Below are 115,343 nucleotides of genomic sequence, written 5' to 3' on the forward strand. Positions count from 1 at the left end.
TTTTCCACATAGTTAGTTTCCAAGTATTCAGCTTTTATAATACCTTTGTTTCCACCCTTTATGCCATTTACTTTTATAGTTCCTCCAGATATTAATGTTGCGGCTTCTACTACTCCATCTATTATAATATCTTCTTCAGCTTCTACAATAAATCCTGGCTTAACATTTCCTTTTATTATAACTTTTCCTGGAAACCTAACGTTCCCAGTTGAATAGTCAACATCGCCTTTTATTGTGTGTACTTTAGACACATCTATATAAAAAGTATTTTGATTTTCTTTTTTAAAAATCAACTCACCTGGAATTGATGAATATATCTTTCCATTTTCTACCCTTGTGTTTTTACCAGTTACAACTTTTGGGTCTTCGCCTTTAAGTCCTTCTATCTCGTTACCATAAACATCTTTACCAGGTTCTCCCTTTTTTGCAGGAATAATTTCCGCAATTAACTCTCCTTCTTCCAAAGAAATTATGTTTGACCTTTCTCTCATGTTCATATATCTTTCAGATGATAAATTTTTTTTCTTTTTAACATGTAATTGCAATCTTCCTTTTTCACCATTCTTTGGACCCACTCCATAAGCCACAGAATATTCCTTTTCATAAATGGGATTGTTAACTATGCTATTAATAACATCTTCTTGAATTCCATATACAATTTCGTTGCTATGTAAAACTGAGTGTATTTCTTCTTTATTTGGTTTTGCCCCATCATCAGTTAAGATTATGTTCGCAACCATATTATCCCCTGAAACCTTAATTTTGTATTTAGCCATAAATAAACCTCCAGATTAAACTAAAGTTTTTGAAAGTATTTGCATATTTCCCCCATCAATATCTATCCATTCAATACTATCAAAAACACTTTTTATAATGAAAACTCCTAAGCCACTATCTTGATAATCTTCTAAATCTCTATGTTTTATATTATCAACATTTATCTTTGGACCTTCATCTTTAATAGAAACTGTTAATTTATTTTTTTCTAAATTTATCTCAAGATAAATGTTGTTTTTTTCTTCAAAATTGTAAGTATGTTCTATAATGTTTGCGATAGCTTCATTAATAGCCAATTCAATCATAAAAATTTCTTCTGAATTGTCATAATTGTTTAACTTTAAAAATTCTTTTAATGTGGATCTAACCAAGCGTATATATTTTTTATCAGATAATATTCCCAAAGTAATTTTTTGCATTAATCACCATCACCAAATTAAGAATTTTGCCTTCCATCTATTTATTTTAACACGGCCTGATTCGAGATTAAAATCTTCTGCGATATTCTTCTTCATCAAAATCATTACAGGTTTTAAAGTTTTTATAACCTCTAATCCTCCATGATAAATGTATTTTGGAGCTAAGTCTTCAGGTATTTTCAAAATTTCTTTTTTATAAAGCGAAAAAACTATTTTAGCGTCATCCTCACCAATAATATTTGTTAACTCATTAAAATTTTTATTTCTTGAAATTTCTTCTAATTCTTTTGCTTCATTTAATGAATATGAACAACCACAATATTTTTGTCTATAAATATCATATGTTCTACAAATTTCTGATGCCCTTTTTACTCCATTGTTTGATCTAAAATTAACGTATAAAAATTTTATACCATAATAATCTGCAAAATAATCTCCCCATTTTTTTATGGTAGAATGTGATTTTCTTGGAGAAGCTAATAAAGTTGTTGAATAAAAATCAAAGTTTAATTCTTTTGCTTTTTTTGCTGATTCTTCTAATCTAAATTTTATACATTCTTCACATCTATTATTCAAATTGTTTTTTATTTTAGAATAAAAAATTTTTGGGTCATAATTATCATCAACAATTTCAAAGCCCCATTTATTTGATAATTTAATTAACTCTTTTTTCCTTTTATTATATTCTTTTTCTGGATATATATTTGGGTTGTAAAAAAAAGTTTTTGGTTGGTACCCCTGGGTTAATAACCTTTCAAAAGAAATAGTTAAATCAGGTGCGCAACAAACATGAAGAAAAATTTTCAAAAATCTATCATTCCTTCCAAATTACTCAAAATTGTTCTTTTTAGTCCAATATTGTACAAATCTTCAAAATTTTCTATCTTTTTATATAATCTGTAGTTAACAATTTTTTCAGCAGTTGTTTTTCCTATACCGGGAAGACTTTCAAGTTCAGATATTGTTGCTTTATTTACATTAATTTTTTCATCATTTAATTTAATTATTTTTTCACTCACATAAATATAGTTTTTAATTTTATTGTAGGTAGCTTTCCCTATACCACTTACTTTCATTACGTCTTCTTTTTTGGTGAAATTATATTTATTTCTGTAATCAATTATATTCTTTGCTTTGGCTTCACCAATACCAGGAATATTGACCAAATCATAAACTGTACAATTAATTAAATCAACTTTAACAATAGAAGATTCAAAAACAAGATTGTTCTTTTCTTTTATTGTGAATCCTATTGCAAAAACAACTATAATAAATAACAATGAAAAAAGCATTTTTAGTTTCATTTTTTAACCCTCATCAGAATAAAAAGTTATTGATTTTAAAAATCTATCTTTTATACTTAACCCTGTTAAATTTTGGAATCTATTTTCATCCATATTTTTGAGATAATCAAGAGCTTCAGAATATTCTTCAAAAATCCCAGCCATTATAGCAAAATATTCATTATTACTCTGTGTATAGGAATTTAAAATGTAAACAGGTAGTCCTGATTTTCTCAAAGTATTAGCCGGAAGATAAGCTGGAGCTTGGTCAAAATAAAGATACAACTGAACAGCATACATTTTTTGTTCTTCTTCATTTTTGTAGTCTTCTCTATAGAGATAATATTTATCATTGTTTATAAAAATATAGTATAAAATATCTTCTTCATAAGCCTCTACAGCATTTTCTAATAATTCTTGCCTTGTTTCAAAAACTTTCACAGCGCCTCTATTGTTTTGATATAAAGTATTAGTGGATCTTTGAAGTAAACTATAATAATTAAGTTCTTGCAATTCTATATTAGACGTATTAGGCTTAATTTCAAGTTTAGGTAGTTTAATTTCAACTGTTTCTGTAATTGCCTCAGTTGAATTTTCTTTGGGAGAAGTTTTTAAATCATTTATGCTAATTTCTAAGTTGTTCATCTGTTGCTTCAAGTATATAGAATAAGAGGTTAAAAGAAAGGCTATAAATGGTAGTATAAAGACAAATATTACTACGACCATAAAACCTTTATTAGATTTTTCATTCAAAACAATTCACCTCTTAAAAATATCAAGAATTCTTCCAAATGATTTTTGAGTTCTTGATATGTTATTGTTATTTGTTTGCACTTGCCTTTTTCTATGATAATATCTTTTGTAGATTTTGTGTTGTTTATAACATCAACTTGTTTTATCAAATTTGTTAGATTAAAACCCAAATAATTCAAAAAAGATAAAAATTGTTCTACTTTTTCTATAGAAATAAATCCATTTAAATAGCTTATGAACAAGATAAATAAAAATATAAATCCGTCTATTTCAACTATATCATTTTTAAATAAAATATTTTTTCTAAAAATTTTGCTTTTTATTCTATCTCCTGGAAAATATCCATAAGAGGATAAAAGAGATATAGAAAAACTTAGACCATTATTTATAAAATCAAAAAAGTCCAAATCATTATTTCTTTTAACATAATTCTTGGTAAGATCTGAATATTTACTTTCATTTATATACCCTAAAAAAAATGGGTATATAAATGTTTTTTTATCAGTTAATTTAGGATTTTCTGTTATCAAAAGAGGATCGATATAAAGAAAATCTGGATATCCATCTACTTGTAAAAAATCTTCTTGAAAATTCATGTTTAAGTTAAATGAACCTTTTAAGGGTGGAACTATCATTGTTTTTAAATTGGTTGGTATAAAAATCAACAAGTTTTTGTTAAAGCCTACAGAATTATATGTATAACCAGCTAAACTCAAAACTTCATTTCCACCAAAACAAATTAAATTTGAAATATTGTCTTTATTGATTTTATCTGATAAATCTAAAAATTTATCCAATGATTTTGCATCTTTTCCTGAACGAATGAATTTTTGATTTTTAATTTTAAAAACATCTCTAAGATTGGATTCAAATACCATCAAAGATGAATAATAGTCTTGATACTTATTTAAAATTTTTTTGGATATGTTATCTTCAATAAAAATATTGATTTCTTTTTCAAAAGAAGTAGAATATAAATAATTTTTCAAAATATCACCTTACTCAAAAGTTGAAATAAAATTTGAAACTGTTTCGTTATTTCTTTCATTTGTACCATTTTCATATATAATTAATTTTTTGTATGTAGTTGAAGATAACATTTTACCTATTTCAACTAAATCAGAATTTGATAAGTTCAATTTCGCTTCAGAACTAACAGTATCAAGGTTGTTTCCCAAGGTAATTATCAAGAAATCAGGTTCAAAGTTATCTATTTCTAATATGGCTTTTTCTAAAACTCTTTTAAAAGTTCTTCCATCTGATCCTCTGTCAATCGGGAAATTAATGTTATAACTTCTTCCTTCCTCTTCACCGATTTCCCATTCAAAACCACAGGTATAAGGGAAATTATCTACAGGATTAATATGTATACTAATAGTTAAAACATTACTGTCATTGTAAAAAATTTCCTGTGTCCCATTTGCATGGTTTAAATTCAAATTTAAAATGGCAATGAAACCATTTGTTTTAGATTGTATATATCTTGCTGCAAGTGCAGCATTATTTAAATAACACCCTCCGCCAGCAATACTTATACCTGCATGTATTCCTCCAGGTCTTGTTAAAGAAAATACTGATGTTTCTGGATATTTCAACAACAAATCTGCTCCAGTTAAGGCATTTTTAACTGAAATCCAAGCCATTTCAAAAGTATTAGACATTATAGGAGTTTGATTATCATAAACACGGTCATATCCAAAAACTTTCGGAAAATACTCTTCTCCACTGCTCAGGGATTTTGATTTGTTTTTTAGCCAAAAAATATAATCAGCCTCGTGAACTAAATACAAATAAGATCTTGGGAAATCTTTAGGCTTGATAAAATTTTCTTTATAACCAATAGAAAGAGTGCTGATCAAATTTTCGATACATTCAGATGTATCGTGATGATCTACAAATTTGTTATTTTCTATTTTGCTTTTTGGTGTATAAAAAACATGTCGAGGATCATAAATTATTTTCATAAATTATCCTCCATAGAGCTGATTTTATCAACCCTTCTTTTATGTCTTCCCCCTTCAAATTCAGTTTCCAAAAATTTATCTACCGTCCATTCAGCAAGATCTGGACCAGTTAGCCTTCCAGCCATAACTAAAACATTTGCGTTATTATGTTTTCTGGCATATTCTGCCATAGTTGGATATAGGCATAATGCCCCTCTAATGCCTTTTACTTTATTAACAGCTATTGACATTCCAAGCCCAGTGCCACACATAGCTATCCCAATATCAGATTCTTTACTTGATACATGTTCACCCAGTTTTTTTGCATAATCTGGATAATCTGTACTTTCTTTATTATACGTTCCAAGATCAATTACTTCTACATCTTTTTTGTTTTCTAAATATTTTCTTAAATGTTCTTTCAATTCAAAAGATGCATGATCTGAAGCTAAAGAAATTTTCATATAATCCCCCTTTTTAAAATTAAGAAATATTCATTAATTTTGATAAACCTACCATTTCAAAAAGTTCTTTAATCTTCTTATCGATATTTATAATGGTTAAAGAGCCACTCTTGTTTTGTAAATCTTTATGAATAGATATTAAAGCTCCAATACCTGCAGAATCAAGATAACTAACTTCTTTGAAATCCATCACTATGTTGTTGTTATTCATTTTTTTAACTTCTTCTTTAAGTTTTTTAGAATTATTTAGATCAATTTCGCCCTTGATCTTCAAAATATTATTTTTTTTGTCCAATAGTATTTCCATATTTTCCTCCTCACATGGTTCTTATTAATCCAACCATTTTTCCTTGTATTTTCAAAATTTTTGGATCAACTTCTATAATTTCCATTTCAGAATTTTCTGGTACAAGATGAATTAACCTATCACTTATTTTCTTAAAAGTTTTCAATGTTGCGTAGTTATTTTCAAGCAAAGCAACTATAATATCTCCATCATCAGCATAATTTTGTTTTTTAATAATGACATGATCACCTGACTTAATGTGAGCTTCAATCATAGAATTTCCTTCAACAATTAAAGCGAAATATTCATTGTTTTTCGGAAAATAGTTTACTGGTAAAGTTACCCTATCTCTTATTTCCTCAACTGCTTCTATAGCAGCCCCAGCTGCTATTTTGCCAATTACTGGAACTAAGGTTTCCCTGGTAAAAATTTCTCCTGATTTTTCCGTTAATCTTATTCCTCTTGACACTCCCTTTCTTTCGATATAGCCTTTTTCTTCAAGCGTAATTAAATGTTTGTGAGCTGCTCTGGGACTTTTAAAACCAAAATGTTTCATGATATCTCTTACACTTGGAGCATAACTATTTTTCTCCATATATTCCTTTAAATACTGTAAAATTTGGGATTGCCTACTTGTCAATTCCTTCATTTTCTATCCCCCTTAAATATTTTCATCATCTTCATCTACTTTTACAACTATCATGCCGACAACCTCATCGTCGGGAGATAGCCTAACAGTTATCACACCTTGAGTTACCCTATTCAAAACGCTAATGTTATCTATGGTAGTTCTAATAGCTTTACCATTTTTTGTGAAAATCAATATATCTGAGCCATCATTAATTGATAAAGCTGATACGATTGTACCTATTTTTGTAATGTCCCTAACAGTCTTAATTCCAATGCCGCCTCTATTTTGCCTTCTATAGGAAGAAAATTTTGTTCTCTTCCCATAACCTTTTGAAGTTATGATCATTAGTTTTTTATCATGCTCTACTAAAACTGCGTTTACTACTTCGTCATTCTTTCTCAACTTTATAGAATTAACCCCAGAGGCTCCTCTACCCATATTTCTAACATCTTTAGAACTAAATCTAAGAGACATCCCATTTTTTGTCACTAACAAGACATCATCATCAAGACTGTTCATAACTAAAGCATCAACAACCATATCATCATCTCTTAAATTTATAGCTCTTATGCCTTTTGTCCTTGCATTTGCAAATTCAGATAAAGATGTTTTTTTAACTTTTCCTTTTTTTGTAAAAATCATGATATCTTTTTCATAATCACCTTTAAGAGAAACAGTGGTAATTGCCTTAATACTTTCGTCTTCTGTCAAGTCAAGATAATTTGCAATGTGTTTACCTTTTGTAGTTTTTTGAGACATATCTATTTCATATGCAGGTAGTTGATAAGCCTTACCAGCAGAGGTGATGATCATTAATTTAGATAATCTGTTGGTGTACAATATTTCCAACACACTGTCATTATCAGAGATTTTTAATCCTTTAACCCCTTTACCTCCTCTTCCTTGAGCTTTATATTGAGAAGAAGGAATGGCTTTTATATATCCCCACTTTGTCAAAACTATTATAATGTCTTCATCTTCAATTAATTCTTCATATTTTTTCAAATCTGATTTATATTTAAGTATTTTTGTTCTTCTGTCATCGCCAAATTTATTTTTTATTTCGTCTAATTCTTCTTTTATAATATCATTTAACACATTTTGGTTTTGAAGAATTGTATTACAATAACTGATTTTTTCTGTTAATTGTTTTAATTCAGAAGTTAGCTTGTTGATTTCTAATTTAGAAAGACTAATTAACCTCATTTCAGATATAGCTTTAGCTTGCTCTTCGGATACGTCTATTGTAGCCTGAAGGTTTGCCAAGGCATCTTCAACTCCATCAGAATTTCTTATTATTTCTATTACTGTATCAATTCCATCAACTGCTTTAATTAAACCTTCTACAATATGAGCTCTTTTTTTTGCTTTTTGTAAATCGTATTCAGTTCTCTTTGTTATAACATCGACTCTATGTTCTAAGAATGCTTGGATTAGACCTTTAAGGTTCATCAAAGAAGGTTTACCTTTGTTGATAACATTCATTTGAACTGAAAAAGATGATTGTAATGATGTATGCTTTAGAAGATCGTTAATCAATCTTTTAATATTTGCATTTTTTTTGAGTTCTATAACTAACCTCATACCTCTTTTATCAGTTTCGTCTCGAACATCTTTTATACCAGAATCTTTTTTGTTTTCTTTCTTTCTAACGGCATAGGCAACTATTTGGTCTATAATGTCAACCTTTGAAACAGCATAAGGTATTTCAGAAACAATAATAGAAGAACCATTATTATCTTCAACAATTTCGTATTTTGATCTGATAGTGACTTTTCCCCTACCAGTTTCATACATATCTTGAATGTTTTCGCCATCAACAATTATTCCACCAGTGGGGAAGTCAGGGCCCTTAATGAACTCCATTAATTCTTCAGCTTCTGCTTCTGGATGGTCTATAAAATGTTTTATTCCATCGACAAGTTCAGTTAGATTATGAGGTGGAATACTTGTTGCCATACCAACAGCAATACCTGAAACTCCATTCATAAGTAATGCGGGCATTCTTGTAGGTAGAACAACAGGTTCTTTCAAAGAACCATCAAAATTGTCTATGTAATCAACTGTGTTTTTATCTATATCTTTGAGCATGAATTCAGATTCTTCGAACATTCTTGCTTCTGTATATCTCATTGCAGCAGCGGGATCTTTGTCTATGGAACCAAAGTTACCTTGCCCATTTACAAGCATGTATCTCATTGAAAAAGGTTGAGCCATTCTAACTAAAGCATCATATATTGAAGAGTCTCCATGAGGATGATATTTACCCATAACTTCTCCAACAATACGAGCAGATTTTTTATAACTTGATGTATGCTTCAATCCTAATTCATTCATTGAGTACAAAATTCTTCTTTGAACAGGTTTTAGTCCATCTCTAACATCTGGAATTGCCCTACTAACTATTACTGAAAGTGAATAAAGAAGATATGAAGTTCTAAGTTCATCAACAAATCTTTGATCTTCGTGTCCACCGTGTATTATTTTATCGTTGTTTTCTTCGCTCACAAAAATACCTCCAATTAAGAAACTCTTAGTCCAGGTTCAATATCTCTATCAACTGTCAATACAGTTAATTCTTCCTCATTTTTAGCAGCTAAAAGCATACCTTGAGATTCAATCCCCATAAGTTTAGCTGGTTTTAAATTTGCTACAATAATTATTTTTTTACCAACTAAATCTTCTGGTGAGTAATATTTTTTAATACCAGCTACTATCTGTCTTTTCCCTAATTCTCCAACGTCTAATTTTAATTTTAAAAGTTTATTTGATTTAACAATATCTTCTGCCTCTTCAATTTTTGCTACTCTTAAATCCACCTTTTTAAAATCAGGAAATTCTATTAATTCAACTACATTGTCTTCTGGCAATTTTTTCTCCTCCTCTTTATTCATAACAATCACTTTTTCCCATTTTTTTGTATCAATTCTTTGAAAAACTGGTTCTCCAATTGTTGTCTTTTGATTTGATTTTAATTTATTTAACCCTAAATTTTTTTCATTTATATGATTTTGCGAATATCCCAATTTTTCAATTATTTTTACAGAACTTTCGGGCATAATAGGATAAATCATAATAGCAATATTTCTAATCGAATCCAAAAGGTTGTACAAGACTGTAGAAAGCCTATCTTTTTTAGATTCATCATTACCTAAAATCCATGGTTCAGTTATGTCGATATATTTATTGGAAAATCTAACAATTTCCCATAACTTTTCCAAAGCTTGCGTGAATTTTAGATCATCCATGTTATCAAAAAATTCTTTAATATTTGTTTCTATTAGAGAATAAAGTTGTTGGTCTACATCCTCTGATTTTCCTTTAGGTTGAATAACACCATCAAAATATTTAGAAAGCATTGAAAGAGTTCTATGAACTAAATTTGAAAGATCGTTGGCTAAATCAGAGTTGTATCTTGTTATGAGGTTATCCTCGGAAAAATCTCCATCTCTACCAAAATTAATATCTCTCATTAAATAGTATCTCACTGCATCTTTAGAATAAGCATTCATAAGTAATCTTGGATCAATGGCATTACCTAAAGATTTTGATATTTTCTGCCCATTAACCGTTAACCATCCATGGGCAAAAACCTTTTTTGGTAATTCTATGCCTATTGACATCAACATTGCAGGCCAAATTATTGAATGGAACCTATTGATTTCTTTGCCTATCAAATGCAAGTCAGCTGGCCAATATTTTTCAAAATTTTCACTATTATGAATGTAACCCAAAGCACTTATATAATTTATCAGTGCATCAACCCAAACGTAAACTATATGTTCGGGATCATCAGATAAAGGTACTCCCCAATCAAATGTCGTTCTAGTTATGGAAAGATCTTTTAATCCGGATTTTAATATTTGGTACATTTCATTTCTTCTGAAATCTGGTTGCATAAATTCAGGATTTTCCTCATATAATTTTAAAAGGGCATCGTTGTATTTTGAAAGTTTGAAAAAATAATTTTCTTCTTCAACCCATTTTAACTCTCTGCCACACTCTGGACATACTTTTTTTCCACCTTTTTCTTCAATTTCTTCATCAGAAAAAAAAGATTCATCTGGAATGCAGTACCAACCTTCATATTTCCCCTTATAAATATCGCCATTATTTTTCATTTTTAGAACAACTGATTGAACGGTTTTTTCATGTTCTTCATCTGTAGTTCTTACAAAATAATCGTGAGTTAAACCCATATCTTCCCAAAGCGTTTTAAATTTATTTGAAAGATCATCAACTAATTCTTTTGGAGTGATGCCTTTTTCTTTAGCAGATTGCATGATTTTTTGACCATGTTCATCAGTACCAGTCAAAAAGAACACGTCAAAATTTCTCATTCTCTTGTATCTCGCTACAATATCAGCAACTATTGTTGTATATGCAGAACCTATATGAGGTTCTGAGTTTACATAATATATTGGCGTTGTTACATAATACTTTTCCATTAGAGCACCTCCATTATCTTTTCAAGTGATATTATACCATAAATCAAGGTATTCAAAAATGTACTTAATCATCTTTTAATGCTTTTATCATAGATAATTGAATAAAAACATAATTATTCATGTTTATATATATATTTTAATATATTTTTTAATTATTTAAACTTCTATATGATATAATTATTTGATAAATAAAAAATGGAGGTTATACAATGAAGTTCTCGAGATTATATGCACCTACATTAAAAGAAACCCCTGCTGATTCTGATATAAAAAGTCAAGAACTTTTGATCAGGGGTGGGTTTATAAGGAAAGCCGCGTCAGGAATTTATTCTTATTTACCACTTGGTTGGAAAGTTGTGAGAAATATAGAGAAAATAGTTAGAGAAGAAATGGAAAAAATAGAAGCTCAAGAGATTCTACTTCCTGTTATTCAATCTTCTGATATATGGAAAGAATCAGAAAGATGGTTTGATTACGGACCTGAAATGATGAAGTTTGAAGATAGGCATGGCAGAGAATTTGCATTAGGTCCTACACATGAAGAAATGATAACTTCAACTATAAAAAATGAACTTAATTCATATAAACAACTTCCGATGAATCTCTATCAGATAACAACTAAGTATAGAGACGAAATAAGGCCAAGATTTGGAGTGTTAAGAGCAAGAGAATTTATAATGAAGGATGGTTACAGCTTTCATAAAACTGATGAAAGTTTAAATGAAACTTATCAGGACTACTATAAAGCATATGAAAAAATATTAGAAAGAATGAATGCAAAATATGTTGTAGTTGAAGCAGATAATGGCACTATGGGTGGAAACGAATCACATGAATTTCAAATTTTAGCTGAAAACGGGGAATCTATTATAGTTTATTGTGAAGAATGTGGATATTCTGCTACTATAGAAAAAGCAACATCTAATGAAGTTTTTTCTTATGAAGAAGAGGAATTAAAAGACAAAGAAATAGTAAGTACACCAAACGTTAAAACTATAGACGAAGTAACAGAATTTTTAAATTTACCAAAAGAGAAAATTGTAAAATCAATACTGTTAAGAGGAAGAGATAAAGATATATTGGCTTTAATAAGAGGAGATCAAACAATCAACATTTCAAAATTAAGAAATCTTATAGGAGATCAAACTATTCAAATGTTTGAACCAGAAGAAGTAAAAAAAGAATATGGAATTGAAACGGGATTTATTGGTCCAATTGATATAAAAGATGTTTATATAATTGCTGATCAATCATTGAAAGGTATTAAAAATTTTGTTGTAGGGTCTATGAAAAAAGATTTTCATATAATTAATGCGAACGTAGATAGAGATTTTAAAGTAGAAGAATTCGCTGATATAAGAGAAGTAAAATCAGGGGAAAAGTGCCCCAACTGTAGTTCAAAAATAAATTTTAAAAAAGGTATAGAAGTTGGGCAAGTGTTCAAATTGGGGACAAAATATTCCGAAAAGTTAAATGCGACATTTACAGACCAAGATGGCAAAAACAAACCTTTCAAAATGGGTTGTTATGGTTGGGGTATTTCAAGAACTCTCGGAGCTATTGTTGAACAATTTCATGATGAAAACGGTATGATTTGGCCTTTAAGTTTAGCACCTTTCCAAATAGAAATCATACAAATCACTGACAAAGATAAAGAAATAGTAGAATCATCAAATGAAATTTACGAAATGCTTAAAGAAAATTACGATGTGGTATTAGATGATAGAAAAGTTTCTGCAGGATTTAAGTTTAAAGATAGTGATCTCATAGGGGTTCCATTAAAAGTTGTAATAGGGAAAACACTTAAAGAAGGGAAAATAGAATTAAAACTACGTGGCCAAAAAAATGGCGAGCTTGTAAGTATAGAAAAAAAGATATTAGAAGAGAAAATTAAAGAAAAATTAGAAGAATACAATAATTACATAAAAGATTTTGGTAAATAATAAAAAGTAGTATGCTCCTTGACAGAATAAAACAAGCATGATATAATAACTTCAGTCATAAATATTGACGGAGAGGTGGCCGAGCGGCCTAAGGCGCTTGCCTGCTAAGCAAGTGTAGGGTTTTTTCCCTACCGAGGGTTCGAATCCCTCCCTCTCCGCCATTTTTTTTATCAATTTTTAGATGAGTACCCGTGGCTCAAATGGATAGAGCGTTGGACTGCGGATCCGAAGATTACCGGTTCGAATCCGGTCGGGTACGCCAATAAAGGAGACAGAGTTGTTAACTCTGTCTCCTTTATTAGATTATATCTATTAATTACTATCTTAAATACATTAAATATAAAACAAATAATATAGCAAGAATCCATGTAAACCAATGAATATTTTTGCCTTTTCCTCCAAAGAATTTTATTACAGGATAAGCGATCATACCAAGTGTAATACCAGTGGCTATTGAATAAGTAAAAGGCATCATGATAAGAGTTATAAAAGCTGGTAGGCCTTCTGTTGAATCATCCCAATCGATTTCCTTTAAACCTTTCATCATCAAAGATCCAACAAAAATCAATGCTGGAGCCGTTGCTGCAGATGGAATGGAAGATGCTAACGGAGAAAAGAAAAGCATCGAAAGCATCAAGATTGAAGTAACCACTGAAGCTAAGCCAGTTCTGGCACCTTGGGCTATACCAGCACCAGATTCAACATATGAAGTAACCGTAGAAGTCCCGAAAATAGAACCAACCACAGTACCAGTTGCATCTGCCATATAAGCTTTTTTAGATCTTGGTAAACTACCATCTTTTCTTGCAAATCCTGCAGACTGAGCTAAACCCATTAAGGTTCCAGTGGTGTCAAAAAAATCGACAAAAAAGAAAGTTAATACTATTATCCAAAATGTAGGTTCTAATAAATTGTCCAAGCTTAGTTGTAATTTTCCAAAAGTTGGAGCCACATCAGGTATTTTGCCAACTATACCATGAAATTCTGTTACTCCTACAAAACTTCCAAATAGTGTTGATGAGACAATACCTATTAAGACGGATCCAGGTACTTTAAGAGTGTATAAAATAGCGATAATAAATAATCCAATAATAGTTGTCAAAGCTTCTGGAGAGGTTATATTACCCAAAGCTATAAAAGTAGCGTCATCAGCGACTATTATTCCAGAACCTTTTAATCCTATAAAAGATATAAATAAACCTATACCTGCGCCAGTAGCTATTTTTATAGTTTTTGGGATGGCATTACCAATAAAAGTCCTTACCCCAGTTAACGTGATAATGATAAATATTACACCTTCAACAAAAACAGCGCCAAGAGCAGTTCTCCAATCTACTCCCATATTTAAAACAACTGTATACGTAAAATATGCATTCAGCCCCATTCCAGGTGCTAAAGCAAACGGGTAATTGGCAAATAATCCCATTAATAGGGTTGCTGTTGCCCCCCCTAAAATTGTAGCAACCATTATAGCGCCAAAGAATTGTTCGTACAGTAAAGGGTTAGTTGCAGTTCCAGGAATAGCATCAACTAAAATTGAAGGGTTAACGAAAATAATGTAAGCCATGGTTAGAAAAGTTGCAATACCTCCATATATTTCTTTTCTAACAGAACTTCCAGATTTAGAAATCCCAAAAAACTTGTCCAACTTAAAGACCTCCTTAAGATGATGAAAAATAAAAATAGAAAACCCTTCTCCTATTAAAATAAGGAGAAGGGCTAATTTATTTAAAAAAACTCTTCTCCTATAGTCAGATAATTTACGGTTATCTGGTAGAAACTCTCGATCCATATTATCGAGATTATATAGGATTCGTAGAAATAATATTTAATTTTTTACATAAATATTCTAACAGAAAATAAAAATATTATTTTTAAAATAAAGAACTTAAAAAATTTCAAGTATGTTAAGATGCAATCAGCAAATTAGTATTAATCGTTAATAACCATATTTAATTATCTTTATAATACTTTCACTATATTTTTATAAAAAAGAAATATTTGTTTTGTAAAAATAATTGTAAAATTGTCTTATAAAAAATATAGTAAAATATATTCAGTAAATGTATGTATAATGAGCGGAGGGATATAATGCAAAATGAAATAAAGATTGTAGGCGCTAAAGAACATAATTTAAAAAATATTGATGTTTCTATTCCAAAAAATAAAATAACTGTGATTAGTGGGATGTCTGGTTCTGGAAAATCCACATTGGCGTTAGATACAATATATGCTGAAGGACAGAGAAGGTATTTAGAATCTGTATCCTCTTATGCCAGACAATTTTTAGGGGACTTAAAAAAACCTGATGTAGAATCAATCGAAGGGTTGTCTCCTGCAATTGCAATTGAACAAAAAACAGTTTCAAACAATCCAAGGTCAACTGTTGGTACAGTTACTGAAATTTACGATTATATGAGAGTTTTATATGCAAGAGTTGGTAAAGCATACTGCCCAAAATGTGGGACGCTTCTTGTCAGCTCTACTGTAGATGAAATCATTGAAAGCATATACAGAGAGTTTGAAGAAGATTCGAGAATATATATTTTTTCTCCAATTGCCAAAGAGAAAAAAGGAGAATTCAAAAAAGAGATCAAAAATCTAAAAACTTCTGGTTTTAGGTTGTTAGAAATAGATGGTGAAATGCTAGATTTAGATGAAGTTGATTCTTTAAAGAAGAGTTTCAGGCATAACATAAATTTGTTAGTTGATAGGTTAAAACTTAAAAAAGACAATTTTGAAAGATTATACGAAGCAATAGAAATAGCTTTAAAAGAATCTGGAGGTTTTGTAGATATCAGAGAAATGGATAAGAAAGAAAATGTATTAAAATCAAAACAGTTCTCTGAAATCCTTGCATGTCCTGAGGATGGATATAGTTTTCCAGAAATAAATCCAAAATTATTTTCTTTTAATAGTCCATATGGGGCTTGTGAAGATTGTCATGGGTTAGGTTTTAAGCTTGAGGTACAACCGGATTATATATTTGATTTAGAGAAACCACTAAACAATGGTGGAGTTTTAAACATGGGCAAAGATACTTATATGGTAAAAATAATGACACAAATTTTAGAAGAGTATAATGAAGATCCTTCTAAGCCAATGAAAGAATTACCTGACAAGTTAATAAACATTTTACTATATGGAAGCTCAAAAGAAATTGATTTTGAATTGGAATCAAAAGAAGGTAAATTACATAAATTTTCAAGAGCTTTTGAAGGTATGGTTAATTGGTACAATAGAAGATATTACGAGACAAATTCAAAAGATATCAAAGAATGGATAGAAAAAAACTTTATGATTCAAACAACATGTCAAACATGTGGGGGACATAGGTTGAGAGAAGAAGCTTTATCAGTAAAGATTGAAGATCAGAATATTTTTGAACTTACTAATAAACCCATTGATGATATTGCAAAGTTTTTTGAAAGTATTCAATTGAGTGATTTTAATAAAGAAGTAGCAAAAGAACTTTTAAGAGAAATTAAGTTGAGACTTCAGTTTTTAAAAGATGTTGGATTGGGTTATCTATCACTGTCCAGAACTTCGGGAACTTTATCTGGAGGGGAATCTCAAAGGGTAAGACTTGCGACTCAAATTGGTTCTGGTTTGACAGGTGTTACATACGTTTTGGATGAACCAACAATAGGCTTGCATTCAAGAGACAATGACAGATTAATAGAGACACTTCATAAATTGAAAGATTTGGGAAATACTGTGATTATAGTAGAACATGATGAAGAAATCATAAAAAATTCGGATTATATTGTAGATTTAGGTCCAGCTGCCGGTATAAATGGTGGTGAAGTTATCTTTGAAGGTACTGTTCAAGATATTCTCAAGAAACCAGGAAAATCATTAACAGGTAAATATCTTACTGGAAAAGCAAAAATAGAATTTTTGGAGAAAAAAAGAGAAAAAAATACTAAGGAAATATCAATAAAAGGAGCAACTCATAATAATTTAAAGAGTGTAGATATAGATTTTCCTTTGGGAAAATTTATAGTGGTGACTGGAGTTTCTGGTTCTGGTAAGTCTTCTTTAGTTATGGATACTCTATATCCTGCTCTTCAAAAAGAGATTAATAGATCACGAGTTGTCCCAGGATATTACAAAGAAATTAAAGGTTTAGAGTATGTTGATAAGATCATTTCTATTGATCAAAGCCCAATTGGAAGAACGCCAAGAAGTAATCCCGCTACGTATACGGGAGTTTTTGATTTCATAAGAGACATTTTTTCTCAAACAAAAGAATCAAAAATCAGAGGTTATGATAAAGGTAGATTTAGTTTTAACGTTAAGGGTGGAAGGTGTGAGTCTTGTAAAGGGCATGGAGTTAAAAAAATCGAAATGCAATTTCTTCCAGATGTATATGTCACTTGTGATGTTTGTAAAGGACAGAGGTATAATAAAGAGACTTTGAAAGTAAAATACAAAGGTAAGACAATTTCAGATGTTTTGGAAATGAGCATTGATGAAGCTTCTGAGTTTTTCAAAAATGTTTCTTTTATCAGTAGAATATTGGAACTATTAAAAGAAGTTGGTTTGGGTTATTTGAAACTTGGGCAACCTGCTACAACTTTATCAGGGGGGGAAGCACAAAGAATAAAACTAACTTCTGAGCTTAGGAAAAGATCAACTGGTAAAACTTTTTATATATTAGACGAACCAACTACGGGATTACATTTTGAAGATGTGAAAAAGCTATTGAAAGTTTTAGATATGTTGGTTGAAAAGGGGAATACTGTAGTAGTTATAGAACATAATATGGATGTTATTAAAAATGCAGATCACATAATAGATTTGGGGCCAGAAGGCGGCAAAAATGGTGGAAAGATAATTGCAGAAGGTTCACCAGAAGAAATTATAAAACAAGGTGGTTATACAGCCAATTATTTGAAGTATTTTTTAAATCATAAGTAATTATTAGTTAACCAGTCTATCGGTTCTTCTCCAGCTATTTCATAGAGAGTTTCCATAACTCCTTTGTTGGAAAAATTATTAATGGTTTTTTCTAAGGTGAGTAATATCTTTTTAATTTCTTCATTAGAAATTTTAGAATTTTCATAGGAATCAAAAAGTTCATCCATATCAAGAATTTCAAAAGAAAAATCTTTTTTTATTAATATATCAAGCTCCAAGTCGTGAAATAAAATATAATTTTTAGTTTGTTTGTATTTCCCAAAATCGATATAAATTAAATAATTAGATTTTTCTCCATATTCATCGTGAAAATAGGAAAGCATCAGATTGGTTTGAGGAATTAAAAGTCTCTTTACAAACTTTATAGAATTATGAGAAAATAACTTTTCCCACGGTCTTTTATAACCAAAAACATGCATGTTAAATTCTCGAAATTCTGTAAAATCAAATTTTGCATCGTTTATATGGGTTTTTATTTTTTCGTATTTATTTTTTATGTCAAATTTATATTGTTTCATAATATCCTCCTAAATGATAATTAAAAAAAGGTGACTCTGCTGTAGAGTCACCTTCAATTATATCATAAGGTTATATTTTATGTATTACTAATCCTGACCTCAATTTTGGTTCAAACCAAGTTGATTTTGGTGGCATTATTTTTCCTGCGTCAGCAACATCTATTAACTGTTTTAATGGTGTTGCATACATAGAAAACGCAATTTTCCAATCTTTTGTGTCAACCCATTTAGAAAGAGCACCTACACCTCTTATACCTCCTAAAAAGTGAATTCTTGAATCCTTTCTTGGATCTCCTATTCCTAAAGTCGCGGCCAATAAATGTTCTTGTAAAATGTAAACATCTAAAACTTTTACTGGATCAGATTCATCTACTATTTCAGGTTTGGCTTTCAAAATGTACCAATTCTTGTCTAAATACATTCCAAATTCATGAAGTGACTTAGGAGAATAAGGACTTTCTGGAGCATCAGAAATTTCAAATTTTTCTTTAACTTTAGAAAAAAATTCTTCTTTAGACAAGCCGTTTAAATCTTTAACTACTCTGTTATAATCTAAAACCCTCAATTCATCGTCTGGAAATATAGCGGCTAAGAAATAGTTGTATTCTTCGTTACCTGTATGGTTTGAATTTTCTTCTTTTTTAATTTTTCTTGTTCTTGAAGCTGCAGCAGCCCTATGATGACCATCAGCAATATATAAGTTATCTATACTTTCAAAAGCAGATTTTATTTTACTTACTTTGTTTTCGTCGTTAATTAACCATAATTCTTGTCTTACTTCATTTTCATCAACAAAATCAGCAATTTTAGCTGATTCATCAATAGAGTTTTTTAATAATTTTTTAATATCATCATTTGATTTAAAAGTCAGAAAAACTGGGCCCGATTGAGCACCCAATAAAGTAATATGTCTAGTTCTATCATCTTCCTTATCTTGCCTTGTTAATTCATGTTTTTTAATTTTTCCTTGATCGTATTCGTCTACAGAAACTGTGGCAAATAAGCCAAGTTGAGATTTATCTTTCCAAGTTTCTCTGTAAATGTAATAAGAAGGTTTTTCGTCATTTATTAAAATTCCTTCATCCTCAAATTTTTTTAAATTTTCACCAGCTTTTTTATAGACTTCGTCGGAATGGGGGTCAACATCTCTTTTAAAATCTACCTCAGCCCTTGTTACTCTTAAAAAACTTTTTGGATTTTTTGATACAATTTTTTCTACTTCATCACTTTCAAGAACATCATAAGGTGGACATGAAAAATTTTCAATGTGTTCTTTTTTTGGTCTTAATCCTTTGAAAGGCCTTACTAAAGACAAGGCTATCCCTCCTCATAATACTTTTTAAAATATTTATTTTGAATTTTGAACATTTCTTCTTCTTGATCATCAGTATTGGTGTGATCATATCCTAAAATATGTAGTACACCGTGTATTAAAATATAAAAAAACTCTTCTTCAAAAGTGTTGTTGAAGTTTTTTGCTTGCTCTTTAATCATTTCGATCGATATAACTATATCACCTATGATTTCCTCTTTCAAGCCGTATTCAAAGGAAAGAACGTCGGTAGGGATTGATTTTCCTCGAAATTTTGAATTATACTCTTCAATGGTCTTGTTATCTGTCAAAAAAATATTCAGTTCAAAATTTCCATCTTGATATTCTTCTTTTATAATTTGCTTAACAATTTTATTTATTTTTTTTATATTTACAAAATTATCAGTATTATTGCTTACATTTATTACCATTTAAATCACCTTTTCAGCTCTTTTTGATCTATTTTTGGATATTTTATTCGTTTATGGTTCATCTCCATTATAGTTCTTATGATTTTACCTTTGATCATTTGTAATTCTCTTAAAGATAAACCAGAATCATCTAACTGACCTTCGAAAAACAAGGATTGTATTAGATCATCCAATTTTTCGTTTAGTACGCTCGCATTTACATCTTTCATTGATCTGGTTATTGCCTCAGTTACATCGCATATCATTAAAATAGCTGATTCTTTGAATTGAGGTATGGGGCCAGGATATTTGAAGAGATCTGTGTTTTGGATCCCAGTTTCATCGTAATATTTTTTATAAAAAAACTGTTTTATTCTTGTACCTTGATGTTGTATTATCATATCTTCTATTAAAATTGGTAGTCTATATTCTTTTGCCATTTGTTTACCGTAATTTACGTGATTATCCAATATTAATGAACTCATTTTGGGACTGATGTTGTCGTGAGGATTAACTCCTCTCTGGTTTTCTGTAAAAAATTGAGGTCTCCAGGTTTTACCAATATCATGAAAATAAGCTCCTACTCTAGCTAAAATAGAGTTTCCATTTATATGCTCTGTTGCACTTTCCGCTATATTAGAAATAATCATACTATGATAATAAGTACCTGCAGCATGTAGAGTCATTTTTTTTAGAGCTGGGTGGTTCAAATTACCTAACTCTAAAAGACCGAGATCTGAATAAACTCTTGTTATGTACTCGAAAAATGGTAGTATACCCATAGATATAAGCATTGTGAAAAAATTAATCAAAAGTATTGTCAACAGTTCGTTTGTGTCGTTTGTATATCTAAATAGCAACATCAAAGCTATTTGTAAGACACTTGATATAATAAATGGTAAAAATATTTCTATCCTTCTAACAATCTTTTTGGAAACCCAGGCTACCAGTGTTGAAGGTAAAAATATTATCATCATATAAGTTATATCAAAACCATATATAATTCCAAAAAAAAGAGAAAATGAAAGTGAAGATAATATTCCGACGTCAAAATCAATAAGCATTGTTATGAGTAATGTACTCAACAAAGCCGTAACAGAATATAAACTTAAGTACTTATAAATAAATGAATTTAACATTATAGCTGAAATAAGTGGTATCATAAAAGCCGCCCAGTAGTTCAATGGATGTAGTTGAAACATCTTTTTCTTTTCTATGTACATCTCAACTATAAAAAACCAATAAGTTTGAAATACTACGTTGAATTTTACCTGGAAATCAAAAGATAGCCTTCTCCAGATTACAAATTCCACTATAAATCCAACAACTGCGAAAATAAGCATTCTCAGTAAAATAGATTCTAAACTTTGGGGAGCTTTTTTAGATCCCTTTTTTCTCATATTATTATTTTTTTTCAAAAGAATCACTCCGTGTCATTTTCGAAAACTTCGTAAGCGTTAATAATCTCTTTCACTAAAGGATTTCTTACAACATCCGATTTTTTTAATTCATTAAATTTAATTCCCTTTATATTAGTCAAAAATTTGCTAACAGCAAGTAGCCCTGAATCTTTTTTCTTTTCAAGATCAATCTGTGTTATATCTCCGGTTACAACGACTCGAGAATTGAATCCAATTCTGGTTAAAAACATTTTCATTTGTTGATAAGTGCTGTTCTGGGCTTCGTCTAAAATAATAAAAGAATTATTCAAAGTTCTACCTCTCATATATGCCAAAGGTACAATTTCAATTATCCCTTTTTCTTTGTAAAAATTAACCTTTTCAATTCCTAAAAAGTCTATTAAAGAATCATATAAGGGCTTTAGATAAGGATCGACTTTTTCATACAGTGTTCCTGGTAAAAAACCTAATTTTTCACCAGCTTCAACAGCAGGTCTTGTTAAAATTAACCTTTGAACTTTTCCTTTTTTTAAATAATCAACAGCCATTGCTACCGCAAGGTATGTTTTTCCAGTACCAGCAGGACCAATAGAAAAAACTATTTCATTATTTTTGAGATCTTCTATATATTGTGCTTGACCTTCTGTTTTTGCAGATATCTTAACGCCATTAATAGTAGTGTTTACCACTTCTTTCATCGATTTTGGGTTATTGATATCTTCACCCGTATTCCTGGATATAATGTATAGAAATTGATTCCATTCCAGTAGGTGTCCATCTTCTAAAATATCTATCAGTTCGTTAAAAATTTTTTTAACGGTTTTGTTATTTTTTTCTGATTCAGAATTTATTGTTATTTTATTGTTTTTTAAATAAATATCCACGTTGAATTTTTTTGAAAGGTATTTAACTCTTTTATTGTAAGCCCCGAAAATTTCAACAGGTTCTAAATCTTTAGGCATGTTTATAAAAGTTTTCAGTAGAATCATCTCCTTATTTATGATAAAATCTATATGTTGTGATATTTATATACATCAATATATATATTTTAACATATTTTATCTTATATAAGATAACTTGGAGGCAAAAACATGTGGTATCCGGGCCATATAAAAAAAGCAAAGGAAAGTATAAAGAAAAATTTGAAAATTGTGGATGCAGTCTTAGAACTTTTAGATGCAAGAGCCCCTTACGCTTCGAGAGCATACGAATACGAAAGTTTGTTTAGAAACAAACAGAAAATTTTGATAATGAATAAATATGATATTTGTGATCAGGAAAAAACAGAAAAATGGATTGATTTATATAAAGAAAAAGGATACGTAGTTTTGAAAACAAATTTAAAATCTGAAAATATAAAGAAATTTCTTGAAAATAAAGTAGCAAAGCATATTCCTCTTAACTACAAAGAAAAAAGAGCAATTATCGTTGGAGTACCTAATGTTGGAAAATCAACTTTTATAAATCGTTTCAAAGGTAAAAAATCAACTACAATTGGTAATACTCCAGGAGTTACAAAAGGTGTTCAATGGATTACAGTTAATAAAGAAATTAAAATATTGGACACCCCAGGAATTTTGTTTCCTGAATTATATAATAAAAGTATTAAAAACAAATTGATGGCAATAGGGTCTATAAAAGGTGATGATGTAACAAAAGATGATGCTGTTTTTTATATTTTTGATTATTTGAAGGTTAATTATCCACACTACCTTGACAATATTGTAGAAAAAGGATCTTCAAAAGAAAATGCATATGAATTTATACTTGAGTTTGCAAAAAAGAGAAACTTCATTAAAAAAGGTGGAATAGGTGATTATTATAGAGGGAGAAACACTTTTTTGAAAGATTTTAATGATGGAATATTTGGAAGGGTAACTCTTGAATCTCCAGAAGACTATGAACAAATTAAAATATAGTTTTTTATTAATTAATTTAATTTCAATCATTTCTTTTTCGTATGAAGTTTTTTCAAATGGGGAATATTTTAAAATTTTTTTGGAAAATAAAATAAAACTTTCAAAAGAGATAAAAATTGTTACATACAGTATGGACGACACTCTAACAAATATTTTAGTAGACAAAAATCATCATATAATTTTAGACCCTAGTGCAAATAGGTCAAAAAAAGATTTGAATATTCAAAACGTCACGGCACCTAATACTGGAATACAGCATGAAAAATTTTATATTTTTGATAATAAGGAAGTTTTATTTGGGACAGGCAATATGACTTTTAGTGGTATTTTAGGTGACAAAAACATATACATCTTTACTGAAGATAAAGCTATTACAAATATATTTTTAAAAGAATTTGACAATCTGGCGACTCAGAAGTATAAAAAATCTTTGAGTAAAAAAATAAAAGATAGCGAGTTAGGTAGTTTTGAATTTCATTCAACACCAAATGAATCAATCTACAAGGTAATACAAAAAGAAATTAAAAATGCTAAAGTAAATATAGATGTTTTTGCTTTTTCTTTAACAGATCCTTTTTTGGTTTACGAGCTTGAAAAGGCTTCTTCAAGAGGAATAGAAGTAAATCTTTACTTCGATGATTGGAATGAATATTATTCTGATGCAGTTAAAAACTTAAAAGGCATAAATAAATATAGTTATAGTGATTTGCACGCGAAAGTTTTAATTATAGATAATAAGAGAATTATATTGGGAAGTTATAATTACACTTATAAAGCCCGAAATACAAATTATGAATTATTTACTATAATTGAAAATAAAACCATATCGGATATCATAAAAAGATTTTTAATCGAGGAGGATTAAAAAATTGAAAATGAGAATATCATTAGCACAGATGAATGCAAGAGTTGGAGACTATGATTTTAATTATAATAAAATAATTGATTTTATTGAAAAAGCAGTTGAAAATAAATCAGATATTATTCTATTCCCAGAGTTAACTTTAAACGGGTATCCGCCTGAAGATTTAATACTAAAAACGCAATTTTTAAGAGAATCTAGAGAATATACAGAGAAAATAATTGAGTATTCAAAAAGAAAAAATATTATAATAATTTTTGGAGCTATAGACTGGGATATAGAATCTTATAACAGTGCCTTTGTTGTTTATAAAGGCAGAAAAATTTTAGATTATAGAAAAATGTTTTTACCAAACTATTCTGTTTTTGATGAAAAAAGGTATTTTACAAATGGCAATGAAGTTGAAATTTTTCAAATAGATGATGTAAAATTGGGAGTTAATATTTGTGAAGATATATGGGTTCCTAATGGTCCTGCTTTAGCCCTTGCACAAAATGGTGTCAACATTATTCTCAATCTTTCAGCTTCTCCTTATCATAAGAATAAAAACATCAGCAAATTGGAAATGTTAAAAACCAGGGCTTCAGAATTATCAAGTTGGCTCATATACACAAATCTTGTTGGTGGTCAAGATGAAGTTGTTTTTGATGGAGGAAGTGTTGTCATAAATCCTTATGGGGAAGTGAAGTTAAAAGCGCCCCTTTTTGAAGAAGGATTGTACACTTTGGATATAGATCCCTATGAAACAACAAGGGCAAATTTGAGAGAAGGAAAAAGAAAACATTATAGCTATAATAATTACAATACAAATAAAATACATAAAATAGATTTTGAAAAAAATATAAAAAAAGATAAATTGAAAAAGTTAGATTTTAATTGGGGAGTTGAGATAGAACAAACTTACAATGCAATAAAACACGGATTAATTGATTATATGGGGAAAAATAATTTTAGTAAAGTTTGTTTTGGTTTAAGTGGAGGTATAGATTCTGCTCTTGTAGCAGCTATAGCCTCAGAGGCCATAGGCAAAGAAAATGTCTTGGGAATTTTGATGCCTTCTATGTACTCATCTAAAGGAAGTGTGGATGACTCAATTAAGCTGGCAAAAAATTATGGTTTCAAAACTGTTGAAGTTCCTATAAAAGAGATTTTTGATTCTTTTAAAAAAGATTTAAACAAAAAAATGGATCAAGTTGCAGGTTTGACGGAAGAAAATATCCAGGCAAGGATAAGGGGAACTATAGTAATGGCATATTCTAATAATTACGGTTACCTTGCTTTAGCAACAAGTAACAAGAGTGAATCTGCAGTTGGCTATTCTACCCTATATGGAGATATGGTTGGAGGTTTTTCCCCAATAAAGGACTTATATAAAACAGAGGTTTACAAAATGGCTAACTTTATAAATGAAAAAGAAGGATATGATATAATCCCGAATGAAATTATAATGAAAGTGCCTTCTGCAGAATTGAAACCTGATCAAAAAGATCAAGACAGTTTACCTGAATACGAATTACTGGATAAGATCCTTTTTAGTTATATAGACAGAGAAATGTCGTTCAATGAATTGACTGATGAGTTTAATGAGGAAATAGTTAGAGATATAATTAAAAAAGTTGATATAAATGAGTTTAAAAGAAGACAGTCAGCTCCGGGAATTAAATTAACCGAAAGATCTTTTGGCAAAGATAGAAGAATGCCTATAACAAATGGCTTTAAAATATGGGAAAAATGAGGGATTTAAGATGAATAAATTAAACAAAAAAGAAAAATTATTTACTTTTCAAAATTTTGCAATAATATTATTATTAATGGCTATTATTTATTTAATTGCATTTTACTTTTGGAACATGTATGAAGAAACGTTGAGAAATCAATACTATCATCCTTATATCAAAATAAATGATAGTAACTATATAAGGTTGAAGAGCTCTAAATATTTTGATAAAAATACTTCAATCTCTATTAATAAAACTGATATAGAATATGAATATATTTTCAACTCGGATTATGGTACTTCTAAGATAAAAACCTTTGATCCAAGATTCTATTTTTATGAAAATAATAGTTTTTCAGCTTTGGGGTACCCATCTTATGATTTTAGGGGGATGGAATTCACAATACTATTTAAAAATGGTGAGAAAATTAAATATGTAGTAGTTCCTAATGAAAAGATATTGGATGAGATAGAAGAAATTACAAACAACTTTGTTAATGAATTACCAGTTGAATTAAGCTATCTCTTGAATAATAACAAATATGTTTCTTTAGACCAAGATATAATAAGCATTAAAAAAGGTGAGATCTCATTTGATATTTACAAAAATAAAATAGTAAATATTTCCCAATCTGATAACTATTTTTATCTACATACTTTATTTGTAAAAGATCTTGAAAAAATATATATAATACCAAAAAATGAAGAACATAATTTAATTGAATTAATTAATATTATAAAATAGTTGCATATAATAAACTGGATAATTTCAAATAATCATAAAAATTAATAGAAATTATATAAAAATGGATGCCAATCTCTTTTAATTTTCAGAACTAAAAGAGATTGGCATCTATTTTTTTTAAAGTTATCTTCATTGTGAAATTTAATGTATTTTTGAAAAGCATGCTCTAATTTTAAAATAAATAATGAATAACCTTAAATAATTGCAAGAATTTTTGATAAACCTGTAAAAATACATTTTATTATCCTTGAATAAAAAGCTTTAAAAATGTAGAATGTTAATGTCCAATGATGAAATAAATTTCAAGAAAAATATTTCAAGGAGGTAATTTATGAATTTATCTGAAAAAATAAAATCAGTTGAGCAATCAATAACTCTTGCTTTAAATGCAAAAGCTATTGAATTGGAGAAAAAAGGTGAAGATATCATAAAGCTTACAGCTGGAGAGCCTGATTTCAATACTCCTAAGCCTATAGTGGAGGCTGCTTATGAAGCTTTAAAAGCGGGAAAAACTAAATATACAGCTTCAAGTGGAATTATAGAATTAAGGGATAAAATTGCAAAATACATATCAAAAAGAACTAACAATAATTACAATTCAGACAATGTTGTTGTAACTAACGGAGGGAAACAAGCACTTTTCAATGTTTTGATGGCTATAACGAACCCAGGCGACGAGATTTTGGTTTTAGATCCTTCTTGGGTTAGCTATGAAGCTCAAATTATAATGACTGGTGGAACCCCAGTTCACATTCCTTTAGATTTTGAAAATGGATTTCAACCAGATAAAAAAAAGATAAAGAGATATATAACTCCAAAAACTAAAGCTATATTAATAAATTCACCAAATAACCCAACAGGCATGGTTTATAGTAAAGACGCATTACAAGATATTGCAGATATTGCCAAAGAACATGAAATATTTGTTATTAGTGATGAAGTTTATGAATTGTTGGTGTATGAAGGTACACATTACTCAATTTCATCTTTTGAAGGTATGAAAGAAAGAACAATTATAATAAATGCTTTTTCAAAGACATGGGCCATGACGGGGTGGAGAATTGGGTACGTTGTCGGACCAAATGAAATAATTTCTCAAGTTGGTAAAATTCAATCTCATTCAACCTCTAATGTAAATACTCCAACACAATATGCTGCTTTAAAAGCTTTTGATGTAGATGTTTATCCAATGTTCCAAGAGTTCAAAAAAAGGAGAGATTATGTTGCTAAAAGATTGGAAAAGATGAATTTAAAATTCATTCTACCAAATGGAGCATTTTACTTTTTTATTTCTGTTGATGAATTTGGTTATAGTGATAAAGAATTTTCAGAAAAATTATTATCAGAAGTTGGACTAGCTGTGGTACCAGGTTCAGGTTTCTATAAAAAAGGCTTTATTAGAATTTCTTTTGCAACATCTCAAGAGAATTTAGAAAATGCTTTAGATAGACTAGAAAAATTTGTAATGAATTTTAGAGGGTGATCTAATTGAAAGTTAATTTACTAGTTGCCGAAATTGGAAGTACAACCACTGTTGTTACTGCATTTGATAAAATAAATACCAAAGAACCAAAAGTTATTGGACAAGCAGAACATTATACAACAGTGAAAGAAGGAGACGTAACTATCGGGATTTTTAAAGCAATAAAGCGACTTGAAGAAAAATTAAAAGAGAAAATTAATTGGGAGAAGTTTATTGCCTCTTCATCAGCTGCTGGTGGGCTAAAGATAACAGTGCATGGATTGGTTTATGATATGACAGTAAGGGCTGCCAGAGAAGCAGCATTAGGCGCTGGAGGGGTTTTAAAATACGTTACTTCTGGTAAAATGAGAAAGAGGCATTTGGAAGATGTAAAAAAAATAAATCCAAAGATGATACTTCTTGCTGGTGGCGTAGATTATGGAGAGGAAGATACCATTTTACATAATGCAGAGATGATTTCAAATTTGGAGATAGATGTTCCAATAGTATACGCTGGTAACATAAATGTAGCAGAAGAAGCTAAAGAAATTTTGGAAAGTAAAGGTAAAAAAGTTATAATCACTGAAAATGTTTATCCAAAAGTTGATCAATTAAATGTGCAACCAGCAAGAAAAATTATTCAAGAACTTTTTTCTAAAAATATAATTCATGCTCCAGGAATGGAAAAAATACATGATATTGTAGACGAAGAAATCATTCCAACTCCTGGATCAGTTATGCTGACGACAGAACTTTTGTCAGAAGAATTTGAAGATGTTCTTGTAGTGGATATTGGTGGTGCAACTACTGATGTTGATTCAGTTACTGAAGGAAGCCCAGAAATACAAAAAATAATGTTATTTCCTGAACCTGTAAGTAAACGAACTGTAGAAGGAGATATGGGACTCTTTGTAAATGCAGATAATGTTTATTCAATGCTTGACAAAAAGGAATTAGAAAAAAATTTTTATGATCATGAAGAACTTATAAATAAAATATCGCCTTATCCAGAGTCAGAAAGAATGGAAAAATTCACTGCTTTCATGGCAAGAAAATGTTTTTCTGAATCCATAGTAAGGCATTCTGGATCAATAAAATATTTATTTGGCCCTAATGGTAGACAAAAAGTTGCCCAGGGAAAAGATTTAACTGCAATAAAATACATAATAGGTACAGGAGGAATTTTAACAAGATCTAGACATAGAAAATACATTATGGAGTCAATTAAAGAGTTAGAAAGACCTAATAAACTTATGCCTGGGAAAAAAGTTAAATTAGGTTATGATAAAGATTATATTTTTGCCGCTTTGGGTGTTTTATCGACAATTGATAAAGAGTCGGCAAAAAATATTTTACTTCAGGATATAGAATGGATAGAATAAAAAAATAAGAGGATTTATCCTCTTATTTTTTTATAACCAACTTTTGAGTAATTTAATTTCTTCTTTATGTTCTTCATCATCACAAGGGGTTTCTAAGATAAATGGTATATTTTTAAGTTTTGAATGATTGATGATATTTGAAATTCCATCTTTACCTATATAACCTTTACCTATTTTTTCATGCCTATCTTTTCCCATGTTTAAAGGAGATTTTGAATCATTTAAATGTATAAATCTCAAGTTTTCTATTCCAAAACTGTTACTCATCAATTCTAAAAGTTTTTCAACATCGTTATCATTTCTTATATCGTAATTACCATCAAATCCATGGCACGTATCGTAAACAACTTTTAATTTTTCAGAGTTTTTAAAATTTTCGAATAATTTTCCAATATGCTCTATTTTAAACCCATAATTGTTGCCCTTTTTAGAAGAATTTTCAAGGCATATGTTTAACTTCAAATCTAATGAATCATATACTCTTTCTAAGCCTTCTGTAATTCTGTTTACTGCATATTCCTCTCCTTTACCTAAATGTGAACCACAATGTATATTATAATGGGTTATTCCCAAGGACTGAACAGCTTTAATTTCTTCTGCCATACTATTAATAGAATTCTTCCATGTATCATCTTTTGGGGAAGCTAAATTTATAAGATAGTTAGAATGCACAAGTACTTTATCAAAAGATAAATTGTGTTTTTTCATATTTTTTTTAAATTTTTCTGCAGATTCTTGAGTTATGGAAGGGTTTCCCCAAGTTCTTGGTGATTTGACAAAAATTTGAAAAGTGTTAGCCCCTATATCTATCGTTTTTTTAGGGACATTTTCAATACCATTAGATATTTTCATATGAGCACCAAAATAAATTGTAATCAGCTCCTTTTATAAAATAAAAACTCCAGCGTATACTGGAGTTTTGGTGGGCAGAGACAGAATCGAACTGTCGACACACGGATTTTCAGTCCGTTGCTCTACCAACTGAGCTATCTGCCCAAAAAAATAAAATGGTGGGCGCTGCAGGATTTGAACCTACGACCCTCTGCTTGTAAGGCAGATGCTCTCCCGCTGAGCTAAGCGCCCACTTTTTAGTGGCGCCCCCAACCAGATTCGAACTGGTGTCTTTGGCGTGAAAGGCCAATGTCCTGGGCCTCTAGACGATGGGGGCATACAATGATAACCGAAGTAAATAATATCATAGATTTACTAAGGTGTCAAGCGGTTAATAATAAATTAATTAAAAAAATATATTTTAGTAAATAATCTCTCTTGCGTTCCTTAAATCTTCATTCATTGCTTTTATTAAATCTGTTTCATTTTTAAATTTAACTTCTTCCCGCATATAGTTTATAATTTCTATTTTTACATATTTATTGTATATATTATAATCAAAGTCTATAAAAAACACTTCGACTTTTGGAACTTTTTTATTTTCAAAATATGTTGGTCTAACCCCAACATTCATTAACCCCCAGTATTCTTTTTCTATATTTTCAATCTTGCCTTTTACTAAATAGACTCCATATTTTGGAAATATAATGTCTTCTTTGAATCTTATATCTATATTTGCTGTTGGGAACCCCAGTTTTTGTCCTATATGTCTATCTTCATAAACAGGTCCTTCCAAAGTCCAGGTTTTTTCTAACATTTTGTTTGCCAGTTTGATGTTACCTTTTTTAATGGCATTTCTGATCATTGTTGAGCTGATCCTGTTGCCTTTCTCTTTCAAATCATGTAAGATTTGAACTTTCATGTCATATCTATGAGCATGTTTTAAAAGAAAACGTGTGTCACCTATTGCGCCCCTACCAAATTTAAAGTCTTCACCACAAACAATGTATTTCACACCACGTTCTTTTAAAATTTCAAGATACTTATAATGCGTGATGTTCCAAACATTTTGCATATCTATAATTTCCACTTCCATCCCAAGATCTTTTATAAATTTTGCCCTTTCCCAAGATGGATATAGTAATCCAGGAAATCCATTTACATATTGACTCATTGGATATCTTAACATTATTGCAAGAGGTTTTAAATCATTACTTTTAGCATTTTCTATGTTTTTATTTAAAATATATTTATGACCTTTGTGAACGCCATCAAAAGTCCCTACTGCTACAGAATACAATTTTTTCACCTCTGATTAAAAATCTTGTATAATTTGGCCACCCTTTCAAAACTTTCAGGTTCATTTTTTAAAAGAGTGTTTAAAAATTTTGAAGTTTTTTCTGTTTTAGCGAAACCAATGAACCTATTATTTTCATCAAAAAGTTTGACAATTTGGTGTTTTTGGAAAGAAAATTTAAAATCTTCTACATTGTTTACATAAACATGTATACCGTTTTCAATTTTATAACCATGCTTTAAATTTATTTCTGGAAAATCTAAATAATCAACGGGATTTAAGAGATTATCATACCTAATATTTTCATAGTTTATAGAATCATCTAATTTGAATTTTTCAATAGAGGTTCTTGTGAGTTTTTTTGTAACTGCACCACATCCTAATTTATATCCTATATCCATTATTAAGCTTCTTATATATGTGCCTGAAGAAACTTCTGCATCAAATTCAAACACCTTATTATCTATTGTTATGTTATTTATATTTTTTATTTGAATTCTCTTAGGGGGTAAATTAATTATTTCCCCTTTTCTTGCATATTCATATAATCTTTTGCCTTTGTACCTTCTTGCAGAATAAGCTGGAGGAACTTGGTCATAAGATCCTTTAAAACTTTCTATTGTATCTTTCAGTTTTTCTAAATGTTCTGGTCTAACTTCGTTCTTTTCTTTCAAAACACCAGTTATATCAAAAGTATCAGTTATGATCCCTAATTCTGCAACTACATGGTATGTTTTAAAAGAGTTTTGAAAAAATTCAATAAATTTTGTCCCTTTATTAACGGCTAAAACCATAACCCCTTCAGCAAATGGGTCTAATGTACCTGTATGTCCAACTTTCCTAGTTCCCAGTTCTTTTCTAACTATATCAACTAAATCATGAGATGTAATGTTTTTAGGTTTGTTAATATTTAAAAAACCCGATTTATTCATCTGATTTATCATCCTGTTCGTCTTTGTTTTCATCACTATATTCTATTGAATCCAAAAGTTTGTGGACTTTAACACTGGCTTGAAGCCCTTGATCTATATGGAATCTAACTTCTGGAACCTTAAACATTCTAATATTTTCCGCTATTATTTTTCTGAAAAATCCTTGGGCTTTGTTCAATTTTTTAACTATTTTTTCCATATCTCCATCTAAAGCAGAAACATAAACATCTACATAAGATTTATCTTTAGCTAACTTAACATAATTTGTGTTTACCATATGCCCTTTTAATTCAGGATCTCTCAAAGTATAATAGGATTTATTAAACAGTTTCATTATTTCAGATTCTATCATTTTTTTTCTAAATTCAGACATTTTCATCTACCTCCATATCTTCTATAATTCCATCAATATTCATAAACTCTTCAGAGTTTTCTATCTTATTTTTCAGTGCTTCCACATAATTAAAATATTTTTTTGGTGTTAATCCTAAGTTATTCCATGCATTAATATTTGGGATTTCAATTCCAAAATTACCAGAATACCCATAATAAAGCGTATTTGTTGTAATGTTTGATATATGAATTATTTGTACTATCATCTTTGTATTTTCATCAGATAGGTTATCTATTGAATCATGAAATCCTGCTGAATTAATTATTTGATCTGACAATCCCCATTGTTTGAATAGCAATTTCCCTATAGCTTCATGAGAGTATGAATCTAAAATATCTTCTGCTTCTTTAAAACTAATTTTTTTATGATTTGCAATTTTTATAGTCATTTCAAAAATTTCTGGCATAATATTTGACATGGATATTTTCCCTAAATCGTGCAATAATCCCCCTAAAAAGGCTTCTTCTCTTTCTGGATAATTAATTGTTTTTGCAAGAAGCTCGGCACCGATAGCTGTTGACATTAAATGAATCCAAAACTTTTTGGTATTGAAAAAATCGTATTCCTTTCTAAAAAAATTTTTTACCGTGAAAATACTCATTGCCAAATTTCTAACAGTTTTAAAACCTAATATATTTATAGCCTGAGATAATTTTGTTATTTTTCTTGGTAATGCATAATAAGCGGAATTAGATAATTTCAATATTTTTGCGCTAAGTGAAGGAGATTCTAAAACAGCAGCATTTAAATCCTTGACGCTAGAATTAGGGTCAGAGGCTATATTTATAATTCTTTGTACTATAAAATCTGGCGTAGGTAATTCTTCAATTTTTTTTGATATAACAGAAATTGAAACTTTACTCATTTTCAACACCTCTTGGAACAGTTATTATAAACTTAGAACCTTCTCCCAATTGGGTTTCCAGTTGAATTGTTCCTCCATGGAGTTCTACCATATCTTTGACAATGGATAGGCCTACACCAGTTCCTTGAATTTCATAGGTTAAAGAAGTGTCAGAACGATAAAATTTATCGAACACTTTCTCTTTGTCTTCTTCTTTTATACCTATACTGTTATCTTCTATCTCTATAATCAGTTCTTGGTTTACAGTTCTTGTTTGAATTTTTACGAATTTTTCCTCTTTTCTCTTATCAGAATATTTTATTGCATTTTGTATTAAATTGAATATAACCTGTCTCATTCTTGTTCTGTCTAAAAAAACTTCCAAAGATTTTTCATTATCAAAGATTATATTCACTTCATTTTTCTTAGCGAAGTCTTCTAAAGTATTGCATATTTCATTAATTAATTCATTTATATCAAAATTAGTTTTTTCTAAGTTAAGAGTTTTTAATTCTAACTTCGAAAAATCAAGGAGATCGTTTAGAAGTCTATTTAGATGATTTGTTTCGCTTTGAATTGTGTTAAAAAATTCCATAAGCGTTTCATCATCCAACAACTCATATGAATCTATTATTGTATCAGAATAAGCTTTAATAGCAGAAAGAGGAGTTCTTAGTTCGTGAGACATCATAGATAAGAATTCCATTTTCATTTTGTCTAATTTTTTTAATTTTTCTAACTCTTTAGTTCCACTAATATCTCTTATAACAATTAAAACATTTTTTTCATTTTCGAATTCCAAAAAATTAGAATCAATTGAATAAAATTTATCGTTTACTTCAATTTCTTCTGATTGATTGCGTTCATTATCTAAAGTAGATATTATAATATCATTTAACTTTTCTTGAATATCAGTACCTAAATGATCGTATTTTTCATTTTTGAAGTTGATTTCTTTGTTCTCAGAAAAAACAACCATAGAATCATTTGTAGAATTGAGAATGCTATTCAAAAAGTTTTTATTTTTTTCGATTATTAAGTTTTTGTTCAATATTTTGTCGTATAAAGTTAAGTTTTCAAATAAGTTTCCAAACATAAAAGATAAAAATCTAAAAAGCATCATAGCTTCATTTGAAAAATCTTCTTCTTTTGTAATAGCAGTGTAAATAAAGTGGGTTGTATTTAAGCTAACTATTGGAATAAAAATGTAAGATAATTCTTCTTCAGGGAAAACTGATACATCCAAGTTATTGTTTACCCAAATAACCATATCTTCAATATCAGGATTGTAAGATGTATTGAAGATTTCTTTGACTTTATTTTCTTCTACTTTAAAGAAAAAATCTTTATCAGTTTCTATCATAGTGCCTGTAATTTTCGATAAAGTTTTATAAGCAGAATCAAGATCATTTACTTTTGAAATTTCCATAATTATATTTGACAAATTCGTATAGAACGATGTATCCTTTAATTTTTCAACCATATTAAACCCCTTTTTTACATTAATTCATTTAATTATACCTTATAGAATGTTTTATACAAAATAATTTAATTAATCATATATTAAAATTTGTTGAAATATAAAGATACTTTATGATGATATAATTTATTAAAAGTATAGAAAAATCAAGGAGGTTCCAAAATGAAAGTTGATATGAAAATCGACATAAAAAAACTCATCGATAACAACCAGCTAAAAATATTAAAAGATCTTTTAAAAGATCAAGAACCTGCCTATATAGTTGAGATGATAGAAGAGATTGAAGCTGAAGACAAAGTAATTATTTTCAGATTATTGAATAAGGATACAGCGGCTTTAGTTTTTTCAGAATTGGAAAGAGACGATCAGCTGAGATTAATATCTTTATTCAAGGAAGAAAAAATCAAGGAAATTATAAATGATCTTGATCCTGACGATAGAACGGATTTATTTGAAGAATTGCCGGCTAATGTAGTCAAAAAATTGCTTGAATATCTCTCTCCAGAAGAAAGGGAAAAAGCACAAATATTACTTAATTATCCAGAAGATTCAGCTGGAAGGATAATGACACCTGACCTTTTCGACTTAAAAGAGAACCTCAACTGCTCTCAGGCATTGAAAAAGATTAAGTCGAAAGGGAAACAAGCTGAAACAATATATACACTTTTTGTGATAGATGAAAACAGAAAACTTACAGGTGTCGTCGATTTGGATGAGATTATTTTTTCTGAAGAAGATCAAAAGATAAAGGAAATTATGAATAAAGAACCTTTGTATGTAAGTGTTTATGATACCGAAGAAGAAGCTGCAATAATAATGAGAGATTATGATTTATTGGCTTTGCCAGTGGTTGATTCAGAAAAAAGATTGGTGGGAATAATAACTGTTGATGATATTATTGATATTATTGAAGAAACTGCAACTGAAGATATTCAAAAAATGGCAGCAGTAAATGCTACTGATACATCTTATTTGCATACTTCAATATGGAGTTTAGTAAAAAGTAGGGTTGTTTGGTTGATCCTCTTATTATTACTTGAAAGTGTAGCTGTATTTATTATCGATGGGTTTTCTGCAATTCTTCAGAAGGTTACAATTCTTGCGGCTTTTATACCTACAATAAATGCAATGGGGGGAAATACTGGAAGCCAGATGTCTGCAGTTATCATTAGATCAATGGCATTAGGAGAATTGGACAAAGATGATTTTAAAAAAGTTTTGAGAAAAGAGATAGTTGTTGGGACAATACTTGGATTAATTTTATCTGTTGTTATGGGAGTAAGAGCGTTTGTAAATACTCAAGATATATCAATAATATTAGCCCTTTCTTCTTCTATGATAATCGTAGTTCTCGTCTCAAACTTTTTAGGATCTATTCTACCTTTTTTTGCAAAAAGATTCAAATTAGATCCTGCGTTAATATCTGGCCCTCTTATATCAACTATTATGGATGTAATTAGTATGGCGGTATATTTTTCTGTTTCTCTTTATTTTCTAAAAGATATGCTCTAATGTATAGAATTAAAACATGAAAGAATTTTAAACACTTCTTTCATGTTTTATTTATATAACTAAAGAATATTAAACAATTATTAACCTAAAACTCAAAAATTGATTTTTGTAAAGTTAATATGTGAAAAATTTCATATAATATTTACCCAAATAAAAATATAAACTTAATTTTTTATCTATAAAATAGAAAGTGAAAAAAATAACCAGTGATTAATCTTGGAGATGATTTAAATGGTTGAAATTTATATTTGTATGGGTAGTGCATGTTATTTAAAAGGCTCAAAAGATATTGTAGATATTTTAAGTCGTTTGGTAAAAAAATATGATTTGAAAGAAAAGGTAAAATTAAAAGGATCTTTCTGTTTAGGTCCCTGCAATCAAGGTGTAGTTGTTAAGGTTGGAGATAAATTTTTCAAAAAAATGAATGTAGAAAATACAATTTCAATTTTCAAGGAAAAAATTTATCCATATATACTAGAGATAATAGAAAAGAGTGATGAAAATGAGTAATTTATCTAAAAACGTATGGGAATTAATTATGGATTATGATCCAAATGGAATAATGGCAGTAGATGAAGATTTTACTATTAAACTGGTTAATCCTTCATTTGCAAAAATGTTTTATTTACAGGGAAAAGATATCATCGGAAGATCAGTTTTTGAATTTTTCAATGATTTTGAAGATTACAGACTTATTATGGAAGAAGATGAAAAAATATTAAAGAAGATTCATACTTATGAAAATTATGGTTTAACTGTTTCTGAAGTGACTTTTAGAATTAAGTCTGAAAAACTTATAGTGAAAATATTTCATGACATTACTGATCAAGTAGAGAAAGAAAAAGAGTTAAAATATTTAAAGATACATATAATTGAAGAAGTGCAGAAAATAGTTGATAAACAGATGAAAACAGGTCAAGAAATAGCTTCCATATTGGGAGAAACCACCGCTGAAACCAAAGCAACATTAGTTAAATTATTAGACATACTAAAAAAAGAAAAATAAAGGAAGGTTAAAGATGATTTCTTCAGTTATATATAAAAAAAGCATAAATAAATTTGGTGAAGAAGTTTGTGGAGATAATTTTCAATTAAGTAAAACAGATAATTCAAAAATAGCAGTTCTTTCTGATGGGTTGGGTAGTGGAATAAAAGCAAGTATTTTATCAATATTAACTACTGAAATAATATCAACAATGTTTAAGAAAGGTGTCGAGGTAGAAGAGATATATCAAACTATTGCAAAGACTCTACCTGTTTGTAAAATTAGAGGTATTGCTTATTCAACTTTTTCAATTGTTCAAGTTTTTAAAGATGGAAAAATAAAAATAGTGAATTATGATAATCCCACTCCTATAATAATTCGAGGTGGTGAATTGTACTGGCCTAAATACATAAAAAAAGTGATAAATGGAAAAGATGTTTATATAAGCAATTTTTATCTTGAACCGGATGATTTTATTTTTGTATTTTCAGATGGAATAGTTCATGCTGGTTTGGGGAATATGATGGATTTTGGATGGGGTGTAGAAAATATAGCATCATATATAAAAAGATTGTATAGAAGAACTAGAGATATAAAATATATGGTTGATAATTTAGTCGAACTAACAAAAAGTTATTATGGTTCACAACCTGGAGATGATTCAAGCGTTGTTGGATTTAAAATAACAGAGAAACCTACAGCAATGATATTCACAGGTCCACCTTTAGATCCAAAACAGGATAAATATTTTGTCGAAGAATTCATGAAATCAGAAGGTAAAAAAATAGTTTGTGGAGGGACTACAAGTAATATAGTTGCCAGAATAATTGGAGAAGAGATTGAAATTAATTTTAATTTGGATTCAAAAAGTGATATTCCCCCATATGGAACTATGAAAGGTGTTGATCTTGTTACTGAAGGAGTCTTAACCCTTAAAGGTTTAAACAATCTTCTTAGCCAGTGTAAAAACAACATGTTTGAAATTGATATTGAAGAGAAAAATATTGACGCAGCTGAAAAAATGTTTATAACAATAAGAGACTGTGATGAGATTACTTTACAGGTGGGTAGAAAAGTAAATGTGTTTTACCATAATCCAGCTTTACCTTTTGATATGTCTATTAGGTCAAATTTAATAAGAGATATAAAAAGTAATCTATTAAGGTTGGGAAAAGAAGTAAATGTTGAATATTGTTGAGGAGGATGAAAATGAAAATAGAGATATGTGTTGGCACAACATGCCATTTGATGGGCTCTTCTACCCTCATTGAATCATTGGAAGAATTAAATGAAAAATACTGTGAAAAAATTGATATAAAATATAGAACATGTTTTGAACTATGTCATGGCCAAATGAAACCGCCAATTGTTAAAATAGATAATAAATTTTATGAAGATATAAATCCAGAAAGAATTAAAACTATTGTGAAAAACAAATTGGGGAATGGTTGAGATGAGGAATTTTGTTTTTAACGAAATAATGAAATTAAAAAGACAAACTCTGATGGAGATGACTAAACTTTTTGAAGAAGATAAATTGAAAGAAAGTTTGTTTTTGTTACCAAAAAAATTATTACCAGGGCCAGAAGGAACTTATAGAGATTCTGTTTACCATGAAAGAGAGGTATTGAAACAAAGAATCAAGTTGTTTTTAGGTTTAGACTATGAAAAATCACGTAATTTAGAACTTTTTCAAATTTCAGAGCATATAGATGAAATACTTTCTGGTAAATCAGAACTTATTGATAAGTCTAAAAAATTACATATTATTAAAGAAGGCTGTGACTCATGTCCTTCTGGTAGATATTATGTAACTGATTTATGCCGAAACTGTGTAGCTCATTCTTGTATGAATAGTTGTCCTAAAGATGCAATTCAATTTGAAGAAGGTAGGGCTAAAATAGATTCGGATAAATGTATTAGTTGTGGATTATGCCAGCAATCTTGTAATTATTATGCAATAATGAAATTAGAAAGACCATGTGAAGTGTCTTGTAAAATAGATGCTATAGAAAAAGATGAAATAGGCGCTGCGACTATAAACTATGAGAAATGTGTCACTTGTGGTTCTTGTTATATTTCCTGTCCTTTTGGCGCAGTGGAAACCACATCTTCTTTAATTAAGGTATTGTACAATTTGAAAAAAAATAGTATGAAAAAAGTGGCTCTGTTGGCACCATCTATAGTTTCTCAATTTGGACCTAAAGTTAGTATAGGAAAAATAAAATCAGCTTTAAAAAAGATAGGTTTTGAAGAGGTTTATGAAGTTGCTATAGGTGCTGATATGGTTGCAAAAGAAGAAGCCGATTACATTCAAAATTCTGATGATTTAGTAACTACATCATGTTGTCCTGCTTTTGTTGAATATGTTAGAAAATATCAATCTGAATATGAGAAAAACATATCTCCTTCTTTATCTCCAATGTCACATTTAGCAAATTATTTAAGAAAAACAGAAGAACAAGAGCTAGATATAACTTTTATAGGACCTTGTATAGCAAAAGAAAAAGAAAACTTTTTGTTCAAGCAAGTAGATAATATTTTGACTTTTGAAGAAATTGGTATATTGTTCATAACCAAAAATATAGAGCCTTCTAACTGTGAAGAAGAGGATTTAGAAGGGAGTTATGACGGTTGGAATTTCGCTTCCAGTGGTGGAGTATCAAATGCAGTAAAAAATTATATAAATGCCGATATAAAAGATATAAAGCTAAATGGATTAAATCAAGCGAAGAAAATATTTGATGAAGTTAAAGAAAATAATTATAAACTGTTGGAAGGGATGGCCTGTGAAGGCGGTTGTATCTGTGGACCAGGAATTATGACTAATCCTAGAATAGCTAAAAGGAAACTTAATAATCTAAAAGAAAAAATAAAATGAGAGCTTATGCTCTCATTTTATAAATATTTCCATTTTTTCATTTGTGGACAAAACTACATTTCCTTTTTTCTTCATCACCAACAAATCACCAGGAGTTAAATCAGTAGATTCGTCATTGACTTTTATATTGATTCCTCCAGCTTGTACGAAAATTTTTTCAACTTCTTTTTCTATGGTTCCATCAGTTTTTACAAGGTCCCATTCTTTTACTTTTAACTTTCTTAGATGTTCTTCTTCGGGAAATTTTATTAAAAAGAAATTATCAAATTCTATTTCTTTAGTTTGATCTTTAAAAAATAAATCACTTGGATTCTCCAAAGCATGATCTAAACCACCTAAAGTTTCACTTAAAAGTTCATAATATTTTGCAATTGTTTCTTCGTCATATTTTCTGTTTAAGTAATTATCTAATTCATCAAAATCAGCATCTGGGTGCTGTTCTAAGAATATTTCTACATCTTTTATAACATTTTCCACAAAAATACCTCCTAAGGATTAAATCTGCATTCTCATTATTTCTTTATAAGATTCAATAATTTTGTTTGTTACCTGTGATGTTAACTGTAAAGACAAAGAAGCTTTTTCTGCAGCAATAATAACTTGATGTACATCATTTATTTTACCAGTTGAGTAATCTACAGCGGCTTTATCTGCAGTTTTTTGAAGGTTATTAACATCATTAATTGCATCTTTCAACATGTTGGAAAAATCAACATTTGATGATTCATTAGCTTTTTGTGCAGGGTTTACTTTATTAATTCCAGAAATGTTCTGAATTCCGTTGATTTTATCTATCAATATGTTTCACCTCCGTTATTTACCAATATTTAAAGCAGAGTTATACATAGATTTTGCAGAATTAATAACTGCAGCATTAAGATCATAAGCTCTTTGAGCAGTCATCATATCAACCATCTCTTTCAATACATTTACGTTTGGCATTCTCACATATCCTTCTTCATTTGAATCAGGATGATCAGGATTGTAAACTAATTTAAATGGTGTAGTATCTTCTTCAATTGAACTTACTTTTACTCCGCCAAAATCATTTTTTCTTTTTCCTTTTTCTCCGTTCAAAACTTCTTCAAAGGTAACGATTTTTCTTCTATAAGGTTCACCATTTTCGGTTCTGGTAGTATCTGAATTTGCTAAATTTTGAGAAATAACATTTAATCTGAATCTTTCAGCTGACATCCCCGAAGCAGATATATTAATACTCTTAAATATTCCATCCATTATTTGATGCTCCTTATGGCTGTATTATACCTATTAATTGCATAGGTCATCATTCTTGTTAAGCCATTATATTTTAAAGTATTTTGAACCATATCAGCTACCTCAGCGTCTATATCTACGTTATTACCATCATTTCTAATTGAAGTTTCGTCTTGGGTTACTTCTTTAGCTTGAACTTTTTCTAAACTTAAGGTATTATTTAAATGTTGTTCTTTGTTTGTTTTTAACTTAAGTTGGTCTTTATTATCTACAGCTTTAGAGAGTTCTTCTTCAAAAGATATTGTTTTTCTTTTATAATTTGGGGTATTATAATTTGCTATATTTTGAGCTATGGTTTGTTGTTTTTTTAAAGAAGCGTCTAAAGCTTTAGGTAATACATCGAAATTTATATCAAACATATATTATCCCTCCTGATATTATTATTCTTTTTATTTTTTTAAAAATCCTAAATTGGGGGAATTTTATGAAAAAAATATTTTTAATTGGTTATTATGGTTACAAAAATTATGGTGATGATTTATTATTTAAAGCTCTAATAAAAATTTTAGAAGATATAGGATTTGAAGGTAAAATAGTTATTCCTGCTGATGAGTTACCCGAATACCAAGTGAATAACAATTTTTTTATTGAAAAAATCAGTAAATATGATATATTAAACATTAATAACAATATAAAAAAATCAGACGTAGTCATTTATGGCGGAGGAAATTTGTTCCAAACAGAGACTTCGTTAAAAAGTTTCTACTACTATTATTATATCGCAAAACAAGCCATAAAAAACAACAAAAAAGTTCTTTTTTTATCACAAGGTTTTGGCCCATTAAAACACAAAGTAGTCAAGCCAAAATTGAAAAAAATACTGAAATATGATAGGTTAACAGGTGTTTATAGAGACATTACTTCGCATAAATATTCAAAAAAATTCAATGAAAATTCTTATCTTGGTGTTGATATAGGTCCTTATTATTTTAAAGATTCCAATATAATAAAGAAAAATAAAATATCATTATGTTTAAAAAATGAATATTATGATATAGAAAATCTAATTAACTTTTTGTCAATTTTTGAGGATTATGAAGTATCCACATTGGTTATTAATTCTAATCAAGATGCCATAATGAATTACTATTTAGTAGAGGAGATTAGGGCAAAAACAAAATTAAATGCTGTGTTCCCTTTTAAAGACTTTGACAAAATAATAGAAGAAATCAAGACTTCTAAAATAGTAATTTCCGATAGATTGCACTCTTCCATAACAGCCGCTTATTTCAACAGCATATTTTTTACATATAATAATTCAAAAAATAAAAGGGTTTTAAAAACTATAGATAAAAGTTATAATTTTTTCTATAAGAACCTTATGGATTTACCTTTTTTATACTCGGATAAAGAAACAAAAAATTACGACTTCAAAGGATATGGGGAAGTTTACAAAGAAAAATTAGCGCAAACTGTTGATATTACAAAAGAAGTTATTCAAAACGCCTTAAAGTAACTAAATTTTGATCAGCTGTAGTTAAAATTAATATAATGTTGTTGTCTGGTGCTTCAATATCTATTGGATAAGATCCAACTTCGATTTCTTGGTATATTTTTTTGTTTTTGATAATATACAATTTATTATCTATATGTGAAATTGCGTATATATATTCTTGATTGGGAGAAATAGCAAAATCTCTTATTGGTACATCCAAAATTTTTTCTTTTTCATTTTTTTCAATATCATAAAAATACAATCCAGAATTTAGTGAATTAATCAATAGTTTGTCTTTATAAACTTCTATATTAGTTGTATACTCATTTATATGAACTAAAAATTCTTGTTTAGTTAAAAGATTTTTGTAAATATTACCCTCGTAATAATTTAATATATATTCAACACCATCTTTATTTATGATATCTATAGGATGTTTAATATTTGCATAATTTAATATATAAGTATTATTTTCAGGTTTTAGAAATAAAATATTTGATTTAAAATTACCATTTTCAACATTTTCTATCATAGGAATATAAATTTTATTATCGTTTTTAATAATTAACGGACTAGTAACAGAGTGATTTATAAAATTTATAATATTTAAATCAGTATCTAATATATAAATTCTATTAGGATTTGTTGAGGTTATATATATTTTATTTTCAAATATTTCAATATTTGTTGGTTTTGACTCCAATTTAATTTTTTTTATTATATTATTATTTTTAAGTTTAAAAATTGTTTTGGTATAATTATCAATAATATAAAAGTAATGGCCATCATACGCTCCACCTAAAGGTATTACGGCATCTTCAAAAGTAAATTTTTCTTGTGAATAAAAATCTATGATGTCCACTTTTCCGTCATAATCAGGAATAATAACATAATTTTGGTTTGTGTAAATGAAATTAGTTCGAGTTCCTACAGAATGAGTACCAGTAATAATAAAAGTGTCCTTAGAAAAAATTATGACAGAAAAAATTGTTAATACTAATGTAAATAAAACTTTTTTAAAATTTATAATAACTCCTCCCTTTTAGAAAATCATCATTATTTTATCACAAGACCCTTAAAAAACAAATAATCAACTAAAACTACTTTTGTAAATAGACAAATTTTGTAGTATAATGTTTCAGAGAAAGTATGAAAGAGGTGAATTTTATTGGTCCTCGTTGCTATAGTTGGTGGTAGTGGTTCTGGAAAAACTAGTGTCACAAGAAATATAGTTGAACATTTTGAAAATAGGGCTTCAATGCTTAATATGGATGATTATTATAAAGATTTACCCCCCCAGGTAAATCCTTATGATTTTAACTTTGACGATCCAAAAGCTTTTGACTTTAAATTACTTAGAGAACATTTAGAACTTTTAAAAAAGGGTAAAACTATTGAAATGCCTGTTTATAATATGGTTACCTTCCGAAGAGAAGAAGGCGTAACAAGGACATTTCCACCGAATGACCTAGTTTTAGTTGAAGGAATATATACCCTTCACGATGATAAAATATCTGAAATGTTTGATTTCTCTGTATACATTGATGCTCCTTCAGATGAAAGGCTAATAAGAAGAATAGAGAGAGATACAATTGAAAGAGGTAGAACAGTAGAGAGCATTTTATCACAATATAGGAAATTTGTAGCACCATCTTTTAAATCTTTTATTGAACCTCAAAAGTTCAAATGTGATATAGTATTACCAGAAGGGGTTAATAACATAAAGGGAATGAACATAATAAAAAATGCAATTGAAAGAATGCTTGAAACAAAAATATGGGAGGGAAACCAATGAAGAAAAACATAATAATTATCTTAACAATATTATTGGCAAGTTTCGCTTTTACTTTAAATGTAGATCAAGTTGAATCTTATTACACAACTTTTATTGAAGAATATAATAATAACAACCGCGAAGGGGAACTCTCAGAATTTTTTGTTCAAATAGACAATTTAGGGTTATATAGGTTTTACAGAAATATGATGGTAGGAACTGCTGAATATACAGATAGACCTTCAGATGTTCAAAGATATTTGACTGAGATTTATAATCAATTGGAATACGAAAATGCAGAAGAACAAATAGCCTATGCAGGTTTTATGGCGTATGTTCAATCAAAAATTTCAAGTGATAGTTTGTCAAGGGAAATGATAAGATCTTTACCTGCGTATTATACTTCTATACAAGAATATCAATCTAATGTTGAAAATGAAGTTTTGACTTATATAGGCAATGTGATAGGTTATTCTTTGGGGGTGCTTGAAGAATCACCATATAAAAATATTGAAAGGTTTGATTTTAACGGAGAAATAGAAAACAGAGATTTTTATGTTTATCAAGGAGGAAGTAACAGCGAATACAATCAAATCATAGAAGAAAATAAAGAAGAAATTCTTACTCAAATAGAGGAAATTGCAAATTCTAATTTAACTGGGTTTGAACTTGAATTAGCGATTGACGATATTTCTTATCAATATATTGATTCTATATCTTCATTAGTTCAAGAACAAATTGCTCAGTCATTAGCCATGTTTATAGAAAAGGCTGAAACAACATTTAATCCTAACTTTATAAGACTTTTAGTTTATTTGGCTTTAATTATTTTATTTGCCTTATTTTTGAAAAATCTATTAAAGTACTTACTTATAGCTATTTATATTTTTGAATTAATTTTTCTTATATTTATATATAATCCAATACAGGATCCTGTAACTTCTTTCATATATGGTGCTTTTGTTATTGTAGCAATTTCGATATTTTTCTTAACTTCAGTGTTAAATGCTTTTGGTAGAGACGTACATATCTTTGAAAGATTCAAAAATATAGCTATATTTGTTTCTGTAATAGTTATAATAACTATACCTGCATACTCAATTATTGATTTGAAAATGGATAACAATACTCAATTTAATGATTCTATTTTTGAAGATCAACTTTTAAAAGATACTGTAACTTATTCTCACACCTCGATTCAAAGGACTATTGGGACTTTGAAATCAAATTTAGGCCTAGAATTTTCCTCTATGAGAAGTCTTTACGGCACTGAAATAAATAATTTCTTAAAAAATTCTATAAATGCGAACGTTTATGATCATGTATACGCTGATTCAACTGAATCTATTGATATTGCTATTAATTCTGATGGCTTAAAATTTAGCAATACGGAAAGTTATATAAACAATGCTCAAAATTTATCAAAATCAATAGACGATATAATGTCATCTGCTGAAGTAAGAAAATCGAGAATTTTAGGTGCGCTTGATGAGTTAGAAAGTAATATAGAGAGCATATTGTTGTATTCCGACGATGAATTTAAGAACATCGTAATTAACACTTTAACTTCTCAATTTAATTCGAGTGACCTTTTAGAAGATATAGAAATTCAATCTTACTTTGACATACAACCTTTAAAAACAATTGATCTAAGAGTTTATAACACGGTACATGGCACTATTTATTTGATTGTCTTCATGTTCTCTTTATTATTGTTTTTAATATTCGAAGATAAACTATTTAAAATCATTACAACTGTAGGAATGCTTATAGCCTCAATAATGGCTTTTATTACTCCATCAAACATGACAGTTTTATCTCAAGTTAACTATCCACCTTTGGTTACAAATGATTATTCTGTTAATATTATAATAGGTATATTAATGTTATTTATTACTTTTATTATTCAAATAAAAAAAGAAAAAAAGATTTCAGTGGATTAAAAGGAATTTATTCCGTATCATAATTCTCAATTAAGGGGAGGTAGTAAATTATGAAAAAGCTAACTGTATTGGCTTTGGTATTAACACTTATTGTTAGTTCTTTTGCTTTAAAAGCAATCATGGTTACAGACACTGGAGGTCTTGGAGACAAATCATTCAATGATGGTACATGGGAAGGATTGCTTCAAGCAGAGGAAGAACTTAATGCAGAAGTAGATTACATCATTTCAAAAGAACAAACAGACTATGTTGGAAACTTAACTAACGCTGCTCAAGATGCAGACGTAGTTGTTGCTGTTGGATTTTTGATGGCAGATGCATTATTCAATGTAGCTCCACAATTTCCCGATACAAGATTCATAGGAATTGACATTTCTCCATCTGAAGGTCAAACAGTTCCAAGTAATTTAGCACTTTATATATTTAAAGAAGAACAAACTTCTTTCTTAGCAGGATATTTAGCTGCTTCTATGACACAAACAGGGACATTAGGTTACGTTGGTGGAATTAGAATTCCTCCTGTTTTAAGATTGGAAATAGGATTCAGATCAGGTGTAAAAGCTTATAATCAATTGCATAACACAAATATCAATGTATTAACTGGTTATGTTGGCGGATTTGGAGAGCCTGCAAAAGGTAAACAAATGGCAATGTCTCAATATCAACAAGGTGCAGACATAATTTTCCACGCAGCTGGAGCATCAGGAAACGGTGTTATTGACGCTTCAAGGGAAATTGGTTCAGATTACTATGGAATTTCACCAAATGCAGATTTGAAAACAGTTATAGATGCATATTATGCCAAAGGAACAGGCTATTTCTCAATAGGTGTTGACTCTGACCAAGATTACTTAGCTCCTGGTTATGTTTTAACATCAGCAATGAAGAGAGTAGACCAAGCTGCATTCTTAGGTATAAGATCAGCAAGATCAGCAAGAGCATTTCAGTCAGGATTAAACGTTTTAGGCTTTAATCAAGATGGTGTTGGCTTATCACCTATGAAATATACAAAAGGCATGGTTCCTTCAAGTGTATTCGCTGAAATTGCTTATTTAAGAACATTAGTTGAAAGCGGAGAAATCGTAATAGCAGATACAGATGAAACATTTGGAAGTTTTGACGTTTCTAATGTTGAATTTCCTTTTTGATAGATAATTAAAATATAGGGATAGGTAACCCCTATCCCTTTTTTAAAACATTATTCAATGTTTTAAAAAAGGGATGGAAATATACAGGAGGTGTAACAATGTCATCAAATCCTGATTTAAATAAAAAGGATTATGCAGTTTTTATGGAGAAAATAACGAAAGAGTTTCCAAGGGTATTGGCGAATGACAAAGTTGATTTAAAAGTAAAAAAAGGTGAAATTCATGCTCTTATTGGAGAAAATGGTGCAGGAAAATCCACTTTAATGAATCAACTATATGGATTATATAAACCTACTTCTGGAGAAATTTATATATCAGGTGAAAAAGTAGATATTGAAGGTCCAAAAGACGCAATAAAAAAAGGTATTGGCATGGTTCACCAACATTTTATGTTGGTAGATAATTTAACAGTTACAGAAAACGTTATTTTGGGTTCAGAGGAAACAAAACGTGGTATACTTGACATCAAAAAAGCAAGAAAAGAAGTTAAAGAGCTTTCAGAAAAATATGGATTGAAAGTTGATGTTGATGCTAATATTGAAGACATACCTGTAGGAATGCAACAAAGGGTAGAAATTATCAAAACTCTTTATAGAGGTGCAGATATTCTTATTCTGGATGAACCAACTGCTGTTCTAACCCCTCAAGAAATTGATGAAATATTTGAAATAATGGATAAATTAAGAAAAGATGGTAAAACTATTATTTTTATTTCTCATAAATTACATGAAGTCATGCAAATATCAGATAATATTACTGTTATGAGATTGGGTAAAGTTACTGGTAATGTAAGCGTAAAGGAAACTAATGAAAAACAACTTGCAAATATGATGGTCGGTAGAGAAGTTGTTTTAAGAGTAGATAAAAAACCAAAAGAACCTGGAGATGTTTTTGTCAAAGTAGATAATTTAAAAGTCAGAGACAATAGAAAATTAGAAGCTGTTAGAGGCATTAGTTTTGAAATCAAAAAAGGTGAAATATTAGGTGTTGCTGGCGTTGCAGGTAATGGACAAACAGAATTAGTTGAAGCATTGACAGGTCTTAGGGAAATTGAGAGTGGTAAATATTTTTATAATGGTAAAGATGTTTCTAATTACAATGTAAGAGAACTTAGAGAACTACATATAACTCATATACCTGAGGATAGATTTAGATATGCCATGGTTCAAGAGTATCCTAATTACTATAATATGATAATGGGCAGACATTTTAAAGAACCCTTTGCTTATAGAGGCTTTTTAAACCATGATGAAATTTATAAGTATAGTGAAAAACTGATTAAAAATTTTGACGTTAGACCTGCGGATATAACTCAAAATACTGGTACCTTATCTGGGGGAAATCAGCAAAAAGTTGTTATAGCCCGAGAAGTATCTGCTGAACCTGAATTTATTGCTATAGCTCAACCAACAAGAGGTTTAGATGTTGGAGCTATAGAATATGTACACAATGAAATTTTAAATTTAAGAGATAATAATGTCGCAGTTCTTTTAGTTTCAATGGAATTAGAAGAAGTATTATCTTTAAGTGATAGAATAATAGTTATGTATGAAGGACAAATAATGGGTGAAGTTAAACCAGATGAAGTTACAGTTGAAGAAATGGGTCTTATGATGGCTGGTAAAAAGTTGAAAGATATAAAAATGTCTACAGAATTAGAGTCCCACGGAGGCGATAAATAATGGCTACACACACAAGAAGGATTAAATGGATGCCTTTTTTAGTTCCGCTATTGGCAGTTTTATTTTCTTTATTGATCTCTGCTATTATAATATTGTTGATTGGAGAAAATCCATTAACTGCCTATTTTGAGATGTTTAAAGGTGCTGTCGGATCAAGGCTATCTTGGGCAGATAATATAACAAAAATGACCAGTTTGCTTTTAACAGGTTTAGCTGTTGGATTTGGTTTTAGAGCTGGAGTTTTTAATATTGGTGCTGAAGGCCAAATGACAGTCGGTGGAATCATGGCAGTTTTTGTGGGTATTAACATGGGTAATGTACCTTCAGTAATCGCCATACCTTTAACAATGACAGCCGGTATTATAGGGGGAGCAGTTTGGGCTTCCATTGCTGGATTCTTAAAAGCAAAAACGGGTGCACATGAAGTTATTTCAACTATTATGCTTAACTGGGTAGCTTATCATTTAAGCAATTATTTGGTAGCAGGTCCTCTGGCAGTTGGCCAAGGAGTTCCAAAATCACCTGAAATTGCGGAAAGTGCTCAATTACCTCCATTGATAACAGTTCAAGCATCTACGGTTCCTTCAGGAATTATAGTTGCTATTGTAGCAGCGGTTGTTGTTTACATAATTTTGCAAAGAACTACAATGGGTTATGAGTTGAAAGCTGTTGGTTATAATCCTTATGCAGCTGAATATGGTGGAATATCTATTAGTAAAAATATAGTTTTAACAATGGCAATATCTGGTGGATTAGCTGGTTTAGCCGGTTCCGTTGAAGTTATGGGAGTTTATCATAGAATATTTGGAGCTTTTACTGGAGACAGAGGTTTTGACGGTATAACTATAGCTTTGATTGGTCAAAATAATCCTATTGGTATTATTTTTTCAGCTTTCTTGATTTCGTCATTAAGGGCTGGATCCAATTCAATGCAAAGTGTAGGTATACCTGATGATATTGTTACCATTATTCAGGGTATCATCATTCTCTTTGTTGCTGCAGATAGAATAATAAAAACGTTGATCACAAGAACACAAAAAAATAAGAAACCTTCACTTGAGGGTGGTGAGGATAAATGAGTTGGTTAGAAGCAATTTTTACTTCTTTAACATCACCTCTTTTTTATAAACTGACTATATTGTCAGCATTACCTTTAGTATTTGCTGCAATAGGAGGAGTTTTTACAGAAAAAACAGGTGTTGTAAATATTGCGCTTGAAGGTATAATGAAAATGGGTGCTTTTACATCCGTTGCTTTTACTTATATAACTGGAAATATTTGGATTGGTTTATTAGCTGGTATTATATCCGGTATTATATTGGCAGGTTTACATGCTTATGTTTCTATTGAATGGTCTGCGAATCAAATAGTTTCTGCAACGGCTATAATCATTCTTGCTCAAGGTATTGTTGGTTTTTTAATGGTACCTGTTTTTGGTCAAGAGGGTCAGAGTGATTTTGTGTCAAAAATTCCAAATATAAAAATAGATTTTATAAGAGATATTCCTTTTATAGGTGAAATATTTGGAAATATATCTTTGTTTTTTTACTTAGCTGTATTTGTTATTGTTGCTTCTTGGATACTAATTTACAAAACACCTCTTGGATTAAGAATGAGGGCTGTTGGGGAAAATCCAAAAGCAGCAGATACTTTAGGGGTTAATGTTAAAGGAGTTAGATACTTTGGTGTTATAATGTCAGGTGTTTTGGCTTCTTTAGGTGGTATATATTTAGCCCTTGGTGACTTAGGTCAGTTCCAAGAAGAAATGCCAGCAGGTAAAGGTTTCATTGCTTTAGCCGCTATGATTTTAGGTAATTGGAATCCAATTGGCGCAATGTGGGCGGCATTATTATTTGGTGCAGCAGAAGCCATGAATATACAATTACAAACCTTACTGGAATTGCCTTCAGAGGCAAAGGCATTATTGAATTTATTACCATTTATTTTAACACTCGTTGTAGTTGGAGGGTTCGTTGGAAGAACGAGATCACCAGCCGCAAGTGGAGAGCCATACGAAAAAGAATAAAATTAATTATTTGCCCGCTTTTAAAAAAGCGGGCTTTTAAATTTATATTTATTTTAAGATTAAACTGATATTATAAAATGGAGGTTTTATGAATTCTTTTGATCAGGACTATTTAAACAAATACGGAAAGATTATTGGAATAGACGAAGCTGGTAGAGGGCCTCTTGCTGGACCTGTTTTTACCGCTGCAGTTTATGTGGATTCTAAAGAAGAATTAAAACTATTATCCAATATAGGAGCCGATTCGAAAAAATTATCAGAAAAGGAGAGAATTAAAAGGTTTAATTTTCTTATAAAAAATTTTAAGTATGATATTAATTATTCTGATGAGTCAGTAATTGATGAGATAAATATTTTACGAGCAACTAATTTATCTATGATAAAAAATTTAAAAAAATTAGATTTAAAAGATGTTTTTTTAATGGTAGATGGTAAAAATTTTTATTTTGATGATCGATTTGAATGTGTAATTAAAGGAGATGAAAAGTCTTCCCTCATAGGGGCGGCTTCAATACTAGCAAAAGTATCAAGAGATAATTATATGATAACATTAGATGAAAGGTTTCCAGAGTTTGAATTTAAAAGACATAAAGGATACCCTACAAAAAAACACATAGAAAATGTATTGAAATATGGTATAATAAAAGATTATAGAATCACTTTTAATCCAATAAAGAAGTTTTTGATTGAAAATAAAGTTAAGTATAATAAAAATGATTTTTCTAAATATAGATTGATTAAATTGGGAATATTATAGAGTCATAGTTTACTTACAGGAAATTTTTTTGAATTGTCTGAAATAATGCAAATACTTAGAAGTGAAAATGGTTTTTCCTGGCTTAAAAAACAAACTACGAATTCTAAGAATATATTTATAAAAATTTTATTGAAATTGAAAAAAGAATATAAGAAAGAATTATAAAATTTTGAAAAAATAATCATAAAAAATATAATAATATAAAAAGGAGGAAAAAAAGTGAGAAAATTTACTATTACATTTTTAGTATTGATTTTATCTTTGACAACATTATCTTTAAATATGAGTTATGAAGAACTCTCGGATGATCTATCTATGATTGTAAATGAAGAAGAGATTTCTTCTGAATTTTTCAAAGCCCAAACAGATATGATAAATATTTTATCAACAGTTAAGCAAACAAATGAATTATTTTTTCAAACTCTAACTAATACAGCCACAGGTCTTGAACTTTTGAATTCTTATAACAAAAGGGTTGCTATTAATTTTTCTGGAAAAGTTTTATTTATTCAATTTGTAGAAAGCAAAGGTATATCATTAGGTAGAGAAAATCTAAAGGAAAATATAACAAATCAATTTGATGAAATTATAAATAACAGCGGTATATCAGCGGATGACGTTAGTACTTATTTGAATTCAAAAGGTTTCAACACTAAAGAAGCTTATTTGGATTTACAATATTATAATGCTCTTTATGAAAGAGCTATTCAACTTTATTATCAATCTAAATCTTTAGAATATGATATTAGTGATGAAGAAATTAAAAATGAATATAATAAGAACCAAGATTCTTATGTAAAGCCACCACAGTCTGAAATATCAATAATAAGGTTTGAAGATTCTGAAGAAGCTAGCTTGACTTATAAAAAAATAACTGATGGTTATTATAATTTTGAAGATGTGTATGAAGAAAAGAAAAAAGAAGAAAATGCTGATAACATAACTATTGATTTAAATGTAGAGGGAAATCAATATGTTAACATTGTTAAAAACAATGCTCCTGGATACATTTCCAAACCACAAAACGTTGGTGAAAATGAATGGATATTGATAAAAATACTTTCAAAGTCACCAGAAAGAAAATTGTCTATAGATGAAGCAAAAAATCAAATAATATTTAACTTAAGAGATAGAAAAGCTAAAGATTATTTTGATACAATATTACCGAAGGAGTTTGAAAAATTCAAAGAAGAATCTAAAGTTGTACTAAATAAAAAGCTATTTTATTAGAGGAGGTTTTTTGAATGCCAAAGGTAACAGAAGAACAAGTTATGAATGCCTTAACTAATGTATATGATATGGAAATCGGTTTTGATGTTGTATCTTTAGGTTTAATCTATAATATTGATATAGATGAGAAAGACAATGTTCACGTTGATATGACTTTAACTACTCCTATGTGTCCTTTAGCAGGAATGATAGTTGAAGATGCCAAAAGCAAAATTGGTGAAGTTGAAGGGACGAATGAAGTAGACGTTGAATTAACTTTTGATCCCCCTTGGGATCCCTCAAAAGCAAGTGAAGAAGTCAGAAGGTTATTAGGGATATAATGAATTCTATAGATTATATTAATAAAATTAGAAGGGACTTAAACATCTCTTCTAATTTTATTTTAAAAACATTATCAATATATTTTGATAGGGATATTATAGACATAAAAATAAAAAATTTCGATATAAGCAAAAAAGATTTATATAATCTAAATAAAATATTTTTAGAAGATTACCCAATAGAATATATAAAAAATACTGCTTTATTTTTAGGTAAAGAATATTATGTTGATGAAAATGTCTTGATTCCCAGGGTTGAAACAGAAGACCTTGTGATTTTAGCAGAAAAAATTATAAATGAAAATAATTTTGGTACTCTTTTGGATTTAGCAACAGGGAGTGGGGTTATTGCAATTTCACTTAAAATAAAGAATCCAAATTTAATTGTTTATGCCTCTGATATTTCCGAAAAAGCTTTAGGTGTTGCACAAAAAAACGCTTTAAAGCATAATGTTGAAATAGATTTTTTAAAATCTGATATTTTTGAAGATATGCAAGACAAGATGGAAATTTTTGATTTTATAGTTTCTAACCCTCCTTATGTTGAAGAGATGAGTCCTTATATAAACTCAAGTATAAAGCATGAACCAAAAAAAGCGTTATTCTCTGGAAAGGATGGTCAAGATTTTTTTAGAAAATTGATTCAATATAGAAGTATATTGAAAAACAAAACTCTGTTGTTTGAAACAACAGAGTTTAATTATAGAAAAACTAAAAATATTTTATCTAATTTGGGTAAAACGGAAATATTTAAAGATTCATTTGGAAAATATAGATTTATATTAGTTAATACTTAAATAAAATTATTAAAGTTAATTTTTATAATAACTTTATACTGTAAAAAAGGATTCAGAAAAACAAACTATTGAATAAATAAAGTTTAGCTTCTATCCAAATTTTCGACCAAGATAACTTCGCCCATACCTATTTTGAGTTTTTTAGCAATTTGATCTGGACTGTTCCCTTCTTTTAACAATCTTCGGATTTTTTCTGATTTTGTTTCTTCGTTGTTGACCTGTATTTTTTGTTTAGTTTCTTCTTTTATTTTTCCACTATTCTCTATTGTTCCTATTGAATTACTTTCATATGTATCAATACTATTATTAGTTTTTTCTTTTTTAATTAAATTTTCTTCATTTATTTGTTTGTCAATTAGTTGTTCATTTAATATATTCTTTTTTTTGTTTTGATTATAATTTGTGTTAGCCTTTTGGATGTTGTTAATCTTTTCTTCCAGAATGTTCAACTGAGAATAAGCATTTTCAATAGAACTTTCTAAATCTTGTAAAACATCGTCAGCAATTTTGATTTTATTGTCTAAAAGTCTCATTTTATCTGTGGTGACTTTTCTAAATTTACTTAAAATATTGTTTGCATCTTCATCAATATTTAAAAGTTTTTCATCTTGAATTTCATTAGTCCTTTTTGCTATTTTTATCATATAAATTAAATTTATTAAACCTATAAATAAAGCTATAATTGATACGATTATAAAAGGTAATTGCATAATAAAACTCCTTAATATGTAATATCAAAAACAATTGTTGGAAAATCTATCTGACCTTCTTGTTCGTAAATTACAAAATTTTCTCCTCTTTGAGTTGGTTGAGGGATTATAGATTGTATTTGCCAATTTCTTGGATATTCAATAACAATACTATCCTGAACATTAAGAGGTTGCCCAGGAAGAGAAAATTCCAATGTATTACTATTTAATCTATCTGTAAAACCCATAACTGTTACAGTTTCTTCTATTGTTAAATTTGGTTTTGAAGTTGACATTGTTGATTCATATGAAATTACTTCAAAGGGTCTTTCAATATTTTTCATAATTTGGGCAAAGTTATCCACATATGCTTCTTTTTTTTCTTCATCAGGGGTGTTGAAATTTTCTATTAATTGATTAAAAGAATTATCATCTTCAGCTTTCATTGTTATATTTGTGTTTATAGCTACAGATTGATCCTCATTAATAATAAAAATAGAATTTGAGTTTAATATGTCATATTTAGCTCTCATTGAATTGGCCATAAAAAATTGGAATATTGTCAAACCGCCTAAAAATATTAATGTAATTAAAATAAAATTTGAATTTCTCTTTGGTGTTCTGTTTTCTGGCATTTGTATCCTCCTTGAATTATAATAATGTTATTTCATTATATTATATCATATAATATAAAAAATGTGATAGAATATTCATTGATAGCAGTTTACAATATTTCACTTGGGGGGGTACTTATGGTAGAAGATGAGAATTCTATGATAATAACGATAGACTTGTTTTCTGGGCCGTTTGAGAAACTTGTCGAATTGATTAAAGAAAAAGAAATCCCCATAAGAAAAATACCTCTCAAAACCATATGTAAAATATTTGATAAATATATGCATGATAATTTAGAGAGATTAAATAACGTTTCTGAATATATGCATTTATCAGGATATTTGACTTATTTAAAATCAAAGGATTTACTTCCAAATTCAGAAAATAACAAAAATTTCAAAAAAGAAAAAAATATGTTTTATTCTCTTGTAGAAGATTTTGAACTTATAAAAGAAACTAAAAAAATAATTAAAAATGATTTTGGTAAACCTTCTAAAAGATATGTGAGGATAAAAAATCATGCCTCTTTTAATCAAGAGAAAGTTCAAGATCAATTGGATATTTTTTTAAAAGATTTTATAAACGAGCACAAAAAATTAGAAATAATCAAAGAACTTTATACTGTAGAAGAAGCCATGGATAGGATAAAAGAAGAACAAGAATTTGATTTATTAAAATTGTATTCATTTTCACAAAAAAATAAATTGAAATTTATAGTACTGTTTTTAGCAGCTTTAAACCTCGTTAGAAATGATGTTTTCATATATGAAAATGGATATTTCATAAGAAATATGGAGGAATAATTATGGATATGAAATTTCAGATGATTGAAGCCTTAATCTTATCAAAGAGCAATGGTATAAGTTTTGATGAAATAATAAAAAGGACTAATTTTGAAGAAGAAGAGGCAAAAAAAATAATTAACGAAATTCAATTACATTATATTAACGAAGAACATGGGATAGAACTTGGTAGGTTTCAAAATAGGTATAGATTTGAAATAAAGCCTGAGATAAAAAAATTGATAACACAAAAACCAAAAAAGATGGAATTAACAGATACTCAATTTGAAGTGTTAACAATTTTGTTTTTAAATGGTGCTTCAAGAGGGATAGAGATAGAAAAATCACGCGGTAAGAATTCATATTCTCAAATTAAAAAATTACGAGAGTACGGGTTAGTAAAAAAAGTAAAGAAAAAAAACACTCAGAATAGCTATCTGTATGATTTATCAGATAGATTTTATGAATGGATACCTGAAACAACTTTAAGGAAATTGGAGGAAATTAAAAATGCTAACACTACAGAAAGCGATACAAACCCTGGGGCTGAGCAGAAGGAAATCAGCTGACTATATAAAAAAAAGAGGAATAAAAGTAAATGGAAAATTAATAAAAGAACCATGGTACGAGATTGAATATGGCGACGAGATAGAGTTTGAAGGTAAAAAACATAAATTTGAAAAAATCAAGGAAAAAAAAGAAGATAAAGTTTACTATTTGCTCAACAAACCTAAAGGAGTATTATGCTCAATGGAAGATCAATTTGGTAGAAAAACTATAAAAGATCTTATAAAAGGTAAAATAAAAGAAGAAAATATCTTTCATGTAGGAAGACTTGACTATAATACTTCTGGGATCATTCTTTTGACAAATGATGGTGAACTGGGGAACTATCTTTTACATCCAAAATATAAGGTAGAAAAAATATATGATGTTTTAGTTATGGGACATCCAAAAAAAGAAGAATTAAACAAGTTAGAAAGAGGCATGGAGATAGAAGGTGGTTTCAAAACAAAACCAGCTAAGATTGAAAAAGTCAAAAAGAAGGGAAATAATCATCAAATTATTATCAAAATATCCGAAGGAAGGAAAAGACAAGTAAGGCTTATGTTTAAATCAATAGGGTATACTGTTTTAAATTTAAAAAGATTGGCTTTTGGACCCTGGGAAATAAATAGAGTACCTAAGGAAGGAGACATATTGAAATTAGATAATGAAGAAATAAAAAAATTATTTAAAAAATTAAAATAAAAAAAGGGGCGAATTATTCGCCCCGGGTGGATGGGCCGAAAATATTTTAATATTTTCGGGGGGATGGATGCTATTATTATATCTCACATTTATTAAATAATCAACAATTTTTAATTAATAAAAAGTTTAAAAAAGAACTTAATTTTAAGGAGACTAATCATGTTTGAAAAAGTTGAGAAAATAGTTGAAAATGCAGGGGAAATTCTAATAAATAACTTAAAAGGAAATTATAATACTTATTCCAAAAAGGACAAACACGATATAGTAACAGAGATTGACATGAAAATACAAGATTATTTAAAAAATGAATTGATGAAATTAACTCCAAATGCGGGTTTTTTAGCAGAAGAGAGAGGAAATACTGATAAACCAAAAGAAAATAACTATTGGGTAATAGATCCAATAGATGGCACAGTAAACTTTTCAAGAGGCTTTCCAGAAAACTGCATATCTGTTTCTTATGTTGAAAACGATGAGCCTGTTTTTGGACTTATTGACTCTCCACAAATGTCTATTAAATTTTTAAGTATAAAAGGCAAAGGTTTATTTATAAATGGAGAAAAACAAACACCAAGATGGTCAAAAACTTTATGTGATTCCATGATAACTATAGGAGCCAACAAAAAAGAAATGGCAAATTTCATAAATATTCTATCTGATAAAGTAATGAGAATAAGACTTATAGGATCAGCAGCAATTATGGGTGCTTATGTAGCTTCGGGTTATGCGGATGCCTTTATTTTTTCAAAATCTAACTCTTGGGATATTGCAGCTGCCTATAGTATGATTAAAGAAGTTGGAGGAGAAGTATATAATTTTGATGGAGAAGACGCTGATATCTTTTCAAAACGAATTATTTTTTCTTCCAAATATATAAAAGATGACTTAATTAAATTAATTAAAAAATTAGAGGAGTGATGAGATGAAAGCTATCGTATTATGTGCTGGAAAGGGGACAAGATTAAGACCATTGACTTTCACCAATGCAAAACCTTTGATACCAATTGCCAACAAACCTACAATAATGTATTCATTGGAAAAAATAAAGAGAGCAGGAATTACAGAAATTGGAATAATAGTAAATCCAGATAATAAAAAGGATTTTGAAAAAGTTTTGGGTGATGGAGATGACATAGGAATGCAAATAACTTACATTGTCCAAGAAAATCCAAAAGGATTGGCGCATGCAGTTTCAATATCTCAAGACTTTATTGGTGATGATGATTTTTTAATGTATCTTGGTGATAATTTGGTTAACAATGATTTAGAAGAGTTTATTCATGAATTTAAAAATAACAAACACGACTCTTTTGTTCTATTAACTCCAGTAGAAGACCCAACAAGATTTGGTATAGCTGTTATGAAGGATTCAAGGATAATCAAAGTGGTTGAAAAGCCAAAAGATCCACCCTCTAACTTAGCTATTATTGGAGTTTATATATTTAACTCAAATATTTTTGAGGCGATAAAAAATATTAAACCATCCTGGAGAGGAGAACTCGAAATCACAGATGCTATACAATGGTTGATTGCCAACAATAAAAATGTAGGTGCACACATTATTTACGGTTGGTGGAAAGATACAGGGAAACCAGAAGACTTAATAGAAGCTAATAGAACAGTTCTTGAAAAGATAAAGTCAAAATCCATCGAAGGTAATGTTTATGAGAACTCAACTGTTACTGGTAACGCAATTATTGGGAAAGGATCTAAAATTATGGATTCAATCATCAGAGGGCCTGCAATTATTGGAGAAAATACCACAATTTCCAATGCATATATAGGCCCTTACACATCAATTGGAAAAGAAGTAAACATAGAAGATTCAGAAATAGAAAATTCAATAATACTCGATGGAGCTTCAATAACTTCAATACATCCGAGAATTGATTATTCTATAATAGGTGCTAACGCAAACATTATGTCTATGAAGAAAAAACCAAAATCCATGAGACTTGTAATTGGGGACTATGGAAAAATAGAAATACCAAAGTGAGGTGTTTTTAATGAAAAGAATTGAAGAATTATGGAAAAAAGTATATGGCGATAACGAATCTAAAAAAATGGATGATCTTATGAAATTGTTAGATGAGAAGAAAAAGAAAAACAAATATTTTCAAAAAGATAAAAAATGGCTTGAAAAAGGAATTATATATTCTTTATATGTAGATCACTTTTCAAGAGATTTAAAAGGTTTGAAAGAAAAGATCCCTTATTTAAAAGATTTAGGAGTTAAAACAATTTGGCTGCTGCCAATTTTAGAATCGCCAATGCAGGATCAAGGTTTTGATATTTCAGATTATTATAAGGTCAGATCAGATTTAGGAACAAATGAAGAATTTTATGAATTAATAGATCTTATACATGAAAACGGAATGAAAATAATTTTTGACATTGCTGTAAATCATACTTCTGTAGAACATGAATATTTTAAGAAGTCAAGGTCATCAAAAGTTAATCCTTACAGGGATTGGTATATATGGAATAAAGATAACAAAAAGTATAATTCTACCAGAATTCTTTTCAAAGGGATGATGGATAGCAACTGGGAATACGATGAAAAAACTGGAGAATATTATTTTCACAGGTTTTATGAAATACAACCTGATTTGAACTATAAGAATCCAGATGTTTTGATAGAGATGATCAACATTCTTTCATTCTGGAAACTAAGAGGAATTGATGGGTTTAGAATGGATGCGGCTCCTTTTTTATGGAAAGAAGAAGGAACTAACTCTGAGAATCTTGAAAAAACTCATCTCATATTAAAGATATTTAGAGAAGCTTTAGACTATATAAGCGAGGGAACAACACTAATAGCAGAAGCCAATCAACCTCCCAAAGATGTAGTTGAGTATTTTGGCCAAGGTGATGAATGCCATGCAGCGTATCATTTCCCATTAATGCCAAAAGTCTATTTGGCAATTGCAGAAAATAAACCAGAATACATAATTCAAACACTATCAGAAAAAAACACGCCTAAAATCCCAGATAATTGTCAATGGCTTGTATTTTTGAGGTGCCATGATGAACTAACTCTTGAATTTGTAACCGAAGAAGAGAGAAAGAAGATGTTGAATTACTTTCTACACGATAAAAGATGGTCTTTTAGAGAAGGAGAAGGAATATCTGGAAGATTAATGAATCTTTTCAAAGGCGATATAAGAAAAATTTTATTAGCTTATTCTTCAATGTTTTCAATAAGAGGTACTTTTATAAACTATTATGGTGATGAAATAGGTATGGAAAATAACGACGATTATTATAAAATAATGAAAGAGATAACAGGGTATTCCGATTCGAGGTATTTCAACCGAGGACCGTTTGATTGGGAATTATTGGAAGAAATAAAATCTGGTAAAGAAACAGACAAGTTAAATCTTCATAAAAAAATTAAAGAAATGATCAAAACTAAGAATGAAAATGAAGAGCTATTCAATCAAGAAGCCCAATTGTTAATTGATGATGGAATTTTAGTTTCAAAGCGATATAAAAATGGGAAGAAATTATTAATTTACAACAATTTTAATGATAAAGAAAAAATTATTGAAGATATTCATTTAGAACCATACAGCTATGAATGGATCTTAAAGGAGGAATAAAAATGCCATATATAAATTTAAAAGGATTTGAAGAGGATAAAGCAATATCAGAAAAAATAGTATCAAAAATTAGTGAAATAACTGAAAAGCCTAAAAAATACATTATGTTTTCAAACGAAGAAAATAAAATTTCTTTTAACAATAAAAGTGGTTATCTATTAGAGTATAGACAAATTGGAGAACTTGAATATGATAAAAAACTTAAAATTGTTAAAGAAATAACAAAAATATTACAGGAAAAAAATATTCATCCCGAAGATATTTACTTTATATTTGATTTTTATCCCAGAGAAAATTGGGGTTGGAACAATAAATTATTTGGTTAAAAAAAACATTTCATGCTTAAAGCATGAAATGTTTTTTTATTTAACTCTCTTTAATTTCCATTTACCCTGTCTATAAAAAATTATTCCTATAAAAGTTTCAGTTAAATCTCCGAAAACATAAGATAGCCAAACCCAAATAATAGGTAATTCAAAAATTGATATGGCTATGAACAATATAGGTATTTGGACCCCCCATCTGGATACAATGCTGGACACAAAAATCGGAAAATTATATCCAGATCCAGAGAAAGCGGTTGTCATACCAAAATAATAGCCCAAGAAAACGAGCCCGAATGAACCATATATGAGGAACTCAGTTCCATGTTTTATTACTTCAGGATCTTGGGTGAAAAGCGACATTATGTTATTTCCAAAGAAAACTACTACAACTGTAAAAATTATCATAAAAGAAGAGGAAACCAATGAAGCAATCTTTGTTGTTTTTTCAGACCTCTCGACCATGTTTGCACCTAAAGATTGACCAACAACTGTACTTCCACCCATAGAAAAACCAATCAAAGGAATAAAAGCAAAACCAAAAATCCTTCCTGCAATGCCGTTGGCAGCAATTGCAGAATTACCGTATAAAGCTACGAAACCAAGAACAAGTGTATTAGATATATTTCTTAAAAAAACTTCTATGCCATTTGGTAGCCCAATAGTCATGAGTTCTTTATCCATATGATAATTTAGTCTAAACAATCCTTTTAACGAAGGTTTAATACCTTTTCTACCAGAAAATAAAATATAAAAGCCCATAAAAAAAGCAATACTTTGAGATATAATTGTTGCAACAGCAGCTCCAAAAATACCTAAATTAAAACCAGGGATATTTAACAAAGGTACTGTCTCAAACATCATAATTGGATCCAAAACTATGTTAAATATACTGGCAAATATCATAATATACATGGGGGTATAAGAATCTCCTATGCATCTTAACGCCGTGTTCACGGAATAAGATGAAAACATTATCGGAAGAAAAAACATTCTTATATAACCATATTCTAACCCATTGTTTACTAAATCAGCTTCACCAAATAGACTCATTATAGGCTCTAAAAAAATGGAAAGTATAATAGCTGCCAAAGCTGCCATAATAAATTTAAAAGTAATTGTTTGTTCTATGGCAACTTTTGTTTCGTCTATGTCTTTCCTTCCAAAAGCTTGAGAAATTAAGGAAATAGAGCTCACACCGATTATTTCGTTTAGTGCTTCTATAACCCAGAAAATAGTTGTGAAAACAGTTACCCCGGCGATGGCATCAGAAGAGATCTTTCCGATCCAAAAAATATCAACTAAATCGTAAACCATTTGTGCAGAAAAACCAATCATAGTCGGTACAGACATCACCAGTAAATTTTTGAATATACTACCTTTTGTTAGATCTCTTGTCATTATCCACCTCTAAATAATTACCAATTTTCTATTTCATGGTAAACAACATCTCTATCATAATTGAATTTGTATGATCTTGGGGATACTTCATCACCGAAAAAATCTTTTTCAATGTTGTCATAACTTCCTGCATTAAATTTGTATTCTATAGTTTTCCCTTTTGGCATATCAAAAGTTATTTCCCATTCTCCAAAGTTATTTTTCTTTAATCTATATTCTGCATCGCCCGGAATCCAATTGTTGAAATCTCCCATTAAATAAATGTATTTTCCTGGAATTTCAGGAAAATCAGATACAATAAAAGTTACTGAGTATTTAGTCTCAGAAATTTGGGTGTCTTTTTCAGGAACTTCAATAGAATTGTTTTGGTTGTTAGTTGCGGAACAAGAAGCAAACAATAAAAGAACAAAAATCAAAATGATACTAAAAATATTTTTTTTCACAAAACCCACCTCCTAAAACAATTAAAGCAGAATTTAAAAATATTATCAAGTTAAATCTCTAATCCATTTTTCTTTTTTATAACGTATGAAGAACAACACGCCTTTTATAGACTCAGAAATTATCATAGCTGATATTATTCCATAGAGTCCGAAAGAAAGATATAATCCTAATAAATAAGTTAGAGGTAATTGAATGCCCCAAAAACCAATTATTGTTATCAGCAAATTAGCCCATGTGTCGCCTCCAGTTCTCAGGATAAAAGGTAAAATAATGTTAAATGTTTGAGCGTAAATTAAAATAATAATAAAATTTAAACTAGATAATCCAAGTTTTAGAGTTTTTTCATCAATGTTGAACAAAGAAAAAATTTGATTTTTGAATATAATAACTACAAAAATAAATAGTGTTGTTAAACTTACGGATAAAATTATAGAATTTACAGACTTAGCTCTTGCTTCATTAAATTCTTTTTTCCCTAATTCTGTTCCTAAGATACCTACCGAAGCAGCAGCAATAGCATTTATTGGAGTTAAAACTAACTGTTGAAAGACTTTCATTATTTCAAAGACTGCCACTTCTGAAACTCCAATTAAAAAAACTAAACTTGTGTGTACAACCATAGCAAATTGCCAAACTGCTCCATCTATAGACATAGGAAGAGAAATTTTCATAAGTTTTTTAAATTTAGGAAAATCAAAAGTAAATGAAAATGGAATTGATTTTTTATTGAAATAAATTATAATAAAAAACATAATAAAAATAAATTCCGAAATTCTTGCGATAAGCGTTGCATATGCAACACCTTGAACTCCTAAATCTGCAACAAATATAAAGTACCAGTCTCCTAAAGCGTTTATTCCAAGTGAAATAAAGGTGGCCATCATTGGAAATATATTTCTTTTTATTGAAATAAAAAAAGAAGACATATTGGACGATAACAAACTAAATAAAAATGTTGGAATAATTATTGTAAAGTATAAATTCGATATATCCAAAGTCTCATTTTTTATATTCATCATACTCAAAAAATCTTTAGAATACATGTTAAAGATTAAAATCAGTACCACTCCAATTAGTATTGAAAATAGAATAACAGTTGAAAACAACATAGAAAATTCTTTTTTCTTATTTGAACCCAAGTATTGTGAAGAAAGAACTGTTAGTCCTGCAGAAAAAGAGAAAAAAATTGTTAAAAATAATCCAAAAAGTTGGTTAGCAGCACCCACGCCAGCTATAGAATTTTCCCCCAATTGACCAACGAAAACCTTATCTGCGATTCCCAAAAACATTCTAAAAGAATTTTGCATTACCAGAGGAAAAGCTACAATTATCAATTCTTTCATCCTTACAAAAGATAAATAGTTATTCATGTAATCACCTTATAGAAAAATAGATTCCTGGAGTTATAGTATCATTAATTTTATAAATTTTTTCATCAATCAAATTTTTAAACTTCTTAAAATTATTATTTATCGTTTTCTTTACAATGTAAATATCCAAATATTCTCTTTTATAATTTTTTCTCATTATTAAATAATCATTAGAAGAATCAATATATTTAAAATTACCTTGAGACATTATTCCATAATCCTTTCTAAGATTCAATAATTTTTTTGTAAAGCCGTATATTTCTTTTTCTTTACAGCTCCAGTTTTCTGGGAAAATCATTGGTACTCTACCACTTTCGTTAAAGTTTTGATAATTTTTATCTCCTCTAAGACATATTTCATTGCCATACTCAAGCATAGTATTGCCATTCATTATAAAAACTAAACCCATCGCTATTTTAAAATAATCTAAATTATCTGTATAATCAATAAACCGGGGTAGATCATGATTTTCAATAAAATAAGTCATTTTTGCCTCATCAAAATTTAACTTTTCAGATTGTTCTATAGCTAAAAATAGATTTTCTAAATTTATATTTTTATTTATGATGTTGGTAATTTTACTATAAAAAGAAAAATCAAAAAGACTTGTAAAAACGTTTTCATCTTTATAAAATAAAAAATCTTTTATTAAATTGTAATTTTCTTCATCGTTCCCTTGGTCATTCCAAATTTCGCCTAAAAGGATTACATTTTTCTTTATATCTTTCATTCTTTTTGAAAAATCAAACCAAAAATCTTTAGGTAGCCCAATTGCATGGTCTAGTCTATAACCATCAATATCAAAGTTTTTTAACCAATATTCGCCAACTCTAATCAAAAACTCCTTAGTATCTGGATCTTCAACATTCCAAAACAAAAAAAGATTTTGCCATCTTATCTCTTGAGGAGATTGAGGACTTTCAGTTTTCGGTTTTAAATCAAAAGGTATATTTTCAAAGTTATAATTTTTTGATGCGTGATTTAAAACTAAATCTAATATTATCTTTATATCACGTTTATGAAATTCCGATATAACTTTATTTAATAAATTTTTAGATTTTTCGGGATCTTTATAAGCAATATTTTCTGATATTTTGAAGTAATCTTTTGTGTCGTAACCGTGGGTAGTTTCGGAATCAAAAATTGGTCCCAAATATACTAAATCAATACCTAAATCAGCAATATAATCAATTTTTTCTAAAACACCTTGCAAATCTCCTTCAATATTATGTTTTTCATGGTGTAAATAATCGTTTTCGTTGTAATCATTTCCTCTATAACCATTATAGAAAAATTTTAGTAAAATATGATACCCATTGAACATAAACTATATCTCCTTTTTTAATTTATTTAGATATTTGTATCTAATTAAAACTTCAACTTTTTTAAAACTATATTTTAACGAGATAAACATGAAAATACCTATAATATACCAAATATTTTTTAAAAAAAGTTCCACATTTGAACCATCAATTATGATAACAGAATAAAGAATATAATTTCCCAATAATACAGGTATGACTAATAAATATGAGTAGAATTTTTTTTCAATCATATTTGAAACAGTGCTGGGAATAAGAATTAAAATAAAAAGAATCCAACCAAAAGGATCGTTAAAAAGTACAATTAAAAGTGAAGAAATTATTATACTCATAATAGTGTACCTTTTTTCTGTAAGCATATTCACAACCATAATTGGAATTGTAGAAAAAATGGTAAAAACAACTCCTAAAAACGGTATAAACATTTGTGAACTAAATAATATAACTGTCATTACAGTTAAAAGAGCTGTAATAGAAATTTGTTTTGTCATTTGATACCCCTTCTTTTTATGGTAAAATAATAAGGTAACTATAAAAGGAGGAAATTAAATTGAAAAAAACATCAGTTGAACTGGAAAAAACACTAAGAGATATTTGTTTTAAAATCAAAATAGAAGGTCGTAAGGTTTTGAAAAGATTTGACATTTCTTCAGCTCAATTCGATCTCCTTCAACTATTATACTTTAAAGGAGAAAAAAAGTTAAGTGATATAAGTAAGAAATTGGGAGTTACGAAGAGTACAACAACTGGTTTGATTAAAAGACTTTTAATTCAAGAATTGATAGAGAAAAAGCAATCCGATGAAGATAAGAGAGTTTATAACGTAAAAATATCAAAAAAAGGAAGTGAAATAATAGAAGAGGTTATAGATAGACGTGTGGATTTAATAAGAAAAATTACAAACAAAATGGGAAAAGACGATTCTTTTATAGAAAAACTAATCGAACTAGATAAAACACTCAATGAGGTGGTAGAAGGCGATGAAGTATAAAAGGTTAAGTTTGTTATTTTGTTTGATTTTGTTTTTTAGTGCCAATTTTGCAGCAACTGTAAATGTTAATGCATTGAATGGTTCTTCAGTTTTTGTTAATGGAAGTATGCATGAAGTTATAAAGAATAATGGAGTTGAATTGCAGTTAAATGATGGCACTTACACCATAAAAGTTTCAAAACAAGGGTACTCAGATTATACAGAAACAATAGAAATATCTGATGGACAGAATTATATTTTAAACGTAGAACAAAATCCTTTAAGTAGGATCGTATTTAACAATGAATTTGAAATATCAGTAAGTTATAAATATCAAAATGAGGTTATAACAAAAGAATTAGATAAACACTCATATTTGGATTTACCGTCTTCAGTTAATGAAATTGAAGTTGATTCTTCTGGATATCAAAAAGAATCTATAAAATTAAATTTATTACCTTTTGATGAAAAGGTAATAGATCTTGTTATGCTTAAAGAAAATTATTTTATTTTGGAATCTATTCCCTCAAATGCTAAAGTATATGTTGAAGATAAATTAATAGGAGAAACCCCTTTAGAGTTGAACTCGGAATATTCTGACCTCATAACATTAAAAAAAGAAGGGTTTATTTCAAAAAAAATAGAATATAACGGAGAAAAAACTTTAAAAGTAGAGCTAATAGACGGGGTTAATCTTACAATAGAGAGTGTTCCAAGTGGTGCTGCAATATATAATGGGGATAAATTTTTAGGTATAACTCCTTTAAATACAACAGTAGAAGAAGGTAATTATAAGTTAAAAATTGTATATACAGGTTATGAAACAAAAAATTTAAATATTAAAGTGAGCGAAGAAACTTATAACAACTATAGAGTTGTTTTACAAAGTGAATTAACTAAAATTGAACTCTTAAACGCTGAAAATGTCGAATTAAATATAGATGGAAACTTTTTGGGTAAAGGAATAGATTTTATATATTTGGACAATAAAGAACATTTAATGAGAGTAAAAAATTCCGAAAAAGTTTATACGTTTATTTTATCAAAAAACATAGGAGAATATATAGATTTTAAAAAGAACACATTTATCAACGTTATTAGCAAAGAGGGAAAAACATTTAGTATAAATTCAAAAACATACTATACTCCCACTACGATAAAATTAACTTTGTTAGCTGATACACAATATTATACTTTGAATACTGTGAATAGGTCTTACAATTTAAAACTTAATTCTGGAAATGGTTATGATATTTTCTTAGACAATTCATCGGCAATATTTTATGGTTCTAATGTAGAAGATTCAAATGTTTATATAGATGGTAAATTAATACTTGATGAAAAAATTATTCCTTTAGGCAAAAAAATAGTCGAAGTAAAAACTAATTTTGAAGAAAAAACTTCAAGTGAAACTATAGTTTTAGAAGAAAATAAAGTTACAATAAAAAATTTCAATTTAGAAAAGACTTATCCTGTAAGAATAGATGCTTCTAATTTATTTGTTATAAATAATAAAACATATAACCAGAGCCCATACTACTTATATCTAAAATCTGGTGCCAATGTTATAGAATATAAAGGTATAAAAGCAGTTATATTTATTTATGGACCTGAATATATTAATTTAGATTCATTATTTTAATCCGGGGGGTGTATTTATGAAAAAAATTTTAGTTCTTTTGATTATCACAATAAATATTTTAACATTTGCTGAAACTAACATAGTAGATTTGAAACCGTCTTCTCCAGCTTACCCGCATGTGATAAGAATGGTTGAAAATAATATTATGGATTTGGATAATCAAAATAGGTTTAATGGTAGTAACAATGTTCCAAGATATGATTTAGCTATATTTGGTTCAAAATTTTTAGACCATTTAGAAAATAAGTATGGTGAGAAAATTTTTGAATTTGAAAACAGGCTTGCAATTTTTGAAAATCAAAACCTAACTTCAAGAGTAGAAAATTTAGAAAATACTTTTTTTAACTATGATGAAATAGTTAGTAAATTAAACAGTAATTATACTGATCTAAATAAAAAAGTCAATGATTTAGTTAAGTTAGTAACCCCTGGGAATGAATTAAATAAAGATAATGTAGTATTTCAAAATATTGTGGAAAATGCACAAAAAGCGGCAGAAGAGGCTGCCATAGATCAACTAGAAAATTTAAGAAAACAAACTCTTTCTACGGTAATTGAATTTGAAAATAAACTCCAAAGTTTTCAAGAACAAGTCAACACCCTCAATTCAAAGTATGATAAAAGCATAGAATACTTAAATACTATAATTGTTTCAAGAGAAGAAGAAAGCAGAGAAGATCTTAGAAAATATGTTGACTCTAAATTCAACAATGAAATGGATGCCTTAAAAACGTCTTTAAGAAACATAGCAAATTCAGAGATTGGATATTTAGAAGAAAATATTGAAGATGAATTTAACAATATTAACCAGAGAATATCAAATATAGAAAATAATCAAAATCTATTTAATAGCGATAGGATGAATTCTTTAGAGTCACAAATTAGTGATATTGAAGATAAGATAAGTTATTTGGAAGAATATACAGTTCCATCTTCTCCATCTGAAAATGAAGAGGAACTAGAATTAAACGCAAAATATCATTATTTAGAAAATCAAATCGAAAGATTAAAAAACACCTTTGATTTGTTAGATGATCAAGTATCTTTTAATAAATCATATATTGATTCCTTTTCAAACAGAGAAGAAATCATGAATTCTAAAATGGAGAGTTTAAACGAAAAATACAATAATTTAGAATCAGAAATCATATTTGTTGGTAAAAAAGTTGATAACGTCTTATATCAAATGTCAAATATGAAAAATCCAGAGTTGAATGATGAAGAATTAATAAATATTTCCGAGAGGATCTCTTCATTGGAAAGATTTATAAGCAATTTTTCTGATGAAATAAATCAGTTAAGTGTTTATTCAAAAGGCTTTGAAAATATAAATAATAGAATTGATAATATCGACAATGCTCTTGATAAAAATCAGGCTATAATGGATAATATTGAAAATACATTCGAAACATTCAAAGCGCAAATGAATTCAATTTCATCAATAGCAAATTTAGATGAAGAATCGCTTGCGAAAATTGGTAATCTTGGAAATATGGCTGTTAGAATAAGCGATAATCAGGGTAAAATAGATAGTTTGAATAATACAGTTTTTCAAAATCAAAACAAATTGGAAATTTTAAATGCACAGGTTAATGAAATAAATAGTTCTTTAGAAAACTTTAACATCAATTCAACAGAAATAAGTGAATTAAAGGCAGATATTGAAAGTTTGTTTGATGAATACTACTCAATTAAAAATGAAATTCAAGATAATATTAGCAGCCAAGAATTTAAAAATGAAATCAAGAATGAAATTAGATCTGAAGTTTCAAGTGAATTAATAGCAAGAGATAGAAGGATTAATAACTTAGAAACTCAGTTAAATCAATTAAAACAGACCGGAGAAACTAATAGCAACAATTCAAACATAAGCTATGCTGATAATAGTTTATCAATAAAAAATGCTGAAAAAATAGAGGAATTAAATCAGCAAATCGAAGCCATTAATAAACCTGAACAGTTTAATTTATGGTCTAATATTACTACGGGTTTAGTTGGTGTCGGAGTAGGAGCGTTCATAACATGGTTTATTTTATCTTCAGGAATATAAAAAGTGAGTTGAATTTCTTATGAGAAAAGCTTTAGTTTTGGGAAGTGGTGGAATTAGAGGAATGGCACACATTGCATTTATAGAAGTGCTCAGAGAAAAGAAAAAAGATAATTTTGATATAATTACCGGTTGCTCAATAGGGAGTTTAATAGGGGGGGTTTATGCTTTAGACCCCTCTGCTAATTTATATAAAATAGCTGAAGAAGTAATAGAAAAAAACTTAGAAAAATTAGAAAAAATAACAAAATCAATGAACTCAAAGTCAGTTAACTACAGATTTCAAAGTTTTGCTGGTTTGCTTTCAAATTCTGGAGTTAATCCAAATGAAATAATTTATGAAATATCTAAAGAACTTTTTGGAAGTAAGAAGTTCAGTGATTGTGAAATACCATTTGGTGTGATTAGTTATGATATAGATTCTTCGAAAACAGTAGAAATTAACGAAGGTTTTCTTACTGATGCCGTCCTTGCTTCTGCAAATGTGCCTGGAGCTTTTGATCCAGTCAGACTTGGAGGTATGCAATTGGTTGACGGAGGAGTATTATCTTCTCTTCCGATTAATTTAGCAAAAAAAATGGGGGCAGATTATATTGTAACTAATGACATTTCTCCTACTGTAAAAGACGATAATTTTGAAAATGGAATGGAATACATGAATTATGTTGATTTATTCAAAATATATAAAATAAATGAAATAGAAAAAAAAGATGCCAACGAAAATTATAAATTTGAAACAAAAGTGAGTTGGGATAATTTTGATGAATATAAAAAAATTTATGAAAAAGCCAAAGATCATTATGGAAGTGTTGTAAAATGAAAATACATATGGGAGGAACTTTAGAAGGTTTATATTGGAATTCTGGAGTTTTAGACAATTTAATAAGCAATAATATCGATTTAGAAATATACACCACGGGTGCATCATCATTGATAGGAGTTTTTTACTCAATTTATAAAAAGAATTTTTTTGCTAAACTAAAGGCATTTATAAATGATAAAAACAATCCTCTTCAAAATCTTATGAATTATCCTGATATGTATAAAAGCCGATATTTACAAGCTACCACTTTGTTCAGAATTGGTAGAAGTAGAGAAGCGTTATACAAACATGAAGAATTAAAAGATTATTTAGAAGAAAATTTTAACGGGTCAACAATAAGCGAAATTGATGATAATATTCATTTCGAGCTTTTTAACATAAGTAGCGAAAAAACAGAATTTGTTGACAAAAGCATAAAAATAGTTGATATGTTAATAGCCCAATTCTCTTATCCACCGTTTTACAAATACTATGAAATCAATGAACAAAAATACATACCAACATCATACTTATCCTTTATCCCTTGGAATGAACTGGAAAATTCTTTTGTAATAAATTTTGATTATAAAATAGAATTTCCAAGGCCAAAAAATGGATTAGAAATATTGCTAAATGCTTCTTATAATAGAACCAAAAAACTCTTTAAACTATTAACAAAAGACAACAAAGTACTTTTGCCTGATAATATTTCTAATGACCCTTTTATGATTAACTGTTTCTTCAAAGGTCAAAAAGACTCAGAAAAAATATTGAGGGATAAATATGAATAAATATTTTATTATTACAATTGTGATACTATTTTCTTTAATTTCATATAGCGAATTAATAAACGTAAAAGCGGGAGATTTTATCGGTGGAGATGACTATAATGTTCTCAAAAATAATGTAGTCATAAAAAAAGGAGAGTTAATAATTGAAACACAGATGGCTACGATTACATTAGTAAATGATGAATGGAGAAAATTGGTAAGTTCAGAGATGAGTATATATTCTGATACTTATGAGGCGTCATCAAATAAAACCGAATTTGACTTACAAACTGAAAAAGGGACATTAGTGGGCTCAGTTATAGCTAACATATTTTTAAACGATTCAGAACTAAAAATTAGAGCTGATTCCTTAGATATTGATAACAAAGAAAAAAACTATTCAGGTAGTTCTGAAGATATCACACGTATTTTTAAAGATGATTATGTGATCAAAGCTAAAAAGTTTGAATACAAAGAGTCGGAAAATATTTTATATTTAATTGGCGAAGTTTCCATTATCAATGAAAAGAAGAAAATAGAATTAATATCTGACAATGCCACATTTAATACTGAAACCGATGAAATGAAAGCTGAAAAAGTTGATCTAACGCTTGAAATTGAAGATTAAGCATGAGGAGGATAATAAATGTTAGATATAAAATTTGTTAGAAATAATATAGAAAAAGTAAAAAAAGCACTTGAAAACAGAAACAACGACACAAAAATATTAGATGAATTAATAAAATTAGATGAAGAAAAAAGAAATATTATGCAAAAAGTGCAAGAACTAAGAGCGGAAAGAAACAGTATATCAAAAAATATAGCAAAACTAAAATCTGATGGGAAACACGAAGAAGCAGATGAAATTATAAAAAGAGGGAAAGTCATAGCTGATGAAATAAAAGAGCTTGACAACCAACTTAAAAAAATAGAAGCTGACTATGAAATGAAACTGTTATATATACCAAATATACCAGCACAAGAAGTTCCTTTTGGAAAAGACGAAACAGAAAATCAAGAAATTAAAAAATGGGGAGAACCAAGAAACTTTAATTTTAAACCAAAACCTCATTGGGATATCGGAACAGATTTAGACGTGCTTGATTTTGACAGAGGAGCAAAATTATCTGGATCAAGATTCACAGTCATAAAAAATGACCTTGCAAAATTAGCAAGATCTATAAAAAACTTCATGTTAGACTTACACACAGAGGAAAACGGTTATATAGAAATCAATCCACCCCATCTTGTAACAAGAGAAACTATAACTGCTACGGGTCAGTTACCTAAATTTGAAGAAGATCTTTATAATACCCAACCAGATGATATGTTTTTAATACCAACAGCAGAAGTAGTGCTGGTTGGATTGCATAAGGACGAAGTTTTAGAAAGAAATGACTTACCTTTAAAATATGTTGCTTATACACCGTGTTATAGAAGAGAAGCAGGTAGTTACGGTAGGGATGTAAGAGGTATAATAAGACAGCATCAATTTGACAAAGTCGAATTAGTATGGCATGTTAGACCTGAAGAATCTGAAAAAGCTTTAGAAGATCTGACTAAGGATGCAGAAAAAGTCTTACAATTATTGGGGTTACCCTATAGAATTGTTAGTTTATGCACAGGGGATCTTGGCTTTGCTGCAAAGAAAACTTATGATTTAGAAGTATGGTTACCTTCTTATAATGATTATAAAGAAATATCCTCTTGCTCAAATACAGGCGATTTTCAAGCAAGAAGAGCAAATATAAGATTTAGAGACGAAAAAAACAAAATGCAATTTGTTCACACCCTTAATGGATCAGGCTTAGCCGTTGGTAGGACACTTGTTGCCATTATGGAAAATTACCAAATGGAAGATGGAAGAATAAGGGTTCCAGAAAAGTTAATTCCATATATGGGTAAGGAGATAATAGGTTAATGCCAAATTTCTTCTTTGGAGATAAGAAAGATGATAAGATCATATTAGAAAAAGAAGAGACAACACATTTAAAAGTGATCAAAAAAAACATTGGTGATTATGTTGAAGCAATTACTGGGGATGGATACTTTTATAGAACAAAAGTTATAGAAATAAATAAAAAAAATTCAATTCTATCAATAGTTGAAAAAAACAAAAGCAAAAAAGAGTATTTTCCAAAAATACATTTGATCTTAGGTATGAGTAAATGGGACAGAATGAGATTAATAATAGAAAAAGCAGTTGAACTAAGAGTACAAAGTGTCTCAGTTTTTAAAGGTCAAAAATCTAATCAAAACTATAAAAGTGTTGAAAAATTTGAGAAAATTATAATTGAGACTTTGAAACAAACTGGATTTCCTAAAATTCCTAATTTTAATTTTGTAGACCTATATGATACAAAAAAAAAGAACACTTTAGTTTTAGATTTTGAACAAAATATCGACTTTAAAACTGCTATTGAATCTATAAAAGATCAAGTTAATATACTAATAGGACCAGATTTAGGATTTTCTAAAAACGAAAAAGAATTTTTTAAAGAGAACAAATTTGATATAGTATCTCCTGGTGATACCATTATGAGATTTGAAACGGCGGCAATATATACATTAAGCACAATAAACTTTATAAAAAATAGGTTATAACTAATCGGAGCAGTTAAGCTCCGAATTTTTTTTAAACTTTAATATAATTTTCTAAATAAGTTATAATATTAATAGTTGGTAGATCTTTTTAGAATTAGGATAAAACAAAATTTTTATAGAATTATTAATCATGAGGAGGAAGAATATGGCTGAAAAAAAAGAAAAAAAGAAGAAATCTTCTCTAAAAACAATATTCACTTTTTTTATAGTGGGATTGGTTATAGGTGTTGTACTATTAAGTGTGGGGTATATTGTTTTTGAATTTAACAGAATTTCCTATTATAACTTAGATTTAAGAAATGATTGGAGAAGTTATTTAGCGTATTTGACAAAAGATATACCTTATCTAAATGATTTTATTGATTACGAATATTTAGAAATAGGGAATCCTCTTGAAAATCAAAAATCTTTGTTAGAAGCAAGGTTGGAGTCATTGGACAACATGAAAGATCAAATAGAAAAGAACAAAGCTGAATTAGATGATATTCAATCTCAAATTGTTCAAAGTTCAGAAAAACTAATAGCTAAACAACAAGAGTTAGAACAACTGGAAAAAGAATACCAAGAAAAAATAACAGAGTATAATGATTATCAAAATAGGATAGAAAAATTAGCTTCTTGGCTCAATTCTTCAACTCCACAACAAATAGCAAATGCTTTAATAAGAGACGAAGTTAGTGTCGAACTCATTGTTGATTCTTTTTATGTAATGGAGTCAAAGACTGTTGCACAAATATTACAAGCTTTGGCTAATTTAAATCCTGAAAAGGCAGCAAAAATTATTGCTACTCTTGGCAATAGGGGAGGATAAGATGAAGGCAAGTTCAATTATTGAGAACGTTATTAACATAAAAAGTAATATATCAAAAGTTAACAAAAATTCTGATAATAATTTTGAAAGTTATATAAACTCTGGACCAAATAATCAAAATAGAGTCAATGATAAAGTAGATTCAGAGGTAAAAACAGAAAATCTTTCTGAAAATAAAACTCTTTTCAAAAAGATTGAGAATATTAAACCAAACAAAGCAGAAGAAAAGAAGGGTGAAGAGATTTTATCAGAAAAACTACCAAAAAAGATTGAACAGATAATAAACTTTATTGGTTCACATAAAGTTAAGGATGTATCTCCAGAAAAAGTAGTTGAACTAAAAGAACTTTTACAAAGTTTGTTATCAAAAATAAAAGAATTAAAATCAGAAAACAAAACTGATACAAAAGAAGAGGTAATAAATATTTTAAAAGAAATAAATTCAAAACTAAGAGAATTGTTTCCTGAGAAAGATATAAAGATAAACCTTGTAAATTTCAAAGATAATTTTGTAATTGATATAGATTCAAAAGACAAAAGTATTTTAATACAGGTAGATGATGAAAAATTAAAAGTTTTTAAATACAAAAATATTGAAAAACCTGAAAATAAAAATCAATTATACAAAGATAAAATTCCAGAAATATTGAATATTAATGAAGAAAAAACTAAAGATTCAAAAGAAAATATTATTGAAACTGGCAACAACTCTAAAGAAAAGCAAATATTACTATCCTTAATCCATGAAGAAAAAATAAAATCAAATAATTCATCAGATAAAACATTAACAACTAACGATGAAACTAAAGTATCCAAAGAAACTATAAACAATAAAACCTTATTAAGTATAAAAGACCTTATTGATAGATTTTTAAAGCAGCAGCATACAGCCAAAACAAATAAAAAAAACAACGATTCAAAAATAAAATTATCTCAAATGCTGATTAATAAAAACAACTTTTTGAAAATATCTAAAAACATATCTTACTTTGATTTAACCAGTAGATTAAAAACAAACACGAAAAATAAAATCGATAAAAATGTTACAAAAGATGGAATGGAAAAGGCCACGAATAAAAACACAATATTATCAAATGATTTAAATTACAATCCAATAGAAAAAGTTGAAAATAAAGAAGCAAGAAAAGATTATGCCAAAAAAAAAGGTAATGAAAAGATTGAAAAAACAAATTCCATAGAAAATCCAAATAAAAACGTTAAAAATAATACAACTCAAGAAAACAGAACTTCTAAAAAACAAAATATTGAAATTAGCACGGTTTCTAATAATAAAACAAATAACCCGAACAGTAGCTTAACAATAAACAAAACTACATTTAATCAGCCCATTAATTTAAGAGAATTCAACGCTCAAATCACAGACATAATAAATCAAAAATCTACTGAAAATACTTTTAGAGAAATTGTAACTATAAAAATCAATCCACCAAATTTAGGAAATGTAGATGTAGAAATAATGAAAAATGGTAAAGCTATCAGTATAAGTGTAATAACTGAAAATGAAAGTGCTAAAAACTTTATTAGTAGAACAATACAGTCATTAATAGGCTCATTGAGAGATCAAGGTTTCAACCCAGTAAATGTAAAAGTTGAAACGCCTCCAGAACCAGATTTAATGGATACAGAAAAACAAGATGATCAAAAAAACAAACAAGAACAACAAAAAGAAGAGAAAGATGAAGATAAAGAATTCGAAAATATTTTAAGAGGTGAAGAAAATGTTTAATGGAATAACACCTTCTCACATTTATGAATCTACATTCAATGCTCAAAATGATAGAGAGATTAAAAAAGAATTAGATAAAGATGCTTTTCTACAGTTGTTAGTTACAGAACTAAAATATCAAGATCCAACTTCTCCAATGGATAACAAGGAGTTTATTTCTCAGATGTCTCAGTTATCCTCAACAGAACAAATAATGAATATGAGTAAATCTTTTCAGAATATGATAGATTCTCAAATGTCTTTACAAAAATTAAATGCTGCAGGACTTGTTGGTAAAAATGTAGTGGTTAAAAATAATTCAATTAATTTACAAAATGGAGTATCCGAAGGAATTATTTATAGTTTAGAAGAACAAGCTTCAATAAGCTTAGAAATTTACGACGCGAACGATAAAATAGTTTATTCAGAACAATTAGGAGGCAAAGAAGCTGGAGTCCATTCTTTTGCTTGGAATGGAAGAAACAATAATGGTGTTGCCCAACAGGATGGAGAATACATTTATAAACTTTATAAAAATGTTGATGGCGAGAGAGTAGAAATAGGTGGTTTGGATGGAGGAACGGTTGATTCAGTTCAATTTTTGAATAACGAATTCTTTGTCCTTGTGAACGGCGAAAGATATCCTATTTCAGCTGTACAAGAAATATCAGAAGCAATTGATACAGGTAATCAAAATAATAATAATGAAAATATTTAGGGGGTATTTTAAATGTTAAGAGCAATGTACTCCGGTATTACTGGATTAAGAAACTTTCAAACTCAAATGGATATAGTAGGAAATAATATAGCAAATGTTAATACTGTAGGCTTCAAATCATCAAGAGTCACTTTTCAAACAACTCTTTTACAAACTATAAAGTCAGGTAAAAGACCAGATGGCCAATTAGGTGGAACAAACCCTATGGCAATAGGTTTAGGATCACAAGTTGCTTCGATTGATAAAATAATGGGGCAGGGTTCTTTTCAGAACACTGGGAAAAAAACTGACCTTGCAATACAAGGTGATGGATTTTTTGTGTTATCAGATGGGGAAGGGCAGTTTTACACAAGAGCAGGGAACTTTACACTTGATACATCTGGTAATTTAGTGGATCCAAGCTCTGGTATGAAACTCCAAGGATGGAGTTCAAAATTAACTTCTGATGGTCAAAGATATGTTAATACTAACGATCCTATAGGAGACATTCAAGTTTCAACAGGACAAGTTATGCCTGCAAAACAAACTTCTTTTATAAAAATGGCCCATAACATAAATGCCGATGTAGGCATTCAAGAAACTACTTTGGTAACAAAAACAGGAATAGGAACAAATCTTCCTGTGAATTTTTCTTTTAGCAGAAACATGAATGGTGATTATAGAGATAAAATAGTTTATAATTTTACAGCAAATTTAGAAGATTTATCAGGTAGATATTCTTTTATGCAAGAACAAAATACAGGTGGAATATCACAATCAAATTCTTTAAATGGAATGGTTGAATTAGACGAATCTGGAAATGTACTAAATTGGATAACTTATGATGATTCTGGAGCAGCAGCCACAAATGACAAACTATCTATTTATGATATAAAAGGTAATTTAACAGATCCAACAACTGGTTCTGAACCATCCTTAAGTACAAACACAGGAGCAGGAACTCCAGCTTCTTTTTCAGGAAGTCTAAAAATCACCAAGGCAGATGGAACTGAGGCTTTTTATCAACCCGATGATATACAAATTGATTGGAATGGAACAACAATGGAGCTAATATTAGATATTGATGGTACTACAGATGTTGGTAATGATGAAACCTTCACTATAACACCAGCTTCGGGTAGTATTGCGGATATCAACAGTGCTTTGTCTGCTGGGATATCTTCTGTTTCAGGTGACTATTCACTCTCTGGGTTAAGTATAGCTGGATCTAGTGGTGCAGACACTCTAGATAACTTTACTTATGATGCAACAACACCTTTAGTTTCAACTAAAGAAATAATACAACCACCAAGTGGTGGATCAATAAGATTTACAGATTTACAAAATCCTTCTAATTTTGCTATAGCAGAATACGAAAGCCCAACTGTTTCAACATCGTCATTAGTTTACGATTCGTTGGGTAAAGCTTACAATGTATATACAAAGTTCACCAAATTAGACAACAATACTTGGCATTGGAAAGCTGAATTAGATGATGGGACACCATTAAAATTTTTAGCACAAGATGGAACAAGAGACGACACAAGACAAGCAGAAGGAGTAATAGCATTTGACGGAAACGGTGGAATTGCTGCAACTGATTGGAGACTAAGAAGTGACGGAACAATAGATACAAGTTCAACAGACAATGATAATGGTGCAGCTGGTTTTTGGTTTGATCCTGCAGAGACAGGAGCTGCTTTAAACCCAAGTTCTGATCCAGCTTCAGTAGCTGGGGCGGGTCCTGTACAGATAGAAATAGATTTCAACGATATAACACAATTCTCATCTAACCACTCTATTACTGTAACAGAACAAGATGGAAATGCAGAAGGAACTCTTGAATCTTTTGCAATAAACGAAGTTGGAGAAATTGTAGGAACTTTTACAAATGGTACTTCAGATACTCTGGGTAAAGTTGGAATGGCAACTTTTAACAACCCACAAGGACTTATGGAAACAGGAAATTCTATGTATGTTCAAAGCTCAAACAGTGGACTCGCTCAGATTGGAGTTGCAGGTGTAGGAGGAAGAGGAACGCTTATTCCAGGAGCGCTTGAAATGTCTAATGTGGACCTTGCAGAAGAATTTACTAATATGATAATAGCACAAAGAAGTTTCCAAGCTACTTCAAGAATTATAACAACGTCTGATCAAATTCTTCAAGAACTTGTAAATATAAAAAGATAATGATTTGAGGCGATAAAATGATAACCGTAAACAAACTAAATGGAAATGAATTTGTTATAAACTGTGAGCAGATAGAAAAAATTGAAAATCACCCAGATACTACAATAACTATGATGAATGGCCATGTGTATATTGTTAAACAATCTATTGAAGATATACAAAGATTAGTGATAGAATATAAAAGAAGCTTTTTTAATGTACCAGCTAAAAGAGGTGAGTAATAAGTGGATATTTCAAGTATAATCGGATTAGTTTTAGCAATAGCTGCTATTGCGCTTGGAGTAGGTTCTAATTTGGGAGACATAATTGATGTTACTTCTATATTTATAACTGTAGTGGGTTCTATAGGAGCAACATTTATAGCCCATGATAGTAGTAGATCTTTTAAAATGTTCAACACTATTATAAGTGCCATAAGATTGCCTAAAGTTGATAATATTGGCACACTGAGAACCTTGTATTCATTTGCTGAAAAAGCAAGAAGAGATGGCATGATAGCTCTTGAAGAGGATATTCAAACAGTAGAAGATGAATATATGCAAGATGGTTTGAGAGCCGCAGTTGATGGGACAGATCCAGAAGAAATCAGAAAAATACTGGAAATAAAAATGGAGATGTCTGAAGAAGATCAAGAAAGAAATGTAGCAGTTCTCGACACATGGGGAGCAATAGCACCAGCTTTTGGTATGATCGGAACATTGATAGGGTTAGTTTTACTTTTAAAAACTTTAAACGATCCAACTACCATAGGGCCTAAAATGTCAATAGCACTTATTACAACATTATACGGTGCTTTAATAGCTAATATTTTAGCTATTCCTCCAGCAGAAAAACTAAAGCGAAGAATAGCAAATGATTTGAATCAAAAAAGGATGACTTTAGAAGGAATATTATCTATTGTTCAAGGTGAAAATCCAAGATTAATGGAAGAAAAACTAAAAGCGTTTTTGACAGATTCAGAAAGAGAACAGTACGAAAAAGAAAAAGGTCAAGCCTAAAGAGAGGTGCCTTTTATGGCTAAAAAGAAAAAACCTGAAAAAGATAAATCTGGGGATTGGATGACCACTTTTTCTGACCTGAACTCATTATTGATGACTTTTTTTGTTGCACTTTTTTCCATGGCTACAATTTCTCCAGGAAAATTTCAACAAGCAGCAATGAGCTTTAATAATGCCTTTAACGGTGCTCCACCAGGCGTTCTGGTTGGTGGTAAATCTATGTCAGAAGAGCCATTGATTACATCTAACCCTGGGATTAAAAGAGACTTATTAAAGATAGTCGAAGACAAAAATTTCAAAGGTAAAATTACAATTGAAGAAACTGATAGAGGAACTATAGTTTCATTAAGTGACATGGCATTTTTTAGGGTAGGCAGTGCTGAATTAACAAGGGAAGCAAAAGAATTACTCTATCAAATTGGAATAATTATTGTGGAACATACTACAAACCCAATTGAAATTTATGGTTATACTGATGATCTTCAAATGACAGAAAACAATATATATCCATCTAATTGGCATTTGGGGGCAGCAAGAGCTGCAAGTGTAGCTAATTTTTTCACACAAGAGCTTAAAGAAAGAAGGACATTAGAAAGAATTGGCGAAGTTCGTAATGGGACTTTTGATATAAATTATTTTTACGATGAAGATAGATTTTATCCTATTTCTTTGGGAGAAAGAGAAATTCTAAATGAAATTGAGATTTTACAAAATGAAGTCGATTCAAGAAGAGCTATTAAATCTCAAGAATTTCAACAGGGAGAAATAACTGCCGAAGAGTTCGCACAGTCAAAAGAAGAAATAAATAATTATTATGAAAGAGAATTACAAAATATAAGAGAATCTTACAGAAAAATTGACTTATTAATTCTTAGACAAAGAATTAGATAGACAGGGGGAATTAACATGGCTGATGAAAATGTAAATTTACCAGATGAAGAGGAGAAAAAAGGCCCAAGTTTACTTATGATATTGATAATAACTATCGTTGTGACTTTAATAGTTGCAGCTGGGACCTCTTTTTTAATTATTAATTTTTTGGGATCTAATACAGGTTCTACAGGCTCGACAGAAAATCCTGGTCAATCACTAAATTCTCCTATTATAGCAACTGTTGAAATAGTAAGAGAAGGTGCAAGATACCCTATAATGTTAAAGGGTGGGAACGACATAGCTGTAATTGATGCTTTAACTTTAAAAGCAGGAAGTGATGAAGCAAGAAATGCAATAGGAAGCAATAGAATAGAGGTATTAGAAGCAATAAGAATGATTTTTTTAAATAAGACAAGAGCTGAAGTTTCAACATTACAGGGAATAGAACTTTTAAAAAAACAGATAAGAGATTCGATAAATGAAATATTAGGGTTTACTGGGGAAAGAGAAAACCAAGGTGTTTTAAAAGTTAATATTGTGATATTAACTATTAGCTCTACAGAATGAGGTGAGATTATGGCTTCAAATGAAACTTTATCCCAAGAAGAAATAGATAATTTATTAAATTCTTTTGGTGGAGAATCCGAAGATGGAGAAGGTCCAGAGAAGATAGAAACTCCAAAAAGTGATGAAAAAAATATAAGAGAATATAATTTTAGAAGACCTGTTAAATTTTCAAGAGAACAACAAAGGACCTTGCAGCTTATACATGAAAATTTTGCAAGGGAAATTTCTACATACCTATCTGGAAGAACAAGAACATTTGTTGAAGTAAAGTATGCTAGTATAGACCAAATAACTTTTTCTGAATTTCAACAATCGTTAACAACCCCTACTTATATGTCTATATTTTCAACTGATTTGCTTTCTGGAAGTGCAATTTTACAAATGGGGTTGGATATAGGATATGTAATTATTGATAAATTGTTGGGAGGGCCTGGAATATCCATAGAAGATATGAGATCACCCACGGATATAGAAATGTCTATTTTGAGAAAAGAATCTTCAGTGATGTTAAGATCATTATCAAAAGCATGGTCAAATATCAGTGAATTTGATATACAATTGGATAGTGTAGAAACAAATCCTCAATTTGTTCAGATTGCTCCTCCAAATGAAATGACTGTTCTGATAACAATGTCAATTACAGTTAGAGATGTTCAAGGCTTCATAAATATTTGTTTCCCTTCGTCGACATTGGAACCAGTTAGTGATAAATTAAATACAAGGATGTGGACACAATCATATAAATATTCGGAAAAATCCCGAGAGAATTTAAAAAAATTGATAATGTTATCAGAGATGTCTTTATCTGCAGTTTTAGGAAAAACAACATTATCTTTAAATGATTTAATGAAAATACAAATAGGTGATGTATTAAGACTTAATTCTTTCTACGAAGACTCGATTGATTTAGAAATACAGGGAATACCTGTTTATAAATCAAAAATAGGTAAGCATAAGGGATATTACGCAGTAAAAATAGAGGAAGAAAACAAAGAATTACTTGAAAAGATACTTTTGGAGCAAAGCCTTCAAAATATCAACAAAGACAAGGCTGGAAATAATGAAGACGAAGTTGAAAAGAAAGATGGGGGTGAAAAAGATGTTGAGTGATGATTTTCTAAGTCAAGAAGAATTAGATTCTTTATTAAATGGTTTAAATGAAGAATCAGAAAATAAAGATAACCTTGATTTAGAAAAAATTATAGATATGATGTCAGAGGTTGGTAACATTGCAATGGGGTCAGGTGCAACTACACTATCTACTCTATTGAGAAAAAAAGTTAAAATAGAGTCACCTCAGGCAAGTATAGTAAAGTTTAAAGATATCCGAACTAATTTTGAAGGACAACAATTGGTAATAACAATAGACTATAAAAAAGGTCTAAAAGGTATAAATTCATTTGTTTTACCGGGAAATATGGCAAATATAATATCTAACCTAATGATGGGTGGAGAAGGCAAAGTAGAAGAAAATTCTGAATTAGATGAGATTTCTAAAAGTGCTGTTGGGGAAGCAATGAATCAAATGATGGGATCAGCTTCAACAGCAATGTCAGATTTTTTGAGAACATCAGTTGATATATCGCCACCAAATATACATGTTTTGGATTTTTCAGATGAGTCTACCTCATTTCCTCCAATGGAAACTTCTGAAGATGAGGATATTATTTCCATCAAATTTAATATGGAAATTAACGGTTTAGCAAAAACAATTTTCTGGCAATTTATTCCTTTATCTTTTGCAAAAACGGTAGAAGAATTAATGAAAAAAGCGATGTCAGAAGGCGATAATAGAACTAATAAAAATCAACAACAAGTTCAAAATCAATCACCTCAACCACAACAATCTCAGCAAAGGCAGACTCAACAACAACCACAACAAATTGCCGACGATTATTCACAAAACTCAAATATCATTAATCAAGGAAGTGAGGTAAACGTGAATCCCGTTAATTTTGGAGAAATTTCAGATAGTAGTCAGCCTCAGCAAAATACACAAAATATAGATATGAATAAATTACAACTTCTTTTAGACGTGCCTTTAGAGATAAAAGTTGAACTTGGAAGAGTTCAAATGTCGTTAAAAGAAGTATTAGATTTACATAACGGATCTATGCTACAATTAGATAAATTAGCAGGCGAGCCATTAGATATTTATGCAAATGGAAAACTTGTTGCAAGAGGAGAAGTTGTGGTAATTGAAGAAAGCTTTGGTGTAAGAATAACAGAGATAGTGTCTCTTAAAGAAAGGCTCAGATCACTAAAATGATTAGAAAGTATCTTTTAATAATATTTGCTTTTCTTATGACAATAACTTTATTTTCTCAAAATTATTTAGAAGAATATTTAAGCACTTATTCTGGGAAAGGCAATCTTGGAATAAGTGCTTCATTGAATTTTGAAATAGACGAACCTATGAATTTTGAAGCCAATGTAAAATTTATAAACAATCGATATTTTATAATAGAAATATTAAAACCAGAAATATTTATAGGAATTAATTATACCTATGATATTTATAAAGGGATTTTTTATACAAAACAAAATAATGAACTTGATGTTTATAGTGAAGTTAGTGTTATTACTGCCAGTATACCTTCTATTTTCAATACTTTATTTATTTCTTTTCAACCAAATAAGCTCAATAAATTAGTAGAAGAAAATGATAGTTTTTTAATAGAAACCTATATGCCAAAATCAATGAATATGTTGAGACTATTAGGTGTTGATTTTATAAAATTTAGAGTCTATTTTTCAAAACCTGTAAAAGGCATAAGCACTTTTTCAAAATTTGAAATATTAAATTCAAATGAAACAAAAAAAATTGTTATGAAAATAAATAATATTAGATTTATTGATGAGGAAGAAAGTTATGAAATTATAAAAAGTTTTTTAAATAACTAAGTCTGTTAATTGATAATCTTTGAATTTAGTCTTTCTCTCTTCTTTGGAAAAGCTTAAGTACTCAATTTGTTCTTTTAACAAACTTATATCTCCTGGTTTTCCATGACCTGGAGTTATTTTTTTTATGTCAAAATTAATTGCAAGCTCATCCAAGAAATTTTTCCATATATTATCTTCACTAATCATTTTTTCTGGGTGAGATTTACTGAATATCAGATCACCACTAATTAATAAATTAATTGGTTTTATAAAATAAATAGTGCTATCAGTAGTATGTATTCCTATTTTGTTAGCAGATACGATCTGGTTATCAAAAACAAAATGATTTGTTTTTTCAAAGAGATCCAACTTTTTATCATTCAAATGGTTGTTTAAAAAAGAAAAATTAAAATCAGCTTGTTTAGATATATTCTTTAAATATTTTTTGTCTAAATTACTTAAGATATCATATGTTGAATAATTCATGACTATTTCAATATTGCTATCTGAAAAAATTGCTCCAAAAGAATGATCAGGATGCCAGTGAGTTAAAAAAATTTTTCCAAGCTTTTTACCTGTTTTCGATTCCATTAAATCTTTCATCTCTTCAAACTTACTTGGGTATAGAGATGAATCAAAGCATATAAGTGTGTCATTATATTCCAAAAATATGACATTTGAAGCAGAATTTTCAAACCAAAAAATTGAAGCATTTTCGCTTTTATCTAACATTATATCAACCCCTTTCTTTCTATATTTCGATTAAAAATGTTGTAAATCCTTTTATTTAATGGTATAATTTTGTAAGTAATACTAACTATCTATACGGGGTGGTAATCTTGTTAATAACGAATTATTTAAAAAAATATTGGTGGAGATATGCATTGGGGATTGTTTTTTTGTTAGTTGTTGATTATATACAAATCATAATCCCGAGAAGAATTGGTAATATTATCGATTATATAGAAACAGATTCATGGAATTTAGATCATTTAAAGATTTTAGTTTTGAGCATAATAATGTTAGCTACTGGACTAGTAATAGGAAGGTTTTTCTGGAGATTTTTTATAATCGGTGCAGCAAGATTATTCCAATATAAAACCATTAATACTATGTTTACTCATATAATAGAATTAGATCAAAATTTTTATGACAAGTGGAGAACTGGAGATTTAATGACAAGGTTTACATCAGATACAAGACAATTAGAAAGAATGATGGGACCAGCGGTAATTATGATGGTTGATACTCTTTTCATGACTGTGATGACAGTAATAGCTATGGGAACATTCGTTGACTGGGAACTAACTTTTTTATCTATATTACCTCTTCCTATAATAGCTATTATATCATTATTTTTTGGAAGAATTATTCATAAAAGATTTACTGAAGTTCAAGAATCAACAAGTGATTTATCCAACATAACTGAAGAAAGCCTTTCAGGCATGGATGTAATAAAGCTTTATGCAAATAAAGATACAATGAAAAAACTCTTTAACAATAGTTCTAAAGATTATTATGATTCATACATAAAATTAATAAGAATATGGGGTTTAATGCATCCATTGGTAACATTTCTGGGGTCATTAGCTCAATTATTTGTATTTTTCTTTGGGGGTAAGATGGTAATTAATGGTGAGATAACTCTTGGCGATTTCATAATGACTAATCAATATGTAGGGATGCTAATATGGCCAATGATGGCTTTCGGCTTCTTAGTAAACAACATACAAAGAGGAAGGGCTTCTTTGAAAAGAATTACAAATGTTTTAGATCAAGAAAGAACTGTCATTGAACCAGAAAAGAAGAATTTTGATTTCAAAGGGCATTTTGTTGTAAAAAATTTGAATTTCAAATATCCTACAAGTGAAAGAAAGATTCTTAAAAATGTTAATTTAGAAATTAAACCAGGAGAAATGATTGCTTTTGTAGGTAAAATAGGATCTGGTAAATCTACACTTGCGAAACTACTTACAAAACTATATCAAGTAGAAGATAATTCTATTTTTATTGACAATGAAGATATAAACAATATCCATGGCGAGATAATAAGAGAAAACGTTTCATATGTCCCTCAAGACAATTTCTTGTTTTCTATGTCAATTAGAGAGAACATTGCTTTTTCGAATATAGATTTAGCCCTAAAAGCTGAAGAATACGCAGAAAAAGCGAGCGTTGATAAAGACTTGAAAAATTTAGAAAAAGGTTATGAAACTATAGTTGGCGAAAGAGGAGTAACTCTTTCTGGTGGGCAAAGGCAAAGAGTTACTATAGCCAGAGCATTGGCAAAAAAATCGAAAGTTATTATTTTAGATGATTGTTTATCAGCTGTTGATACTGAAACTGAAGAAAAAATAATAAAAAATCTTCGTGAAGAAACTATTGGTAAAACAATAATAGTAATTTCACATAGGCTGAAGGCTGTCAAAAATTCAAATAAAATATACGTTTTTGAAGATGGCAAAATATATGAAAGCGGTACTCATAATGAATTACTGGAAAAAGATGGGATTTATGCAGACATGTATCAAAAGCAAATGATAGAAGAAAAATTAGAGGAGGAATAAAAATGCCATCGTCTCATGAAGAAATATTGCTCGAAGAAAATGAAAAAGATGAGCGAGATATTAATACTTTTAGAAGATTATGGAAATATATAAGAGATTATAAAATGATTTTAGTATTAGCATTTTTAACCCTCTTTTTTGCAGCAATTATAGATTTAGCATTGCCGTATTTTATAAAATATGGAATTGATAATTATATTACTATTGAGTATAAATTTACGTATAATCAAGAAACTCAGACTTTCGAACAAGATCCAGAAGGTTCTTGGGTTTATAATGATAAAAATGATAAAAATGTTTTAATCAATTCAAATACAAATGAGGTAAAAGAAGTAGATGAAAGCCTTGTTAGAGGGATTAAAAATGACAATATAGATAAAATAACAACTTTTTCTCTAATATTTTTATTAGTGTTGTTGTCAGGAATATTTTTTAACTACGGGCAGGTGTTTTTCTCAAATTTGCTTGGTCAAAAAGTCATCTATCGTATTAGGAGTGATTTGTTTGACCATATTACAAAAGTTCAATACAAATTTTTTACTCAAAATCCAACTGGAAAGATAACAACAAGAATAGTATATGATACTCAAAATTTATCTGAATTTTTTTCAGAAGTCTTAAGCAGTCTATTAAAAGATATTGCAATTTTGATAGGTGTTGTGATTTTGATATTTACATTAAATGTAAGACTTTCTTTATATACAGTTATAACTTTTCCAATAGTATTAATAGCTCTATACTTTTTTAGAATTTTTGATAGAAGGGCTTATGACAGGGTGAGAACAAGAATCAGTATTGTTAATTCATACTTGGCTGAAAATATATCAGGAAGTAGCGTAACTACCTTGTTCAATCAAGAAGAAAGAAAGAAAAAAGAATTTAATAAACACAGTACAAAACTATATAAAGCAAGAATACAACAAATGTATGTTTTTGCAATATTTAGACCAGCTATGAACTTTCTTTATTTTTTAACTTTAGCAATATTATTATGGTTTGGGTCACAAGGCGTAAGAGAAGGTTTTGCTACTTTTGGAACTTTATATGCTTTTACATCTTATGTTCAAATGTTTTTTAGACCACTGTTCAACATAGCTGAAAAATACGATATAATGCAAAATGCATTCGCTTCTGCTGGAAAAATATTTAAGTTATTTGAAGCCAAACACGAATATTTGGGAAAAGGTATAAAAAAAGATTTAGAAAAAGGAGAAATAAAATTTGAAAATGTTCATTTTTCATATAACAAAGATGAAGAAAAAGTACTACGAGGCGTTAACTTTTCTATAAAATCTACGGATAGAGTGTCTATAGTTGGTGAAACTGGATCTGGAAAAACTACTATGATTAAATTAATGAGTGGTTTATATGAAATTGATGAAGGTGAAATCTATTTTGATGGAGTACCGTTATATGATTATGATTTGGAAAGTTTAAGACGAAAAATAGCGGTAGTTCCTCAAGATGTTTTTCTTTTTTCTGGGAACATAATTGATAACATCAGGTTGTTTAATGAAGACATTTCTGAAGAAGAAGTTATTAAAGCTTCTAAAAAAGTATTTGCACATGACATCATTGAAAAACTTCCAGAAGGATATAATACAGAAATTCTTGAAAGAGGAGGGACTTTGTCCTCTGGCGAAAGACAATTAATTGCCTTGGCGAGAGCTGTTCTATTCAATGCAAAAATAATAATATTAGATGAGGCTACTGCAAGTATAGATGTTCAAACAGAGGACCTAATTCAAAAGGCATTAGACAAAATTGCTGACACGACAACTATCATATCTATTGCTCACAGATTGTCAACTGTCAAAAGTTCCAACAAAATATTAGTTGTACATAAAGGCTTAGTTGTTGAAGAAGGCTCACATAATGAACTTATGGATAAAAAAGGTGTTTACTATGATTTATACAAATTGCAGTTTGAAAATTAATGTTAAAACTCAAAATCCAACTATAGTTGGATTTTGAGTTTTTTTTAAGAATATTTAATAATATGTAATACTATATATAGTATTTTTTAAGACTTCACAATAATATTTTCAATGACATATAATATTAAATTATAATATACTCTAATAAAGGGTTTTAGAAAATTTCGTATTAAAAGATGGAAATCGGTGAGTACCCATATAAACGTTACTATATAATTACAAAGAAATGAATATATATAAAATTAATTGATTTAAAAATAGTATACAGATAATATTTAATAAAAAAATATTTACACAATATACTAAACAAAATCTTCTAATTGATACATTGGAAGCATTCTTGAAACATAAAACCTTTGTATTCCTTTAACAATAATGGTTATAAAGAATTAATCTAAAATTTTCTTGATTAACTACCCTCAATATGATAAGCTATATATTGGCTACATTTTGAAGGGGTGGATTAGATGTTCAAGGATGATCTTCTTGAAAAGTTAAAAATGAATATTTCCAGAGAAACATGGAACAATTGGTTGTCAACTTCAGAGATCGTTCATATGAATGAAAAAGAAGTAGTAATAGGATTAAGTAATCATTTCATAAAAGACACAGTTGAAAAAAAGTATAATACTGTCATAAAAGACACAATAACAAATATCCTGGGGCGAGAAGTAAAGATTTCATACAAAATAAAGACTATAGATCAAGCGAAAAATCGAACATCAGGTCCTTTAATAAAAAATAGACCTTTGAAGTTATCTGAATTCAATTCAGAATTTACATTCGGTTCTTTTGTTATAGGTGAATCTAATAGAATGGCATATTATTCATCTATGGAAGTAGCTAAGAATCCAGGCAAATTCAATCCTTTATTCATCTATGGGGATGTAGGCTTAGGTAAGACCCATTTAATGCATGCTATTGCCAATCATATTTTAGAACATAGCACGGATTTAAGGGTAAAGTACTTAACAGCAGAAGATTTTATGAATGAGATGATGGATTCCATTAGGGCCCAGAACATGGATAACTTTAGAGAACGGTTTAGAAAAACTGTAGACATATTACTTATAGATGATGTTCAGTTCTTAATCGGGAAAAATAATGTTCAAAATGAATTATTTCATACATTTAATTCTTTATTCAACGCTGGAAAGCAAGTTATAGTTTGTTCAGACAGAACTCCCGATGAATTGGCTACGTTTCACCCCAGACTGATTTCAAGGTTTGAGATGGGATTAATTGTTAATGTTGGAACTCCAGATGAAGACACAAGATATTTAATAGCCAAGAAGATGGCAAATATGATTTCTTTGAATTTATCAGATGATGTGGCTCACTATTTAGCAGAAAATGTTAACAGAAACCTGAGAAGACTTCGCGGAGCAATTATGAATTTAATGCTTCATACAAAAATTACAGGTGAACCAGCAACAGTTTATTCTGCAAAAAAAATAGTTGAATCTATAATGAGGATGAACAATTCCAAAGTTAAATACAACTCAAAAGAAGCATATGAAACCATTAAGATAAATTCTTTGATTAATTCTGTGTTAGATGAATTTGAAATCACAAGAGATGAACTTTATTCAAATTCAAGAAAAAAGAGTGTATCTCAATCAAGGCAAGTATTAGCTTATTTACTAAAAATATATTTAAAAATGCCAGTGAAAAATATTGCAAAAATGCTTAAAAGAAATCATTCAACTATAAGTCATTCCATAAAAAAGATAGATCAATCTTTATTAATTGGTAACAACAAGTTGAAAGCCAAGATAGACAATATAAAAGAAAAAATTGAAAATGAAAAAGTAGATATTGATATTGCTTAAGAGGGTGGTTAAATCCATCCTCTTTTTTAATAGTGTAAATTATGGTGATTTTTTTTAATAACAGGCGATTATCTTGAATTATTAATAAAATTCAACTTTCTAAGACATTGAAAAATTTTTCATAATGTTCTAAACTATAATAGTAAGTAATATAAATTAAATTATATATAGAGGAGTGAAAATATGAAAGCTCTTATAAAAACTGAACCTGGTGAAGGATTTGAACTAACAAATGTTGAAGAACCGAAAATTATAAACTCTGACGACGTAAAAATAAGAGTTTTAAGAGCTTCAGTTTGTGGTACTGATGTTCATATATATGAATGGAATAAGTGGGCTGAAGACAGAATAAAAACTCCACAAATAGGTGGACATGAATTTGTTGGTGAAGTTGTAGAAGTAGGACCAGAAGTAAAAAACTTGAAAAAAGGTGATATAGTTTCAGGCGAAACTCATATTCCTTGTAAAGTATGTTATCAGTGTAAAACGGGTAAAATGCACGTATGTAAAGATATGGAAATTTTAGGAGTAGATAGAGATGGAGTCTTTGCTGAATATACTGTAGTTCCAGAAATTGTTTTGTGGAAAATAGATGAATCAATACCTTTAAAATACGCGTCAGTTATGGAGCCATTAGGAAATGCAATTCACACCGCAACAGCTACTGATTTAAGGGGTAAAATAGTTTTAATCACAGGAGCAGGTCCAATAGGTGCTATGGCAATTGAAATTGCAAAAATATCAGGAGCCGCTGCTGTAATAGTCAGTGAAATATCAGATTATAGAATAAAAATGGCAAAAGATATGGGAGCTGATTTGGTAATTAACCCTGCAGAAACAGACCTTCACGCAGAGATAGCAAAGTTTACTGATGGACATGGGATAGATGTTCTATTAGAAATGTCTGGTAGTGTAAAAGCTTTAAATGATGGAATAATAGCTTTAACAAACGGAGGTTTTGCTTCAATTTTAGGAGTTTATAATGACAACGAAATTCCTTTTGTAATGAACACAGCTGTATTTAAAAATATCACTATACAAACTATAACTGGAAGAAAAATGTTTGAAACTTGGCATATTGCTTCTCAGTTGTTAAAATACAAAAAGATAGATCTTGAAAAAGTAGTAACACATGAATTAGATTTAAAAGATTACAAAAAGGCTTTTGAACTGATGATGTCGGGGAAAAGTGGAAAAATAATTCTTAAAATAGCTGATTAAGGGGGTTTTTTTAATGAATTTTTATGAAGACTTAAAAAATGAAATGGAAGAATTAGAAGAAAATGGTTTGCTGGTTACTATTAGAACATTGGAAACCGCTCAAGGAGCATGGCTCAATGTAGATGGGAAAAAAGTACTCAACATGTGTTCTAACAATTATCTTGATTTTGCAAACAATGAAAAACTTAAAAAAGGAGCAATTGAAGCTATAGAAAAATGGGGAGTTGGCCCTGGGGCAGTTAGATCAATTGCTGGGACTTTAGAAATTCATAATAAATTAGAAAAAGAATTAGCAGAATTTAAAGGTGCTGAAGACACTTTGGTAGTTCAAAGTGGATTTAATGCAAATCAAGCTGTAATTCCAGCTATAATGGGTAAAGAAGATGCGATTCTTTCCGATGAACTCAATCATGCAAGCATAATAGATGGAGTTAGACTAACAAAATCAAAGAAGTATGTGTGGAAACATAAAGATGTAGCTTCTTTGGAAGAGGCTTTGAAAAAAGCAGACGAAGAAGGAGCAAGAAGAAAATTAGTTATAACAGACGGAGTATTTTCAATGGATGGAGACATAGCCCCTTTAGATGAAATAGCAAAGGTATCAAAAAAGTATAATGCTTTAGTAATGGTTGATGATGCTCACGGAGAAGGCGTACTGGGTAAAAATGGAAGAGGAATAGTTGATCATTTTGGCCTTCATGACGATGTTGACATAGAAGTGGGAACTCTTTCAAAAGCCTTTGGTGTTGTTGGAGGATTTATTGCAGGTAAGAAAGTACTGATAAAATACTTAAAGCAAAAAGCAAGACCTTTCTTATTTTCAAGCTCATTATCTCCTGCAGAAACTGGTGCAGCTTTAGCAGCAGTAAGATATTTAAAAGAAACAGGAGATCCTGTGAAAAAGTTGTGGGATAATGGAAAATATTTCCAGGAGAAAATAAAATCTTTGGGATTTGATATAGGTAATACAATGACTCCTATTACTCCAGTTATGTTATACGAAGCAAAAACAGCTAAAGAATTTTCTAAAAAGTTGTATGAACAAGGGATATTTGCGTCTGCAATTGGTTTCCCTACGGTTCCAAGAGGCAAAGCAAGAATAAGAGTTATGATCAGTGCATCTCATTCGAAAGAAGATTTAGACTTTGCAATAGAAAAATTTGAAAAAATCGGAAAAGAATTAAAAGTTATATAAATTAGTATTAAAAGCCATATCTTCGGATATGGCTTTTTTAAATTTAATTTTATATGGATTTATTACAATAAACATTTTAAGATGATATAATATATTAAAAATCTTTGATGAGGTGAACGTTAATGAGTTATGATAATAAATATGATGTTATAGTAGTGGGAGCAGGACATGCTGGTATTGAAGCAGCTGTAGCGGCAGCAAAATTAGGCAAAAATGTCCTTATATTAAACATAAATTTGGATTCTGTTGGTTGGGCACCATGTAACCCTGCAATAGGTGGACCAGCAAAAGGAATAGTAACAAGAGAAATAGACGCATTAGGAGGTGTACAAGCTTCTGTAACGGATAAAACTATGATAAACGTAAGAATGCTCAACACATCTAAAGGGATAGCTGTGAGGGCAATGAGGGCGCAAATAGACAAATACGAATATTCCATTGAAATGAAAAAAATATTAGAAAAAACTAAGGGCATAACTTTGAGATATGGTATAGCAAAAGAATTAATAACTGAAAATAATGAAGTTGTTGGAATAAAAACTGAATTAGGTTTAGATTATTTTTCAAAAAAAGTTATTATTACCACAGGGACATATTTAAAGGGAAAGATTTTTATAGGAAGAGAAACATATGATGCCGGAAGAATGGGAGATCTTTCATCAAATAATTTAAGTGATTCTTTAAAAAAGTTGGGGCTTAAAATGGATAGATTTAAAACTGGAACACCTGCAAGGGTTAAAAAATCTTCAATTGATTTTAATAAATTAACCGTACAGGAAACGTCAGATAAACCTTTAGCTTTTTCTTATTTCTCAGAGAAAAAGATTCTATCCAAAGATTATCCATGCTATATTGGAAGAACTAATCAAAACACACATAAAGTTATAAAGGATAATATTTCATTTTCTCCTTTGTATGGGGATGTTAAATTAATTAAATCTAAAGGTCCAAGATACTGTCCTTCCATAGAAGACAAAGTGATGAAATTCAAAAAAGATTCACATCAAATATTTTTGGAACCCGAGTCTAAAAATTCTGAAGAATATTATATAAATGGTATGAGTACAAGTTTACCTTACGAAGTTCAAGTTGAAATGTTAAAAACAATACCTGGTTTAGAAAATGTGGTTATAGAAAGGCCAGCATATGCGGTTGAGTATGATTTTGTTTTACCTTATCAGCTAAAGCATACATTAGAAACCAAGAGTATAAAAGGTTTGTATCTTGCAGGACAGATTAACGGAACTTCTGGTTACGAAGAAGCTGCAGGACAAGGTTTAATAGCTGGGTTAAATTCTGCTTTAAGTATAGATGGACAAGAACCATTTATATTAGATAGATCAGAAAGTTATATTGGTTTATTAATTGACGATATAATAAACAAAGGTGTTGATGAACCTTATAGACTATTAACTTCAAGATCTGAATACAGATTGCATTTGAGGCATGATAACTCACATTTTAGGTTGTTAAAATATTCAAAAAAATATAATCTTTTATCAAAAGAAAACATTGATAAAATTGAAAAAGATTTAAAAAAGACACAGGAAAAAATTGAAGAACTAAATAAATTAAAAATATCCCCTGAAAACATAAATGAATATTTAGAAACAAAAAACTCTGGGTTAATTAAAAGCAGAACACCTTTTAGCGAATTGTTGAAAAGACCAGAAGTAAGCTATATTGATATTTCCTATTTGGATAAAAATCCTTTAGATTCAATAGATGATCAAAATATTATAGAACAGGTAGAAATCTATTATAAATATATCGGATATTTAAAAAAGATGGAAGAAGAAATTAAGAAGATGAAAGAACTGGAAAACATAAAGATTCCAGATGATTTTGAATATGACAGTATTCATAATCTTGCATTTGAAGCAAGAGAAAAATTAAAAAAGATAAAACCAGAAACACTTGGGCAAGTCAAGAGGATACCAGGTATAAACCCTACAGATATAATTAATCTTTCCATAGCATTAAAAAAATAAAAACGGAGCTTATAGCTCCGTTTTTATTAATATCTTATATTATTTTACAGAATATTTGAATACTACTGGGTCTCCACTTACATCAGCACCAAAGTCAGTTGATGTTGAATATCCAACCATGTATAAATTACCGTTATCGTCTATATCTAAAGAATAAGCAACATCATCACCATTTCCACCAACAACTTCGTGAGATAAAATTTCTCCGTTAGCATTGTATTCCACTAACAACATATCGAAATTATCTTTTCCTTCTGGAGTAGTATAACCAGCAACGTATATGTTTCCATTTTTAGCTACCTTTACAGAATAAGCATGATCTGATTTGTCTTGGCCAAATTCGCTTTCCCATAAAATATCTCCATTATGGTCAACCTTTGTTAAATAAAAGTCAGACCAGCCTTTGCTCCAATCTCCATTATAACCAGCGATTAAGTATCCACCTTTTGTTTCTTGTACTTCAAATCCTCTTGCATAATCTCTTCCTGAAAATGTTTTTGTCCAAATTTCTTCACCAGATAGGTTTACTTTTGTCATGTAAACTTCTGTTATGCCTGAGAAAAAGTTGATTTTTGTTCCAGCTATAATAAAGTTTCCATCTGTTGTCAATTGAACTGATAAAGGTTTAATATCAATTCCAGCTTCTGCCCCAGGTAACCATTTAGACCATTCAACTTCATTATTTGTTTTATTGATCTTTACTATTTTTCCAACCATGTTCAAGGTTTGTGGATTACTTCCGTATCCTACAATAATATATGAATCGCCTAATTCTAAACCTGATGTACCTCTTTCAATTCCGAAGTTAACTATTGGTTTATTGAAAGAATTTTTTCCGGATTTTGATATGATCATGTCATAATCGTAGCTGAAAGAATTAGATGACCCTATTGAAACTAATCCTTCATCATGAGATTCAAACCCCCAAAGAGCCCAGTCGTTATTTCTTCCTCCAGAAACTGATGAGTCTAATATCTTACCATTTAATCCAATTTTCATAGTTAGCATATCTTCTGTAATATCTTTTGGATTAGTATAACCAAATAAGTAAACCCCATCATTTGTTGCATCAGCATAGAAAATTTGTTGTTCTCCATTCATTGGATAGACTCTTCCCCAATCAAGTAATGGAGCTGCTATAACTGCTAATGCTGATAAAATCATAAATACCATAATTAACTTTGACTTCATTCTTATCCCTCCTACCTAATAAAAAATAATATCCATAGTAATTATAACATAAAAAAAGAAAAGAAGTACAAAAAAACTAAAAAAAAGATAAATTAAAGATTTTTTAATATGCTTTTGAAATTTTCTATTTTTTCTTTGGAAGTATCTTTTATTATTATTATATGCTGACTTTTTTGAATTGAAAAAAGATTAACGTAATAATTATTAATAGAATTTATTATTTCTTCTGGTACATTTTCTATATAGTCATTTAATGAATTCAAAGAATTATCAAAATAATTCGTCCTAATTTCCTTTATACATTCAGAATTAAGTTGCAATTTTTCCAAAAGATCTATATGGTTATTGTCTATATCGATTTTGTCTGTAAAAACAAAATTCATATTTTTTAAAGAATAAAAAACCACATAATTAGGAAGTTGTAGAACATTATAATATTTTAAATACACATTTTTAAATGCATTTAAAGGGATTTCTTCTTTGGACTTTTTTAAAAAATCGTTCTCAAAATCCTTTTTTGCTAATAATTGGATTATAAACTTTTCTGGATCTTTTTCAAAATTATCTTTATAAACATAATTTAGCGAAGATATATTTTTCATCAAAGAATTACCATAATCTATATTTGTTTTGAAAATAACAAAAATGCAAAAAATATAAAAAAGTGAGGATATAATAAAAATATAATTAAAAAACGCTTTAGAGTAACCTTTATAAACATAAATATTTGAATCTAAAAAATCTATAGTACTAAAGAAGTAAATATCGCTTAAAGTTGATTTTTCATAAAATTCCTCAATATCTTTGGCATTGACTGGCAAAAATTCTAAATTTAAAAACTCAGATTTATTGATTATATTTAAAGAAGTGTTTAAGTATTGCAAGTTAATTTCATAAAGAATATATCCAATATATTCTCCAGTGAAAACGCCGGCTTTCATTTCTCTATTTTTCGTAGCTAAATAAAAATATTTTTCATCATCATTTATAAAAAAATTAGATACTGAAAAGTTGTTGTGTTCAGAAATATTGAAAATAGTTTTACTTGCTAAATCTATATTAACGGGGTCTATGTTATATGGAGATAATTGGTCATATGTCTTGTTATATATAAAAAAATTACTTAGATAGTCTTTAAAATAAATTTCATCTAAATAAGTTTTATATAAGTTGTGAAACTGAACATAAGTTTTTATGTTGTCAGATATCAATAAATTATTATTTAAAGCACTTATTTCTGCAACATTCATTAAACCTAATTGTCTATCCAAAATATTATTAATAGTCATAGAAATCATATCTGAAGACATGGCAAATAAATCATTTTGAATATGTTTTAAATAAAATTCAATTTGTTCTTTTTCATAGTTAAACTGGCTTCTATAAGTTTCTTTATAATTATTTTGAACCAGCACTATTATTGTCAAAATAATTATAAAGAAAGAAGTAAAAATAAGATAAAATACATATTTTTTCTTTTTGATATACATCACCCCCTTTTATTATATATTGATTATAACAAATAATAACATATAAAAATAGTGCGGCTTAATAAGCCGCACCTGAACTACTATTTATTATTGTTGACTTTTATTGTCGTCTTCTGGTTCTTGGTAATCTGTATAATCTTGAGCATTTTGCTGAGGACCAGCTTCTGGACCTGGTTGTCCTTGTTGTCCATATATATGTTGACCGATTTTCATAGACTCTTGCTTTAATTCATCCATAACAATTTTAATTTTACCTATGTTATCTTCTGATAAAGCTTCTCTCAATTCTTTGATTTTTTCTTCTACGGGACCTTTAATATCTTCAGGGACTTTATCTCCACTTTCATTTAACAATTTTTCTGTCTGATAGGCTAAATCTTCAGCTTGGTTTTTTAATTCAATTTCCTCTCTCTTTTTCTTATCTTGTTCTTCATATTCTTTTGCATCCTTTATCATTTTTTGTATTTGCTCAGGATCCATTTTTTGTCTTCCTGAAACGACCATAGATTGTTTTTTGCCCGTTCCTTTGTCTGTAGCGGATACATTTACAATTCCATTAGAATCAATATCAAAAGTTACTTCTATTTGAGGTACACCTCTTGGGGCTGGTGGTAGTCCCGTTAATTTAAAATCACCTAAAAAGAAATTATCTTTTGCAAGTGATCTTTCCCCTTGATAAACTCTAACTTCAACTTCAGGTTGATAATCTACTGCAGTTGTAAAAGTTTGTGATTTTTTAACAGGGATTTTAGTGTTTCTTTCGATTACAGGTTGAACTAAACCACCTTTTACTTCAACACCTAACGACAAAGGAGTAACATCAACTAATACAAGATCTTTATCTGAGTTCCCCGTCATGATTGCTGCTTGTACGGCAGCGCCCATAGCTACTGCTTCGTCTGGGTTAACTCCTTTATTAGCTTCTTTGTTGAAATAAGATTTAACCAATTTTTGAACTGCTGGAATTCTTGTTGATCCACCAACTAATAGAATATCATCAATTTCATTTTTAGAAAGCCCGGAATCTTTAAGAGCATTTTCTATTTGCGTTTCTGTTGACTTAACTAAATCTCCAATTAAATCTTCAAATTTAGCTCTTGAAACTTTCTTTTCTAAATGAACTGGTTGACCATCTACAACAGTTATAAATGGTAAATTAATTTCAGTTTCAAATTTTGTGGATAATTCTATTTTTGCGGATTCTGCCGCTTCTTTTAGTCTTTGAAGAGCTTGTTTGTCTTTTGACAAGTCTACTCCATTATCTTTTTTGAATTCTGATACTAAATAGTCAATTAATCTTTGATCAAAATCGTCTCCACCTAAAGTGTTATTTCCAGATGTTGATACAACTTCAATTATGTCATCACCAATGTCTAAGATAGAAACATCAAAAGTACCTCCACCCAAGTCGTAAACTATTACTTTTTTGTCGCCTTCAGCGGATTTATCCATTCCAAAAGCAATACTTGCAGCTGTTGGCTCGTTTATAATTCTCAACACTTCTAAGCCTGCGATTTCTCCTGCTTCTTTAGTTGCTTGCCTTTGTGCATCATTAAAATATGCAGGGACTGTGATTACGGCTTTTTTAATTTTTCCGCCTAAATAATCTTCGGCATCTCGAACTAATTTTTTCAAGATATACGCTGATATTTGTTGTGGTGTATACTCTTTTCCTTCTATATTAACTGTATAATCTTCTCCCATGTGTCTTTTGATTGATCTGATAGTGTTGTCAGAATTTAATACAGCTTGTCTTTTAGCTGGTTCACCTACTATTATTTCTCCATCTTTGGAAAATGCCACAATTGATGGAGTAGTTCTTTTACCTTCTGAGTTTGAAATAACTTCAACATTTCCATCTGGTTTCATCCATGAAATTGCTGAATTTGTTGTTCCTAAATCAATTCCTACTACAAATTCTTTTTGACTCATTAGAATACCTCCTCGTTTATTATTCATTCATTTATATTATACTCAAAAAATAAATAAAATTCAAGCTTTTAAATTATTATAGAAAAACCATAAAATAGTTTAATAAAGATATATATAGAAGTATAAATATAAAAGAAAACAAATCTTATATCACTTGTAATGTAAGAGTGAAAAAATATTCTAAAAAATAATAGGAAATAAGAAAAGAGTTCTATATTATCTATAGAACTCTTTTCTTCTATCTTTTAGGATGTTGTTAAATTTATTAATGTTTTTATCTCGCGACTCTAAAAGGTTTAAATTAAAAGTTTTTACAATATCTCCTTTTTTTTCATATCTTTCGATTATGTTTCCTTTTGGATCTGTAATTTGGCTCATACCAGTAAATTCATATTCAATATTTTTATTTTTTTCGACTCCCCACCTATTTGATGTTGCAATGAACAATCTATTTTCTAATGACCTTATTTTATTAGCTTCTTGGCAATAAGGTAATACAAGGTTTGAAGGGTGAACTATTAGCTCCGCTCCTAATACATTCAATGTTCTGAACGATTCTGGGAAAATCCAATCAAAACAAATTGCCATACCAACCTTATAACCTTTGAAATCCTCTACAAAAAATCCATCCTCCCCAGGGGTAAAAAACAATTTTTCTCTGTTAAAAAGATGAATTTTTCTATAAATTGAATAACTACCGTCAGATTTAATAAAAATTGAAGAATTATAATATTCGTTATTATATTTCTCGTTAAAACCAAACACAATATTTTTATTCTTTTTAACAGCAAAATCTCTAACAGTATTTATTGAATATGCACTATCCTCTCCAGCAGTTTCGCTTGTTTTCTCAACTTCTTCTTTGTCTGTATAAGCATAACCAGTAAAAGCCATTTCTGGTAAAACTATCAAATCTTCTTCTGTATCATTTACCATTTTTAAAGCTTTTTCGACATTAGATTTTATTTGGAAAAGCTCTGGGCGAAATTGAACTAAACTAACTCTCATTTATATACACCTCCTTATTGGTAATTATCATATCCAATCTTTGATCATGTTTTTCAATTGGCAAATTATCTACTACTTGTAAATCAAAAGATATTCCACATAGAATTGTCTTATAATTTATGTTTTCTATAAACCTATCATAAAATCCTCCTCCGTAACCTATTCTATATAAATAAGGGCTGAAAGCTACTCCAGGAATTAAAAACATGTCGATTTCATTTTCGAATCTATCTTCTGTTGGTTCCATAATTCCAAAATTCCCTTTAACAAAATGATCCAAAGAAGAAGCTTTATGAAATTTCATAGTTTTCCCAAGAGTTTTTGGAAAAAGAAAATTTTTCTGTAATTTATACTTATTAAAAAGGGGTAAAAGATTTACTTCTTTTTTAAAAGGGTAATACATAGCTATATTTTCTGAATCTTTAAAGATAGTTAAGTTTTCTATTTTTTTTGAAATGATCTTTGATTTTATAGAAACTTCTTGGTCTGATAAAAGTACCCTTTTTTCTATAATTTGTTTTCTTAATTTTTTTTTGTCCATATAATCACTCCTAAAAATTCCTTATGATATAATTAATGTGTATGCTTTTATTTTAACATAAATGGATAAAATAATGAGAGGATGATTTTTTTGAAATTGGATTTGCATATGCACTCTACAGCTTCTGATGGAACATGTAATTATGATGAAATAATAAATATTGCTATAAATAAAAATATAGAGATAATTTCAATTACTGATCATGATAATATAAATATACAGAAAAATGCTTTAGATTATTGCGAAGATAAAAAAATAAAATATATTCCAGGTGTAGAAATATCGACTGATTATGAAAATATGCTTGATGTTTTAGGGTATGGAATAGATTTAAACGAGACCAAATTAAATGAAACTTTGGAAGAAATTCAAGGCTACAGGACAAAAAGAAATGATTTAATGGTAGAAAGATTAAATGATCTTGGTTTTGAAATAGAGCTGTCTGAAATAAGAAAAGTCGCTGGCAGCGACATAATAGGCAGGCCACACATAGCAAGAGTGTTAATGAATAAAGGATATGTGGATACAATGGAAGAAGCTTTTAATATTTACCTTGGCAATAATAAAAAAGCCTTTATCCCAAAAATTAAGCTAAAACCAGAAAAAGCGATTGAACTTATTACCAATGCAGGCGGAAAAGCAGTGTTAGCACACCCAAAATATATTACAAAATCAGAACAAAAATTAAATCAATTAATTAAAAAATTTAAACTATATGGTTTATGGGGGATTGAGGTATATTACAGCAAACATAAAAAAAATGATATTGAAAGGTTTAAAAATATAGCCTTAAAAAATGATCTTTATATTACCGCAGGGAGTGATTTTCATGGAGATAACAAACCAGATATAAATCTGGGAATGGAAGTAGAAGACGATTTATTGGTAGAATCTATAAAATGTTTATTGAAAAGATGAGGGGGATCATCTATGAATTTGAATTATCCAGTAATAGTTTTAGGGCAAAAAGGTATGATAGATAAATATGATGAAAATAGTATGGAAGGCCTTTTAAAGTCAATAGAATATGGTGCGGATGGGGTTACAATAGATGCAATGAAAATAGCAGATAACAATATAATCATATGCAATCCAAATTCTTCAAAAGCTTTAAAAAAAGATTTAAAAAATTTGACGACTAAAGAAATAACTAAAATGAAATTTACTAACAATCAAAAAATCCATTCTTTAGAAAAGGCATTTATGGAATTACCATCTGATACTTTAATAAATATAAATGTTTATGAAGAAGACGCTATAACCAATATTATAGGTATGATCAATACTTTAGATGTATCTAATAGAACAATGCTTTCGACAGATAATATAAATATAATAAAGTATCTTTCTGATCTAAACAACGATTTTTTTTACGCTTTTAGAGTTAAAGAAGAAAAAGTGATTAAAGAAGCTTTAGAATTGAAAGATGATTTAAGATTTTATTCGATAAATATAGATTATGAAGAAATAAAAAAATGTGGTTTAGATAAATTTAAAAATGAAATATCGGTAATTCAAGAAGAAAGTCTCAAAATAATGATTGAAAATTTTAATGATTGTTCAAAATTGGAAGATCTTAAAAACTATGTAGACATTCTTGAAACAAGAGAGATAAATAATTGTATAGAGATACTTGAAAAAATTTATTAAAGGAGTGAAGACATGTTTCCAAGACTTGTAATAGACTTAGCCAAAGTAAAGAATAACTCGAAAAATGTAGTTGAAAAATGTCATTCGTTAGGGGTAGAAGTTGCAGGAGTAACAAAAGTAATGTGCGGTATGCCTGAAATTGCTGAAGCCATGATTGAAACAAATATAGATATGATAGCTGACGCAAGGATGCAGAACATAAAAAAGCTAAAAGGAAATGGTATAAAAAAAGATTTTTTATTATTAAGAATCCCCATGATTTCTGAGTTAGATGAATTGATTGAAAATGTAGATATAACTTTGATAAGTGAACTAAAAACTATAAAAATTTTAGGTGAAAAGGCTCTGGCTAAAAATAAAAAACAAAAGATAATATTTATGATTGATTTAGGAGATTTGAGAGAAGGAGTTTGGTATAAAAACGCAGTTGAAAACATAGAAAAAATAATCGAAATTCAAGGGATAGAATTAATAGGGATAGGGACAAATTTAGGTTGTTTTGGAGGAGTTTTGCCAACTCTCGAAAAAATGAACATGCTTGTTGATATTAAAACAGAAGTAAAAGAAAAACTAAATTTTGAATTGAAATATATATCTGCTGGAAGCACAGCTGCATTACCCCTTGTAGAAAATAAAGATTTACCTAAAGAAATAAATCATTACAGATTGGGAGAATCTATTCTTTGCGGTACTGATGTCACTAACAATAGAAAAGTCCCTGGGGCATATCAAGATGCAGTATATTTAGAAGCCGAAATAGTAGAAATAAAAGAAAAGCCATCTATGCCTGAAGGGGAAATAGGGCTTGATGCTTTTGGAAGAAAACCTCATTTTGAAGATAAAGGTTGGAGAAAAAAATGCATACTTGCAGTAGGCGAACAGGACATAGACCCAGAAGGGTTAATACCCATTAACAAAGATATAGAGGTGCTACATGCAAGTTCAGATCATACAATTATAGATATTACCGAATGCAAAAGTGATTACAATATAGGAGATATAATTAGGTTTAAACTAAGTTATTCTGCACTGTTAAAAGCAACAACAAGTCAATATGTTGAAAAGATTATAATTAATCAATAAAAAATTAAACTCAAAATATAAGAAATCGCAGTTGAAACAATGAAAATGAAAAGAGTAAAATAAGCTTTTTGGTCTATAGATTTTATTTTTTTATCATCCTTATTTAACCCTTTTCTAATTTCTTTAGCTGCATCCCAAAAGTAAGATATGGAAACGATCAACATTACAATTGAAAAAATAAAAAGACCATTTATAATATATAACATTAAAATCACCTCAAAATATTATAACATAAGGAGGCAAAAAATGGACTCATTATCTTTGAATCCTCCTCATTCTATTGAAGCAGAAGAATCTGTTATAGGTAGTATATTGATGGATCCAAATATTTTAGAAGACGTATTAGAAGAAGTTAGGTACAGCGACTTTTATCTCGAAAAACATAAAATAATTTTTAAAACTATTGAGCAGCTTTTTTCAGCAGCGCTACCAGTTGATACAGTAACTCTAATAGATAAAATGAGGAATTTAGGAATATTGGAAAAAGTTGGTGGAGAAGAAACCTTAATAAACCTGGCACAAGCAGTCCCAACTACTGCAAACATCATGTACTATGCAAATATAGTCAAAGAAAAGGCTTTATTGAGAAATCTAATACAAGCATCTTCCGAAATTGTTGAATCTGTTAGAACTGTAGGAGATGCAAAAGAGATATTGGAGTTTGCCGAAAAAAGAATTTTTTCTATAGCAGAAGCCAGGGCTACAAGAACATATGAATCTCTATCGTCCATAGTTCCTAATGTTGTAGACCAAGTAGTTGAACTGAAAAACAAGTATCGTAGAGGCGAACTTGGTTTGGTTACCGGTATACCAACTGGTTTTTCTTCTTTAGATAGCATTACGTCTGGATTTCATAAATCTGATTTAATAATTATAGCTGCAAGACCTTCAATGGGAAAATCATCTTTTGCATTAAACTTAGCAACCAACATGAGTCTAAAGCATAATGTGGGTGTTGCAATATTTTCTCTTGAAATGTCAAAAGAACAGTTAGCTAATAGAATCATTTGTTATCAGTCGAGAGTTGATTTGCAAAAAGTTAGAACTGGACAAATTTCTGATGATGAATGGAGTATGATTACACAAGTTGCTGGTGATTTAACTGATTCCAGTTTGATTTTGGATGATGAGCCCGGATTAGATTCCAGATCGTTGAGAGCAAAAGCGAGAAGAATAAAAAGAGAATACGATATCCAAGTTCTAATCATAGATTATTTACAGTTAATGTCGGGAAAATCAGGTAATAATGAAAACAGGCAACAAGAGATTTCGGAAATATCCAGGTCATTGAAATTATTGGCGAGAGAATTGAATATAACAGTTATAGCTCTATCACAATTATCCAGAGCTGTTGAACAGAGAGAAGACAAAAGGCCAAGATTAAGTGATTTGCGTGAATCTGGAGCTATAGAGCAAGACGCTGACCTTGTAATGTTTTTGTATAGAGATTCGTATTACAAAAGAAGAGGAGAAGGCGACGAAAAACTTGTTTTAAACGAAGTTCACGAATCAGAATTAATAATAGGAAAACAAAGAAACGGACCAGTTGGAACTGTTAAATTCATGTTTAACCCGAGATTGGCTTCGTTCTTTGAAATAGACAGAAAACATGAATAACCTTCAAAGGGGGGTTTAGATGGAAAATATGGAAAGTAAGATATTAAATTTATTGAAAAAAAATAAAATGATACAAAAAGAGATTTATCAAAAACTGAATGCCATTAAAAAAGACGAAAAAAAGAAAATTAGAAGAGCCTTAAATGAACTACTTGAAAGTGGACAAATATATAAAGATTCAAGGAATAGATACAATATGCCAGATGAAGATACTACTATAGGTATAATTGAATTTATCAAAAGTGGGAACATGGGTTTTGTTAAAAGAGAAGATGGGACAGAAATAGCTATCCCAGTTGAGAGAAGCAAAAACTCTTTACACGGTGACAAAGTATTAGTTCAAAAAAAAGGTAAATGGAGAGACTTAGATGCTGGAGAAGTTGTAAAGATTCTCGAGAGAAACCTTGAAAAAGTTGTTGGTAGGTTTGAGAAAAAGAAAATGTTTGGTTTTGTCGTTCCAATAGATGGAAAAATAAACACAGATTTTTATATAGCTCCAGAAGACATGAAAAATGCCAAAGATGGTCAAATTGTTGAAATAGAAATAAAAAATTATGGAAAAACTACAAAAAATCCAGAAGCTAAAATAATAAGAGTTATTGGAGATGAAGGAGACCCATCAGTTGATATCCCTATAGTTCTTTCAAAACATGATCTTCCTGAACCAGGAGAATTTCCTGATTCTGTCATGAAAGAAGTGGAAAAAATTCCCCCAAAAATTTCTAAAGAAGAGAAAAAAGGTAGAGAAAGTTTTGTGGGTCAAAATATATTTACAATAGACGGGGAAACTGCAAAAGATTTTGATGATGCAGTTGGTATAAAGAAAACTAAAAATGGTAATTACAAATTAGGTGTCCATATAGCTGATGTATCTCATTATGTTAAAGAAAATTCAGAGTTAGACAAAGAAGCTTTAAACAGAGCAACCAGTGTTTATTTAATAGATACAGTAATACCAATGTTACCTCATGAATTATCCGATTGGATGTGTTCTTTGGTAGAAGGTGAAGAAAGATTAACCATGTCACTGGAAATGGAAATTGATAAAAATGGAAATGTTGTTGATTCATCTATAAACAACGGTTTAATAAAAAGCGTAAAAAGATTAACTTATACCGAGGTAAACGAACTTTTATCAGACAACCCTTCCAAAGAAATAGAAGAAAAAATTGGATTTTTAAAAAAAGACTTAGAAACAATGATAGAGCTGATGGAAATATTGAGAAATAACAGAAAAGAAAGAGGTTCTATTGTTGACATGGAAAGTGGAGAAGTATATTTTAAATTCGATGAAAATGGCAATGTTGAAGATATAATTCCTGTAGAAAGAGGAATATCAGAGAAAATGATAGAGGAATTCATGATAAAAGCAAATGAAACAGTTGCTGAATATTTTGATGCACAAGATTTGCCTTTTATATACAGAGTTCATGAAGACCCAGATCCAGAAATGATCATTCAATTGAAAAATTATTTGGAAATGCTTGGCATGAGAGTCAAAATGCCTTTAAATATGCATCCAAAAGCTTTACAACAAATTGTTGAAAACACAAAAGACCATCCTTTAGCTGATTCAATTCAAAGGTTACTCATAAAATCCATGAAAAGAGCTATATATTCTAATGAAAACATAGGACATTTTGGGCTCGCATCTATGTCTTATACTCATTTCACTTCTCCGATTAGGCGATATCCTGATCTTATCGTTCACAGACTATTAAAAAAATTTATAGAAAGTAAAGGTACTTTAAAAAAATCTGACATAGAAAAATATCAGAAAAAATTACCAGAAATAGCAGATCAATGCTCAAAACAAGAAAGAGTTGCTGATAAAGCAGAGTGGGATTTAAGAGATATGAAAAAAGTCGAATACATATCAAATCATATAGGGGAAGAATACGAAGTATATGTTACTGGAGTGACAAAGTTCGGCCTCTTTGTTGAAATACCTAAAAAGATGATAAATGGATTAATACATATTTCAGAATTAAATGACTACTTTGAATACGATAGCGATCGAAATAGACTACTCGGACAAAAAACTGGAAAAATATACAGAATTGGCGACAAGTTAAAAGCAGTCGTTATGAAAGCTAATAAAATTGGAACAGAAGTAGATTTTGCCCCAGCAGACAATGCCAAAGAAATTGAAAAAAGACTTAAGAAAAAATACCCAAATACAAAGGTTAAAATAAACAGAAACAAAAAAATAAATAAATAAGATTATAAAAAAGAGAGATTCTAATAAGTGAATCTCTCTTTTATTATTTTTAAAATATAAATCATTTAAAACGATTAACTAATCTTTTTGTTTTTAAAATCTCCAACTAATCTTCCGTTATCCAATTGCAATATTCTTTCGGAATATTTTCTAATAAGCTTTTCATTGTGATTAATCATTAAAACAGTAATTCCCATATTTTTATTAATATAAGTTGTTAGATTCATTATTTTTTCTGCCATTTTCGGATCTAAAGCCGCAGTATGTTCATCTAATAATAAAATATCGGGTTTAGATATAGAAGCGATAATAAGAGACAAAGCCTGTTTTTGCCCTCCTGAAAGTTCTTTCACTTTTGTTTTCAATCTTTTATCTAATCCAATATCCAAATTTTTTAACAAGTCTAATCCTTTTACTTTCCCAAATTTTAAAAGTCTTCTACCTTTTTTCGATCCAAGCATTAAATTTTCTTCAATAGTTAGATCGGGGAAAACACCGCTATCTGGGTTTTGATAAACTATGCTGATGTTTTTTAATATCTTGTAAGAGGGTATTTTATAAGTATTTTTTTCATCTAAAAAATAGTAACCATGTTCTGGTTTTATATCTCCTGTCAATACTTTGAATAAAGTTGATTTTCCAGAACCATTTGATCCTGTTACTGTTATTAATTCACCCTTTTTGAACTTAAATGAAAAATTTTCTAAAGCGATTTTTTCATTCACCTCGCCCTTATTATAAATGACTTTAATCTCTTCAAGCTTAACCATTTTTTTACCTCCTCATTTCTAAGACCTATCATCAAAATTATAAATATTGAAGTTAATAGCTTCATATCTCCAGGGTTAAACCCTATTTTGTATCCATATTTCATTACCAGTGCAATTACAAACTGATAAATAATTCCCCCAATAAAGGCGCATAATAAATTGTATAAAATATTCAGCTTGCCTAAAACTATTTCTCCAATAATAACAGCTGCTAAAGAAGAAACAACAATCCCTTGTCCCATATTTACATCAGAAAACCCAGAGTAAATCGCAAAAAAACCACCAGCTAAACCAGGAAAAAAATTTCCAAGAAATAATCCAGTGTAACTAAAAATATTGGGATTCATGCCAAGATTTTTAATGCCTTCTTTATTGTTTCCAAACCCCCTAAGAGCAAGTCCAAATTCTGTTTTAAAGAGTAAATATAGTAAAAAAATAATAATTGAAGATATAAATAACAAAAAATAAATGTCAATTGAAAAAACGTTTGTAAAGTTTTCATTTTTTTGAAGTTCATTACTAACTAACGATTCAGTGTTGTTTGTATCTTCAAATAAAAAATCCAATTTTGTCTGTTCTTCATAAATTACCTCTTCACCGTAGCTTTCTTTTGGTACTGAAATGTTTGGACCGTCCATAATTCTTAAATTAATTGAATATAACATAGTCATAATTAAAATACTTGCAAGAAGACTATGCATATTAAATTTATTATACAAAAAAGCTGTAAAAAGCCCAGCAATACCAGAGGCCAAAGCCCCCAACAAAATTGCAAAAGGTAGTAAAACATTTGCATAAAGTAGGCTGATAGTTACAGCCGCACCAAGGACATAAGATCCATCAGGCGTTAAATCTGGTAAATCTATAACCCTAAATGATATGAAAACTCCGAGCGCAGCTAACGATGCAATCAATCCCTGTTCAAAAATACTTATTATATCCATATTAAAACTCCTTATTCAATAATATCTGCATTATCTATTAATTCATCTGGAATGTTTAAGTTAAAAGCTTTTGCTCTTTCAAGGTTTAAGTATAATAAAAGAGCATTTCCTGGCATAAAAGTAGATTCGATCTCAGAGATTTTTTCCCCATTAATAATTCTTCTTACAATTTTTCCAGTTTCAATACCCAAGCTTTTGTAATCAAAGCCAAAACCTATAACTGAAGAAGCCTTTGCAATATCAATGTCTCCTGATATTACAGGAATTTTCTTTTCTTTCATTTTTTCTGATAAAAGTTCAATAGAAGAAGCAACAAGGTTGTCTGTAAAAAGATAGAAAATATCGACTTCATCACTTCTGGAATTTATTCCAGTTATCAATTCATTAATATTACTTCCTGAAATTTCAATAGTATTTAAACCTAATTCTTCACTATATTTATTTGCCAATTCAACAATTTTTTTAGAATTAATCTCACCCGTATTGAAAAGTAATCCGATATTTTTTGCTTCTGGAAAATATTTTTTTATAAGATTCATATGTAATTCAACTGGCAACATATCAGAAATTCCAACAATATTTCCTGAATTCAAACCCATTTTCGGAATTAAACCTGCGGCTACCGGATCTGTTACTGCAGTAAACACAATAGGTTTGTTTTTAATAGAATTCGCTGCAGCTTGTGCTGAAGGAGTTGCTATAGCAACAATTAAATCAGAATCATTGTTAAATTTTTTTGCTATCTGAGTAGCATTTTGAAAAGACCCTTGTGCTATTTGGTGATCGTAAACTAAATCCATATCAGATAATTCTTCTTTTAGCCCTTCAAAAACAGCGTCTAAAGCAGGATGTTCAACAATTTGAGTTACTCCTATAGTCAATGAAAAAACTTGTACTACAAATAAACTAAAAACCAAAAATACCCCAAAAAATCTCTTTTTCATAAAAAACACCTCCGGAAAATTTTAATAAAAAAGGGTGTCTGCAAAATAAATGCAGACACCCAAAATTGTTTTTGTTCTCCTTATGTACCCATGACAAAACAGGTACCGGACAGACAAAATTGAGTGTCATTCCCGTACCAATAATAAGCAAAAAATCTATTTATTTTTAAAGAATTATGATTACACATTAAAATCACCTTTTTCCTTTTAAATTGTTTTTATTATATCACCTTAATTTTATATTGTCAAATAATTAATTTAATTTTACAAAAATTAATATATAATTCTCTTGGAGGTGGTGTGATGAGTAATATCAAAATAGATAATATGAAAAAAGAGCAATTAATAGAGGAAATAAAGAAGTATTTTTTTAATGAATCTGGAGAAGACATAGGCAATTTAAGGGCAAGAATGATTTTAGAGTTTTTTATAGATACAATAGGACCAACAATATATAATCAGGGGGTTAGTGATGCTCATAATTATATGAAAAATAAATTAGATGAAGTCTTTGAATTAGAAGTATATAGAAAGAGATAGCGATTCTTTTGAATAGCTATCTCTTTAATTTAAGATTAAAATATATTTTTTTAAATAAAATTAATATTTTTTAAAATAACTAAAAATTACTATAATATAAATGTGGTAAAAATTAATAAACTATGAGGGAGGGTATAAAATGACAAAACAAGAACGTAGCTGGGTGTTATATGATTGGGCTAATTCAGCTTTTTCAATTGCGATAACAACAGCTATTTTTCCGCTATTTTTTAAATCTTATGCTGCTGCTGACTTACCTAATAATATTTCTACTGCCTACTGGGGTTATTGGAACTCTTTAGCTACATTTATAATTGCTATTTTAGCCCCTATTTTAGGGACAATTGCTGATTACAAAAATCGAAAAAAACGGTTTCTAATATTTTTCTGGATAATGGGAATATTAGGGACAGGAATGCTTTCACTGATAAACGAAGGTCAATGGGTGATGGCGTTGTCCATATATGTTATTTCTTTAGTAGGATTTTCCGGGGCAAACATATTTTATGATGCTTTCCTTGTTGATGTAACAACAGATGAAAGAATGGACTGGGTTAGTTCAAGTGGTTTTGGATGGGGGTATTTAGGAAGCACAATTCCTTTTATTATCAGTATAGTTTTTATTTTAAACCCCTCTATAATTGGTTTGTCTGGAGATGTAGCAGCACAGAAATTCTCATTTATTATTACTGCAGTATGGTGGGGGGTATTTACAATTCCATTGATTTTAAATGTGAAACAGAAAAACTTTATTCCTCCATCTAAAACACCAATAAAAGATGGATTTCAAAGGTTGGCAAAGACCATTGGGAATATAAAAGAAAATAAAAACACATTCATATTCTTAATTGCATATTTCTTCTATATCGATGGTGTTGGTACTATAATTAAAATGGCAACTTCGTATGGTGCTGATGTAGGAATAGCTTCTGATGATCTATTGATTATTTTGCTTGTAACACAATTTGTGGCTTTCCCTTTTGCACTTATTTATGGAAAATTAGCTAAAAAAGTATCAGCAAAATTCATGCTTTTTATTGGGATATTGATTTATATAATATTGACTACATATGCTTATTTTATTAATTCGACACTTGATTATTGGATACTTGCTATGTTGGTTGCTTCCTCTCAAGGTGGGATTCAAGCTTTAAGTAGATCTCTTTATGGTAAATTGATACCAAAAGAAAAATCTGCAGAATTTTATGGATTTTACAATATATTTGGTAAATTTGCTGCGGTAATGGGACCATTTTTAGTAGGTTTTTTCTCCCAAGTATCAGGAAGTTCAAGAACAGGAATATTTAGTATTGTAGTATTGTTTATCATAGGAGGAATTGTTTTAACACAAGTAAAAGAAAGAAAAGTATAAATATAATAAAATAGCCTTACCCTTAATTTCTTAAGGGTAAGGCTATTTTTAATTGTATTCTTTCAGTTTTTCTTTTAAATTTCTTTCGTGTTTTCTTGCAGATTTTTCATGCAGAAACTTAAATAAAATAGTTAGTACAATAAACCCAAAAACTAAATTAACAATTCCAGCGATAAACAGCCCAAATTGGGTTGTGAAACCAGTTATTAAAAAGCCTACAAACGCTACAGAAGCAACAGTTGTTGCATACGGCATTTGAGTTTGGACATGATCGATGTGATTACATCCAGCACCGGTACTTGAAAGAATTGTTGTGTCTGAAATAGGAGATGCGTGATCACCATAAATTGCACCAGAAAGCACAGAAGCTACCAATGGAACAATCAAATCAATTCGCCCAGTGCTTGCAGCCATAGGCACTGCAATAGGGATTAAAATACCAAAGGTTCCCCAGCTTGTACCAGTTGAAAAAGAAACAATTGCTGCAGTTAAAAAGAAAAGAGCCGGCATTATTTCTATAGGGAAATTATCACTTGCTAAGCTAACTAAATACTCTCCAGTCTTTAGATCACCCCTTATAATTGCCCCAATAGTCCAAGCAAGAATAAGTATTTCTAATGCAGGAAGCATCATTTTAAACCCTTTCCAAGCCAATTCTGGAATCTCTTTTAGGTTAATGGTTTTTCTTATAGTAAACCAAGATAATGTAAAAATCAAAGTAATCACCCCACCCCAAAAGAGTGCAAAAGCAGAATTCATATTTTCAAAAGCAACTGCC

At 29.3% G+C, this 115,343-nt stretch carries 111 protein-coding genes, 5 tRNA genes and 1 riboswitch (2 of these 117 cut by a window edge); of the genes, 66 read left to right on the forward strand and 50 right to left on the reverse strand.

Annotated features, from left to right (window positions below):
- The 12 genes in view from BLS00_RS01715 to metG are tightly spaced (at most 19 nt apart) and all read right to left on the reverse strand, a layout consistent with a single transcriptional unit that may run on beyond the window.
- Window positions 1-776 carry the 5' portion of a flagellar assembly protein A gene (locus BLS00_RS01715; protein WP_091402249.1) on the reverse strand. Its footprint begins 598 nt before the window's first position, so 776 of the gene's 1,374 nt are visible here — the first part of the coding sequence; it begins with the start codon at window positions 774-776; the stop codon falls past the left edge of the window.
- Window positions 777-791: 15 nt separating this feature from the next.
- Window positions 792-1,196, reverse strand: coding sequence for an ATP-binding protein (locus BLS00_RS01720; RefSeq protein WP_091402251.1), 405 nt, complete (start codon window positions 1,194-1,196; stop codon window positions 792-794).
- 9 nt (window positions 1,197-1,205) lie between these two features.
- A complete protein-coding gene (locus BLS00_RS01725; protein ID WP_091402254.1) occupies window positions 1,206-2,003 on the reverse strand; it encodes an epoxyqueuosine reductase QueH in 798 nt (265 codons plus the stop codon).
- Window positions 2,000-2,500, reverse strand: a complete 501-nt coding sequence (locus BLS00_RS01730) for a ComEA family DNA-binding protein (protein WP_091402256.1) — start codon at window positions 2,498-2,500, stop codon at window positions 2,000-2,002. Before BLS00_RS01730 ends, BLS00_RS01725 begins: the two co-directional genes overlap by 4 nt.
- A 3-nt stretch (window positions 2,501-2,503) precedes the next feature.
- Entirely contained in the window at window positions 2,504-3,232 is a 729-nt protein-coding gene (locus tag BLS00_RS01735; RefSeq protein WP_091402258.1) for a hypothetical protein, read from the reverse strand.
- A complete protein-coding gene (locus BLS00_RS01740) occupies window positions 3,229-4,221 on the reverse strand; it encodes a hypothetical protein (protein ID WP_091402260.1) in 993 nt (330 codons plus the stop codon). The genes BLS00_RS01735 and BLS00_RS01740 overlap by 4 nt, the downstream gene beginning before the upstream one ends.
- 9 nt (window positions 4,222-4,230) lie before the next feature.
- Window positions 4,231-5,196 carry an arginase family protein gene (locus tag BLS00_RS01745; RefSeq protein WP_091402262.1) on the reverse strand — a complete coding sequence of 322 codons (966 nt, stop codon included), beginning with the start codon at window positions 5,194-5,196 and terminating at the stop codon, window positions 4,231-4,233.
- On the reverse strand, window positions 5,193-5,639 hold the full coding sequence (gene rpiB, locus BLS00_RS01750) for a ribose 5-phosphate isomerase B (RefSeq protein ID WP_091402263.1): 447 nt from the start codon (window positions 5,637-5,639) through the stop codon (window positions 5,193-5,195). Before rpiB ends, BLS00_RS01745 begins: the two co-directional genes overlap by 4 nt.
- 19 nt (window positions 5,640-5,658) lie before the next feature.
- Window positions 5,659-5,946 carry an STAS domain-containing protein gene (locus BLS00_RS01755; protein WP_091402264.1) on the reverse strand — a complete coding sequence of 96 codons (288 nt, stop codon included), beginning with the start codon at window positions 5,944-5,946 and terminating at the stop codon, window positions 5,659-5,661.
- A gap of 10 nt (window positions 5,947-5,956) precedes the next feature.
- The gene (gene lexA, locus BLS00_RS01760) at window positions 5,957-6,574 is read right to left on the reverse strand and encodes a transcriptional repressor LexA (RefSeq protein ID WP_091402265.1); all 618 of its coding nucleotides are present in this window, start codon (window positions 6,572-6,574) and stop codon (window positions 5,957-5,959) included.
- A 12-nt stretch (window positions 6,575-6,586) separates the two neighbouring features.
- Entirely contained in the window at window positions 6,587-9,064 is a 2,478-nt protein-coding gene (gene gyrA / locus BLS00_RS01765) for a DNA gyrase subunit A (protein ID WP_240724320.1), read from the reverse strand.
- A 14-nt stretch (window positions 9,065-9,078) separates the two neighbouring features.
- Window positions 9,079-11,004, reverse strand: a complete 1,926-nt coding sequence (gene metG, locus BLS00_RS01770) for a methionine--tRNA ligase (protein WP_091402266.1) — start codon at window positions 11,002-11,004, stop codon at window positions 9,079-9,081.
- 209 nt (window positions 11,005-11,213) lie between these two features.
- On the opposite strand from metG, the gene BLS00_RS01775 reads away from it, so the two are divergent.
- The 3 genes from BLS00_RS01775 (at window position 11,214) to BLS00_RS01785 (ending at window position 13,209) form a co-directional block, all read left to right on the forward strand.
- Window positions 11,214-12,947 carry a proline--tRNA ligase gene (locus tag BLS00_RS01775; protein WP_091402267.1) on the forward strand — a complete coding sequence of 578 codons (1,734 nt, stop codon included), beginning with the start codon at window positions 11,214-11,216 and terminating at the stop codon, window positions 12,945-12,947.
- Between the two features lie 69 nt (window positions 12,948-13,016).
- Window positions 13,017-13,108, forward strand: a tRNA-Ser gene (locus BLS00_RS01780).
- 24 nt (window positions 13,109-13,132) lie between these two features.
- Window positions 13,133-13,209, forward strand: a tRNA-Arg gene (locus tag BLS00_RS01785).
- 57 nt (window positions 13,210-13,266) lie between these two features.
- Here BLS00_RS01785 and BLS00_RS01790 read toward each other — a convergent pair.
- Window positions 13,267-14,595, reverse strand: coding sequence for an NCS2 family permease (locus BLS00_RS01790; RefSeq protein ID WP_091402490.1), 1,329 nt, complete (start codon window positions 14,593-14,595; stop codon window positions 13,267-13,269).
- 80 nt (window positions 14,596-14,675) lie between these two features.
- Window positions 14,676-14,777, reverse strand: a riboswitch (purine riboswitch).
- 261 nt (window positions 14,778-15,038) lie between these two features.
- Here BLS00_RS01790 and uvrA point away from each other — a divergent pair.
- Entirely contained in the window at window positions 15,039-17,870 is a 2,832-nt protein-coding gene (uvrA, locus tag BLS00_RS01795) for an excinuclease ABC subunit UvrA (RefSeq protein WP_091402269.1), read from the forward strand.
- Here uvrA and BLS00_RS01800 read toward each other — a convergent pair.
- The 5 genes from BLS00_RS01800 to BLS00_RS01820 all read right to left on the reverse strand — a co-directional run bounded on the left by BLS00_RS01800 (window position 17,861) and on the right by BLS00_RS01820 (window position 22,472).
- On the reverse strand, window positions 17,861-18,388 hold the full coding sequence (locus tag BLS00_RS01800; RefSeq protein ID WP_091402270.1) for a ribonuclease FAU-1 family protein: 528 nt from the start codon (window positions 18,386-18,388) through the stop codon (window positions 17,861-17,863). The genes uvrA and BLS00_RS01800 overlap by 10 nt on opposite strands.
- Before the next feature lie 70 nt (window positions 18,389-18,458).
- Window positions 18,459-19,703 carry a DUF1015 domain-containing protein gene (locus tag BLS00_RS01805; RefSeq protein WP_091402272.1) on the reverse strand — a complete coding sequence of 415 codons (1,245 nt, stop codon included), beginning with the start codon at window positions 19,701-19,703 and terminating at the stop codon, window positions 18,459-18,461.
- 2 nt (window positions 19,704-19,705) lie between these two features.
- Window positions 19,706-20,131, reverse strand: coding sequence for an rRNA maturation RNase YbeY (ybeY, locus tag BLS00_RS01810; RefSeq protein ID WP_091402274.1), 426 nt, complete (start codon window positions 20,129-20,131; stop codon window positions 19,706-19,708).
- A gap of 5 nt (window positions 20,132-20,136) precedes the next feature.
- The gene (locus tag BLS00_RS01815; protein WP_240724321.1) at window positions 20,137-21,528 is read right to left on the reverse strand and encodes an HDIG domain-containing metalloprotein; all 1,392 of its coding nucleotides are present in this window, start codon (window positions 21,526-21,528) and stop codon (window positions 20,137-20,139) included.
- 5 nt (window positions 21,529-21,533) lie between these two features.
- Window positions 21,534-22,472, reverse strand: coding sequence for a PhoH family protein (locus tag BLS00_RS01820; RefSeq protein ID WP_244885725.1), 939 nt, complete (start codon window positions 22,470-22,472; stop codon window positions 21,534-21,536).
- A 129-nt stretch (window positions 22,473-22,601) separates the two neighbouring features.
- Here BLS00_RS01820 and ylqF point away from each other — a divergent pair, with 129 nt between their 5' ends.
- The 6 genes from ylqF (at window position 22,602) to BLS00_RS01850 (ending at window position 29,597) form a co-directional block, all read left to right on the forward strand.
- On the forward strand, window positions 22,602-23,429 hold the full coding sequence (ylqF, locus tag BLS00_RS01825) for a ribosome biogenesis GTPase YlqF (protein WP_091402278.1): 828 nt from the start codon (window positions 22,602-22,604) through the stop codon (window positions 23,427-23,429).
- Entirely contained in the window at window positions 23,410-24,294 is an 885-nt protein-coding gene (locus BLS00_RS01830; protein ID WP_091402281.1) for a phospholipase D-like domain-containing protein, read from the forward strand. The genes ylqF and BLS00_RS01830 overlap by 20 nt, the downstream gene beginning before the upstream one ends.
- Before the next feature lie 10 nt (window positions 24,295-24,304).
- Entirely contained in the window at window positions 24,305-26,026 is a 1,722-nt protein-coding gene (locus BLS00_RS01835) for an NAD+ synthase (protein WP_240724330.1), read from the forward strand.
- 10 nt (window positions 26,027-26,036) lie between these two features.
- Window positions 26,037-26,753 (forward strand): hypothetical protein, encoded by a 717-nt coding sequence (locus BLS00_RS01840; protein WP_091402286.1) that lies wholly within the window; start codon window positions 26,037-26,039, stop codon window positions 26,751-26,753.
- A 331-nt stretch (window positions 26,754-27,084) separates the two neighbouring features.
- Window positions 27,085-28,236: an aspartate aminotransferase gene (aspC, locus tag BLS00_RS01845; protein WP_091402288.1), complete on the forward strand. Its 1,152-nt coding sequence runs from the start codon at window positions 27,085-27,087 to the stop codon at window positions 28,234-28,236.
- A gap of 5 nt (window positions 28,237-28,241) precedes the next feature.
- Window positions 28,242-29,597, forward strand: coding sequence for a GlmL-related ornithine degradation protein (locus BLS00_RS01850; protein ID WP_091402291.1), 1,356 nt, complete (start codon window positions 28,242-28,244; stop codon window positions 29,595-29,597).
- 30 nt (window positions 29,598-29,627) lie between these two features.
- Here the strand turns inward: BLS00_RS01850 and BLS00_RS01855 are convergent, their stop codons facing one another.
- The 9 genes from BLS00_RS01855 to BLS00_RS01895 form a co-directional block, all read right to left on the reverse strand.
- Entirely contained in the window at window positions 29,628-30,476 is an 849-nt protein-coding gene (locus BLS00_RS01855) for a deoxyribonuclease IV (protein ID WP_311044510.1), read from the reverse strand.
- 41 nt (window positions 30,477-30,517) lie between these two features.
- Window positions 30,518-30,593: transfer RNA gene (locus BLS00_RS01860), tRNA-Phe, on the reverse strand.
- Window positions 30,594-30,605: 12 nt separating this feature from the next.
- Window positions 30,606-30,680: transfer RNA gene (locus BLS00_RS01865), tRNA-Val, on the reverse strand.
- Between the two features lie 9 nt (window positions 30,681-30,689).
- Window positions 30,690-30,765, reverse strand: a tRNA-Glu gene (locus BLS00_RS01870).
- Window positions 30,766-30,849: 84 nt separating this feature from the next.
- Window positions 30,850-31,728: a riboflavin biosynthesis protein RibF gene (ribF, locus tag BLS00_RS01875; protein ID WP_091402295.1), complete on the reverse strand. Its 879-nt coding sequence runs from the start codon at window positions 31,726-31,728 to the stop codon at window positions 30,850-30,852.
- Between the two features lie 5 nt (window positions 31,729-31,733).
- Window positions 31,734-32,690 (reverse strand): tRNA pseudouridine(55) synthase TruB, encoded by a 957-nt coding sequence (gene truB / locus BLS00_RS01880; RefSeq protein WP_244885726.1) that lies wholly within the window; start codon window positions 32,688-32,690, stop codon window positions 31,734-31,736.
- Window positions 32,650-33,030 (reverse strand): 30S ribosome-binding factor RbfA, encoded by a 381-nt coding sequence (gene rbfA, locus BLS00_RS01885; protein ID WP_091402300.1) that lies wholly within the window; start codon window positions 33,028-33,030, stop codon window positions 32,650-32,652. Before rbfA ends, truB begins: the two co-directional genes overlap by 41 nt.
- Window positions 33,023-33,916, reverse strand: a complete 894-nt coding sequence (locus BLS00_RS01890; protein WP_091402302.1) for an HDOD domain-containing protein — start codon at window positions 33,914-33,916, stop codon at window positions 33,023-33,025. Before BLS00_RS01890 ends, rbfA begins: the two co-directional genes overlap by 8 nt.
- The gene (locus BLS00_RS01895; protein WP_091402305.1) at window positions 33,909-35,378 is read right to left on the reverse strand and encodes a sensor histidine kinase; all 1,470 of its coding nucleotides are present in this window, start codon (window positions 35,376-35,378) and stop codon (window positions 33,909-33,911) included. The genes BLS00_RS01890 and BLS00_RS01895 overlap by 8 nt, the downstream gene beginning before the upstream one ends.
- A 159-nt stretch (window positions 35,379-35,537) precedes the next feature.
- Here BLS00_RS01895 and mgtE point away from each other — a divergent pair, with 159 nt between their 5' ends.
- The 6 genes from mgtE (at window position 35,538) to BLS00_RS01925 (ending at window position 40,753) form a co-directional block, all read left to right on the forward strand.
- On the forward strand, window positions 35,538-36,887 hold the full coding sequence (gene mgtE, locus BLS00_RS01900; protein ID WP_091402307.1) for a magnesium transporter: 1,350 nt from the start codon (window positions 35,538-35,540) through the stop codon (window positions 36,885-36,887).
- A gap of 231 nt (window positions 36,888-37,118) precedes the next feature.
- The gene (locus tag BLS00_RS01905) at window positions 37,119-37,397 is read left to right on the forward strand and encodes a (2Fe-2S) ferredoxin domain-containing protein (RefSeq protein WP_091402309.1); all 279 of its coding nucleotides are present in this window, start codon (window positions 37,119-37,121) and stop codon (window positions 37,395-37,397) included.
- Window positions 37,390-37,893 carry a PAS domain S-box protein gene (locus BLS00_RS01910; RefSeq protein WP_176759809.1) on the forward strand — a complete coding sequence of 168 codons (504 nt, stop codon included), beginning with the start codon at window positions 37,390-37,392 and terminating at the stop codon, window positions 37,891-37,893. Before BLS00_RS01905 ends, BLS00_RS01910 begins: the two co-directional genes overlap by 8 nt.
- A 13-nt stretch (window positions 37,894-37,906) precedes the next feature.
- Entirely contained in the window at window positions 37,907-39,070 is a 1,164-nt protein-coding gene (locus tag BLS00_RS01915; RefSeq protein ID WP_091402314.1) for a SpoIIE family protein phosphatase, read from the forward strand.
- A gap of 11 nt (window positions 39,071-39,081) precedes the next feature.
- Window positions 39,082-39,324 carry an NAD(P)H-dependent oxidoreductase subunit E gene (locus BLS00_RS01920; protein ID WP_176759810.1) on the forward strand — a complete coding sequence of 81 codons (243 nt, stop codon included), beginning with the start codon at window positions 39,082-39,084 and terminating at the stop codon, window positions 39,322-39,324.
- Window positions 39,325-39,352: 28 nt separating this feature from the next.
- Window positions 39,353-40,753, forward strand: a complete 1,401-nt coding sequence (locus tag BLS00_RS01925) for a monomeric [FeFe] hydrogenase (protein ID WP_176759811.1) — start codon at window positions 39,353-39,355, stop codon at window positions 40,751-40,753.
- Between the two features lie 12 nt (window positions 40,754-40,765).
- Here BLS00_RS01925 and BLS00_RS01930 read toward each other — a convergent pair whose 3' ends face one another.
- From BLS00_RS01930 to flgB, 4 genes are read right to left on the reverse strand one after another with little or no spacing between them, the layout of a single operon-like run.
- The gene (locus BLS00_RS01930) at window positions 40,766-41,230 is read right to left on the reverse strand and encodes a hypothetical protein (RefSeq protein ID WP_091402320.1); all 465 of its coding nucleotides are present in this window, start codon (window positions 41,228-41,230) and stop codon (window positions 40,766-40,768) included.
- A gap of 18 nt (window positions 41,231-41,248) precedes the next feature.
- Window positions 41,249-41,551: a flagellar hook-basal body complex protein FliE gene (gene fliE / locus BLS00_RS01935; protein ID WP_091402322.1), complete on the reverse strand. Its 303-nt coding sequence runs from the start codon at window positions 41,549-41,551 to the stop codon at window positions 41,249-41,251.
- 15 nt (window positions 41,552-41,566) lie between these two features.
- Complete coding sequence (flgC, locus tag BLS00_RS01940; protein WP_091402324.1) at window positions 41,567-41,989, reverse strand: flagellar basal body rod protein FlgC; 423 nt, start codon at window positions 41,987-41,989, stop codon at window positions 41,567-41,569.
- Window positions 41,989-42,387 (reverse strand): flagellar basal body rod protein FlgB, encoded by a 399-nt coding sequence (gene flgB, locus BLS00_RS01945; protein ID WP_091402326.1) that lies wholly within the window; start codon window positions 42,385-42,387, stop codon window positions 41,989-41,991. The genes flgC and flgB overlap by 1 nt, the downstream gene beginning before the upstream one ends.
- Window positions 42,388-42,452: 65 nt before the next feature.
- Here flgB and BLS00_RS01950 point away from each other — a divergent pair, with 65 nt between their 5' ends.
- Window positions 42,453-43,484: a polysaccharide pyruvyl transferase family protein gene (locus tag BLS00_RS01950; RefSeq protein ID WP_091402328.1), complete on the forward strand. Its 1,032-nt coding sequence runs from the start codon at window positions 42,453-42,455 to the stop codon at window positions 43,482-43,484.
- On the opposite strand, the gene BLS00_RS01955 is transcribed toward BLS00_RS01950, so the two are convergent.
- A complete protein-coding gene (locus tag BLS00_RS01955; RefSeq protein ID WP_091402330.1) occupies window positions 43,462-44,325 on the reverse strand; it encodes a YncE family protein in 864 nt (287 codons plus the stop codon). The two genes, BLS00_RS01950 and BLS00_RS01955, sit on opposite strands and share 23 nt — an antisense overlap.
- A 306-nt stretch (window positions 44,326-44,631) precedes the next feature.
- Here BLS00_RS01955 and udk point away from each other — a divergent pair, with 306 nt between their 5' ends.
- From udk to BLS00_RS02005, 10 genes are all read left to right on the forward strand, one after another.
- On the forward strand, window positions 44,632-45,258 hold the full coding sequence (gene udk, locus BLS00_RS01960) for a uridine kinase (RefSeq protein ID WP_091402333.1): 627 nt from the start codon (window positions 44,632-44,634) through the stop codon (window positions 45,256-45,258).
- On the forward strand, window positions 45,255-47,180 hold the full coding sequence (locus BLS00_RS01965; RefSeq protein ID WP_091402336.1) for a hypothetical protein: 1,926 nt from the start codon (window positions 45,255-45,257) through the stop codon (window positions 47,178-47,180). The genes udk and BLS00_RS01965 overlap by 4 nt, the downstream gene beginning before the upstream one ends.
- Before the next feature lie 50 nt (window positions 47,181-47,230).
- Window positions 47,231-48,328, forward strand: a complete 1,098-nt coding sequence (locus BLS00_RS01970; protein WP_091402338.1) for a BMP family lipoprotein — start codon at window positions 47,231-47,233, stop codon at window positions 48,326-48,328.
- Window positions 48,329-48,426: 98 nt separating this feature from the next.
- A complete protein-coding gene (locus BLS00_RS01975; protein ID WP_091402340.1) occupies window positions 48,427-50,010 on the forward strand; it encodes an ABC transporter ATP-binding protein in 1,584 nt (527 codons plus the stop codon).
- Entirely contained in the window at window positions 50,010-51,089 is a 1,080-nt protein-coding gene (locus BLS00_RS01980) for an ABC transporter permease (protein ID WP_091402342.1), read from the forward strand. The genes BLS00_RS01975 and BLS00_RS01980 overlap by 1 nt, the downstream gene beginning before the upstream one ends.
- Entirely contained in the window at window positions 51,086-52,036 is a 951-nt protein-coding gene (locus tag BLS00_RS01985; protein WP_091402345.1) for an ABC transporter permease, read from the forward strand. Before BLS00_RS01980 ends, BLS00_RS01985 begins: the two co-directional genes overlap by 4 nt.
- An 88-nt stretch (window positions 52,037-52,124) precedes the next feature.
- On the forward strand, window positions 52,125-52,793 hold the full coding sequence (locus tag BLS00_RS01990) for a ribonuclease HII (RefSeq protein WP_091402347.1): 669 nt from the start codon (window positions 52,125-52,127) through the stop codon (window positions 52,791-52,793).
- Between the two features lie 219 nt (window positions 52,794-53,012).
- Window positions 53,013-54,023 carry a peptidyl-prolyl cis-trans isomerase gene (locus tag BLS00_RS01995; protein WP_091402350.1) on the forward strand — a complete coding sequence of 337 codons (1,011 nt, stop codon included), beginning with the start codon at window positions 53,013-53,015 and terminating at the stop codon, window positions 54,021-54,023.
- Between the two features lie 14 nt (window positions 54,024-54,037).
- Window positions 54,038-54,343 (forward strand): metal-sulfur cluster assembly factor, encoded by a 306-nt coding sequence (locus BLS00_RS02000; protein ID WP_091402352.1) that lies wholly within the window; start codon window positions 54,038-54,040, stop codon window positions 54,341-54,343.
- Window positions 54,343-55,140, forward strand: coding sequence for a N5-glutamine methyltransferase family protein (locus BLS00_RS02005; RefSeq protein WP_091402355.1), 798 nt, complete (start codon window positions 54,343-54,345; stop codon window positions 55,138-55,140). The genes BLS00_RS02000 and BLS00_RS02005 overlap by 1 nt, the downstream gene beginning before the upstream one ends.
- Window positions 55,141-55,223: 83 nt before the next feature.
- Here the strand turns inward: BLS00_RS02005 and BLS00_RS02010 are convergent, their stop codons facing one another.
- Window positions 55,224-55,850, reverse strand: a complete 627-nt coding sequence (locus BLS00_RS02010; protein ID WP_091402357.1) for a hypothetical protein — start codon at window positions 55,848-55,850, stop codon at window positions 55,224-55,226.
- A gap of 11 nt (window positions 55,851-55,861) precedes the next feature.
- Window positions 55,862-56,464 (reverse strand): DUF4897 domain-containing protein, encoded by a 603-nt coding sequence (locus tag BLS00_RS02015; RefSeq protein WP_091402359.1) that lies wholly within the window; start codon window positions 56,462-56,464, stop codon window positions 55,862-55,864.
- A gap of 117 nt (window positions 56,465-56,581) precedes the next feature.
- Here BLS00_RS02015 and BLS00_RS02020 point away from each other — a divergent pair, with 117 nt between their 5' ends.
- From BLS00_RS02020 to BLS00_RS02050, 7 genes are all read left to right on the forward strand, one after another.
- Window positions 56,582-57,247, forward strand: coding sequence for a segregation/condensation protein A (locus BLS00_RS02020; protein WP_091402361.1), 666 nt, complete (start codon window positions 56,582-56,584; stop codon window positions 57,245-57,247).
- Between the two features lie 2 nt (window positions 57,248-57,249).
- Window positions 57,250-57,795 carry an SMC-Scp complex subunit ScpB gene (locus BLS00_RS02025; protein ID WP_091402364.1) on the forward strand — a complete coding sequence of 182 codons (546 nt, stop codon included), beginning with the start codon at window positions 57,250-57,252 and terminating at the stop codon, window positions 57,793-57,795.
- A complete protein-coding gene (locus BLS00_RS02030) occupies window positions 57,737-58,477 on the forward strand; it encodes a pseudouridine synthase (protein ID WP_091402367.1) in 741 nt (246 codons plus the stop codon). Before BLS00_RS02025 ends, BLS00_RS02030 begins: the two co-directional genes overlap by 59 nt.
- A gap of 159 nt (window positions 58,478-58,636) precedes the next feature.
- Entirely contained in the window at window positions 58,637-59,395 is a 759-nt protein-coding gene (locus BLS00_RS02035) for an inositol monophosphatase family protein (protein ID WP_091402369.1), read from the forward strand.
- A 4-nt stretch (window positions 59,396-59,399) separates the two neighbouring features.
- Window positions 59,400-60,473 carry a glucose-1-phosphate thymidylyltransferase gene (locus BLS00_RS02040; RefSeq protein WP_091402371.1) on the forward strand — a complete coding sequence of 358 codons (1,074 nt, stop codon included), beginning with the start codon at window positions 59,400-59,402 and terminating at the stop codon, window positions 60,471-60,473.
- Between the two features lie 10 nt (window positions 60,474-60,483).
- The gene (locus BLS00_RS02045) at window positions 60,484-62,079 is read left to right on the forward strand and encodes an alpha-amylase family glycosyl hydrolase (protein ID WP_091402373.1); all 1,596 of its coding nucleotides are present in this window, start codon (window positions 60,484-60,486) and stop codon (window positions 62,077-62,079) included.
- Window positions 62,080-62,081: 2 nt separating this feature from the next.
- Window positions 62,082-62,405: a DUF1904 family protein gene (locus tag BLS00_RS02050; protein ID WP_091402376.1), complete on the forward strand. Its 324-nt coding sequence runs from the start codon at window positions 62,082-62,084 to the stop codon at window positions 62,403-62,405.
- Window positions 62,406-62,441: 36 nt separating this feature from the next.
- Here the strand turns inward: BLS00_RS02050 and BLS00_RS02055 are convergent, their stop codons facing one another.
- From BLS00_RS02055 to BLS00_RS02075, 5 genes are read right to left on the reverse strand one after another with little or no spacing between them, the layout of a single operon-like run.
- Window positions 62,442-63,803, reverse strand: a complete 1,362-nt coding sequence (locus BLS00_RS02055; protein ID WP_176759812.1) for an MATE family efflux transporter — start codon at window positions 63,801-63,803, stop codon at window positions 62,442-62,444.
- Between the two features lie 17 nt (window positions 63,804-63,820).
- Window positions 63,821-64,246 carry an early set domain-containing protein gene (locus tag BLS00_RS02060; RefSeq protein WP_091402378.1) on the reverse strand — a complete coding sequence of 142 codons (426 nt, stop codon included), beginning with the start codon at window positions 64,244-64,246 and terminating at the stop codon, window positions 63,821-63,823.
- Between the two features lie 45 nt (window positions 64,247-64,291).
- Window positions 64,292-65,617, reverse strand: coding sequence for an MATE family efflux transporter (locus BLS00_RS02065; RefSeq protein WP_091402380.1), 1,326 nt, complete (start codon window positions 65,615-65,617; stop codon window positions 64,292-64,294).
- Between the two features lie 4 nt (window positions 65,618-65,621).
- Entirely contained in the window at window positions 65,622-66,941 is a 1,320-nt protein-coding gene (locus BLS00_RS02070; RefSeq protein ID WP_091402382.1) for an alpha-amylase family glycosyl hydrolase, read from the reverse strand.
- A 3-nt stretch (window positions 66,942-66,944) separates the two neighbouring features.
- Entirely contained in the window at window positions 66,945-67,430 is a 486-nt protein-coding gene (locus BLS00_RS02075) for a YybS family protein (RefSeq protein WP_091402384.1), read from the reverse strand.
- Between the two features lie 59 nt (window positions 67,431-67,489).
- Between BLS00_RS02075 and BLS00_RS02080 the strand changes: the two genes are divergently transcribed.
- From BLS00_RS02080 to BLS00_RS02170, 19 genes are all read left to right on the forward strand, one after another.
- Complete coding sequence (locus BLS00_RS02080; protein ID WP_091402386.1) at window positions 67,490-67,930, forward strand: MarR family winged helix-turn-helix transcriptional regulator; 441 nt, start codon at window positions 67,490-67,492, stop codon at window positions 67,928-67,930.
- The gene (locus BLS00_RS02085) at window positions 67,920-69,551 is read left to right on the forward strand and encodes a PEGA domain-containing protein (protein WP_091402387.1); all 1,632 of its coding nucleotides are present in this window, start codon (window positions 67,920-67,922) and stop codon (window positions 69,549-69,551) included. The genes BLS00_RS02080 and BLS00_RS02085 overlap by 11 nt, the downstream gene beginning before the upstream one ends.
- A 16-nt stretch (window positions 69,552-69,567) precedes the next feature.
- A complete protein-coding gene (locus tag BLS00_RS02090) occupies window positions 69,568-71,601 on the forward strand; it encodes a coiled-coil domain-containing protein (RefSeq protein WP_091402388.1) in 2,034 nt (677 codons plus the stop codon).
- A gap of 19 nt (window positions 71,602-71,620) precedes the next feature.
- The gene (locus tag BLS00_RS02095) at window positions 71,621-72,418 is read left to right on the forward strand and encodes a patatin-like phospholipase family protein (protein ID WP_091402389.1); all 798 of its coding nucleotides are present in this window, start codon (window positions 71,621-71,623) and stop codon (window positions 72,416-72,418) included.
- Window positions 72,415-73,191 carry a patatin-like phospholipase family protein gene (locus BLS00_RS02100; RefSeq protein ID WP_091402390.1) on the forward strand — a complete coding sequence of 259 codons (777 nt, stop codon included), beginning with the start codon at window positions 72,415-72,417 and terminating at the stop codon, window positions 73,189-73,191. The genes BLS00_RS02095 and BLS00_RS02100 overlap by 4 nt, the downstream gene beginning before the upstream one ends.
- Complete coding sequence (locus tag BLS00_RS02105) at window positions 73,184-73,798, forward strand: LPS-assembly protein LptD (RefSeq protein ID WP_091402391.1); 615 nt, start codon at window positions 73,184-73,186, stop codon at window positions 73,796-73,798. Before BLS00_RS02100 ends, BLS00_RS02105 begins: the two co-directional genes overlap by 8 nt.
- 18 nt (window positions 73,799-73,816) lie before the next feature.
- Window positions 73,817-75,091 carry a serine--tRNA ligase gene (gene serS / locus BLS00_RS02110; RefSeq protein ID WP_091402392.1) on the forward strand — a complete coding sequence of 425 codons (1,275 nt, stop codon included), beginning with the start codon at window positions 73,817-73,819 and terminating at the stop codon, window positions 75,089-75,091.
- Entirely contained in the window at window positions 75,091-75,774 is a 684-nt protein-coding gene (locus BLS00_RS02115; protein WP_091402393.1) for a 16S rRNA (uracil(1498)-N(3))-methyltransferase, read from the forward strand. Before serS ends, BLS00_RS02115 begins: the two co-directional genes overlap by 1 nt.
- A gap of 145 nt (window positions 75,775-75,919) precedes the next feature.
- On the forward strand, window positions 75,920-76,585 hold the full coding sequence (locus BLS00_RS02120; RefSeq protein WP_091402394.1) for a MotE family protein: 666 nt from the start codon (window positions 75,920-75,922) through the stop codon (window positions 76,583-76,585).
- A 1-nt stretch (window position 76,586) separates the two neighbouring features.
- Complete coding sequence (locus BLS00_RS02125) at window positions 76,587-78,332, forward strand: flagellar hook-length control protein FliK (RefSeq protein ID WP_091402395.1); 1,746 nt, start codon at window positions 76,587-76,589, stop codon at window positions 78,330-78,332.
- Window positions 78,325-79,029, forward strand: coding sequence for a flagellar hook assembly protein FlgD (locus BLS00_RS02130; RefSeq protein WP_091402396.1), 705 nt, complete (start codon window positions 78,325-78,327; stop codon window positions 79,027-79,029). Before BLS00_RS02125 ends, BLS00_RS02130 begins: the two co-directional genes overlap by 8 nt.
- Before the next feature lie 12 nt (window positions 79,030-79,041).
- Window positions 79,042-81,198 carry a flagellar hook-basal body complex protein gene (locus tag BLS00_RS02135; RefSeq protein ID WP_091402397.1) on the forward strand — a complete coding sequence of 719 codons (2,157 nt, stop codon included), beginning with the start codon at window positions 79,042-79,044 and terminating at the stop codon, window positions 81,196-81,198.
- A gap of 17 nt (window positions 81,199-81,215) precedes the next feature.
- Window positions 81,216-81,419, forward strand: a complete 204-nt coding sequence (locus BLS00_RS02140; protein WP_091402398.1) for a flagellar FlbD family protein — start codon at window positions 81,216-81,218, stop codon at window positions 81,417-81,419.
- Between the two features lie 3 nt (window positions 81,420-81,422).
- Complete coding sequence (locus BLS00_RS02145; protein ID WP_091402399.1) at window positions 81,423-82,196, forward strand: motility protein A; 774 nt, start codon at window positions 81,423-81,425, stop codon at window positions 82,194-82,196.
- Window positions 82,197-82,211: 15 nt separating this feature from the next.
- On the forward strand, window positions 82,212-83,087 hold the full coding sequence (locus tag BLS00_RS02150; protein ID WP_091402400.1) for an OmpA/MotB family protein: 876 nt from the start codon (window positions 82,212-82,214) through the stop codon (window positions 83,085-83,087).
- Window positions 83,088-83,102: 15 nt separating this feature from the next.
- Window positions 83,103-83,636, forward strand: a complete 534-nt coding sequence (locus BLS00_RS02155; protein WP_091402402.1) for a flagellar basal body-associated FliL family protein — start codon at window positions 83,103-83,105, stop codon at window positions 83,634-83,636.
- A 9-nt stretch (window positions 83,637-83,645) separates the two neighbouring features.
- Window positions 83,646-84,746: a flagellar motor switch protein FliM gene (fliM, locus tag BLS00_RS02160; RefSeq protein ID WP_091402404.1), complete on the forward strand. Its 1,101-nt coding sequence runs from the start codon at window positions 83,646-83,648 to the stop codon at window positions 84,744-84,746.
- The gene (gene fliY / locus BLS00_RS02165; protein WP_167848945.1) at window positions 84,736-85,905 is read left to right on the forward strand and encodes a flagellar motor switch phosphatase FliY; all 1,170 of its coding nucleotides are present in this window, start codon (window positions 84,736-84,738) and stop codon (window positions 85,903-85,905) included. The genes fliM and fliY overlap by 11 nt, the downstream gene beginning before the upstream one ends.
- Window positions 85,902-86,540 (forward strand): hypothetical protein, encoded by a 639-nt coding sequence (locus tag BLS00_RS02170; protein WP_091402408.1) that lies wholly within the window; start codon window positions 85,902-85,904, stop codon window positions 86,538-86,540. The genes fliY and BLS00_RS02170 overlap by 4 nt, the downstream gene beginning before the upstream one ends.
- On the opposite strand, the gene BLS00_RS02175 is transcribed toward BLS00_RS02170, so the two are convergent.
- On the reverse strand, window positions 86,529-87,251 hold the full coding sequence (locus tag BLS00_RS02175; protein ID WP_091402410.1) for an MBL fold metallo-hydrolase: 723 nt from the start codon (window positions 87,249-87,251) through the stop codon (window positions 86,529-86,531). The two genes, BLS00_RS02170 and BLS00_RS02175, sit on opposite strands and share 12 nt — an antisense overlap.
- Window positions 87,252-87,349: 98 nt before the next feature.
- Between BLS00_RS02175 and BLS00_RS02180 the strand changes: the two genes are divergently transcribed.
- The 6 genes from BLS00_RS02180 to mnmG all read left to right on the forward strand — a co-directional run bounded on the left by BLS00_RS02180 (window position 87,350) and on the right by mnmG (window position 97,262).
- Window positions 87,350-89,086 carry an ABC transporter ATP-binding protein gene (locus BLS00_RS02180; RefSeq protein ID WP_176759813.1) on the forward strand — a complete coding sequence of 579 codons (1,737 nt, stop codon included), beginning with the start codon at window positions 87,350-87,352 and terminating at the stop codon, window positions 89,084-89,086.
- A gap of 2 nt (window positions 89,087-89,088) precedes the next feature.
- On the forward strand, window positions 89,089-91,023 hold the full coding sequence (locus BLS00_RS02185; RefSeq protein ID WP_091402414.1) for an ABC transporter ATP-binding protein: 1,935 nt from the start codon (window positions 89,089-89,091) through the stop codon (window positions 91,021-91,023).
- Between the two features lie 467 nt (window positions 91,024-91,490).
- Window positions 91,491-92,855 carry a chromosomal replication initiator protein DnaA gene (gene dnaA, locus BLS00_RS02190; protein WP_091402416.1) on the forward strand — a complete coding sequence of 455 codons (1,365 nt, stop codon included), beginning with the start codon at window positions 91,491-91,493 and terminating at the stop codon, window positions 92,853-92,855.
- A 183-nt stretch (window positions 92,856-93,038) separates the two neighbouring features.
- Complete coding sequence (gene tdh / locus BLS00_RS02195) at window positions 93,039-94,076, forward strand: L-threonine 3-dehydrogenase (RefSeq protein ID WP_091402418.1); 1,038 nt, start codon at window positions 93,039-93,041, stop codon at window positions 94,074-94,076.
- A gap of 13 nt (window positions 94,077-94,089) precedes the next feature.
- A complete protein-coding gene (locus BLS00_RS02200) occupies window positions 94,090-95,271 on the forward strand; it encodes a glycine C-acetyltransferase (RefSeq protein WP_091402420.1) in 1,182 nt (393 codons plus the stop codon).
- A gap of 122 nt (window positions 95,272-95,393) precedes the next feature.
- Window positions 95,394-97,262, forward strand: coding sequence for a tRNA uridine-5-carboxymethylaminomethyl(34) synthesis enzyme MnmG (mnmG, locus tag BLS00_RS02205; protein ID WP_091402422.1), 1,869 nt, complete (start codon window positions 95,394-95,396; stop codon window positions 97,260-97,262).
- Between the two features lie 39 nt (window positions 97,263-97,301).
- On the opposite strand, the gene BLS00_RS02210 is transcribed toward mnmG, so the two are convergent.
- The 5 genes from BLS00_RS02210 to BLS00_RS02230 all read right to left on the reverse strand — a co-directional run bounded on the left by BLS00_RS02210 (window position 97,302) and on the right by BLS00_RS02230 (window position 103,424).
- Window positions 97,302-98,453: an SBBP repeat-containing protein gene (locus tag BLS00_RS02210; protein WP_091402423.1), complete on the reverse strand. Its 1,152-nt coding sequence runs from the start codon at window positions 98,451-98,453 to the stop codon at window positions 97,302-97,304.
- 92 nt (window positions 98,454-98,545) lie between these two features.
- Window positions 98,546-99,943 (reverse strand): hypothetical protein, encoded by a 1,398-nt coding sequence (locus tag BLS00_RS02215; protein ID WP_091402425.1) that lies wholly within the window; start codon window positions 99,941-99,943, stop codon window positions 98,546-98,548.
- 87 nt (window positions 99,944-100,030) lie between these two features.
- The gene (gene dnaK / locus BLS00_RS02220) at window positions 100,031-101,902 is read right to left on the reverse strand and encodes a molecular chaperone DnaK (RefSeq protein WP_375338208.1); all 1,872 of its coding nucleotides are present in this window, start codon (window positions 101,900-101,902) and stop codon (window positions 100,031-100,033) included.
- 189 nt (window positions 101,903-102,091) lie between these two features.
- Window positions 102,092-102,883 carry a nitrilase-related carbon-nitrogen hydrolase gene (locus BLS00_RS02225; protein ID WP_091402428.1) on the reverse strand — a complete coding sequence of 264 codons (792 nt, stop codon included), beginning with the start codon at window positions 102,881-102,883 and terminating at the stop codon, window positions 102,092-102,094.
- On the reverse strand, window positions 102,873-103,424 hold the full coding sequence (locus tag BLS00_RS02230; RefSeq protein ID WP_091402430.1) for a 5-formyltetrahydrofolate cyclo-ligase: 552 nt from the start codon (window positions 103,422-103,424) through the stop codon (window positions 102,873-102,875). The genes BLS00_RS02225 and BLS00_RS02230 overlap by 11 nt, the downstream gene beginning before the upstream one ends.
- Before the next feature lie 90 nt (window positions 103,425-103,514).
- Here BLS00_RS02230 and BLS00_RS02235 point away from each other — a divergent pair, with 90 nt between their 5' ends.
- Genes BLS00_RS02235 through BLS00_RS02245 form a run of 3 tightly spaced genes read left to right on the forward strand, consistent with a single transcriptional unit; the run spans window position 103,515 to window position 106,157 of the window.
- Complete coding sequence (locus BLS00_RS02235; RefSeq protein WP_091402432.1) at window positions 103,515-104,342, forward strand: PHP domain-containing protein; 828 nt, start codon at window positions 103,515-103,517, stop codon at window positions 104,340-104,342.
- 12 nt (window positions 104,343-104,354) lie between these two features.
- Entirely contained in the window at window positions 104,355-105,074 is a 720-nt protein-coding gene (locus tag BLS00_RS02240; protein ID WP_091402434.1) for a PI-PLC domain-containing protein, read from the forward strand.
- Between the two features lie 12 nt (window positions 105,075-105,086).
- Window positions 105,087-106,157 (forward strand): alanine/ornithine racemase family PLP-dependent enzyme, encoded by a 1,071-nt coding sequence (locus tag BLS00_RS02245; RefSeq protein WP_091402436.1) that lies wholly within the window; start codon window positions 105,087-105,089, stop codon window positions 106,155-106,157.
- Here BLS00_RS02245 and BLS00_RS02250 read toward each other — a convergent pair.
- Window positions 106,151-106,363 (reverse strand): hypothetical protein, encoded by a 213-nt coding sequence (locus BLS00_RS02250; protein ID WP_091402438.1) that lies wholly within the window; start codon window positions 106,361-106,363, stop codon window positions 106,151-106,153. The genes BLS00_RS02245 and BLS00_RS02250 overlap by 7 nt on opposite strands.
- A 40-nt stretch (window positions 106,364-106,403) precedes the next feature.
- Between BLS00_RS02250 and dnaB the strand changes: the two genes are divergently transcribed.
- Together dnaB and rnr are read left to right on the forward strand one after the other, a co-directional pair.
- On the forward strand, window positions 106,404-107,774 hold the full coding sequence (gene dnaB / locus BLS00_RS02255) for a replicative DNA helicase (RefSeq protein ID WP_091402440.1): 1,371 nt from the start codon (window positions 106,404-106,406) through the stop codon (window positions 107,772-107,774).
- 19 nt (window positions 107,775-107,793) lie between these two features.
- Window positions 107,794-109,995, forward strand: a complete 2,202-nt coding sequence (gene rnr / locus BLS00_RS02260) for a ribonuclease R (RefSeq protein WP_091402442.1) — start codon at window positions 107,794-107,796, stop codon at window positions 109,993-109,995.
- 74 nt (window positions 109,996-110,069) lie between these two features.
- On the opposite strand, the gene BLS00_RS02265 is transcribed toward rnr, so the two are convergent.
- The 3 genes from BLS00_RS02265 to BLS00_RS02275 are packed head-to-tail and all read right to left on the reverse strand — an operon-like array spanning window position 110,070 to window position 112,653.
- A complete protein-coding gene (locus tag BLS00_RS02265; RefSeq protein ID WP_091402444.1) occupies window positions 110,070-110,765 on the reverse strand; it encodes an ATP-binding cassette domain-containing protein in 696 nt (231 codons plus the stop codon).
- Window positions 110,717-111,709 (reverse strand): ABC transporter permease, encoded by a 993-nt coding sequence (locus tag BLS00_RS02270; protein ID WP_091402446.1) that lies wholly within the window; start codon window positions 111,707-111,709, stop codon window positions 110,717-110,719. Before BLS00_RS02270 ends, BLS00_RS02265 begins: the two co-directional genes overlap by 49 nt.
- 11 nt (window positions 111,710-111,720) lie before the next feature.
- Window positions 111,721-112,653: an ABC transporter substrate-binding protein gene (locus tag BLS00_RS02275; protein WP_091402448.1), complete on the reverse strand. Its 933-nt coding sequence runs from the start codon at window positions 112,651-112,653 to the stop codon at window positions 111,721-111,723.
- Between the two features lie 303 nt (window positions 112,654-112,956).
- On the opposite strand from BLS00_RS02275, the gene BLS00_RS02280 reads away from it, so the two are divergent.
- Complete coding sequence (locus tag BLS00_RS02280; RefSeq protein WP_091402450.1) at window positions 112,957-113,193, forward strand: DUF2164 domain-containing protein; 237 nt, start codon at window positions 112,957-112,959, stop codon at window positions 113,191-113,193.
- Window positions 113,194-113,332: 139 nt separating this feature from the next.
- On the forward strand, window positions 113,333-114,565 hold the full coding sequence (locus tag BLS00_RS02285) for an MFS transporter (protein WP_091402452.1): 1,233 nt from the start codon (window positions 113,333-113,335) through the stop codon (window positions 114,563-114,565).
- 48 nt (window positions 114,566-114,613) lie between these two features.
- On the opposite strand, the gene BLS00_RS02290 is transcribed toward BLS00_RS02285, so the two are convergent.
- Window positions 114,614-115,343, reverse strand: the final stretch of a protein-coding gene (locus BLS00_RS02290; RefSeq protein ID WP_091402453.1) for a Na+/H+ antiporter NhaC family protein. Its footprint extends 902 nt past the window's final position; only the last 730 of its 1,632 coding nucleotides appear in the window; the start codon falls outside the window, past its right edge — the gene reads right to left on this strand; it ends in the stop codon at window positions 114,614-114,616.

Source organism: Geotoga petraea (assembly GCF_900102615.1).
Classification (GTDB): domain Bacteria; phylum Thermotogota; class Thermotogae; order Petrotogales; family Petrotogaceae; genus Geotoga; species Geotoga petraea.

Bases quoted from the DNA above. Each gene is read 5' to 3' on its own strand.
- BLS00_RS02020 (WP_091402361.1), top strand. From the start codon at position 56,582: ATGGTAGAAGATGAGAATTCTATGATAATAACGATAGACTTGTTTTCT.
- BLS00_RS02230 (WP_091402430.1), bottom strand. From the start codon at position 103,424: ATGGACAAAAAAAAATTAAGAAAACAAATTATAGAAAAAAGGGTACTT.
- BLS00_RS02285 (WP_091402452.1), top strand. From the start codon at position 113,333: ATGACAAAACAAGAACGTAGCTGGGTGTTATATGATTGGGCTAATTCA.
- BLS00_RS02045 (WP_091402373.1), top strand. From the start codon at position 60,484: ATGAAAAGAATTGAAGAATTATGGAAAAAAGTATATGGCGATAACGAA.
- BLS00_RS01910 (WP_176759809.1), top strand. From the start codon at position 37,390: ATGAGTAATTTATCTAAAAACGTATGGGAATTAATTATGGATTATGAT.
- BLS00_RS02040 (WP_091402371.1), top strand. From the start codon at position 59,400: ATGAAAGCTATCGTATTATGTGCTGGAAAGGGGACAAGATTAAGACCA.
- BLS00_RS01820 (WP_244885725.1), bottom strand. From the start codon at position 22,472: ATGCCTAAAGATTTAGAACCTGTTGAAATTTTCGGGGCTTACAATAAA.
- BLS00_RS02170 (WP_091402408.1), top strand. From the start codon at position 85,902: ATGATTAGAAAGTATCTTTTAATAATATTTGCTTTTCTTATGACAATA.
- BLS00_RS02155 (WP_091402402.1), top strand. From the start codon at position 83,103: ATGGCTGATGAAAATGTAAATTTACCAGATGAAGAGGAGAAAAAAGGC.
- BLS00_RS02035 (WP_091402369.1), top strand. From the start codon at position 58,637: ATGTTTGAAAAAGTTGAGAAAATAGTTGAAAATGCAGGGGAAATTCTA.
- BLS00_RS02005 (WP_091402355.1), top strand. From the start codon at position 54,343: ATGAATTCTATAGATTATATTAATAAAATTAGAAGGGACTTAAACATC.
- ylqF (WP_091402278.1), top strand. From the start codon at position 22,602: ATGTGGTATCCGGGCCATATAAAAAAAGCAAAGGAAAGTATAAAGAAA.
- BLS00_RS01920 (WP_176759810.1), top strand. From the start codon at position 39,082: ATGAAAATAGAGATATGTGTTGGCACAACATGCCATTTGATGGGCTCT.
- BLS00_RS01925 (WP_176759811.1), top strand. From the start codon at position 39,353: ATGAAATTAAAAAGACAAACTCTGATGGAGATGACTAAACTTTTTGAA.
- mgtE (WP_091402307.1), top strand. From the start codon at position 35,538: ATGAAAGTTGATATGAAAATCGACATAAAAAAACTCATCGATAACAAC.
- rpiB (WP_091402263.1), bottom strand. From the start codon at position 5,639: ATGAAAATTTCTTTAGCTTCAGATCATGCATCTTTTGAATTGAAAGAA.
- BLS00_RS02215 (WP_091402425.1), bottom strand. From the start codon at position 99,943: ATGTATATCAAAAAGAAAAAATATGTATTTTATCTTATTTTTACTTCT.
- BLS00_RS02000 (WP_091402352.1), top strand. From the start codon at position 54,038: ATGCCAAAGGTAACAGAAGAACAAGTTATGAATGCCTTAACTAATGTA.
- BLS00_RS02135 (WP_091402397.1), top strand. From the start codon at position 79,042: ATGTTAAGAGCAATGTACTCCGGTATTACTGGATTAAGAAACTTTCAA.
- BLS00_RS02030 (WP_091402367.1), top strand. From the start codon at position 57,737: ATGCTAACACTACAGAAAGCGATACAAACCCTGGGGCTGAGCAGAAGG.
- metG (WP_091402266.1), bottom strand. From the start codon at position 11,004: ATGGAAAAGTATTATGTAACAACGCCAATATATTATGTAAACTCAGAA.
- BLS00_RS02075 (WP_091402384.1), bottom strand. From the start codon at position 67,430: ATGACAAAACAAATTTCTATTACAGCTCTTTTAACTGTAATGACAGTT.
- BLS00_RS02070 (WP_091402382.1), bottom strand. From the start codon at position 66,941: ATGTTCAATGGGTATCATATTTTACTAAAATTTTTCTATAATGGTTAT.
- lexA (WP_091402265.1), bottom strand. From the start codon at position 6,574: ATGAAGGAATTGACAAGTAGGCAATCCCAAATTTTACAGTATTTAAAG.
- tdh (WP_091402418.1), top strand. From the start codon at position 93,039: ATGAAAGCTCTTATAAAAACTGAACCTGGTGAAGGATTTGAACTAACA.
- BLS00_RS01830 (WP_091402281.1), top strand. From the start codon at position 23,410: ATGAACAAATTAAAATATAGTTTTTTATTAATTAATTTAATTTCAATC.
- dnaA (WP_091402416.1), top strand. From the start codon at position 91,491: ATGTTCAAGGATGATCTTCTTGAAAAGTTAAAAATGAATATTTCCAGA.
- BLS00_RS01895 (WP_091402305.1), bottom strand. From the start codon at position 35,378: ATGGTTGAAAAATTAAAGGATACATCGTTCTATACGAATTTGTCAAAT.
- BLS00_RS02175 (WP_091402410.1), bottom strand. From the start codon at position 87,251: ATGTTAGATAAAAGCGAAAATGCTTCAATTTTTTGGTTTGAAAATTCT.
- BLS00_RS02015 (WP_091402359.1), bottom strand. From the start codon at position 56,464: ATGCCAGAAAACAGAACACCAAAGAGAAATTCAAATTTTATTTTAATT.
- rnr (WP_091402442.1), top strand. From the start codon at position 107,794: ATGGAAAATATGGAAAGTAAGATATTAAATTTATTGAAAAAAAATAAA.
- BLS00_RS01915 (WP_091402314.1), top strand. From the start codon at position 37,907: ATGATTTCTTCAGTTATATATAAAAAAAGCATAAATAAATTTGGTGAA.
- uvrA (WP_091402269.1), top strand. From the start codon at position 15,039: ATGCAAAATGAAATAAAGATTGTAGGCGCTAAAGAACATAATTTAAAA.
- BLS00_RS02025 (WP_091402364.1), top strand. From the start codon at position 57,250: ATGGATATGAAATTTCAGATGATTGAAGCCTTAATCTTATCAAAGAGC.
- BLS00_RS02050 (WP_091402376.1), top strand. From the start codon at position 62,082: ATGCCATATATAAATTTAAAAGGATTTGAAGAGGATAAAGCAATATCA.
- BLS00_RS01990 (WP_091402347.1), top strand. From the start codon at position 52,125: ATGAATTCTTTTGATCAGGACTATTTAAACAAATACGGAAAGATTATT.
- BLS00_RS02095 (WP_091402389.1), top strand. From the start codon at position 71,621: ATGAGAAAAGCTTTAGTTTTGGGAAGTGGTGGAATTAGAGGAATGGCA.
- BLS00_RS02185 (WP_091402414.1), top strand. From the start codon at position 89,089: ATGCCATCGTCTCATGAAGAAATATTGCTCGAAGAAAATGAAAAAGAT.
- BLS00_RS01775 (WP_091402267.1), top strand. From the start codon at position 11,214: ATGAAGTTCTCGAGATTATATGCACCTACATTAAAAGAAACCCCTGCT.
- BLS00_RS01745 (WP_091402262.1), bottom strand. From the start codon at position 5,196: ATGAAAATAATTTATGATCCTCGACATGTTTTTTATACACCAAAAAGC.
- BLS00_RS02265 (WP_091402444.1), bottom strand. From the start codon at position 110,765: ATGGTTAAGCTTGAAGAGATTAAAGTCATTTATAATAAGGGCGAGGTG.
- flgC (WP_091402324.1), bottom strand. From the start codon at position 41,989: ATGGATGGAATATTTAAGAGTATTAATATATCTGCTTCGGGGATGTCA.
- BLS00_RS01835 (WP_240724330.1), top strand. From the start codon at position 24,305: ATGAGAATATCATTAGCACAGATGAATGCAAGAGTTGGAGACTATGAT.
- BLS00_RS01965 (WP_091402336.1), top strand. From the start codon at position 45,255: ATGAAGAAAAACATAATAATTATCTTAACAATATTATTGGCAAGTTTC.
- BLS00_RS02200 (WP_091402420.1), top strand. From the start codon at position 94,090: ATGAATTTTTATGAAGACTTAAAAAATGAAATGGAAGAATTAGAAGAA.
- BLS00_RS01890 (WP_091402302.1), bottom strand. From the start codon at position 33,916: ATGAGTAAAGTTTCAATTTCTGTTATATCAAAAAAAATTGAAGAATTA.
- BLS00_RS02140 (WP_091402398.1), top strand. From the start codon at position 81,216: ATGATAACCGTAAACAAACTAAATGGAAATGAATTTGTTATAAACTGT.
- ybeY (WP_091402274.1), bottom strand. From the start codon at position 20,131: ATGGTAATAAATGTAAGCAATAATACTGATAATTTTGTAAATATAAAA.
- BLS00_RS02085 (WP_091402387.1), top strand. From the start codon at position 67,920: ATGAAGTATAAAAGGTTAAGTTTGTTATTTTGTTTGATTTTGTTTTTT.
- BLS00_RS02270 (WP_091402446.1), bottom strand. From the start codon at position 111,709: ATGGATATAATAAGTATTTTTGAACAGGGATTGATTGCATCGTTAGCT.
- BLS00_RS02010 (WP_091402357.1), bottom strand. From the start codon at position 55,850: ATGCAATTACCTTTTATAATCGTATCAATTATAGCTTTATTTATAGGT.
- fliY (WP_167848945.1), top strand. From the start codon at position 84,736: ATGTTGAGTGATGATTTTCTAAGTCAAGAAGAATTAGATTCTTTATTA.
- serS (WP_091402392.1), top strand. From the start codon at position 73,817: ATGTTAGATATAAAATTTGTTAGAAATAATATAGAAAAAGTAAAAAAA.
- BLS00_RS02210 (WP_091402423.1), bottom strand. From the start codon at position 98,453: ATGAAGTCAAAGTTAATTATGGTATTTATGATTTTATCAGCATTAGCA.
- BLS00_RS01980 (WP_091402342.1), top strand. From the start codon at position 50,010: ATGGCTACACACACAAGAAGGATTAAATGGATGCCTTTTTTAGTTCCG.
- BLS00_RS01840 (WP_091402286.1), top strand. From the start codon at position 26,037: ATGAATAAATTAAACAAAAAAGAAAAATTATTTACTTTTCAAAATTTT.
- BLS00_RS01950 (WP_091402328.1), top strand. From the start codon at position 42,453: ATGAAAAAAATATTTTTAATTGGTTATTATGGTTACAAAAATTATGGT.
- BLS00_RS01800 (WP_091402270.1), bottom strand. From the start codon at position 18,388: ATGAAACAATATAAATTTGACATAAAAAATAAATACGAAAAAATAAAA.
- BLS00_RS02055 (WP_176759812.1), bottom strand. From the start codon at position 63,803: ATGACAAGAGATCTAACAAAAGGTAGTATATTCAAAAATTTACTGGTG.
- BLS00_RS02280 (WP_091402450.1), top strand. From the start codon at position 112,957: ATGAGTAATATCAAAATAGATAATATGAAAAAAGAGCAATTAATAGAG.
- BLS00_RS02225 (WP_091402428.1), bottom strand. From the start codon at position 102,883: ATGAGAGTTAGTTTAGTTCAATTTCGCCCAGAGCTTTTCCAAATAAAA.
- BLS00_RS02275 (WP_091402448.1), bottom strand. From the start codon at position 112,653: ATGAAAAAGAGATTTTTTGGGGTATTTTTGGTTTTTAGTTTATTTGTA.
- BLS00_RS01970 (WP_091402338.1), top strand. From the start codon at position 47,231: ATGAAAAAGCTAACTGTATTGGCTTTGGTATTAACACTTATTGTTAGT.
- dnaK (WP_375338208.1), bottom strand. From the start codon at position 101,902: ATGAATAATAAACGAGGAGGTATTCTAATGAGTCAAAAAGAATTTGTA.
- BLS00_RS02245 (WP_091402436.1), top strand. From the start codon at position 105,087: ATGTTTCCAAGACTTGTAATAGACTTAGCCAAAGTAAAGAATAACTCG.
- BLS00_RS02150 (WP_091402400.1), top strand. From the start codon at position 82,212: ATGGCTAAAAAGAAAAAACCTGAAAAAGATAAATCTGGGGATTGGATG.
- rbfA (WP_091402300.1), bottom strand. From the start codon at position 33,030: ATGTCTGAATTTAGAAAAAAAATGATAGAATCTGAAATAATGAAACTG.
- truB (WP_244885726.1), bottom strand. From the start codon at position 32,690: ATGAAAACAAAGACGAACAGGATGATAAATCAGATGAATAAATCGGGT.
- BLS00_RS02240 (WP_091402434.1), top strand. From the start codon at position 104,355: ATGAATTTGAATTATCCAGTAATAGTTTTAGGGCAAAAAGGTATGATA.
- BLS00_RS02115 (WP_091402393.1), top strand. From the start codon at position 75,091: ATGCCAAATTTCTTCTTTGGAGATAAGAAAGATGATAAGATCATATTA.
- BLS00_RS02065 (WP_091402380.1), bottom strand. From the start codon at position 65,617: ATGAATAACTATTTATCTTTTGTAAGGATGAAAGAATTGATAATTGTA.
- BLS00_RS01720 (WP_091402251.1), bottom strand. From the start codon at position 1,196: ATGCAAAAAATTACTTTGGGAATATTATCTGATAAAAAATATATACGC.
- fliM (WP_091402404.1), top strand. From the start codon at position 83,646: ATGGCTTCAAATGAAACTTTATCCCAAGAAGAAATAGATAATTTATTA.
- mnmG (WP_091402422.1), top strand. From the start codon at position 95,394: ATGAGTTATGATAATAAATATGATGTTATAGTAGTGGGAGCAGGACAT.
- BLS00_RS02125 (WP_091402395.1), top strand. From the start codon at position 76,587: ATGAAGGCAAGTTCAATTATTGAGAACGTTATTAACATAAAAAGTAAT.
- BLS00_RS01905 (WP_091402309.1), top strand. From the start codon at position 37,119: ATGGTTGAAATTTATATTTGTATGGGTAGTGCATGTTATTTAAAAGGC.
- BLS00_RS02090 (WP_091402388.1), top strand. From the start codon at position 69,568: ATGAAAAAAATTTTAGTTCTTTTGATTATCACAATAAATATTTTAACA.
- BLS00_RS01755 (WP_091402264.1), bottom strand. From the start codon at position 5,946: ATGGAAATACTATTGGACAAAAAAAATAATATTTTGAAGATCAAGGGC.
- dnaB (WP_091402440.1), top strand. From the start codon at position 106,404: ATGGACTCATTATCTTTGAATCCTCCTCATTCTATTGAAGCAGAAGAA.
- BLS00_RS02105 (WP_091402391.1), top strand. From the start codon at position 73,184: ATGAATAAATATTTTATTATTACAATTGTGATACTATTTTCTTTAATT.
- aspC (WP_091402288.1), top strand. From the start codon at position 27,085: ATGAATTTATCTGAAAAAATAAAATCAGTTGAGCAATCAATAACTCTT.
- BLS00_RS01975 (WP_091402340.1), top strand. From the start codon at position 48,427: ATGTCATCAAATCCTGATTTAAATAAAAAGGATTATGCAGTTTTTATG.
- BLS00_RS02250 (WP_091402438.1), bottom strand. From the start codon at position 106,363: ATGTTATATATTATAAATGGTCTTTTTATTTTTTCAATTGTAATGTTG.
- BLS00_RS01985 (WP_091402345.1), top strand. From the start codon at position 51,086: ATGAGTTGGTTAGAAGCAATTTTTACTTCTTTAACATCACCTCTTTTT.
- flgB (WP_091402326.1), bottom strand. From the start codon at position 42,387: ATGTTTGATATAAATTTCGATGTATTACCTAAAGCTTTAGACGCTTCT.
- BLS00_RS01730 (WP_091402256.1), bottom strand. From the start codon at position 2,500: ATGAAACTAAAAATGCTTTTTTCATTGTTATTTATTATAGTTGTTTTT.
- BLS00_RS02120 (WP_091402394.1), top strand. From the start codon at position 75,920: ATGGCTGAAAAAAAAGAAAAAAAGAAGAAATCTTCTCTAAAAACAATA.
- BLS00_RS02130 (WP_091402396.1), top strand. From the start codon at position 78,325: ATGTTTAATGGAATAACACCTTCTCACATTTATGAATCTACATTCAAT.
- BLS00_RS02100 (WP_091402390.1), top strand. From the start codon at position 72,415: ATGAAAATACATATGGGAGGAACTTTAGAAGGTTTATATTGGAATTCT.